This window comes from Chitinophaga tropicalis (assembly GCF_009758205.1).
GTDB lineage: Bacteria > Bacteroidota > Bacteroidia > Chitinophagales > Chitinophagaceae > Chitinophaga > Chitinophaga tropicalis.
Genome location: NZ_WRXN01000012.1, coordinates 115,343 through 230,685, shown reverse-complemented (window position 1 = coordinate 230,685; position 115,343 = coordinate 115,343). Strand labels below are relative to the sequence as shown.

Genomic DNA, 115,343 nt, shown 5'->3' with positions numbered 1-115,343 from the left:
TAAAAGTGATGCAGGTAACGGATATTAAGGAACGGGTGATAGAGGTGCGTTTCCTGGTAAGTGCCAATAGTTCGGGAAAAGCGTTCGATCTGCGTTGCTATATACGGGAAAGAATGATCAGCTTCATACAGCAGAATCATCCTTACTGCCTGCCTAAGACACAGGTGGAGATTAAATCTTCTTAAGCCGTAGTTTGCCCAGGTCCTGCCACCGGCAGGGCCTGTTGCTAATACCGGTCATCATTGATCTCTACCCAATATCCCTCCGGATCAGTGATATAAACCTGCTTAACCCCATCTACGCGGTTAGTTACCTTATTTAATTCTCCTGCCCAGCTGTAGAAGGAAATACGGTTCTTCTGTAACCCGTTAATAAACGCGTCCATGGACGGTACGCTGAAACACAGATGTGAGTTTCTGTCATGCGTTGTCACCTCTTTGGCTCCGCCGATCAGGTGCAACTGACTATGCTCACCTATTTTAAACCAGGTGTGGCGTCCGTCGTGAAATGGTTCCGGAATGGTATCGATCTGAAGAATATCTCGGTAAAATGCAGTGCATTTTTCAAGGTCTTTCACGTAGTGTGCGATATGGTTCAGAACAGGGCTTTTCTTTTGTGCCGAAGCCTGTACACAGGCGCTTATCATAACTGCTGTCAGCATGAAACAATGTGGAATCAGTTTTTTCATGCTGGCAATATACAAAACTTAGTAGTCCACTCTGAGTAATTTTCTTGTTATAGTTACACCGGTATTGAGGATCAGGCTTACAAGATAGAAGCTACGGGAAAGTTTGCCGGATGGTATTGTATACATGATAACGGGAGTTTCGGGTTCAACCGTTTTAGTATCAGTATAAACAACCTGGCCTATGTAGTTCATTATCTTAACATCAAACTGTGTTATCAGCCTTTGCTCAGTGGTATCCGCCGGCGTATACTCAATTGTCACATTGTCGGTATTGTTGGCCGGATTAGGATAAATGATCATAGGGTCTACTTCAGAGGTTTCACTGACAACACGGCCATTACGTGGTTGCTGGTACCCCTGGGTAAGCACCCACTTGCCGGCAGAAATGGTTTCAACTATTGGTTCACCTACGGACCAGTCAATCTGGAAGCCTTCGTCCGTTACTCTGCTATAGCCCGTAACGGATATTACGTACCTGTCTGTTATTATCTCTGTAACACCCTGTGCCTGCGCACCCGTAACAGATGCGCAAAGCAGACCTGCCGATATGAATGTTTTTAGTTTATTCATAACTCATACTATTCTTCAGTCAGTATTTCCATTTCCACTCTTCTGTTTTTCTCCTTAGCCGCCTTACTGTTATTAGTAGCAATGGGTTTGGTTTGTCCGTATCCGATAGTAGTGATCTTTTCAGCGGGAACGCCTTTTTCAACAAGGTATTGTTTTACCGCTTCACTTCTTTTCTCGGAAAGGGTCTGGTTAAATGCTTCAGAGCCTTCATTATCAGTATGGCCGCTCAGTTTCAGATGCCATCCGGGATGAGCTTTCAGCAGGGAAGCCATTTTGTCGAGAGAAGAGAGGGAAGAAGCAGCAATTTCAGCTTTGGCAGTGGCAAATTGGAGGTTGGCAAAAGCGGTATTTACTACAGCGCTTTCTTCTTTTTTCAGTTCCGCTTTTTTCAATGCTGCCGGCGCTGCTGTTATATTTTTCCTGGCATCAGGATCATTTTCATTGATGCTGGCAATAGGACCGGAAACTTTCGGGAAGCGTTTGTCAGTGTAAACGATCTGCGAACCATCTGCCAGCGTCTCATCTGCACGGGATGCAACGATCTGCCAGGTGAATGATACATTTGATTTACCACCCTGCAGCTCTTTTACATCAAAACCTTTCGCTGATTTGTTGGTCACATAAACACCGTTACACTCGCCTTCCAGCTGAATGAATACTTTCAGCGGGTGTTTGGCATCCACTAAAATGGTATGTGTCAGCAGTTGCTCCAGTGCAATATGTGCCGTGCCGTCTACCAGTTCGCCGGTACCAAAATCCTGGAACAGTACTTCGGGCGCTTCTGTACAATATAACAGGCGGTTATTGCCTTCTGCATCTTTGATCAGCGTGTTTTTCGGTCCGCTTGAAATGATGCCGCTCACCACACCGGCAGAGTCCATACCTGCCAGCTTTGTCCATACCACAGGTGTAGATGCTGAAGAGCCATAAGCGAAATATCCGCCCCAACGTCCCATATCAGTACCTGTTGTTGTGATAGCATAACCGGCAGTACCGATCTTAAAGCCCGCGCCACTTACACCGGCGCCTTCTGAAGGCACTACGGGCAGTAACCCTCTTGCACCGCCGGCAACACCTGTACCACCGGTGCTGAACGCCGCTCCTGACATGTTTGCCAGTACGCCTACGCCTACCACGCCGTAGAAATTACCGTTACCCACTACACCTGCGCCGGTCGACAACGGAGCATACAGGAATGTCTGATAGTTGATATTGTTACCCATCCCAATCACGCCTATACCCTGTGTGTTCTGCGCCCAGCCGTATACGCCGCTGGAGAAACCGCCGGTAGAGGAGGGAGGGGAATAGGAAGTTCCAAATACGCCGATACCGCCATTGGAAGCGGTATGTTCACCTTTTACGGCCAGCATGGCTATCCTGGTATTGGAGTAGCCCCATATGCCAGGACCGGCAGAAGAAACACCTTTTACACCTGCCCCATTACTGTAGTTACGCCCAAAAATAGCATTACCGCCACCGTTGGAATAACCGTTGATAGCATTCTTATAGGAAGCGTCTTTGTTAAGGCTCAGCATAGCATCGCCGGAGAATACGGTGAATACTCCCAGACCCTGCGCTGTTGTTGTATCTGCAGTACCATTCACAAGAACAGGAACACCTTTGGTAAACCTGATCCTTTCATTCTGTGCTCCATTACCATTTGTTTTTATTACCAGTGCTGCAGTATCCAGTGTGCCTATAAAGTCTGTCTGTGCATCTATTCCGCTATTGCCATTGGTTAACCATGACCTGTTTGCTGATTTGAGTGTATCTCCATTGGCAGTAGTGGTCATAGCCAGTTTACCGTCTTTCAGGTAGTCCAGCGTAGAAAGGTTCCATCCGGTACCATCCTGTGCAAACGGCTGCCATGCGGTACCATCCCATATATAAGATTTACGGTCTGTGCTGTTGTAATATGCCTGGTTGAGAGTAGGTGATGCAGGCGCTGTGGCAAAGGTGCCCAGCCAGCTGATCGAGACGCCGTCCAGGTTCAGCACCTGCCAGGCAGTGCCGTCCCATATGTAGGATTTGCGGTCAGGAATATTGTGATAAGCCTGGTTAACCAGCGGATCTGTTGGAGCGGTGGCAAACTCACCCAGCCACGTGATGGAGCTGCCGTCTTTACCATCTTCACTTAAAACCTGCCATGTGGAACCATCATATATATAGGCTTTCTTATCGGTTATATTGTAATATGCCTGGTTTACTGCCGCCCCGGAGGGATCAGTAGCAAATTCACCCAGCCATGTAATGGAAGTACCATCCTGCGCAAGTATCTGCCAGCTACTCGTGCTGTCCATGATATATGAACGCTTATCTGTACTGTTGTAATATGCCTGGCTTGGTTTCGCATCTGTAGGAGGAGTAGCCATTGTACCCAGCCATGACAGCGCTACTGTACCGCCGCTGCCGTTACCGGAACCACCGTTGGCGGCATAAAGGGCATAGGGAACGGCCATAAACGGCATAACGCCGGCCTGCATGAAATTACCATCAGCGTTAGCTTCGATCTCTACTTTCAGATATTGGTTCCCATTACTCCAGGGAATGGTATTGAAAGAACCTACTTCAGGGGTACCTTGTCCTATTGTAGCGCTGAAAAGACCCAGCAATGTAGTCTGTTTGGATTGTCTTTCAACATACACCGCTGTACCGGTAGGACTGCCGGCCAGGATACTGAACCGTATCTGGATAGGTTTCAGGGCATACACAGAACCTTTAGCATCTCTCGCAACTGCCTGATAGGTAATGCCTGTTAAACCAGTTTGCTGAGCCCTGGCAAGTCCACTCCAACACACAAATATGGGGATAAGTAAAATGAGTAAAATTGCTTTCATCTCATAGGTAGTTTGTCAATGATATGTCTAAAATATAACATTAATTATATTCTTATATTAAGAAATTAAGTAAAGATAAAACTATTATTTTATTAAAGCTATTTTTAATGTATGATTTGGCAGTAATAACACATACGTAGCATGATAAAATGTCGGATTGCCTCTTGAGGAGTAATTTTTTACATATATATATTAAGTGAAAGAAAATGACAGATAACCTTATTGATAAAGGTGATTTTCAATATCTAATATAGCTTCCGGTACTCCGGGACCAGGCCAGTTTCCCGGACCTGCTGTAAAGCAGGCTCAGTGAAGTAACACGAATTTCATTTTGTACCGGAAGTGGGATACCCTGATAGTGCATTGTTACCTGTGTTTGATATAATTTTCACCTTTTTCGCTTTCTCCATTCCGCGCCGTATATTGCCTGTCTAACGAATTTTGAGATATGCAAATGGGACTTAAGCAATACCCCTTGCTGGCAGCAACTTTGTTACTTGCCGGCATGCAGGTAAACGGACAACAAAAAAAGGCGACAACTGCAAAAGGTGAGAACCTGGTAGCATATGTTGACCCTTATATTGGCTCCGGAGGACATGGACACGTTTTTGTAGGCGCCAGCGTACCCTTTGGGGCAGTACAGGTAGGGCCAACTAACATTGTAAAGGGCTGGGACTGGTGCTCGGGCTATCACTATTCAGATAGCGTGGTGATCGGTTTCCCCCAGACTCACCTGAGCGGTACCGGCATAGGCGACCTCGGCGATGTGCTTATCATGCCTTATACCGGCAAGATCCGCACCAGCCGCGGTACACAGGAAAACCCAACTTCTGGCTACGGTTCCCATTATACACACGCTCACGAAACAGCTACACCGGGCTACTATGCTGTGCAGCTGGAAGATTATAATATTAAGGTAGAACTGACCGCTTCGGAGCGTGTTGGCTATCACAAGTATACTTTCCCTGAAGGACAGGAAGGACATATCATCGTAGACCTGAAAGAAGGAATAGGATGGGACGCACCTGTAGAAACCTTCATCCGCAAAAAAGATGAGTATACCCTTGAAGGATACCGCTATTCCAAAGGCTGGGCGGTTGATCAGCGCCTGTGGTTTGCCATCCGCAGTAATGTGCCCCTGAAACAGTTCAGCGTATTTGATGGAGATGCCGCTCAACCAGGAACGGAGGCCAAAGGTAAATATGTGAAAGGTGTGATCTCTTTTGATAAAGCACCAGCACAGGTACAGCTGAAAATAGGTATTTCTCCTGTAAGCAGTGAGAACGCACTGGCTAACATCAACGCAGAAATTCCCACCTGGGATTTTGCCGCTACGGTAAAAAGCGCCAATGCCAAATGGAATACAGAGCTTTCAAAGATTAAGCTGGAAACAAAAGATACAGTTAACAGATCTATCTTCTATACAGCATTATATCATACTATGATTGGCCCGGCGCTGTTCAATGATCATAACCGCGCATACCGCGGCACAGACAAAAAGGAATATGCTAACCCGGGGTTTGACAACTACTCTGTTTTCTCTCTCTGGGATATTTACCGTTCCTGTGCTCCGCTGTATACACTGACACAGCCGGAGAGAGTGAACAGCTTCGTAAATTCCATGGTAACTATTTACAAACAGCAGGGTAAGCTGCCCATCTGGCCACTGATGGGCAATGAGACCAACTGTATGGTAGGATATCATGCCGTACCCGTTATTGCAGACGCATACCTGAAAGGGTTCAAAGGCTTTAATGCAAATGAAGCTTTTGAAGCGATGAAAGCATCTGCAATGAGAGATGACCTGGGCATGAAGGATATCAAAGCCAAAGGATATATCCCGGCCGATAAAGAATATGAATCAGTGTCCAAAGCACTGGAATATGCGATAGACGACTGGTGTATTGCCGCTATGGCAAAGAAACTGGGCCGAACAGAAGATTTTGAGTATTTCTCAAAACGCGCTGGTTACTATAAGAACTACTTTGATAGCAACATCAAATTTGTACGTCCCAGAATGGACGATGGCAGCTGGAAAACACCTTATGATCCTTTCCATTCCATTCACGAGAAAGGCGATTTCACAGAAGGTAACGGCTGGCAATACACCTGGCTGGTGCCGCAGGACGTAGAAGGCCTGATCAGCCTCATGGGTGGCGATGATGCCTTTACTCAGAAACTGGATAGCCTGTTCCAGGCGAAAGGAGATATGGGCGCAGAAGCTTCCAACGATATTTCCGGCCTCATAGGTATGTACGCGCATGGTAATGAGCCCAGCCACCACGTTGCCTATATGTACGCATATGCCGGCAATCAGTGGAAAACTGCTGAAAAAGTACGCCAGGTAATGAAGGAATTCTATACCCACACTCCCGAAGGACTGGCAGGTAACGAAGACGTAGGCGCTATGTCTTCCTGGTATGTAGTCTCTTCCCTGGGCTTTTACCCGGTAAACCCGGCTAAAGGCATCTACGTATTTGGTAGCCCGTTGTTTGAAAAAGCTACCCTGAAACTGCAGGGTGGTAAAACATTTACCGTACAGACAGTGAATAACAGTCCTGAAAATATCTACATTCAGCAGGTAACACTGAACGGTAAACCATATAACAACAGCTATATCAGGCATGCTGATATCCAGAAAGGAGGTACCCTGAAGATCACCATGGGCAGCAAACCAGCCTATGAATTTGGTAAAGCAGCGGCCAGTCGCCCGGATTCCAGATATTAAATAAGGAACTCATAAATAATTACTTAGAAGGCAGTCCCTCAGGGGCTGCCTTTTTCGTTAACTTACTCATTAACTGTCAATTAACAGTTTAAATGAACGGAACACCGTAGCTTCATGCAATAGATTGCAGGGGTTGCCCTGATAATCATATGATACCAATATACCAACCAACGTGCGGAAACCGGCAAAACGATCTTATTAAACTGTAAAGCCATAATGAGTGTGAATCACGAACATATATATCAGCTGCTGTTACAGAAACGTAATGGCACCATCAATGAATCTGACGACCAGTACGTGTCCGGCCTTATCAGCGTCCATGAGGAGATAGATCTGATGTGGAGAGCGCTGAAGCATAGTTTTTCACTGCCTGGTGAAGAAAAGTTCTGGTCGCAGATAGACGCTTCCAGGGCCTGGAACACCGTGAAAGAAGACCTTGCGGTAAGACGCAGTGGCGGAAGCTCTCAGCGCGGATGGCTGCTGGCGGCTGCTATTCTCCTGGTAGCATTTACAGGAATAGGATTGTTATGGAAAAGCAACCGGCAACCCGGTAAGCTTGCAGTAAATACATCTGTTCCTGTGACAGTTGCTCCGGCAAACGGGCTGCAGCTGCTCATGGCAGACGGAAAAACGGTAGACCTGCCTTATAACAAGCCGCAGCAACAGATCAGCGCCGGCAATGTACAGCTGAACGCTGGCGCTAAAAAACTGAACTATACTGCCGGTACAACTAAAGGAGCAGAAGGATATAATACCCTGGTAGTACCGCCTAAAATGGATTATAAACTGCAGCTTTCTGACGGCACAGAGGTTTGGCTGAACGCAACCTCCAAGCTGAAATTTCCCTTTGAATTCAGCGGAAAGGCACGTGAAGTATACCTGGAAGGAGAAGCCTACTTCCAGGTAGCCTCAAATGCTGCCAGGCCGTTCATTGTACATACAGAGCAAACAGACATAGAAGTGCTTGGCACCTCCTTCAATGTAACGACATACAAAGACGTAACTACCAGGACTTCCCTGGTGAGCGGCGCCGTAGTGACCCGCTCCGGACAGGAGAAAGCAGCGCTGAAACCAGGACAGGAAGCTGTCTTCATTGCCGGCAAAGGCTATAGTGTCCGGCCATTTGATGAAGAGGAAGTGCTGGCATGGATGAAAGGTGTTTACATCTTCCGCAACACTCCGCTACATGAAATAGCCGAAGTAATAGACCGCTGGTATGGTGTGAAAGTGGTATTTGACAATCCTTCACTGGCAGCAAAGAGATTTACCGGTGGCCTGGAAAAACAGCAAAAGCTGGATTATTTTCTCGAAACACTCCAAGTAGTAGGAGATATAGAGCATTACTCCGATAACCAGGGAACTGTGCATCTGAAGTAGGCAGCGGGTTGGCAATACTTCATAAAAAAGGCATTGAACATTCTATGAGAGTATACGGTATTGCTGGGTAAGATTCTTTATTGCATACTTGATGAGGGAATTGTGACCTGTAAGGTTCAGTTTTTTTGAAATATTGTGTCTGTGGTTCTCCACCGTTTTGATGCTGATGTTCAGCTGCTCTGCTATTTCACGGGTACTAAGGCCTTCTGCGATCATCTGCATGATCCTGAATTCTGTCTTGCTGAGTTTGTTATGGATCTCAGGCGGGATAACAGGCATGGAAACAATAGTAGTATGTTTCTTTTCCCGCTGTTGGATATTAAAAACAGTAAACCTTGTAAGCCTCGACTTAATGCTCAGCAACAGTTCCTTGCTTTTAAAAGGTTTAGTGAGAAAATCATCAGCACCCAGGTTCATCCCCATACGCATGTCTTCTTTCGTTTCTTTTCCGCTGATAAAAATAAAAGGCATATGCTGTAATGAAGGATCATTACGCAATTCCATCAGAAAATGGAAACCACTGCCTCCCCTTAATCTTACCCCGCAAACAAGCAGGTCCGGTTTATACTGACGGCAGATATAAATACCTTCTTCAGCAGTTGTGCAGGTCAGTACATCATAGTTGTGAAGGGTCAGCAACTGTTGTATCTTTTTGATCAAAGCAGCATCTTCTTCCAGAATCAGTATTCTGTACATTGGTTCTTTCATTGGCGATTATGTTTGAGGTAGTTTATTCGTTCCTGTTAGTCTGTTGCTGGAGCATAGGATAACCGGATACGTTAGTGTTTTTATAAGACGCATAATAGTCGTTTAAACTGGCCTCAGGATACAATAGTATTGGCATAGTAGCAAGAGCCATGTTAAGCTGAATATTCAAATGTGTTCATTTTAATGATAGGTTATGACCATTCCTGTAATAGTAATTTTCATTACCGGTGTTCAGGATTATTCACCAGGAATTTCAAGGAAAGATATGGGGTAGTGAGCCTGCAACCTCGATCTGCACGTAAATATGCGTTAAATAACGTGGGCTTTAAATGCCGGGGCTGCTGCCATTGCTTAAAATAAGTGTTAGCACCTAGAAATATGTGTATCCTTACTCATTTTCGAAAACAGCCCGGTAAAATTATCTAATCGACCGCAACAATTGACCATCTTTACATCAGAAATACATAAATCATTTAAAGCTAATCATATTCAGAATATGAAATTATACAAATGAGGGTTTAAACTTATATCATTTAACGACATATTTTATTCTTTTAGTATCGCATACTGCAAGATATATCATAAAGTATGCCGTTTGTAAAGAACGAGAGCCATATCCTAATAAAGCCAATAAACTCTCGTTAAGCCTGGTTATACGTAGTCGTTGTATACCAGGCAACTGCGAAAGATTTTTTAACACAGGTTTTCATAGGATAGATAACTAAATTGCCGCCTAATCCTGGGCGGCATATTTATTTTTATTATAGCCACCGTTTGTCTGCCTGCAGCAGACAAACCCAAATTGAGACACTCTCTTATTTTTATTACTATAATTTATTAGCTTTATTTTAATTCAAACAATTCCATGGAACAAAAACCTATTTCCAACCGGAGGAACTTTATCCGGAATGTTTCCCTGGGCAGCCTGGCAGCTCTAAGCCTGCCGGAAGTTGTTGCTGCTGCCACAGTAAATGAAACCCGCGTTAAGAAAATAACTTTAAAGAAAGACGCAGTAGTGCTCTTCCAGGGTGATTCTATCACTGATGCAGGAAGAAAGAAAGATAAGTCAGACGCTAACGACTCCGGCGCACTGGGCAACGGTTATGCCTATCTCACCGCCGCAGCGCTGCTGAAACAATTCCCGGACAGGAACCTGAAGATCTATAATAAAGGGATCAGTGGTAACAAAGTATATCAGCTGGCAGAACGCTGGGACGCAGAATGCCTGGATATCAAACCAGACGTACTCAGCATTCTGATAGGGGTAAACGACTTCTGGCATACACTGACAGGTAATTATAAGGGTACCATCAAAACATACCGTGATGACTTTACAGCATTGCTGGACCGTACAAAGCAGAAGCTGCCTGAGCTGCAGCTCATCATTGGTGAGCCGTTTGCGGTAAAAGGTATCAAAGCAGTGGACGATAAATGGTATCCTGCATTTAACGATTACCGTGCGGCTGCACATGAAATAGCAACAAAGTATGACGCAGCTTTCATCCCTTATCAAACTGTCTTCGACAAAGCACAGCAATCTGCACCAGGCGTTTACTGGACGGGAGATGGGGTGCATCCTTCGCTGGCAGGGGCTTCTCTGATGTCTTCTGCATGGTTGGAAACAATTAAAAAATAAAAAAAGCGGGCCATAGACCCGCTTTTTTTGCAATCATCCCACTCCTGGTGGTATTAACTTATAAATGATAGGCGTCACTATCCTCGACAACAACGTAGAGCTGATAAGCCCGCCAATCAGCACAATAGCCAACGGCGCTATCAGCGGATTAGTAGAAATTGCAATGGGTATCAACCCGCCAATAGCTGTCAGCGACGTCAGCACAATAGGCAGAAAACGTATCTCACCAGCCTCTCTTACCGCTTCATCCAGCGTTTTCCCTTCCGCTCTCAGCTGATTGGTAAAGTCCACTAACAGTATTGTATTCTTCACTTCAATACCCGCCAGTGCTATCATTCCTATAATAGCTACAAATGAGAGAGAATTCCCGGTCACCCATAAGGCAACAGCAGCGCCTACAACCCCCAGCGGAATAACAGAAAGTACAATAAGGGTACTCTTAAATGTCTTGAATTCCAGCACCAGCACCGCAATGAAAAGGAAAATAGTAACGATAATGATACTCATGAACCCGCCAAAGGAATCCTTTCTTGTTTCTACTTCACCTCCCATTTCATAGCTATACCCAACAGGCATAGGCATCACATCCATTTTGGCAATGGTGGTATTTATAACCTGGTCAGCCAGGAACCCTTTCTTTACAGAAGCTGAGACAGTTACCACCCTTCTCTTTTCCTGGTGATTGATGCTGAGCGGAGACGCCTCCATTTTCAGATCAGCCACCTGCGAAAGCGGAATGGCCTTTCCATCCTGGTTGTTTACATACAGGTTACGGAATACATCCAATGTAGGCCTGCCATCTTTATTACGTGTCATCAGCACATCATAGTCATTATCGTTGTTGTCAGCATAATGCCCCAGCTTAAGTCCTGCTACAGCCAGTCGCACAGTACGGTCAATATTGATTCCCGGTATTCCCAGCAGCTGGGCTTTATCCTTATCTATATTTACACGTATATCACTTTTCAGTAGTTTAACCGGGTTGTTTACATACATGGCGCCCGGCACCTGTTCCAGCATCCTCTCTACTTTCCCTGCCAGGTTCCGTAGTGTATCCAGGTTGTCTCCGAACAATCGCACTTCCACAGGCGCGGTAACAGGAGGGCCCTGTTCAAAGTTCACCACCTCTACTTTTGCTCCCGGATAAGGCGTCCATTGCCGGCGCAGCTTTTCTATCAGCTCCAGTTTCTGTTCCGGTGTTGTGTTTACATGCAGTTGCACGAAGAGCTGCGCAAAATCTGTCTTTTCATTTTCCTGTATAACGTTGTAGTAAATACGCGGATTACCCTTACCTACGTTGGTAGAAAAATACTGTACCTCTTTTTCATGCAGCAGCGTCTGCTCAATATTCCTGGCAACGGATTTGGTGTATGCCAGACTGGACTGTGGCGGCGTAGTGATATTGATAAGGAACTGGGGCTTTTCTGAGGCCGGGAAAAGACTGAAGCCTACTACCTGGAACAGCACCATAGACCCGCCGAAAATGATCAGTGTAATGACGATAGTAATAACCGGTCTTTTAAGCGCTTTATCCAGCAGCCGTGAATAGCTACCATGGATAAGACGTTTCAGGGCGCGCATGAAGATATTTCCTTCCGGGTTACCTGCATGTTCTTTCAGCAGCTTGCTGGACAGGAACGGGATGATAGTGAGAGATACCAGCATCGATGCAAATACGCTGAAGATCACTGCCAGTGGGAGACTACGAATAAAATCGCCCGCACCTTCCGGCAGGAATACCAGCGGCATAAAGGCTATCATCAGCGCAGCAGTACAACCTAAAACGGCCATGCCTATCTGTTTGGTAGCTTTAAGCGTAGCTTCCATCCGGCTATGCCCCTCCAGTATCCAGCGTTCAATATTCTCTACTACTACGATGCTGTCATCTACCAGCAAGCCGAGTGCAACTACCAGTCCTACAATACTCAGCTGGTTAAGACTATATCCGAATATCTGCAGGAGAATAATACCTATAGCCAGCGAAAGAGGGATAGAGATCATTACTATCACTGCCGGGCGGAAGCCCAGGGGCAGCAGGGTAATAGCCACCAGCAGGATAGCAATGATGAAGTCTTCTCCCAGTTTACCAAGCCGCCTGTTCACGTTCTCTGCCTGGTCAAAATGCTGTATCATATCGATATTTGCCGGCAGCGTCTTTTTGAACCGGGCCAGCACCGGGGCATATTCTTCCTTTGTTTTACTGATATTCTGTCCTTCTTTCTGCGCTGCAACAACAAGAGCACAGCGGCGCCCGTTCAGCCTTGTTTCATATTGTTCATCTTCAAAGCCATAATACAGGTTGGCAATATCCCGGAGAAAAATATTCTTGCCATTGCTGTTGTATACTATCGTATTCTTTATTTCATCCAGCTGCTGATAGCTGCCGCTGCTCTTGATGTTGTATGTACGGTTGCCGGCGTCTACACTGCCGCCGGGTATATTGGTGATCTCGTTCTGCACGCTGCCTATTACATTGTTCAGCGGCAGTCCCATAGTAGCTATTTTCTCCATGTTCAGCTCTATCCTCACCTGCCTTTTAGGGATACCGTGTATCTCTACATTTTTTAATGCTTTAACTCTTTCCAGTTCATCCTGGAGTTTTTCTGCATAGTATTGCAGCTTATCGCGGGAAGCTGTTTCTGAGATCAGCGCTATCTGCATAATGTTCACATCACTGGGCTGTATGCGCTGTACCGTAAGATTGATATTCTCCGGAAGATCGCCACGTTTCCCGTTCACTACACGCAGTATTTCCTGGTATTTGTCGTCCACATTACTGTTATAGGTATAATCCACCCTTATTACAGCCAGGCCATCACCTATGTTAGAACGTACACGTTTGATGTTCTCCTGCGAATAGAGCTCCTTTTCCAGCGGATCTACCACCAGGTTCTCCATATCTTTCGGACTGGTGCCGGGATAAACTGTTACCACGAGGAAAGAAGGAGAGTGGGTGTCCGGGTCTTCAGACCGGGGCATGGTCATAATAGTAGTAATGCCCAATACAATGATCATGATAAAGAGCACCAGGGTGAACTGGTAGTTCTTTACCGCATATGTTGAGATCTTCATTTTTCAGATAATTTGACGGATGATAAAAGGGCCTTACTGTACTTTAATTGTGCTGCCTTCCGTAAGATAAGCGCTACCGGAAATGATAAGGGCAGCAGCCTGTTGAAGCCCGTTACTGACAATAACCTTGTCCTTTTCCATACCGGAAATGGTAACAGGTATTTTGTGCGCGGTCTTGTTATCGTTCGTGATGAATACATAACCGTTGCTGCCGTCTCCTTCCAGGAGTGCATCATAAGGTATTGCCCATGGGCCATTTGCCGTAGTGGTGGCAGTATCTGAAGGGGATAACACCGCTTTGCCGAACATGCCGAATGCTATGGCAGCCGGCATGGGGCCGGTTAGACGGATATCGGCAGTGAAGGTGCTGTTCTGTGGCTGAATACCTTCTGATTTACGGGAGATAGCGCCGTGAAAGATCTGTCCCGGAGCGGCTTCTACTTCTACTGCTGCTTTATCGTTCAGGCGGATTGCCGCCCATTCCTTATTGCTCAGGTTTACACGCAGCAACCAGTTCCCGGATTGTGCGCCATTGGTTTCCAGTACCGGCGTGCCGGGTTGTACAAGTTGTCCTTCACTGGCCAGTTTACGCAGCACATAGCCATTAGCGGTAGCAAGGATCTGCGAGTGGCTGCGATTGAACTGTGCTGTCTTTAATTGCTCTGCTGCTATGTCCAGCGCGGTTTTGGCGTTCTGCAACTGCTCCAGGGTGGCCACGCTGTCCTTATAGAGGTTTTCCACTCTTTTATAATCACGCTGTGCTTTCTCATGTCCGAGTTGTGCCTGTTGCACCTGTGCGTTGATCTCAACAGGATTGAGCGCTGCCAGCAATTGTCCCTGTTTGATAGCATCTCCTTCCTTTACCATTATCCTTTGAATGATACCGCCTGTTTTGAAAGAAAGCAGCACCTCATCATCGGTAGTGAACTGTCCTGATACGGCAATAGAAGAAGTGCTGCTCAGCTGTGCATTAAGCGGAAGCAGTTTTACCGGGATAACGGAGACCTGGTTGGTCTGACTGGCGGAGCTGGCTTCTCTGCAGGAGATCATAAAAACCGGGAGAGATGCCAGTAGTGCGATAGAGAGGATCGTTTTCATATCTGTAATGATTTTAGATAGTGTTTCAGTTTATCCGTCAGAGGCAGACGCACTACTCTGGTACACTACCTGGTTTTAAGTTTAAAGTTTGTAAGAGGCTTGTGTACGTTCTATATCGGCCAGCGCTGTCTGTACGGCCGCCAGCGCCACAGACAGTTGCAAACGTGCACTGGTAAGCTGGTTCTGTGCATCCAGCAGTTCTATGTACAACAGCTGCCCGGCTTTATACACCTTTGATTGGTCCGTATAATATTTTTCTGAAAGCTGTAGTTGCTGTTCAGCACTTTTGTAATTGGCAACGGCTGTATGGAAGTTGTTCTCTGCCACCTGTTGCTCCAGTTGCAGACTATTGTTGGTCTCATTATAGGCGGCCTGTATCACCTTTATATCTGCAGCTGCCTGTGCAGCTTTATGTTTCCGCTGACCGGCAGAAAAGAGGTCCCACTGAAGGTTCACTCCCCACATGTAATAGCGCGACTGGCTATTCACCTTCCAGTTGAAAGCCTGGGACCCGAGGTCCAGGTAGGTACTGAGTTTAGGCACCAGGTAAGATTTTGATTGTTTATAGACTAATGAGGCTACTTTTTCCTGTTGGGTAAGTTGCAGCAATTCCTCCCGGACGACAGGAGCATTGCCTGGTACTACTTCAGTGGCCACGAATGCTGTACTGTCCATGATCACAGGAGTGGAGAGCGGGCGGTTCAGCAGAAAATTGAAATATGCCTGCGCATTCTTTTGTTTATTCCCTGCATCCGTAATCGCAGCTGTAACCTTCTGCTGTTCTGCCCTGGCACGGGTAAGCGCTGTGGTATTGGTAACGCCGTTAGTTACAAAGCTGGTATTGACGCGGATGTTTTCCTGTACCTGCAGCAGGTTGGTATTATAGATATCTACGGCTTTACATGCCTGGTAATACTGGTAATACGCGGTTTTGATCTCTTTAACAAGAGAGCGTTTATATACATTGACTGTTGCCTGTTGTAAGGAAATGCTTTCCTTCCTGATCTTTTGCGCATACCAGATCTCTGTATTGACCAAAGGCATTGATGTGCGGATATGTGCATCATAGAAATTGTCAGGGTTCAATAATACTGTCTGGTTCTTCAACTGTGGGAACCGCTCGCTGTTGGTCAGCTGGTTCAATGTGCTGTAAGCGCCATTCAGCAGATCTCCCAGGGGCAGGTCTATAGTACGGCCGCCATCAGCTTTGGTATAACTGCCCTGTAATCCTATCTGCGGATAGAACATACTTTTTGCTTCTTTCAGCGCATAGAGTGACTTTTCCAGTTGAAAACCCTGCTGCTGCAGGCCCTGATTATGTGAAAATGCCTCCTGGATATAATTATCCAACACTTTGTCCTGACCTGAGCCGGTATAGGAAATAGTTAGTCCCAGCATTATGAACAGTAAATGTTTAATAATGTTTGTTGACATAATGAACAATGTTTAGTAATAAGATTTAAAAAAAACACGGATCCCCGTGTTCTAAAAATTGAATTCTATGTTGTGCATACAAACATGACAAAGTCAAGCAACAAAAGCCAACCGCCTCCTAAAAAATATTGACCACATCATATAATTGGTATTATCATCCTGCCTGTTAACGTTTTATAAGCTCAATATGCGCTTTCGCCGTCTGCCACATCATTTCCTTTATCTGCTCGTCAGGTAGTTTCGAGACTTTATAACGCCCACGGATATACAGAGAAATAATTCCATGTCCGAGAGACCAGATAGTGGTAGCGGCTATCATCGGATCAGTAAAGCGAAGCTTATCTATACATCCTTTCACTATATCTATCAGGAAATTATATTCCTTATCACAATTAGGCCATGCTTCTTCTTCTTCTACAGCTTTCATCGGGGAACGGAGAATGAACATAAGATCGTAAAGATCCGGATGCTTAAGCCCGAAGGTCATATAAGCAGCCAGTAGCTGCTCAAGCCTTTCAAGTGGGTCTGCAGCTGTAACTTCTTTCAGAAAGTGTTTATGCAGCCTGTCAAACGCTTCTCCCTGTACCTCGTATAACAGCTCATCCTTATCCTTGTAATAAAGATAAATTGTGGCCGGACTATATTCTATCTTGTCAGCTATACTACGAATGGAAGTCTTATCATATCCCACTTCAATGAACATCTCCATAGCGGCATCGATGATCAGCTTCCGCATTTCCTGCTTTTCCCTTTCCTTACGATCCGTTATTCCCATATAATTAAGTTTACGATGCAAATTTACTAAACGGTGTTTAGAAAATAAAATATTTTATCTACTTTTACGTCAACTATTAAAACAGATCCTATATGGCCAATACAGGCACAGAATTGTACACAATTTTAGGAGCGGGCGGGATTATTGCGAAAGAGTTGACCAATGAGTTATTAAAAAATGGTAAAAATGTGCGGCTGGTGAGCCGGCAGGGAAAGCCGGTGACGGGAGTACAGGAGGTAATGGCGGCAGATATTACAGATGCCCTGCAAACCAGGAGAGCAGTAAGCGGTTCCACTATGGTATTTCTGTGTGCAGGCCTGGCTTACAACCATAAGATATGGCAGGCAGCCTGGCCTCAGATAATACAGAACGTGATTCACGCCTGTAGCGAAGGGGGAGTGCCCCTGGTCTTTTTTGATAATGTGTACATGTACGGCCTGGTAGATGGGCCAATGACCGAGGACACACCTTATAACCCCAGGAGTAAAAAAGGAGAGGTGAGAGCTTTGATAGCAAATAAGATCATGGATAGGGTAAAAGAGGGGCGGTTGACGGCTACCATTGCCCGGGCTGCTGACTTCTACGGCCCCGGAGCAGATACCACCGGCGTAATGAACCTGCTGGTAATAGATAAACTGGCTAAAGGACAGAAAGCCAACTGGCTGGGTAATGACCAGGTAACACATAGTTACACCTTTACCCCGGACGCCGGTAAGGCCCTTTACCTGCTGGCAAACGATCCTTCTTCCTTCAACCAGATCTGGCATCTGCCTACCACCAATCCTGCACCTAACGGGAAGGAATATGTACAGATGGTGGCAGAGGCACTGAAAGTGACACCCCGGCATTCAAAACTGAATGGTTTTATGGTGAAGCTGGCAGGGCTTTTTAATACTACAATAGGGGAGCTGCATGAAATGATGTACCAGAATAATTATCCCTATATATTCAACAGCGCAAAGTTTGAAAAGCATTTTAATTTTAAACCTACTTCCTATGAAGAAGGAATAAAATTGACAGTTGCTGCCAAAACAGTTTAATAGAAATGCTGCCGGCTAAGAATTTAAACTTGTGCACTACCCTCAAAAATAAAATTTGGAAATATAAACATCTCACCTATATCTTTGCACCAGTTCTTTAAGTTTCTTATCAAGAAAGGCAGAGGGAAATGGCCCTGCGAAGCCTTAGCAACCATCCTGTTTCACCAGACAGGAAAGGTGCTACATCCATCCGCAATAGCGGAAAGATAAGTCGGTAGGTTTGATCTGTATTACTTCATATAATGAAACTCACCTGGCTACCAGGTGAGTTTTTTTGTTTTAATACAATCCTACTCTCACTGCTCTCTCTTCGATAAGCTGCTTGTACGGACCTGTATAATCAACATTTATCATCAAACTCAAAAACAAAAAGAGATGAGCACAATTACTCAACTGATCCATTCCATTCCGGTAGATGAACAGACAGGCGCTATTGCAGTACCCATTTACCAGACTTCAACATTCGTACAGGAAGCTCCCGGCGTAAACAAAGGATACGATTATGCCCGCACCAACAACCCTACCCGCGAAGTACTGGAAAAGCTCGTGGCCCAGCTGGAACATGGCGCAAGAGGAATAGCCTTCTCAAGCGGCCTTGCCGCTATAGACGCTATACTCAAGCTCCTGCAATACGGCGATGAAATAGTAGCTGTAGATGATATTTACGGTGGAGCATTCCGCCTGTTCAACAAGGTGTACGAAAAATTCGGTATCAAAGTAACGTATGTGGATACCTCAGACGTACAGGCAGTATTCAACGCTATCACCCCGGCAACCAAACTGATATGGCTGGAAACACCGACCAATCCTACACTGAAAATATCTGATATAGCAGCCATTGCAAAAGTGGCTAAAGCCAACCACTGTATCTTCTGTGTTGACAATACCTTCGCGTCACCGGTACTACAGCAGCCGCTGGAGTCAGGGGCAGATATAGTCATACACAGTGCAACAAAATACCTGGGCGGACATAGCGACCTGATAGCCGGGGTAGTAGTAACCAAAACCGCAGAGCTGGGAGCAGAAATTAAATTCTACCAGAACGCCTGTGGCGCTATCCTATCTCCGTTTGACAGCTTCCTGCTTATCCGCGGCATTGAAACACTGCATCTGCGTGTACGTCAGCATTGTGCTAACGCACAAGCCATTGCAGAATACCTGGAAAAACATCCATTGGTAGACAAGGTATTTTATCCCGGGCTTACATCACATCCTGGTCATGAGATCGCAAAAAAACAATCCAAAGGATTTGGCGGCATTATTTCCTTTACATTGAAAGATGATACTGAAACAGCTGCACAGGCATTTGTGACCGGTACCCGTTATTTCAAGCTGGCAGAGAGCCTTGGCGGTATTAAAAGTTTATTATGCCATCCCGCCGGCATGACCCACAAATCTATCCCTGACGAAAAACGCAGGGCCGCAGGAGTGGCGGATAGTCTGATCCGTTTATCTGTAGGGTTGGAAGAAGCAGAAGATCTTATTTCAGACCTTGATCTTGCTTTTCACAAAATAGAAGAGAAGCTCCGGGCTTCTGTTTCCCAAAAGGTTTTTTATTAGTTTGTCAGCGGGCCGCAGGCCCGCTTCTCCTCCTCAGAAATATTTCGCTACTTTGCACTTACATGCTCCTAACGGAAGAATTACTTTTTTGTTAAAGAAAATATTAGAGAATTCTTAACAAACTAAGTCAGTATCTTCCCGGATTCATTAACTGCAAACTGGAAACGATGCTGAGATCTTTGCTTTTTAGTGTCAGCCTATCCTTTTTTTATTTGCATACTTACGCACAGGCCAACACACCAGTTATACTGAAAAATATTACGCTGATAGACGGAAGCGGGGCCGATGCCCGCTCAAACGTCAGCCTGCTTGTACAGGCAGATACCATTGCCGCCATACTGCCTGCCGGAAGCAACCTGCCATCAGGAAAAGTGCTGGACATGTCAGGCCGGACAGTGATGCCTTTGCTTATAAACGGTCATGGTCACCCGGGATTACTAAAAGGAAAGACCGCTTCGGCAGATAATTACACAGCTGAAAATATGAAAAGACTGCTGCAGCAGTACCTGGACTATGGAGTAGGAGATGTGCTGTCATTAGGTACAGACCAACCCGTTGTATTCAGCCTGCGGGACCAGTCGCAAAAAGGCGAAATACCCGGCGCCACATTATTCACTGCCGGCTACGGCTTTGGAGCAAAAGGCGGCGTTCCGCCCGGCGCTTTCGGCACTTATATACAAAGGCCTTCCTCTCCCGAAGAAGCCACGGAAGACATGCGTAAACTGGCCGCATTACATCCCGATTTCGTGAAGATCTGGGTAGACGGTGCGCCTGGCGCACCACGTGTTACTCCCGAAATATTTAAAGCCATCATCGCAGAAGCCCATCGTCATCATATCAAAGTAGCCGCCCACGTATATTATCTCGAAGATGCCAGGCAACTGGTAGATGCTGGTATAGACCTGCTGGCGCACAGCATCCGCGACAAAGAAGCTGATGATGCACTGATCACCGCCATGAAAGAAAAGGGCGTATATTACATTCCTACTTTAACGATCGACGAATATGGTTTCATCTATGGAACAGAGCCTGCATGGATGAATGATCCCTTCTTTATACGTTCCCTTGAACCCGGCGTATGGGACATGCTGAAAAGCGCAGACTACCAGGAGGAACAGGCTAAAGACAGACAACGGAAAATGAAAGTTCTGACGATGTCATTACGCAATGTCTATAAATTAGACAGCGCTGGCGTGAAAGTTGCTATGGGTACAGACTCTGGTGCACAACCTGTAAGGGCTATCGGTTTTTCCGAACACCTGGAGCTGGAGCTGATGAAAGGTGCAGGAATTCCTCCCCTGCATATTATCAGCATCGCTACCCATAACGGTGCAGAACTGCTAAATGCAACAGACAGGGGAGTAGTAGCTCCCGGTAAAAAGGCCGACTTTATGGTACTGGATAGAGATCCGTTAAAAGATATCAGAGCTACGCACAGTATCTATGCCATATGGAAAAATGGAAAAAGAGTAAAATAATGGTAGTGTCTTAACCCGCCTGAAGCGGACAAACTAACTCAACAGAAACACTGCTAAAATAACTTAAAGTAAAAGATGAGAAGAGTAGTAAAGGGGATACTGATACCTGCCCTGCTGCTGGTATCGGTAGTAACAACACATGCACAACGGAAAAAGAGGCCGGTAAAACCGAAACCACGTACAACGGCTACTGCTGTAATTTCTTACACGCCAACGCAACAGGTACAACTCAGGAAATCTTTCTACCTGCTTTACATACTGGAAAGGAAAGGCGCCGCACATGATCTGGTGGTAAAGAACAGCGTATTCGGACAACTGGCAAAGGACCGCCAGGCACGCCTGAGCCAGGCATTGGCAACATGTACGGATGGTAGCTGTATAGCTGAGGCACTGGAATGGAGTGATGCAGATATCCGTACTGCCGGTAATGAGCTGCAAAGACTTGCAATCGCTGATAACACTATTGCCCAGCTGGTAGAACGGCTGAAGATAGAAGCCCGTTACCCTGTTTACAGCAAAGAGAATGATACCGCTTTTATTATGCGTGTATGGGAAGATGTGACCAAAGGAATGAACCATATATTCAACGTGTATATAGCAGGTCTTCCTCCACGTTATCCGAAGATAGATTCCATTTCTTTCAGTTCCCGGAACCCTGCATTTGTACAGCAGGTAAAGACTGCCCTGCAGCAAACTGCCAGGACTGGCACAGCATTCTACAGCGAACCGCTGATGGCTGCATTGAAAGCACTGGCTATCAATGCCCGTGACGAAGCTACCCGTTACGAGCCTTTATACGCAGGAATGAATGCCGGGGCTTTTGCATTATCGAGAAATATCAACTGGAATGCCTATCGCTTTACAGCTATCGTGGTGCCTGGCAGTGGCCCGTCAAAAAGCGGGCAGTCCCTGGATAGTATGGCCATATTCCGCTGTAAACTGGCGGCAGAGCGGTTTAAAAAGGATGTAGCGCCTTTTATTATCGTGTCTGGCGGACATGTACATCCTTACAAGACACCTTACTGTGAGGCAATAGAAATGAAGAAATACCTGACAGGTAAGCTGGGCATACCGGACGGAGCGGTCATCATTGAGCCGCATGCTAGGCATACTACTACTAATATCCGGAATGCAGCGCGCCTGACATACCTCTATAATATGCCCTCTGCCAAGCCAATGCTGATAGTGTCAGATTCCTTCCAATCCCTGGCTATAGAAAAGATGGGCCTTCGTTTTATGAACGAACTGGGTTACCTGCCATATAAAGAACTGGAGCGGGTCAGCAATACGGAAAATGCTATTATCCCCGATCAACGGGCATGGCAGCAGGATCCTGAAGACCCGTTAGATCCTTAAGCCATTGCCTTCCTTTCATGATCCTGGTTACCATCATTGCAGCTACGGTATCGCCGGTAGCGTTGAGGATGGTAGCCAGGGGATCTACCAGTGTACCGACAATCATTACCGCGGGTAGGGCGTCTACAGGAAAGCCGTAAACAGACATGACCAGCAGCTCCCCGATATACCCGCCATTGGGAATGCCTCCTTCCACTATACTCACTATAACCGTTACCCCTAATGCCAGCAGTACTGTATCAACTCCGCTGAGCGGGCGGCCATACATGGCAAAGACAACACCTATTTTAACGATAGAAGATATACTGGAACCATCTTTATGCAGGGTGGCACCAAGTGGGATCACCACATTCCCGATATGCGACGGGATACCCATTTTAGGGGCTGCATCGAGATTGGCAGGAATTGTGGCGATGCTACTGCAGGAACCCAGCGCCGTAAAGGTAGGCACCAGGTTATTTTTCCAGTAGAGTTTCACCCCGGGAATGCCACCGGCCAGGAAAGCATAGATACTGAAAAGTACGATGAAATAGAAGATGCCAAAGCCATAGTACACAGCCATAGAACTGGCATAGGTACCAAATAGCTGTGGCCCCAGCGTGCCCACCTGGTAGGCAAAGTAAGCGCCTAAACCAATAGGGGCCAGGTACATGATAAGGATAAGCAGCTTTTTCATCACCTCATTACCCGAAACAAGAAAACCCCTGAAGGCTTTTGCCCCCGGACCGGCCTTGAGTGCGGCAAATCCTACAAGAGCAGAGAAGATGATGAAAGGCAGCATATTTCTGCGCGATAGTAACTCAGAGAACTCGCCCGTTGTGAGCAGGCGGGTGATCTGTTCTCCCACACTGACCTTTTCTGCTGCCGTCATAGCAGCCGGCCCGGTAGTAACCGCCTGCAGCGGAAATATCCAGATAGTCACAATAGTAAGGAAAGCAGCTACCAGTACAGTACCCAGGAATACCAGACCCATTACAGAAATAACACGTCCCAGCTGCTGACCGGGATCAACATTGGCAATGGCAGAGGAAATGGAAAAGAATACAAGAGGGATCACCGCTGTAAACAGCAGGTTCAGGAAAATATCCCCTACAGGCTTGATCACTTCCACTTTCTGACCGTATATCAGACCGAGGATACTGCCTATGATAATGCCTGCCAGCAGTAACAGCAGTTCGCTGTAATTTTTGAGTAATGTGCGCATACAGGTCAAATATATATATTTTTCAGAGGGGGACAGCCTTCCTGAAAACTGCTCAGGAAACGGCGGATCTTCTTACATTAGTGATCAGATCAAGCGTTCATTCAGATGATTGAGATTTTCGACAATATCCGGAAACTGTACAACTTCAGTCCTCCCTGCCCTGAACTGGCAGACTATATCGAATTTTTCTCAGAATCATCACCTGAAGCAACTGCCCTGCATGCAGTTAATACCTCCTTCAGCGTAACAATGTTCCCAAGCTGGACACCTACCATCTGGATCAATTTAGGCTCTCCCTACCAGGTAATAAATGGAAAGGATTGCCATACGATCACTCCTTCTGATGATATACTCATTCTAAGGGATTCTATGGTGACCCGCTACAATCAGCCTTCAGATTATATATTCACTGTTAAGTTCTTTCCCGGAGGACTGGAACGTATCCTGGGGATCACACAGGTAAAATTTATTGGCCAGGTAATACCATTAAAGCACATTATGCCTCCGGCGCTTATCCAAAGTGTTAAAGCAGCAGGTTCATTTGAAGAGCGGATGGAATTATTACAGCAATTCTTCCTGTTCAGTTATGTCCGGCAGAAAAAGAAGGACCATTATATCCGGCTGGTCAGAGACAGCATTGATCTGTACAGTGGTAACCTGCAATATAACACCAGTGAAACGGCAGAGAAGATGTTTGTTACCTCTAAAACCATCAACCGTTATTTCAACAATATTGTTGGTATCAGTCCCCGGAAATACTTTTCCATTCTGCGGGCAAGAACGGCATTATCTGCTTATCTGGCAGATAAGAAAAACTTTGTTTCCGGTGATTATGGTTACTATGATATGAGCCACTTTTACAGGGAAATGGTGAAGTTTACCGGTCAACGGATGGATGGCCTCCGTTAAAATGTCCGTTTTTTACCTACCGCATTCTCTTCCTCCTTTCTACTTTTGGTTAAAAGAATCTCTGATGAAAATTGTCCTTCTGACCTTTATTGCTTTTGCCAGTTGTATACCTGTTGTCCGTTCACAGCAGAAGATCATTCCCTGTGCCTGTCCGGTTGAGATAGACAGTAGTTTTAAAACCCGCTGTGGTTACCTGGTTGTACCTGAAAACAGGAAAAAGAATAACGGGAAAACTATTCAGCTGCCGTTTATTGTTGTTGAGAGTAAAAATCCCAATAAAAAGAAGGCCCCGCTGTTGTTCATGTCTGGTGGTCCGGGAGGTAGTTCGTTGGGATGGGCCAGGGGGGCTGCAAAAAGCAATATTATCAATGACAGGGATTGCATTGCTTTTGGACAAAGAGGTACTGATTATGCCCTGCCTAACCTCAATAGCCCGGAACTGGACAGTGCCATTAAAATGTCTTACAGGAAGAACCTCAATAAGGACAGTATGGTGATTGAAGGTGTAAAACGTTACAGGAAAAGCCTGGAGGCCAGGGGTATTGATCTTTCAGGCTATAATACCGACGAAACTGTAACAGATGTTCATGACCTGCTCGTCAGTCTGCAGATCGACTCTGTTAATCTCTATGGCATTTCTTACAGCGGTGGTCTTATGCTGGCTGTTTTACAGCGGGACCCTTCCCGCATCCGGTCTTTAATACTGGATTCCCCGTTACCCAACTTTGTGCCTATTGATGAAGATGAGCCTGCCAATTTCAATGAAGCGCTGTCATTGCTGTTCAGTCGTTGTGAAAGAGATTCTGTGGATAAGGTCCTATATGGTAATCTTAAAGAGAGATTCCGGGGATACTTTACCTCCATTGAAGGAAAAAAGTTTTCTATTCCTTACGTGGAAAGCGGTACAACAGATACCCTGAATATTCAGTACACGAGGAATGATCTACTGGATATTGTCCAGAACTATCTTTCAGGTCAGCCGGAGAAAGCACCATTTGTTATTACAGAGCTTATCAGCGGGCGCCATTATGATTACGTAAAACAATTGCTGGATGACCTGTTCCGTTATGGCCGGGGCCCGTCCGGAATGCGGATATCTGTTTATTGCGCAGACCAGGCGGTATATAACAATGAGACCGTTATGCAGCAGCTTTATAATGCTTATCCCTACATGAAGGGGTATCATATCAATGACGTTTATAAGGCCATGTGTGATTGCTGGGCATCGCCTCCCATCAAAGCTGCTACAAAGCAACCTTTTTATTCAAACAGGCCGGCGCTGCTGGCTGATGGGGAAATGGACAATGCCTGCAGGCCTCTTTATATTGATAGGGTACATCATTATATGCCCAACAGCCAGCGGCTTTTATTCACAAACCGGGGCCATGGAGTAGGGGGCCGGGATTTCCAGTATTTTATGAGGATGTTCCTGGATGATCCATATAAGAAGATCGTATCAGACCATAAGGACATTATTACATATTAAGTCTCAAAGTACTCGTATTTGTCTTTTATAGCTGGCCGTAGGTCAGCTTTTTTTCTTAAAAAAAACCTAAATAATCCTCTCTTCAAAAAATTTAATTGTAAAATTGACAATTATCACTAACTTGTGCCCAGCGTTAGAAAAACATAACTGTACCTAAATCACATTCCACTGATTATGAATAGACTAGGCGGCATTGACTATGTTATTTTCATTATTTATTTCCTGGTAGTAGCATCTTACGGCTACTGGATCTATCTGAGGAAGAAGAAGGAGACCATGAGCACGAAGGATTTTTTCCTGGCAGAAGGTTCCCTTACGTGGTGGGCTATTGGTGCCTCTTTAATAGCCTCCAACATTTCAGCAGAACAATTTATCGGGATGAGTGGAAACGGCTTTACTGTGGGGATCGCGGTATCTGCCTATGAGTGGATAGCAGCGGTAGCGCTGATCATTGTTGCTGTCTGGTTTATGCCCGTATACCTGAAGAATAAGATCTACACGATGCCGCAGTTCCTGGAAACGCGGTATAACAAGACGGTAGCGCTGATCATGGCTATTTTCTGGCTGTTCCTGTATGTTTTTGTGAATCTTACTTCCATCCTGTTCCTGGGTGCGCTGGCCATCAATAACCTGATAGGTAATGGTAACTTCCACCTTGTGATGATAGGGTTGGCAGCATTTGCGCTGATCATCACGCTGGGAGGTATGAAGGTGATAGGTTATACGGATGTGATACAGGTACTGGTGCTGATCATTGGTGGATTGGCCACTACCTGGCTGGCGCTGACTATGGTGAGCGAGCATTTCGGACTGGGAAAAGATGCGCTGGCAGGCTTTAAGGCCCTGATGACAAATTCTCCTGATCACTTCAAAATGATACTGGATAAACCGGGACCTGGGGCTTCGCAGGAGTACATTAACCGCTACCTGATGCTGCCTGGTATCACTATTTATTTTGCCGGGCAATGGATCATTAACCTGAACTACTGGGGTTGTAACCAATATATCACGCAAAGAGCACTGGGTGCTAATCTGCAGACTGCCCGTAACGGGATCCTGTTTGCCGGCTTCCTGAAACTGATGATGCCTGTTATCGTGATGTTGCCGGGTATAGCAGCTTATGTACTGTATAAGAATGGTGCTTTACAGCAGGAAATGGCGCCTGGGAATGTGTTCAATCCTGACAACGCCTATTCCGCCGTGCTGACGTTCCTGCCCGAGGGCCTGAAAGGTCTTTCTCTTGCTGCTTTAACAGCTGCGATAGTAGCTTCTCTGGCAGGAAAGGCCAACAGTATCTCTACGATCTTTACACTGGACATTTATAAACGTTATATAGACAAAGAAGCGGACGAGAAGAAGCTGGTATGGACAGGCCGCATAGCTATATTCGGCGCTATGCTGGTAGCTATAGCCTTTACCTGGAATGACCTGCTGGGTATAGGTGGAGAGGGTGGTTTCACCTTCATCCAGAAATATACCGGGTTTATCAGTCCGGGGGTATTTGCCATGTTCCTGCTGGGTATGTTCTGGAAACGTACCACCGGAACAGCAGCTGTAGCTGGTATTGTTACCGGTTTCCTGCTGTCTGTTGTATTCAATAACTATGCTCCCCGCTGGTTTGGAACTGAAACATGGCTGTATACTGCCTTTATTAATAATAAGGGCGTTTACGAGATACCTTTCCAGATCTGCATGGGATGGGCATTCTTCTTCACTTTACTGGTGATGGTGGGATTGAGCCTTGCGGGACCTAAAGTGAATCCAAAAGCATTTGTACTGGATAAAGCTATGTTCAGGCTGCAGCCTGCCACCATTATCATGATAGTGGCTACCCTGCTTATCCTGAGCGCATTGTATGTGAGGTTCTGGTAAGAAAAAGAGTTTCTGCGAGCTGCATGCATACTACACAGTAATTTTTGCCGCATGCGGCCGATTCAATAACGTGAACTATGATCGCCGAAGGTCGAAGTCATTCGACCTTCTTGCTTTTTGCCACATATTGAGATAGCTTTGTGCCGCACATTTCAACAGGGGCATCGCAGGTGGCCCTGCTATCAAAAATAATAGTATGAAAAAGGCATTTATTTTCGACATGAACGGCACTATGATTGACGATATGGAATATCATGTGCATGGCTGGTACAACATCCTGAATGAGGACCTGGGCGCCGGAATGACCCGCGATGCTGTAAAAAAGGAGATGTACGGTAAGAACAGTGAGGTATTGGTCCGTATTTTCGGAGAGGGCAGGTTTACAGAGGAAGAGATGAACACTTTATCACTCGAAAAGGAGCGCCGTTACCAGGCGGCCTATCGTCCTCACCTAAAGCTCATACCTGGGTTGCAGGAGTTCCTGGAGAAAGCCAGGCAGATGAATATTCCTATGGCTATAGGTACGGCGGCTATCCCGTTTAACGTAGATTTTGCTCTCGATAACCTGGATGTACGTAAATATTTCAGCTCTATTGTTACTGCAGATGATGTGGTGGCCAGCAAACCTGATCCTGAGGTGTTCCTGAAAGCTGCAGAAGAGCTGGGCGCTGCTCCTGCTGATTGTATCGTTTTTGAAGACGCTCCCAAAGGAGTGGAAGCGGCTGCCAATGCAGGGATGAAAGCGGTAGTGATCACTACTATGCATACCAGGGAAGAGTTCAGCCAGTATGATAATATCATAACTTTTATACAGGATTATACAGATTTCTCTCCCGAAAGCCTATAAGCCAGCCGGAGACTGGCTCTCTTATCTCAAAAAAGATCGCTTTTGCCGAAGGCAAAAGCGATCTTTTTTGAGTAATTTCCGGCTCTGTATAGCAGCAACTCCAACACTCTTTGATCAATTCTTATCCCTGTACAGCAGCAAATTGACCAGTATCCACACTCTCGAAAAATAATTGTTATTTTGACATTTAATTACCTATCTTGTGTATGAAAACAATTAGTCTGTTAAGTAAAAACTGGCAATATCAACGGGGAGTTTTATATTAGCGGAATTAAATACCAGGAAAGTATGACACGTTATTCCCGGCAAACCCGCATGCTGGTAGCTGTAGACTGTATTATTTTCGGATTTGACGGACAGGATCTCAAGCTTTTATTGATTAAACGTGGTTTTGAACCGGAGAAGGGAAAATGGAGCCTGATGGGTGGTTTCGTACAGCCGGATGAAAGTCTGGAAGACGCGGCAGCCCGTACACTGACTAAGCTGACAGGATTAGACGGAGTGTACATGGAGCAACTGACTGCTTTTGGCAGCCCCCGGAGGGACCCAATGGAGAGGACCTTGTCTGTAGCTTATTTTGCACTGATAGATATCAATCAGTACAAACAGCAGATCACGGACGAGTTCAAAGCTGAGTGGTTTCCTTTAAAAGATGCGCCAAAGCTGATCTTTGACCATGCTGACATGGTGACAGAAGCCCAGGCAAGATTGCGTTATAAGGCCGCCATCCATCCTCTGTTGTTCGAGTTGCTACCGGCTAAGTTCACGATCCCTCAGTTACAGATCCTGTTCGAGGCAGTTTATGATGCAGGCTTTGACAAAAGAAATTTTAGCAGGAAAGTATTATCCACGGGTTTACTGATTAAACAAAAAGAAAAGGAGAGGGCTACTTCCAAAAGGGGGGCATTCTATTACAAGCTGGATAAAAGAAAGTACAGCGCCAAATTCCACGCCTTCCTCAATTTTGTTTCCGATCCGGGAAATCTGAAATGATCACTCTGATATGATAATCACTGTACCCAGTGATGCTCATATCAGCATTTTTTTGTCCGGTCAAATAATTGTCCATCTGACAATAAAGAACAGGAATTATTATTAATCACTAAATACGAGTTCAGGGGCCGGTCAGACAGGGGCTTATGGTAAAGGTGGCAACACCCTGTAAGCAGCCCGGTTGTAGTCAGGCCCGCAAATGTTGTGTACGTTATGGAAAATTCATTTGTAATTGGTGTTGACTTTGGCACCGACTCAGTGCGTTCACTTGTGGTAAACACCCGCACCGGGGAAGAAGCAGGCAGCGCAGTCCATCTTTATTCCCGCTGGCAGAAAGGCCTGTATTGCGATCCCTCCGTGCAGCAATACCGCCAACATCCCCTGGATTACCTGGAAGGGCTTGAAAAAAGCATTAAGGGAGCACTGGCGCAATGCCCTCCGGGCACAGCAGCGCTGGTAAAAGGTATTTCTGTGGATACTACCGGTTCCACACCTGGTCCGGTAGATGAAACAGGTACCCCGCTGGCATTATTACCGGGATTTGAGAACAATCCCAATGCCATGTTCGTATTATGGAAAGATCATACCGCCAATACAGAAGCAGCACTGATCAACGAGGTGGCCCACGCAAACAGTACCGACTATACAAAGTATTGCGGAGGTATTTACAGCAGCGAATGGTTCTGGGCAAAGATCCTGCATGTAATACAGGAAGACGCGGCCATCAGGGAAAAGGCGGTTTCCTGGGTAGAGCATTGCGACTGGGTGCCAGCGGTATTGACCGGCAACAAAAGCCTTGGCACCCTGTTGCGCAGCAGGTGCGCGGCTGGTCACAAAGCTATGTGGCATGAGTCATGGAACGGCCTGCCGCCCAAAGACTTCCTGGAGAAACTGAATCCGCTGTTAGGTAAATACGACCAGACATATAAAGACACCGTAGAAGCCACTATACCCGCAGGCACCATCAGCAGCGAATGGGCTGAGCGCCTGGGATTACCTGCAGACGTGGTAATAGGCACCGGCGCATTTGACGCTCACATGGGCGCCGTGGGCGGCGGCATCAGGTCCTATTCCCTCTGTAAAGTGATAGGCACCAGCACCTGCGATATCCTGGTTGCTCCCATGGAAGAAGCAGGACACCTGTTTGTGAAAGGTATCTGCGGACAGGTAGACGGTTCTGTAATACCAGGTATGCTGGGACTGGAAGCAGGGCAGTCTGCCTATGGCGACGTATTCGCCTGGCTTCGCCGCCTTATCATGGGCCCTTTATATACTTTACTGCCGGAAGAAACAGATAAACTGGCACAGGTGGAAGGCAAACTGTTAGGACATCTCTCCCAGCAGGCGCAACAGCTGCCTCTGAGGGACAATGATCCGCTGGCGCTGGACTGGTTTAACGGTCGCCGTACACCGGACGCTAACCACACGCTTAAAAGCACCATCACCGGCCTTCACCTGGGTATTGACGCAGCAGAGATGTTCAAGGCACTGGTAGAAGCTACAGCCTTCGGTGCTCAGCATATTGCAGAGCGCTTCGTACAGGAAGGAGTGCCTATTAACGAGGTGATTGCCCTGGGCGGTGTAGCCAAGAAATCAGCTTACGCCATGCAGGTACTTGCAGATGTGATGAACAGGCCTATCAAAATAGTCAACAGCGAGAACGCCTGTGCACTGGGAGCAGCAATGTTCGCAGCTGTAGCAGCAGGTGTTTACAAAGATATAGCGGCTGCACAGGAAGCCATGTCCTCCGGCTTCGAAACAGTATGGCACCCGCGTGCTGAGAATGTGCCTTACTACGCTAAACGCTATGCGAGGTTCAAGGAATTAGGAGCATTCACTGAAAAATTATATGTATGAGCTATCAGGCAATAAAAGAGCAGGCTTATGAAGCCAATATGCAGCTGCCGGCGCTCGGACTTGTACTGTTCACGTTCGGGAACGTGAGCGTGGCAGACCACAGCAAAGGAGTATTTGCCATCAAACCCAGCGGCGTACCGTATGCTGAGCTGTCGCCGGAGAAAATGGTGATCGTTGACTTTGACGCAAAGACCGTTGAAGGCACCGGCCGCCCATCTTCAGATACCAAGACTCACGCCGTATTATACAAACACTGGCCTGAAATAGGTGGCATTGTACATACACATTCCACCTACGCCACTGCCTGGGCACAGGCGCAGAGGGATATTCCCATCTTTGGCACCACCCATGCAGATCACCTGACAGTAGACGTACCCTGCGCTCCTCCTATGAGCGACGAAATGATAAAGGGAAATTATGAGCATGAGACAGGTTTCCAGATCATGAACTACATGAAGGAAAAAGGTCTCTCATACAAAGACGTGGAAATGATCCTGGTAGGTAATCACGCTCCCTTTACCTGGGGTAAGACAGCTCATAAGGCTGTTTATAATGCGGCAGTTCTGGAAGAAGTGGCAAAGATGGCTTTCCTGACAGAAAACATCAATGCCCAGGCGCCACGTTTAAAAGATTCTCTCATACGTAAACACTTTGAGCGTAAACACGGACCGGATGCTTATTATGGTCAATAGCTCATCACATAAAAAATCCAACAGCAAATGATACAGTTGAAGCAATTAGAAGCCTGGTTCATTACCGGTAGCCAGCATCTTTATGGAGAAGAAACATTACAGCAGGTAGCTGTACATGCACAGCAGATTGCCCAATCGCTGGATAATGAAGGAAGCATCCCCGTGCGGATCGTGTTTAAACCTGTGGTAAAAACTCCGGACGAGATCTACCAGATCTGCCAGGAAGCGAATAACGCCAAAAATTGTATAGGTATAATAGCATGGATGCACACATTCTCTCCTGCCAAAATGTGGATCAGGGGCCTGAAAGTGCTGCAGCGCCCATTACTGCACCTGCATACACAGTTTAACAGGGATATTCCCTGGGGTGCAATAGATATGGACTTTATGAACCTGAACCAGTCAGCACATGGCGACAGGGAATTTGGTTTCATGATGTCCCGTATGCGTATGGACCGTAAAGTAGTGGCCGGCCACTGGCAGGACCCCGAGGTAGTAGGAGAGATAGGCGTATGGCTGCGTGCTGCTGCTGGCTGGTTTGACTGGCAGGGTGCACGTTTTGCAAGGATCGGAGATAACATGCGCCAGGTAGCGGTAACTGAAGGTGATAAAGTAGAAGCTGAATTACAGTTCGGTTATTCCGTGAACGGATATGGTATCGGTGACCTGGTGAAATTCATCAAACAGGTAAGCGACAGCTCCATAGATAAACTGGTGACTGAGTATGCAGACGCTTATAAAGTGACTTCCGGCCTGCTGAAGGGCGGTGCCCAGCATAATTCCCTGAGAGAGGCTGCTCGTATAGAAATAGGTCTGCGCGCATTCCTGGAAGACGGTAACTTCAAAGGCTTTACAGATACATTCGAAGACCTGCATGGCATGGAACAGCTGCCAGGTATAGCTGTACAGCGACTGATGGCTGACGGTTACGGCTTTGGCGGTGAGGGCGACTGGAAAACAGCTGCACTGGTAAGGGCTATGAAAGTTATGGGTAGCGGTTTACCGGGAGGTAACTCTTTCATGGAAGATTATACCTATCACTTTGATCCGTCCAACAGGCTGGTACTGGGAGCTCACATGCTGGAGATCTGTTCTTCCATTGCAGATGGTAAAGCTTCCTGCGAGATCCACCCACTGGGCATAGGCGGTAAGGCTGACCCTGTGAGACTGGTATTTAACGTAGCTGCAGGACCGGCTATCAATGCTTCTGTTATTGATATGGGCAACCGTTTTCGTCTGCTGGTAAATGATGTGGAAGCTGTAAAACCAGAACATGACCTGCCTAAACTGCCGGTAGCAAGGGTATTGTGGAAACCGCTGCCAGACATGCGTACAGGTTGTGCTGCATGGATACAGGCAGGTGGTGCGCACCATACATGTTATAGCCAGAACCTGTCAGCAGCGCATATGCAGGACTTTGCGGATATGGCGGGTATCGAATATGTGCGTATAGCAAAAGACACCAACCTTTACCAGTTCAGGAATGAGTTAAGGTGGAACGATGCTTTTTACCTGATGAAAGGGTTTAAATAATATTCAAGATAAGGCTGTCTCAGCCGATGATGACGTGGAGTAAAACGCCGTCCCGTTTTAGACGGGATGGCCTTTTTTTTATAACGTCTGCCAGTTCATCACCAATTCTGTTACCAGTTTTTGCCCTATAGGCCATTCTCCCAGTTTAGAGGCTGCATTGATATGTCCTATTTCACCCGCGTTTACGAAGCGGCTGCCCCAGGCATCGGCAAAAGATTGCGCCCGCTGCAAAGAGGCAAATTCGTCGTTAGTGCTGGATACAACAATACTTTTAAAAGGTAACGGCTCCAGTGGGATAGGCGTAAAGCCTGTAGCAGCTTCCGGGAACCCTGGCCGTTCTGCATCAGCAGGTGCAACCAGTAATGCGCCTCTTATCTGCTGTTGCGTTTGCCTGGCCCAGTGTACCAGGGCTATACAACCCAGGCTGTGCGCGGCAATTACTACATCAGGGCCGGCTTCGGTAACGGCTTCCTCAATTGTTTGTACCCAGTCCTTTAAAGCAGGTGCATCCCAGTTTTGCTGTTCAATTCGTTTGAAGCCCGGCAGTTTTTCCCATATAGTTTGCCAGTGCTCCGGCCCGGACCCATATAATCCGGGTACAGTTAATACATTCGCTTCCATAAAGTAATAATAGTCTTTACCCTTCCTTTAGCAGATAGATGAAGTAAGTTGGCAATTGATGCTAACAATATACAGAAAAATCGCTTTTCACGCTGTTAAATAACTATCCGTTAATAAAACGCAGATTTCTCCTGATGCCTGCATATTTCGATCGTTTCATGGGGGACTGCCGGAATATCTTCTTAAACTCCTCTTCAGTAAGCTCTTCCCACTGTTTAGTGGTGAAATTCAGTATCTCCGGAACAGGGGTGAATTCCGGTGTCTTATTTGGTTTTGAGAACCTGTTCCACGGACAAACATCCTGGCACACATCACAGCCAAACATCCAGTTATCAAACTTTCCCTGCATATTCTCAGGGATAAGCATTTCCTTCAGCTCTATAGTGAAATAGGAAATACATTTGCTGCCATCCACTACCCCGGGCTGCACCAGCGCACCTGTAGGGCAGGCATCCAGGCAACGCGTACACGATCCGCAATGATCAGTTACCGGCCCGTCGTATTCCAGTACCAGGTCTGTAATAAGAGTAGCTATAAAAAAGAAGGAACCCGCCTGCTTATGAATGATCATCCCATTCTTCCCTAACCATCCCAGTCCGCTGCGCTGCGCCCAGCTTCTTTCCAGTACCGGGGCGGAATCCACAAACCCTCTTCCGCTTATTTCACCCATGGTTTCCTGCATACGCGCCAGCAGGGTATTAAGTTTGGCCCTGATCACCTCATGGTAATCCTGTCCGTAGGCATATTTGGATATTTTGGGAGCGTCCGGCTGCTGTTGCTGTTCAGGGTAATAGTTCAATAGCAGGGTAATGACAGACTGTGCGTTATCTACCAACTTACGCGGGTCAATACGCTTGTCAAAGTGATTCTCCATATAATGCATGGAACCGTGCATGCCTTTGTTAAGCCATTTCTCCAGCCGGCGGGCATCATCGTCCAGTTGCACGGCATGTGCTATGCCGCAATGGTCAAAGCCCAGATCTGCCGCCTGCTTCCTGATAAAGGCTGTATATGTTGCACTCATGTTCATATGGTAATGCGAAATTACATAAATAGATTTTTTTCACGCTTTCGGCAGCCTCTTTTTAAAAAGCAGGGCTACTTCCCCCTACTTAAAATCAACTTTCACCTTTAACTCAAACTGATTTTTAAGCAACTTTCTCCCTAAAGAACTGATTGATATGTATTTTCATTACCTTCATATATAAATATCAATCCTATCACCTTTATGCGCAAATCTATTGTATCCCCCCTGATTGTCATGGCTTGTGGCCTGCTTTCCCTCACGGCATATTCCCAGAATAAAAAGATAAAGTTTGGGAAAGTTGATCCGGAAGAATTCAGCAAAGTAACTGACACCAGCGCTCATGCTGTGATATTGTCAGACATAGGGACATCCGAATTTGAAGTACAGCGTGACCATTTCGAAGTGACCTTCAAACGTCACAAAAGAATTAAGATCGTTGACAAGAACGGCTATGACGCCGCTACTGTGGAAATACCATTGTATATATCCGGGCAGGAAGAAGAACGTCTTCAGAACCTGAAAGCCGTAGCTTATAATATGGAAAACGGCCAGGTCGTTGAAACGAAGATGGAAAGCAAAAGCATTTTCACTGACAAACTGGATAAGAATCACATATCCAAAAAATTCACCTTACCGGCAGTGAAGGAAGGTACAATTATCGAATATAGCTATTCGGTAACATCTCCCTTCTATTTCAACCTGCAACCCTGGCATTTCCAGGGAGAATATCCCTGCCTGTTCAGTGAGTATACGGTAACCATTCCTGAGATCTACGAATTTGTATTTCTGCAGCAGGATATTAATAAACTAACCACGGTTAAAAAATCGGCAGACCGCAGGAGCTTCAATCTCACCTACGAACCAAATGGTAATGCCGGACGGTCCGAAAATCTGAATGTGACGCTTGGACTATCAACCTATCAGTGGACGGCTCAAAATCTTCCAGCATTAAAACTGGAAAACTATACCACAACATTACGGAATCACGTTTCCAAGATAGAATTCCAGCTTTCAGCTATCAAATATCCCAACTCGCCCGTAAGACCTGTCATGGGTACCTGGCCCAAGCTGTATGAAGATCTGAATAAAGACGAAGAATTCGGCGCCGACCTGGATAAGAACAACGGCTACCTGGGAGATGTGGTGAAAGAACTTACTGCAGGCCTGACCTCAGATACAGCCAAAGCCCGCCGTATCTATAACTATGTAAGGAACAACTTTACCTGTACCAGCCATTCCGGTTTGTATCTGACCAAATCCCTGAAATCTGTCTTTACATCACATAACGGTAATGAAGCTGATCTGAACCTCCTGCTGATAGCTATGCTGCGCAGAGCTAACCTGCAGGCAGCCCCGATCATTCTCAGCACCCGCGATCACGGACGTGCCAATCCATTGTATCCTATTCTTAACCGTTTCAATTATACCATTGCCTGTATTACTTCAGACACCCTGACCTATTTCCTGGATGCTTCAAGGCCATACCTGGGTTTCGGGCGACTGGACATTTCCTGTTATAACGGGCATGCACGTGTCCTGATGCCGGAAGTGCCAGCCATCAGCTTTGAGGCAGATGAGCATGTAGAACAAAAAAGCACATTCGTAATGCTGTCACTGGATAATGGTGTGCTGAAAGGATCTTTCCAGCAAAGCCCTTCCTATATTGAATCCTGCGTAACAAGAAGTAAAATAAAGGATAAAGGCAAAGAAGAATATTTCAAAGCAATAGCAAAAGAATTTGGTGCGGAAACTGTATTGAAGAATACAGAAATTGAAAAGCTGGAAGACTATGAAGAAGGGGTGACGCTCAAATATGATTTTGAAATTGCGTCTGACGATGCCAATGTATTGTATATCAGTCCCATGTTCTACGAAGCTACCCGTACCAATCCCTTCAAATCCATGAAGCGGACTTACCCGGTAGAAATGCCCTGCCTGATGGATGAGACCTATACAATGAACATGGTGCTCCCCGAAGGTTACCAGGTAGAGGAGCTGCCAAAATCATCTATGGTGAAGTTCAATGAAACGGAAGGAGTATTCCAGTACCTTATCCAGCACAGCGAAAATACCATTCAGTTCCGCTGTCGCCTGAAACTGAACAAAGCCACATTTGCGCCGGACGAATATGACTCCCTGCGGGAGTTTTTTGACATGGTGGTAAAGAAACAGGCAGAACAGATCGTATTGAAGAAAAAAGCTTAACAGTATCCCCTATATGAAATCAAAACTGATTCATTATTTGCTTGGCAGCATCTGTATGCTCCTTTCCCTTCCGCCGGCATTTGCCGGCGATCCGGATTATTCTGCCGCAAAAATACCGGAGAAGCTGAAGAAGAACGCCCACGTGGTAAAGCGCATGGAAGAAGTGGAAGTGAAGATCTACAACCCGGGAGAGGTTAAACTGACAAAACATTACGTTATCACCATACTGGATGCAAAAGGAGAAAGCGATGCACGACTGGTGGAATACTATGACAAGCTGATGGAGATCCGTTCCATCAAAGGTGCGTTGTACGATGCTGCAGGCAACCAGGTCAAAAAACTGAAGCAAAGTGATATACAGGACCTCAGCGCAGTAGATGATGCTTCCCTGATGACAGATGCCCGGATAAAACGGCATCAGTTCTATGAAACGCTTTATCCTCATACGGTCGAGTATGAAGTGGAAATGAAGATAAATCATACCTTCTATCTGCCAAACTGGATACCCCAGGAAGGAGAGGAATTTGCAGTAGAACAAAGCCGTCTTGTAGTAAACACCCCGGATGATTATACGCTGCGGCATCGCAGCTACAACTATAAAGGCGAGCCCCTTGTCGTAACAGAAAAGGGCACACGTACCTACACCTGGGAAATAAAAGACCTGGAAGCCTTGCCTGATGAAGAGTATGCGCCGGAATGGGATAAACGTTCCGTAATGGTCAGACTGGCGCCGGCCAGCTTCGAAATGCAGCGTTATAAAGGAACGATGAATACCTGGGAAGAATATGGGAACTTTATATACGCCCTCAACAAGGGAAAGGATGAATTGCCGGATAATATTAAGCAGACTGTTCACCAGCTGACAGATGGGTTAAGCCGGGAACAAAAGATCGATAAGCTGTACCGCTATCTGCAGGAACATACCCGTTATATCAGCATACAGCTGGGAATAGGTGGCTGGCAGACCTTCGATGCAGCTTATGTGGCCAGCAAAGGATATGGCGATTGTAAAGCGCTTTCCAACTATATGTGTGCCATGCTGAAAGAGGCCGGCGTTAAGGCCTCCTGTGTACTGGTACGTGCAGGAGATGGATTGAGTATGCGGGATGAAGCATTTCCCAGCACACAGTTTAACCACGTTATTGTCTGTGCGCCGGGTGAGAAAGATACTACCTGGCTGGAATGTACCAGCAGTTACCTGCCTGCCGGTTACCTGAGCGGATTTACTGCCAACAGGGCGGTATTGATGCTTAATGAGAAAGGCAGTAAACTGCTGCATACGCCAACATTAACTATAGAGCAAAACCTTCAGGTCCGGCAGATAGATGCAAAGGTGACAGAAGGAGGCGATGTGATCATGAAAGCAAGTACGTATTATACCGGTCTGCAACAGGATGATCTGCGGCAAATGCTGCATAGCCTGACCAAAGAGAAGATGCTGGATGTAATGAAACAGGGATTGCAGTTATCCAGTTATGATGTGAATGGTTTTGGCTGTAAAGAAACGTCTGGTGGAATACCTGGCATCAATGAACAACTGGAGATCAATGCGCATAACTATGCTTCCATGACGGGTAAACGTATGTTCCTGGCTCCCAACCTGCTGAATAAAACAGCAAGCCGTATAGATCCGGTTGAACAGCGCCGGGCCGATATCAGCCTCGTGTTTCCCTACAGGGATATAGATACAGTAAGGATCAACGTTCCCGAAGGGTATGTACCGGAATCATTACCGGCGCCGGTAACATTGAATAGTCCTTTCGGTGCTTATACTGCTAAAGTAAGTATGGAAGGAAATATCCTGACATATATACGTGCTGTTGAGAGAAAAGGAGGAACATATCCCGCCGCTCAGTTCCCCGAACTGGAAACTTTCATGAATGCCATTTATAAAGCCGACAGGGCGAAAGTTGTACTCGTCAAAAAGTGAAAAAATTACAGTCCGGTACCGGTTTACCTGTTAAAAGAGCAGTCCGGTACCGGAATTACTGCCAAATTGCCCCGATTTATAACCTTGGAGTAAGTTTTGTTGTTCTCCATATAACGTTCTTAGACACGTAAAAAGGAGAAAACAAACTGTATATGAATCTGAATAATTTCACCATTAAATCGCAGGAAATACTGCAACAGGCACAGCAGCTGGCATTTAACAACCAGCAGCAGGCCATAGAGACCGGGCACCTTCTCAAAGCCCTTCTTGCGGATGAGGACAGTGCAATAGACTATTTACTTAAAAAGAATAATGTTAATACCTCTTTTCTGTCGTCCCGTCTGGACGATCAGATACGCAAATACCCGCGCATAACCTCCGGCGAAGCCGGCCAGGTATTAAGCCGCGATGCCAATAATGCCATGTTAAGGGCAGGCTCCAGCATAAAGGAATTTAAAGACGAATTTGTAAGTGTTGAACACCTGCTCCTGGGTATACTGGGTGGAAGTGACGACACTGCCAAATTGCTGAAAGATGCCGGCCTGACTGAAAAAGGATTAAAGGCAGCCATCACAGAACTGAGGAAAGGCAGCACTGTCAATTCTCAGACTGCCGATACCCAGTACAATTCACTGCAGAAATACGCCAAAAACCTGAATGACCTGGCCCGCGAAGGTAAGCTAGACCCGGTAATAGGCCGTGACGAGGAGATCCGCAGAACCCTGCATATCCTGTCCCGCCGTTCCAAGAACAACCCTATCCTGGTAGGTGAGCCCGGTGTCGGTAAAACCGCCATCGTGGAAGGCCTGGCACACAGGATCATTAACGGGGACGTTCCTGAAAACCTCCGCTCCAAAACCATCTACGCCCTGGACATGGGGGCGCTCATGGCAGGCGCAAAATACAGGGGGGAATTTGAAGAACGCCTGAAGGCTGTGATCAAGGAAGTGACCGAAAGCGACGGTCAGCTCATCCTCTTTATAGACGAAATTCATACCCTGGTAGGCGCAGGTGCTATGGAAGGCGCTATGGATGCTGCCAATATCCTGAAGCCAGCCCTGGCACGTGGTGAGCTGAGAGCTATCGGCGCCACCACTCTGAATGAATACCAGAAATATTTTGAGAAAGATAAAGCCCTGGAACGCCGCTTCCAGAAAGTAATGGTGGACGAACCAAGCGTGGAAGACGCTATTTCCATCCTCCGCGGACTGAAAGAACGCTACGAAAGTCATCACCATGTACTGATCAAAGATGAGGCTATCATCGCCGCGGTAGAACTCTCTAACCGCTACATTACAGACCGTTTCCTGCCGGATAAGGCGATTGACCTGATAGATGAAAGCGCCGCTAAATTAAGGCTGGAAATGAACTCCATGCCGGAAGAACTGGATGAACTGGAACGGAGGATACGTCAGCTGGAAATTGAAAGGGAAGCCATTAAACGTGAGAATGACGAAGATAAACTGCGTGAGCTGAATGAAGAGATTGCAAAACTGGGAGAACAGCGCAGCACCTTCAAAGCAAAATGGCAGGCAGAAAAAGAGATAGTAGACAAGGTGCAGAACGCCAAAGCCTCTATCGAAAATCTGAAACTGGAAGCAGAACAGGCAGAACGTAACGGTGACTATGGCCGCGTGGCTGAGATCCGTTATGGTAACGTGAAAGAGCAGGAAGAACTGGTAGCACGGTATACGGCTGAACTGAACGAAATGTCTGCCGATCATAAACGCCTGCTGAAAGAAGAAGTAGATGCAGAAGATATTGCGGAAAATGTGGCTAAAGCAACAGGTATCCCGGTATCACGTATGCTGCAGAGCGAAAGGGAAAAGCTGCTTCACCTGGAAGAAGAGCTGCATAGACGTGTAGTAGGACAGGAAGAAGCCATCATAGCTGTTTCTGACGCTATCCGCAGAAGCCGTGCAGGCCTCCAGGACCCTAAACGTCCTATCGGTTCATTCATCTTCCTGGGTACTACCGGCGTTGGTAAAACAGAGCTGGCCAAGGCATTGGCAGAATACCTGTTTGACGATGATTCTATGATGACCAGGATAGATATGAGCGAATACCAGGAAAAACATTCCGTAAGCAGGTTGATAGGCGCCCCTCCGGGATATGTAGGATACGATGAAGGCGGACAGCTTACCGAAGCGGTAAGGCGTAAGCCCTACTCTGTAGTATTGCTGGACGAAATAGAAAAAGCGCATCCTGATACATTTAACATTTTGTTACAGGTACTGGATGATGGACGGTTAACCGATAATAAGGGCCGTGTGGTGAACTTTAAGAACACCATTATCATTATGACCAGCAATATGGGTAGCCAGATCATACAGGAGAATTTTGAGAAGATAGATGAAAATAACAGGGAAACGATAGTAGATGCTACCAAGGAAGAAGTGATGCAGTTGTTGAAACAGACAATCAGGCCGGAATTCCTGAACCGTGTGGATGAAGTGATCATGTTCCAGCCATTATTGAGAGACGAGATAAAAGGTATTATCAATATCCAGTTACAACAGCTGAAAGACCTGGTTGCACAAAATGGCATGATATTGGAATTCTCTGATTATGCATTGGATTACCTGGCTACACAGGGGTATGATCCGCAGTTTGGTGCAAGACCTTTGAAGAGATTGATCCAGAAGGAAATAGTGAATCTGTTGAGTAAGAAGATCCTGGCTGGGGATGTTGATAAGACAAAACCGGTATTGATCGATGTGTTTGATGGAGTAGTAGTGATAAGGAATCAGAATCATACCGTAAGCGTATAAAAGCATATTCAAATACGACGATATACAGTTACGAATACCCGGGTAATTCTTTATCCGGGTTTTTTATTTTGCGTAAGTTGTTTTCGGTGCCCCGCAGCGTAAAAAAGAACTCCCTCAGTTTAAATTCCTTAAATTTGGTACAAACCCGACATTATGATAGGCGACAGAGAAAAAAGATTTATGCAGATAGCAGTAGAGCTTTCCCGTAAGGGAATGGAAAACGGAGAAGGCGGCCCCTTTGGAGCAATAGTAGTAAGAGGAGAGGAGATAGTAGGAGAAGGCTGGAACCAGGTATTGTCTCTCAACGACCCCACTGCTCACGCAGAGGTAATGGCTATCCGCGACGCCTGTTCCCGTCTCGGTACCTTCCAGTTACATGACTGTGAGATCTTCACCTCCTGCGAGCCCTGCCCCATGTGCCTGGGGGCTATTTACTGGGCAAGACCCCAACGCGTATACTTCGCCAACACCAAAGACGATGCTGCAGCTATTGATTTTGACGATTCATTCATCTATCGTGAAATAGCAGTGCCCCATGAAGAGAAAAAGATACCTTTTATTTCTTTCCCTTTCGCTCCTGCAATAGATGTATTCAAAGCCTGGCAGATAAAAGGAGACAGGACCCTCTATTAGTTTTTAACCGGCCGCAGGTCAAAATGCCTTTATGCAAGATGGCTTTTGCCTGAGAAGGCAATAGCCATCTTTTTACAAAATTCCTCCACATCAGACAACACATTTACACTACCTCCTCCTTCACCGTCTGCAAAGCGATCAGACTTCTGTATATCCCTCCTTCAATACCAAGCAACTGATGATGGGTCCCTTCCTCCGCTACTTTCCCTTTATCTATCACAATGATCTTATCAGCCTCTCTGACAGTAGAAAGCCTGTGAGCAATGATAATACTCGTCCGCCCCTGCATAAGATGGTCTAACGCAGACTGTACCAGCAGTTCAGATTCTGAATCCAGCGCAGAGGTAGCCTCGTCAAGAATAAGTATCCTGGGGTTTTTCAGCAATGCCCTTGCAATAGCAATGCGCTGCCGCTGACCGCCGGAAAGCTGAACTCCTCTGTCACCCACCATGGTATCAATACCCTGGTGAAAATACTGTATAAAATCCCACGCATTGGCCCGTCTGGCTGCAGCAATGATCTCATCATCCGTAGCCGCCGGATTACCATATGCAATATTGTCCCTGATAGACGCGGCAAACAGGAATACATCCTGTGGTACCAATGCTATCTGGCTTCTCAGCTCAGAATAGGACATATTCCTGATGTTTCTTCCGCCAAAATAGATATTGCCATTCAGAGGGTCATAAAGCCTCAGCAGCAATGCAGCAATAGTGCTTTTACCAGCACCGCTATGTCCCACCAAAGCTATCTTCTGATTGGCATCCACAGAAAAACTGGCCCCACTCAATACCTGCTGATCAGGACGTGTAGGATAACAGAAAGAAACATTGTTGAAAAGGATCATACCGTCAAGTACTTGTTGCGGCACTACACCGGCAGTATCGGTCAACGGCTCCGGCTCTTCCTCCAGTATCTCAAACAGGTGCCTGGTAGCCCCTAAGCTCTTCTGCATATGTGTGTACGTTTCTGCCAGTTCAGTGATGGAACCGCCTATAAATGCGGCATAAACCACAAAAGATATCAGTGCACCGGCCGATTTCATTTCTCCTGTAGCCACCAGCAATGCGCCCTTCCAGATCACGATCACAATAGCTCCAAAGCTCAGGAACAATAACATGGAAGTAAGCACACCTTTGTATTTCCCGTTCTTTATCCCTATATCAGCGCCTTCCATTACTTTTTTCCGGTAACGTTTCATTTCAAAGAACTCATTGGCAAATGCCTTCACACTCAATATCCCTTGCAGCGTTTCCTCCAGTATATTGTTTGCTTCCGCTATCTTTCCCTGCGCATCCCCGGAAAATTTGCGGATATATTTTCCAAACAGCAGACCTGTACCCAGTATCAGCGGAAATACCAGCAGTATGAACAGGGCAAGTTTCAGAGACGTTGTCAGCAGAAGTGCAAAGGCGCCGGCAAATGTGATCGCGTTGCGGATGAACTCTGCCAGCGTGGTAGCCAGCGTTTCCTGCAGCAGGGAAATATCTGCTGAAATATGGCTGTTCAGTTCTCCTATCTTCCTTCTCATAAAGAAAGACATAGGCAGCCTGATCAGGTGGTTATAGACGTCCTGCCTTAATGCCGACAATGTCCTTTCTGTTACATTAACGAAGAGTGTTACCCGGAAGAAAGATAGTACGGCCTGTCCGCTCAGTACCGCCAGTAACAGCAATCCCACACGATTGATGGCTTCCGGCAGATGATCTTTCGCCCCGTGATCTACCAGCTGCCCCAGCAGGTAGGGTATTGTAAGCCCCGCCAGACTGGACAGGACCAGGAATAACATCCCTGCGGTAAATGATAACCAGTAAGGTTTTATATAGCTGTATAGCCTGAACATTTTCCCGGGCCTGCGTTTCACCATCTGTGTCGATGAAGTGTCTGTCTGCATCTGTTATGCTTGTAAATAAATACTGATTGTTTCGTTTATGCCAATGCTGCTTTCCTGGATGCCCTGGACCTGATGTTAGCGTTGATATTACGTTGCAGGATATCGAGCGCCTGGTTCAATGTAGTCTCTTCAATTGTCAGGGCTGGTAATAGTTTGATCACTTTATCATGCCGGCCAACACACTCCACGATCAGCTTATCCTCAAAGCTTTGCTGTGCTACTTTCTTTGCCAGTAACGGATCTTCGAAGGAAGAAAGATCAATGCCCCACATCAGTCCCCGGCCCCTGATAACAATACGCTCATCTGCTGCCGCCAGTTCTTCTTTCAGAAAACGTTCTATGTAGATTGCCTTTTGTTTCACGGCAGCTTCAAGACCTGTATCACGCCTGAATTCCAGGGCGGCCTTGCCACCAATGAAAGCCAGCTGGTAACCCCTGAAAGTTCCATTATGTTCCCCCGGTTGCCAGATATCCAGTTCCGGTTTTATCAGCAACATAGCCATCGGCAATCCGTATCCGCTGAGCGATTTGGAAAGCACAACAATGTCAGGAACAATACCGGCCTGCTCGAAAGAGAAGAAGTCGCCTGACCTGCCACAACCTATCTGTATATCATCGCTGATAAAGAGTATACCGTGTTTCTCACAGATCTGTTTCAGACTGCGCAGCCATTCTGCTGAAGCAACATTCACACCTCCCTCTGCCTGCACGCTTTCAAGGATAACGGCGGCCGGCTTTTCAATGCCGGAGTGAGTATCTTCCAGCATCATTTCAAAATAGGAGAGACTGTCAAGTCCTGCAGGACCGCCATTCTCAAAAGGCAGGAAGGTCACATTGTGCAGGCCAACCCCGGCCACCTGGCGGTGATACTGGTTGCTGGTCAACGCCAGGCTGCCCTGCGATAATCCGTGATACGCCCCCATGAAGGCAATCACGTTAGAACGTTTGGTATAATTCCTTGCCAGTTTCAGTGCCGCTTCAATAGCATTGGTGCCTGTAGGGCCGCAAAACTGGAATTTATATTGCAAACCTTTTGGCTTCAGCAAGAGATCGTTGAAAGAACTGATAAAATCACCCTTTGCTATGGTGAACATATCCAGTCCCTGCATGATGCTGTCATCAGCCATATAAGCCAGCAGCTGTTGTTTGATATACTCATTGTTATGACCGTAGTTAAGAGCACCGGCCCCCATGAGGAAGTCAATGTATGCGTTGCCATTGTCCGCATACAGGTAAGATCCTTTTGCTTTGTTAAAAACAACGGGAAAGCTCCTGGAATAGCTCCGTACATTAGATTCCATTGTTTCAAATACTTGTGTAGACATATCCGCAGATTGTTTTAAGGGTTAAAAATTTGTAGGTCAGATTGATATTGATTTAGCACGTTGGCCAATGTTATTGCATTTTCATTCTTAATCATCGAAGCGTGATCTCCCGGTACCACTGCCGTTTTAACTTTAGCCGCAAAAGGGCCCCAGCCCAGGGCTTCATCAAATCCCAGCTGCTCCCAATTCTGTTCAGTGGCGCGTACTATCAGCAACGACGCCTTCACTTTACCGGCAACAGTATAACCAATGGAAGTATTGCTTATTAACAGGCGGATAGTACGTTGCGTCAGCTCCGGCAAGCCGCTCTGCAGAATATATTGATGAACGGCATTGAGTACGTAACTGCGCCTTTCAGCCACAGGCAATGTTGCCAGCCTGGCTTTGATGTTCTGTACCCATTGCGGATAAGGTTGCTGCAGCAGGCCATATTCCTCCATGTACTGCACTATGTCATCTACCAGCATTTCCTCGTCTTCATAAGATACACGCCGGGTTGACGGGGCATCCAGTATAATAGCCTGTTCTACCTGTTCATTTACCGCCTCCAGTTGCCTGATCATCTCGTAAAGTACATATGCTCCGAAGGAATGTCCCATTAACCTGTAAGGTCCTTCCGGCTGTATACCTCTGATATGGGCAATATTCCATGCCGCTATTTCTTCCACACTGTTCAGCGGCTGTTCTCCATCAAGCATACCAGGCATGCTGATGCCATATACAGGCCCAATAGCTTCCAACCTGGAGGCTACGTTATCATACCAGTCAACAACCCCATCGCCGCCGGGAATAATGAACAATGGTCTGTCTGCAGCATTACCGCCCAGTGTTATTACATGCTTTTCGTCTGAAAGGACCGGCTTTGAGATGCTGTCCAGCAAAGCGGCCTGAGTGGCGATAGTCTTATGTGTCATGATATCATTCAGCCGTATATCATGCCCGGCTTTTCTGATACGTGAAAGCAGGCGTACTGCTGCGAGAGAATGACCTCCTGCTTCAAAGAAGTTATGATGAATGCCTGGCTCTTTTGTACCAAGTAGTTCCTGCCATATTCCACTGAGCCACTGTTCGGTAGCTGTTACCGGCGCTACATAGGACGTACCGGAGAGTGATACTGACTCAGGTTCCGGCAATGCTTTACGGTTTACCTTCCCGTTAGCAGTAAGTGGAAGCTCTTTCATTTCCATAATGGCAGTGGGTATCATATATTCAGGTAAACGGCTTCTCAACATGCTCAATATCTGCTCTCTGCTGATATTTTCTTTCATTACCAGGTAAGCAGCCAGGTATTTGTTGTTAGTACTATCCTGGCGCGGCAATACAATTCCCTGCAGCACCATACCGCTTTCCTGCAATACACGCTCTATTTCTCCCGGCTCTGTCCTGTAACCCCGGATCTTCACCTGGTCATCAGTACGGCCCATAAAGAGTATATTGCCTTCCGGCAGCCATCGGGCCTGGTCTCCGGTTTTATATACCCTTGCGGCCGGATTAACGCTGAAAGGGTCCTGTATAAATTTAGCTGCACTAAGTTCCGGCTGGTTCCAGTAGCCTCTTGCTACTCCACCGCCGCCAATCCATAATTCTCCTGCTACACCGGGCGGAACAAGGTTCCCTGCCTGATCTGTAATATAGGCTGCTGCTCCGGTCATGGGTGTGCCAATAGGTATGCCCACGCTTGCCACATGATCAACCGCCCTGTACATACACTTACCGATCGTAGTTTCCGTAGGCCCGTAGTGGTTGTATACCACACAACTACTGCCCGATGCGGCTATCGTATCAATTACATCCTGCTGAAGGGCCTCGCCACCAAAGATGAGCAGCTTTTCCGGCAACAACAGCATGTCTCCGGCGCTTAACGCTTTCCAGTGAGAAGGCACTATTTTCAGGCAATCTATCCTGTTACTTTGGAAATAATCACGTAAAAGCTCTGCATCTGTGATCCTCTCTGCTGAAATAATATGCAGAACGGCGCCAGCGGCCAGCGCGCCGAAAAGTACCGTATTGCCAAGGTCAGTTGCAATAGTAGGTACCAGTGCAAACGAACGGCAATCTTCAGAATTGCACCGTTGATGAAGACCATGAAGATAATCAGCCAGATGCCTATGCTCTATCATTACTCCTTTAGGCCTGCCGGTAGAACCGGAAGTGTAGATTACGTAGGTCAGGTGTTCCGGCCGACTATAATCCAGCTCAATCATTTCCGGATCCGCGTTTATAATATGCCAGTCCTCACGGAGATCGAGGTATGTGGCAATGCCGGCCGACTGTAACTTATATTGCAGATGACGGTCTGCAAGCACTATACTGCTGCCGGTATCTTCAAGTATGTAGGAGATCCTCTCTTCAGGAAAAGCCGGATCAATTGGAACATATGCTCCGCCAGCTTTCAGTATGCCGAGTATGCCCACTATCATCTCAATACCTCTTTCCATACACAACGGCACAGGTACGTCATGCTTTACTCCTTTCTTTATAAGGAACTGTGCCAGTATACCTGCACGTTCATCCAGTTCTTTATAAGTCAGTTGCTGCCCTTCATATACCACCGCCGGGGCATCAGGCTGCGTTGTAGCATGTGAAAGGAATTGTTCTATAATTGTTTTTGATGGCTTCCCGGCAAGATGGACAGACTGCCAGCTGAATTGATGCAATAACTCCTGTTTCTCTTCCTGACCCAGCATATAAAGTGCTCCTACCTCCTGTGAAGGCAACGTAACAACAGACCATAATAATTGCTCAAAATGCTTCGCCATACGTTGGATGGTAGCTGGCGAAAAGAGATCGCTGCAATAAACTATATTCAGATCAATACCATCTTCAGATGCAGACCACATAAAATTGATATCGAATTTGGAAGTGGTATATTCCAGTTCTCCCGGAGATACCTGCAGGTCTCCCAGCCGGAATGCAGTATCATCTACATCCTCAGATACAAACATTGCCTGGAATAAAGGGCTCCTGCTCATATCACGGTCTTTCACCACCAGTTCTACCACTTTCTCAAAGGGAAGGTACTGATGTTCATAACTTTCCAGCAGGGTAGATCTTACCTGTTGCAGAAGTTCTGTGAAAGGAATATTCCCTTTTACCTCGCTTCTCAGTGCAAGTGTATTCACAAAGAAGCCAATAAGATGTTCTGTTTCCTGTTGCTGTCTTCCGGCAACCACTGTGCCTACGCAGATATCTTCCTGGCCGCTGTAACGGAACAGTAAGACTTTATAGGCCGCCAGCAGGGTCATGTACAGCGTTACGCCTTCCTTCGCACTTAGCTGCTGTAACCTGTCCATTAACAGCGCATCTATACGATGATGTACTATAGCCCCCGCATTGCTCTGTATAACGGGACGTTCATAATCTGTCTGTATTTGCAGAGGTGCTGTGCCGGACAGTTTTTCAGCCCAGTAAGATTGTTGGGATTGCAGGAATTTGCCACTCACATTGGCCCGTTGCCAGATGGCATAATCTGCATATTGCAATGGTAAGGGGGGCAAAGATGCTGCCTGCTCATATAGTGTGCTTAGCTCGCGCACCAGTATACCGGCTGACCAGCCGTCGGACGCAATATGATGCATCACCATTACCAGCACTGTTTCATCCTCATTTACAATGGCAACGCCTGCGCGTAGCAGATAATCAGCAGAAAGATCAAAAGGACGGCTAATAAATGCCTGTATATTAGCCGGCATAATATCCTGAAGCGCCCATTGTTCATACCCCCTGATCACCTGGTACGGCACTCCGTCTTCGGCAATGATGGACGTTCTCAGTATTTCATGCCGCGCTATAATATTCCGCAATGCCTGTTCCAGCGCCTCCCGGTCCAGCCAGCCTTTCAGCCGTAATACGGATGGCATGTGGTAATGGAGGCTTCCCTCCAGCTGATCAATAAACCACAGCCGTTCCTGGCTGTATGATAAAGGTATCTGCCGAGGGCGTGGCATAGCGCTGATTGCGGGGAGTTTTGCACTGAGGTCCTTCTCATTGATAATGGCCGCCAGTTCGGCAATGGTAGGATAGAGGAACAATGATCCTATAGATAACTCCGCACTTATTTCTTCGCGCATAGCTGCCACCAGCCGGATGGCAAGCAGGGAGTGGCCTCCCAGATCAAAGAAGTTATCGTGAATGCCTATATGCTCCAGCTTCAGCAGGCGTGCCCAGACGGAAGCAAGGATCTCTTCAGTTTTGTTACGGGGAGGAGTATGGGTGGAAACAACTTCATTACTTACCCCGGAAAACAGCAGTTGCTTCTTATCTACTTTACCATTAGCCGTCAGTGGCAGCTGTGCTATCTCAACCAGTGTACCAGGTACCATATATGCCGGCACCTGCTCCCGCAGGAAAGCCAGTATACCTTCACGATTGAATGTCTCATCCGGTACAATCCATGCTACCAGTTTCTTCTGACCATTATCGTCAGGAATTGCCAGTACCACAGCCTGTTTTACCTGCGCATATTTCTGCAAGGCGGCTTCTACTTCTCCCAGCTCTATACGATACCCGCGTACCTTAACCTGGTCATCCCTGCGGGTAATATATTCGATATTGCCATCCGGCAGCCAGCGGGCAATATCGCCCGTACGGTATAATTTTTCCAGGGGATCGCTGCTGAAAGGATGGCTGATAAATTTCTCTGCCGTCAGCTCCGGTTCGCCACAATACCCTCTGGCAACACCGCTTCCGCCCAGGTACAATTCTCCGGCAACACCCACCGGCACCGGCTGTAACCGGCTGTTCAACACGTAAGCAGTACAATTGCTCATCGGCACACCTATCGGAACATTGGAGGAGAACGGGTTATCATTGATGAGATAACTAAGCGAAAAAGTAGTGTTCTCTGTAGGACCATAAATATTGCTGAAAGCTATCTGCGGATAATAGCGGTGAAACTTCTCCGCATGTTGTGCAGACATTTTTTCTCCTCCCACCAATATAGTGGTTAACCCCTCAAATACTGTAATATCAACATCTACCAGCTGGTTAAACCAGCCTGTTGTCATAAACATCTTGTTCACGCCTCCTGCAACCAGTGTTCTTTTCAGCACGCTTATATCCATCAGGTCATTTTCTTCACTCAATACCAACCGGCCGCCATTGAGCAACATCCCCCAGTATTCAAAGGTTGTTGCATCGAAGGAAAGTGATCCGGCTGACAATACCGCATCTTCATGGGTAAACTCCGTATAACCGGGACGGTATATCAGGCTAACTACATTACGATGTGTTACCAGCACGCCCTTAGGTTTGCCTGTAGAACCTGACGTATACATGATATATGCCAGCTGCTCCGGTTCCAGCTCGGGTAAGCCAGTCTCTTCAGCAATCAATACTGCTAGCTCTTCTTTACAGATAATCTCCGGGATAACAGCCAGTTCCTCTTTCATGCTATCCCTGAATGCAGCATCCGTGATGATCATACGGTTACCTGCATCTTCCAGCATGAAACGGATACGTTCCCATGGATGTGAAGGATCAATGGGTACATAAGCGCCTCCTGCTTTAAGAATAGCAATGATCACCACCATCATCTCCAGACTCCGTTCCATGCATACCGGCACCAGCGTTTCACTGCTTACGCCTTTTTTATGCAGGTAATGAGCCAGCTTGCCGGACTGTTCATCCAGCGACCTGTAGGTTATTTCCTTTCGGCCACAGGTCACAGCTATTGCATCCGGCCGCTGCTGCACCTGTTCTCTGAACAGGCTGATAATATTTGCATGCTCCGGATATGGACGGGATGTTTGGTTGAATTCATGCAGGAGACGCTTTGATTCCTCTTCCGTAACAGGGAGCAGGTCCCCGGTTTTGTTGTAACCTGAAGAAATGATCTGTAGCAGCACCTGTCTGAAATGGCCTGCTATCTGTTTGATATAAGTTGCCTCCAGGATGGCTTCATTATAAATGAAAAGTACCTGTATCTGTTCTGCTGCGCCAACAATTACGCATAACGGATAATTGGAGTGTTCTTTGATCTCAACATGGTCTACCCGGAAGGCTCCTGCCACTGCCGCTTCCTCTTCCGCCTGCGGATAGTTCTCGAAGACAAGGATACTGTCAAACAGATCTCCTCCAATGCCGGCCCATTGCTGAATGGTATTGAGCGACAGGTAGCCATATTCCCGGCATTGTATCTGGCCCTGTTGCAGCTGTTGTAACCAATCTGTAATATTCATTTCATCTGTTACAGTCGTAAACAATGGCAATGTATTAATGTACATTCCCACCCGCCTTTCCACCAAAGGAAGCTGCTCCGGCCTGCCGGATACTGTAACGCCATATGTAATGTCATCCTGACCTGTATAGTAATGCAACAGGTACGCCCATACACCCTGTACCAGCGTATTGATGGTGATTCCATGTACACTTGCAAATGCTGCTGCCTTACTGCTATTCTCCCGGTCCAGGGTAAGCAGCTCTTCATTAAAATGTCCTGATCCTTTTGTCCGGTCTGTTGTAGCATATATGAACGGTAACAGCGTTCCTGCCGTGATTCCGTTCATGTATTGCCGCCAATGTTGCTCGGCAGCGTTTTCATCCTGTAATGAAATGAAGCGTATATAATCTTCATAGGTATCTGTTTCTATGTTGTGCACCGTTCCGCCCGCCGCCAGCTGTTTATAGCACGCTGTAAACTCCTCCATCAGTACCGATACTGACCATCCGTCCAGCAGTATGTGGTGATAGGTCCATACCATAACATAATTGTACGCATCTGTCTGTAACAGTGCCACACGCATCAATGGCGGCGTTTTGAAATCAATTCCCTTTGCTTTGTCTGTCTCCAGGAAATCATTTATTGCTTCTGTAGTATCACAATTACGGAAGTCCTGCACAGTAAAAGGCAACGTTACTTCATTATATACACATTGCACCGGTATCTCCATCGCTTCATATTCAAATGCAGTACGAAGTATGGTATGCTTCTGTAGTAACAGGAGCCAGGTTTGTCTCAGTATTTCCGGGTCTGCATTGAATACATGACAGGTGAACTGCTCAATGTACGCAGAAGCCTGGTCATCATACAAACCATGGAACAACATGCCTTCCTGTAAAGGGCTCAGGCGATACATAGAAGAGATCCTGGCCTTTTTCTTTGATGTCGGCCGGGCATCGGTGTTCAAAAAACTGATCAGCTCCTGTTTGTTCTGTTTTATAAAACCAGTTACTTCTTCATTTTTCCTGATAGCTGTTATCTGTTCTTCTGTAAGTCTTTTTTTATCGCCCTTCAGGACAAGTTTTTCCCCTTCTACAGTCAGCGAGAAATGCGATTCCTGGAGCCTGTCAACAAATTCTTTAATGCTCATTACTATAAGGTTTATGTTGTATATAGGCTTGCCTGCCACCGGCAGACAAGCTACCTGGTTTTAAAAGCTGAGTATATCTTCAGATTGGTCTTCCGCACTATTCAGGAACTGCTCCATTTTCTCATACGTCACCTGGCCGGACAGGCCATAGTCAGCAGGAGTGAAGACCTGCCCTTGCTTTGCCTGCTTCACACAATGCCTGATCAGTTCCTGGAGATGGTTGATGTAGATAGCAGCGAGAGATTGTACCGTGCTGTCCTCATAGTGGCGGCAGCTGTACGTCCAGTGGAATGTCAGCTCTCCATCCTGTATCATACTGTTGATGGAGATCAGCTCCCTTATCGGAAAATTTCCGCTCACTTCATTACCGGCATATTCATCTGCGGCTGCCAGCAGACTTTCTTCATCACTGATGTTATCAAACTGGCCCAGGTAATTGAACAGGATGTTCCATGGCAGAATGCCCTGTAGTGAAGGTTCTTTGCGTATGTATCTCAATACGCCAAAGCCCGCGCCTTTATCCGGTACCTGACGGAGTTGTTCCTTTACACTGACGATCACCGCGTCTTTTCTCTTCATGTCAAGTAGTACAGGATAAAGAGTAGTGAACCACCCTGTTGTACGGCTTGTATCAACGCCTGGCCACAGGCTTTCCCTTCCATGCCCTTCCAGTCCTATAGTTATCTGCTGATAGCCTGTCCATTCGTGGAGTGTTAGTGCCAATGCAGATAATAAAATATCATTGATCTCTGTATTATATGCCTGTGGTACTTCATGTAGCAAACTACGTGTAACTGTTGTATCCAGGTGTATGCTGAAAGAGGAGGTCTCTTTTGTAAGAAGCATCTGCCCTTCATTACGGTCAACAGGCAATGATCGTGCTGCCTTCATTATGTGCTGCCAGTAAGACAGCTGTGCAAGCAGAGCGGGGGACTGGCCGTATTGTTCCAATGCCGCGTACCATTGGCGGTATGAGCTGGTTTTCTCTGCAAGCACTGCCTCCGTATCTTGCAGAAGCATTTCCAGGTCTTCCAGCAGGATACGCCATGATACACCATCAATGGCAAGATGATGAACAGCTATGAAGAGCCGGTTATGAGATGCCGGTGTGATGATATGTAATATGTTGACCAGCTTCCCTGCTGTAATATCCAGCTGTTGTTGGCCCTGTTCACAGTATTCATTGATGCGGGCTGCTAGTGCTTCCTCCACCACGGTGCTCAGATCAATAGTTACAGGCAGGCATAGTTCTTCGCTATACATCTGTTGCCAGCCTGTTTCCTTTTTTGTATAGGTAAACCGTAGTGCATCATGGTGTAGTATTAGCTGTTGTACGGCAAGGGATACCTGTGCAGGACTGAGCTCTTTGTTTATGCGCAGCAGCATGCTCTGGTTAAAATGACTGAGGTCAGATACTGCTTCCGGTCCTTCTTCAAAGAACCATTGCTGTATTGGAAGCAGGCCTGCAGCCCCGTTCAGTATACCTTGTTCTCCTGCCGCCAGGAATGTTTTCCCCCGGTGTGCAACCAATGCTGCCAGCTGCGCAATGGTTTGGTGTAAGAATACCTCTTTGGGCTGGAAATCATATCCTGCTCGTCTGGCACGGCTTACCAACTGTATGCTGATAATAGAATCGCCTCCCAGCCGGAAGAAATTATCATGAATGCTGATGTTCTCTTTGCCCAGCAGTTCCTGCCAGATACTGGCCAACGCTACTTCAGTCGCATTACGCGGAGCAGTATATTCCGGTGATGGGTCCTGCACTTCCTCCTGTGGCTCAGGCAAAGCCCGGCGGTCTACTTTACCGTTAGCTGTAAGAGGGATAGCTGCAATTTCTACATACACTGCCGGCAACATGTAAGCTGGCAAACGGGACTCCAGGTATTCAACAAGTGTTGTTTTATTAAAAGTGCCGGCAGGCACGATGTAGGCTACCAGTCGTTTAATGCCACGGGCATCCGGCGTGGCCGTCACTACAGCCTGAACAGCCACACCGCTCTGTAATAACACATTTTCTATTTCACCCAGCTCAATACGATACCCGCGGATCTTTACCTGGTCATCTTTTCGTCCAATAAATTCTATATTACCATCCGGCAGCCAGCGTGCCAGATCACCGGTACGGTACAACCGTTCTGCTGCCCTGAAAGGATGAGCAACGAATTTTGCTGCTGTCAATTCCGGCTGACCGAGATACCCCCGTGCCAGCTGACTACCACTTACGCACAGTTCACCCGCAACACCTACCGGCACGGGACGTAAGGCTTTATCCAATATATAGATACGGCTATTGCTGACAGCCTTACCAATCGGAGGTTGTTTGCTACCTGTAGCAGGCAGCATATAGCTGCTCGTTACCACTGTATTCTCAGTAGGGCCGTAGTTGTTAACCAGCCTGAAATTGATACCAGTCAGAGAAACAGGCGGCAGCCGGTCGCCTCCTGTCAGCATGTATTGCAACGGTACATTCCGTCCCTGTAATTCCAGCATGATCTCCTGCACCAGGCCTGTAGCCACAAAGCTGTGTGTAATACCGGCCGAAAGGTACAGGGCTGCTATTGTTTGAGGTGATAGTCTTGCCTCATCATCCAGCAGCCATACAGCAGCTCCGGCGCAGAGATATGGCCATAGCTCCCATCCAAATGCATCGAACCCAATGCTAGCCATGGCGGTAGCTTTGCTGTCAGCATTTACTTCGTAGTAAGCCTTGTGCCATCGTACCAGGTTCACCAGGTTACGATGTTCTAACATCACACCTTTTGGTTTGCCGGTAGAACCGGATGTATATATCACATAAGCCATCTGTTCTTCAGAAACATTCTCCTTTAACGGAGTGTCAGGATAGTTGTCAAATATTTTTTCATCTGCAGGTACAGCCTTATCACCACACAGAGAAGCATATTCAGGCGTAGCTAATACCATCTCACAGCCACTATCAGCTATCATATAGTTAATACGTTCCTTCGGATAGGAGGCGTCTACCGGTACATATGCGGCGCCTGCTTTTAGTATGCCCAGCATACAGGTAACCAGCAGTGGGCTACGTTCCATACACACAGCAATAAGGCTTTCCGCTTTTGCGCCACGGGATAGCAGGAAATGTGCTACCTGGTTAGACTGCTCATCCAGCTGCCGGTAGGAGAGTTGAATATCCCCGCTTACCAATGCAGTCTGCTCATCCTGCAGCAAAGCCTGTTCCCTGAACAGAGCTACCAGTGTAGCAGGAGGCAGGACGGGCTGTTGCAAAGGAGAAACAGGAAACTCTTCCAGCAGCTGATATTGCTCAGCATCTGTCAGCATATTCAATTCTCCCGTCAGCTGTTCCGGATCTTCAGTAACCGATTGTAACAACTGTTCGTAATGTCCTGCCATGCGGGTAATAGTATCTTCCCGGAACAGATCTGTACAATATTCGACATCAAGCGTAAGCCCGTCAGGACTTTCATCCAGTACGAAGGATAGGTCAAACTTTGAGCTGTTATGTACAGCATTGCCTGTAGACAGTTCCATTCCACCCAGGTTAACTTCCGCCGCCTCCGGTGTATTTTGGAGGGAGAACATCACCTGGAACAGCGGAGTTCTGCCCAGATCCCTTTCTACAACAACAGTGTCCACTACTTTTTCAAACGGTGTATCCTGGTGCTGGTAGGCCTGTAATAATGTCTCTTTCAGCTGTTGAAGAAAACCGCTGAAAGAAAGCGTGCTTTCTACATTACTGCGTATGGCCAGGGTGTTTATAAAGTAACCGACTATAGATTCTGTTTCACGTAATTTCCTTCCGGCAACAGGAATGCCTGTGCAGATATCTTCCTGCCTGCTGTACCGGTGTAATAAAACCTTAAACGTAGCCAGCAGGGTCATAAACAGGGTTACTCCATTGTTCTGGCTAACCTGCTTTAACGCCGTAGTAAGTGCCGCATTCAGCCTGAAAACAGCCAATGCGCCTTTAGTGCTTTGCACCGCAGGTCTTCCATAATCAAGCGGCAATTCGAGGGCCGTAACGCCGGAGAGTTGCTTTCTCCAGTATTCCAGCTGGTCTGCCAGTACTTTCCCGCTAATATTGCTGCGTTGCCATGCGGCATAGTCTGCATAACGGAAAGGAGGCTCTTCCAATCTTGGAGCGCGTTTTTCAACATGGGCTGCATACAGCTCTGCAAGCTCTGAAACAATGATAGATTCAGACCACCCATCAGAAGATATATGATGTGTAACAATGATCAGTGTATATTCTTCCGGGGCGCAGGTGACTAGCGCCGCACGCAGCATATAATCGGCAGAGAGATCAAACGGCTTTTGTATAAAGGCGTCTGTTGCATCAGCAGCTATATCTTCCAGTTGCCAGTTTGCAGCATCCTGTATATGCTGCCATGCTGTATTGTCATCGGCACACCAGTATATTACTGTTCTCAACGCCTCATGCCGTTGTACAATATCACGCAAGGCTGCTTCCATGCAGTTAGGGTCAAGCCTGCCTTTCATGTTGATCAGGGAGGGAATGTGATAATGCACACTGCCTTCCAGCCTGTCTATCAGCCAAAGTCTTTCCTGGCTGAAGGAGAGAGGTATTTTTTCTCCCCCAGGTATACGTTGCAGGCCCGATGCCCTGTTCTTTTTCAGGTACTGTAGCAATGCGTCTTTATTATCTCTCAAAGCATCAAGAAGGTCATCACCCACATCGCTATCCTCATCCATTTCTATTATCAGCTGACCATCTTCCAGTAATATCTCCACCCCAAGCGCAGCCGCTTGTTTCAGCAAGGTTTCCATATCTGTTATTCCGGAGGTTTTCATATTTATTATCTCTTTACAGTGCAATGCGTTTACGTTTCCTGGCCTTCTTTTCATCTGTAAATGCAGCCAGCGCTTCAATAGTAGGCAGTTCAAAGAAAGTCCTTACCGGTATTTCCACCTGCAGGGTATCCAGCACCGCAGCTGCAAAACGCATTACCATCAGGGAGTGCATACCCAGTTCAAAAAGGTTCTGGTTTACGCCGATGGTGCTTGTATTCAGTAACTGCTCACAAATGCCGGCAAGTGTTTCCTCCGTTTTATTACGGGGAACGATATATTCACCGGACTGCAGGCCTGCATCCGGTTCAGGCAGCGCTTTCCGGTCTATCTTGCCGTTCGGTGTCAGCGGCATTTCGTCCAGCTCCACCAGCAGGGGGATCATATACTCGGGCAATCTCTCCTTAAGAAAAGCCAGTATCTCTTCTTTCTTCTGTGCCTGTTTCGGTACTATGTAACCCACCAGTGTATCCTTGCGGGCAATCACCACACATTGATGTACCTGTTCATGCGCTTGTAATACGCTTTCTATTTCACCCAGCTCTATACGGTTACCCCTGATCTTCACCTGGTGGTCCATTCTGCCGAGGTATTCAATATTGCCGTCAGGTAACCAGCAGCCAAGATCGCCGGTGCGGTAGGTCCTTATCCCATCCCGGTAAACAAACTTCTCTGCCGTAAGCTCCTCTCTGTTCAGGTAACCACGGCCTACTCCAATACCGGATACAAAGATTTCTCCCGGCACACCCAGCGGACAGGGGTGCTGTACCTGGTCCAGTATCTGTATCTGCAGGTTCTGTATAGGCTTTCCTACAGGAACGTTGCTCACATCAGGCGCTTCCCGCATGAAGTAAAGGGAGATATCGTCCGATGCTTCCGTCGGTCCATAAGCATTCACCACAGGAATGTTTTTATACAGCGGATGGTCGAACCATTGTTTCAATAGCGATGGCATTACAGCTTCTCCTGTAACCAGCAGGTAACGGAGCTGCTGTAATTCAACATCTGTATTTTGTTGCAGCAGTATAGCCAGGTAGGAGGGTACCAGTTCCAGGACATTCACCCTGTCTGCTGCTACCTTGGTGATCAGCGCCACGGGATTCAATATTGTATCTGCAGAATAAATAATGGTGCGTCCACCGCAAATAAGAGCGGCAAACATCTGCCATACTGAGATGTCGAATGTATAGGACGCCGTGAAAGCTATAGTGGTAGAGGTATCCAGCTGCAGGTCATTTATTTTGGAGAACAGATGGTTCACCATTCCCGCATGTTCTATCATGGCCCCTTTAGGTAATCCTGTGGATCCTGAGGTGAAGATGATATAACAGAGATCGTCTGTTGAAATGATATTGCCGGGAGATGTGACCGGCTGACGGGACAGCTGCCCGTCTTCATCCAGGCTCACAATAGTAAGATTGTCCATGGCAGGCAATTGTTCCCTGCATAGCTGATTTGTCAGTACTACACTGGCTTTTATATCCTCCAGTATGAATCCTGTACGGTCTTTCGGATAATTGGGATCAATAGGTACGTAAGCGCCACCGGCCTTCACAATGCCCAGTATCCCCACAATCATTTCAAGGCTCCTGTCTATAAAGACAGGCACCGGCATATTTGCTCTTACGCCTTTGCTTCCCAGGTAGTGTGCCACCTGGTTGGCGCGTTCATTTAACTCTCTGTAGGTGAATGCAGAGTCTTCAAACTCAATGGCCACTGATTCGGGGTAGGCTGCTGCCTGTTGCTCAAAGAGACCGGCCAGTGTCTGGTTTTCAGGCAATGGTACTACTGGGCCGGCAGAGAGTGTTTTTAATGCCTGCTCTTCTGCACTGGTCAGTAACGTAACACTTCCCAGCTGTTGCTGCCCATTGTCCAGGAACTGTAACAGTACTCTTTCAAAATGTCCAGCCAGCTGACGCATGTATATTTCATCCAGCAGTTCTGTATTATAATTGAAGGTGATCTCCGTCCTTTCTTTTGACAGTGCTACCAGAATATCCAACGGATAGTTTGTCTGTTCCTGCAATTTCACCCCCGTTGCTTTCAGGCTCCACCTGTTTTCTCCTGCTTTCAGCGCCTCACTTACGGGATAGTTGTCAAACACCAGCAGGCTGTCAAACAGATCGCCGGTAATGCCTGTAAGAGCCTGTATCTTGTTCAATGAAGTATGCTCATATTCCCGGGACTGCACCTGTCCTTTCTGGATCTCCCGCAGCCAGTTGCCGATCTCCATATCTTTTTCAAAACGGGTATGCAGCGGTAACGTATTGATGTAAAGACCCGCACGTTGTTCTACATGCTGCAGGCCCGGAGGGCGGCCGGATACAGATACGCCAAATACTATGTCCTGCAAACCGGTATATTTATGCAACAGCAATGCCCACACGCCCTGCATCAGGGTGTTGATCGTTATACCGTAACGCCTGGCTGTTTCAGTTATCTGTTGCGTAATGCGTGTTTCAAGAAGAAGCTGCTGCTCCCGGTATTGGCCAACACCTTTGTTACGGTTGCTGCTGTTTTTAATGAAAGGCAGCAACGTAGCTGTTTCCACTCCTTCCATATAATGGCTCCAATATTCCTGTTCTTTCCACTTGTCACAGCTTTCTATGTAATGTATATAATCGCCGAACCTGTCCTCCGGAGCGGTTATGGGCATGCCACCCTTTACTTCGTATTCATATTGCTGCAACAGTTCTCCAACAATAAGAGAAACAGACCATCCGTCCAGCAACAGGTGATGGAACGACCATAGCATATGATATTTCCTGTCATCCGTCTGTATCAATGTAACACGCATGAGCGGCGGCTGCTCATAGTTGAAGCCTCTTTCACGGTCCTCCTGTATATACGCCTCTATGGCCGCTTCCTGTCTGTCGGGAGTAAGATGACGGTAGTCTACAGTTTCAAAAGGTATTGTTGTCGTTTTGAATACATATTGCACCGGTACCGGCAGGTCTTCGTAATTGAAGCCCGTACGCAGAATGGTATGCCTGGTAAGCAGCTGCTCCCAGCTTCGCTTCAGTGCAGGTACATCAACATCGTAAAGCTCACAGTTGAATTGTTCAATATAGGCGGCAGATTGTTTATCATATAACCCATGGAAAAGCATGCCCTCCTGCAATGGCGTCAGTGGGTATACCGCACTGATGGCCTGAAGCCGGCTCATATTATTCTCTGAGCTGACGGGCCACTCCAGGAATCTATCGAACGCTTTGTAACCGACAGATACAGGCAACCCATAACCCCATGGCGTTGGTACAGAACCCAGACGGCCTAATTGCACACAATGATCTATCAGCAGTTTCAGCTGTTCAATATAAGATGAGCATAACATGGCAGCTGTGTCATCATTAAAATGCTCACTGCTATAGGTCCAGTTAATGTGAAGCTCACCATTCTTTACGGAACTGTTGACAGAGACCAGATGATCTATATGGGATGGATTGTCCTTCCCTTCATAATGAAAACTTATTTCGTACGGGGCTTCCTTCTGAAATACAGGCTCCTGTGCAATAGACTTCAATAAGCTGAAGCCAATTCCATTATCAGGCACATGAAGTAGCTGTTCCTTTATACTTCTGATCAGGCGGCTTTCATCAGTACCTTCCCGGATGCTTAACAACATCGGGTAATGACTGTCCCCATCGCTGTCCAGACCTATTACCACCTCCTGCAATTTACTCCAGCTGCATAGGGTACGGGCCAGCGCCGCCAGCAGTATATCACTCACTTCTGTATGATAAGTGTCCTGTACATCGTTCAGTAATAAGGTAGTAAGGGTTGCATCCAGGTTGACACCGGTATTTTTCAGCTGGCTTACTGTCGTTGCTGTTCTGGTGTCTGCTGGCAATTGCTGCTGGTATTGCAAGACCTGTTGCCAGTAACGCTTCTGTGATAATAATCGCTCGCTTTTTGCATATTCCTCCACGCTTGCAGCCTTTTCTTCATTCGGACGGCGCTCCGCAAGCATGGCCGATAATTTTGCTATTGTCTGATAATAGAATATATCTTTTACCCGCAGGGCAATGCCTGCCTGTTTTGCCCGGCTTACCAGCTGTATGCTCATAATAGAGTCTCCTCCCAGCCTGAAGAAATTATCATGGATACCTATATTCCCTATTCCCAGAAGCTCTTCCCAGATCATTGCCAGCGCAGCTTCAGCTGCATTACGTGGCGCTGCATACAGGTGTCCGGACAGCGGCTCTTCTTCTTTCGGCTCCGGCAATGCCCGCCGGTCAATTTTTCCATTCGCAGTGAGCGGCAATGCAGCTAATACTACGTAACGCGACGGTACCATATATCCCGGTAACCGGCCCTGCAGGAACTGTGTCAATGCTGCTTCGTCAAAGGCGCCTGACGGTACTATATAAGCTACCAGTCGTTTAACGCCGCGGGCATCCGGCGTGGCCGTCACTACAGCCTGAACAGCCACACCGCTCTGTAATAACACATTTTCTATTTCGCCCAGCTCAATACGATACCCGCGGATCTTTACCTGGTCATCTTTTCGTTCAATAAATTCTATATTACCATCCGGCAGCCAGCGTGCCAGATCACCGGTACGGTACAACCGTTCTGCTGCCCTGAAAGGATGAGAAACGAATTTCGCTGCTGTCAATTCCGGCTGACCGAGATACCCCCGTGCCAGCTGACTACCACTTACACACAGTTCACCCGCAACACCTACCGGCACGGGACGTAAGGCTTTATCCAATATATAGATACGGCTATTGCTGACAGCCTTACCAATCGGAGGTTGTTTGCTACCTGTAGCAGGCAGCATATAGCTGCTCGTTACCACTGTATTCTCAGTAGGGCCATAGTTGTTAACCAGCCTGAAATTGATACCAGTCAGAGAAACAGGCGGCAGCCGGTCGCCTCCTGTCAGCATGTATTGCAACGGTACATTCCGTCCCTGTAATTCCAGCATGATCTCCTGCACCAGGCCTGTAGCCACAAAGCTGTGTGTAATACCGGCCGAAAGGTACAGGGCTGCTATTGTTTGAGGTGATAGTCTTGCCTCATCATCCAGCAGCCATACAGCAGCTCCGGCGCAGAGATATGGCCATAGCTCCCATCCAAATGCATCGAACCCAATACTTGCCATGGCGGTAGCTTTGCTGTCAGCATTTACTTCGTAGTAAGCCTTGTGCCATCGTACCAGGTTCACCAGGTTACGATGTTCTGACATCACACCTTTTGGTTTGCCGGTAGAACCGGATGTATATATCACATAAGCCATCTGTTCTTCAGAAACATTCTCCTTTAACGGAGTGTCAGGATAGTTGTCAAATATTTTTTCATCTGCAGGTACAGCCTTATCACCACACAGAGAAGCATATTCAGGCGTAGCTAATACCATCTCACAACCACTATCAGCTATCATATAGTTAATACGTTCCTTCGGATAGGAGGCGTCTACCGGTACATATGCGGCGCCTGCTTTTAGTATGCCCAGCATACAGGTAACCAGCAGTGGGCTACGTTCCATACACACAGCAATAAGGCTTTCCGCTTTTACGCCACGGGATAGCAGGAAATGTGCTACCTGGTTAGACTGCTCATCCAGCTGCCGGTAGGAGAGTTGAATATCCCCGCTTACCAGTGCAGTCTGCTCTTCCTGCAGCAAAGCCTGTTCCCTGAACAGAGACACCAGGGTAGCAGGAGGCAGGACCGGCTGTTGCAAAGGGGAGACAGAAAATGTTTCCCGCACAAGCCTGCTTTCCTCCACCGGCAGTATATCCGTCACTGTTACCTGCTCATCATAATGCAGCAGATAAGCGTTTATTATTTGCCTGAAATAATACAACAGGTCTTCGAGGGTCTTTCCTGAACTCAGCTCCCTGCGTAAGGAATACTGTACAGTGAAAGTATCGCCTGTTGTACTTACTGTACAATCAAGGAAAGTATTGGTCAGCTCATAATCGCTGATAGCAGATTCTTCCGGCGTCAGTGTACCAATACCATCTTTCAGCCTGTCATAAACATGGAAGTTGATAAAGTTGAATATGGTATCGAAATAGGGGTTATTATCAGATGAATGTTCACCCGTGATCTTTGTTATATCGAAAAGACTGGTACGGTCGCGCTCCTTGAGCATTAACAATTTTGCCTCTATACCTTCAAAATAGGACCTCCATGTTTTACTGTTGTCAATATTATATCTTAATGGGATAGTATTAAGGAAACAGCCCAGCAGCTGGTCTGCTTCTTCAATAAGAGGTCTGTTATTGGTCACGAGCCCTACAGTCAGGTCTTCTTCATAAGTAAGCCGGGACAGCGTATACAGATAGGCACCAAGTGCTAATCCCTTGATAGAGATATTATTCCTCCTGGTCTTTTCTCTCAGCAGCGCAACATACTCTTCATCAAACTGGTAGCTGACTACCTGGAACGCAGGCTTGTCACTGAATATTTCCAGCCGTTTGTAATCCGCCAGTTCTTCACTCCAGAAATTCCTGTTGTCATCTATTTTTTTAGCAACCAGGCTTTCTATGATATAGTCTTTATAAGATGATTTCAGCGGAGCAGGGGGCTTTACTGCCTGCTTGTCCACCAGGGCCGTACATAGTGTATACAGTTCTGTATTGAGCGATGCCACGCTCCATCCATCCAGTATCGCATGATGGAACTGGAACACCAGCAGGTTATGATCTTTTACCTGGAATAAGGACGCCCGCCACAACGGAGCATCTTCAATCACAAACGGACGTGTTCTCTCTTCAGACAGATATTGTTCTACTGCAACTTTTACTTCAGGCCCGCTTAGCTGCTGTATATCAAAAACAGGTATATCAATCTGCACAGACTTGTATACTATCTGTATGTCCTGGTCGTTCAGTCCCATTCTAAAGCCCGTTCTCAGCATGCTATGCCTTGCGGCAAGCAGTTTATATGCCTGTCTGACTACAGCAGCATCGAACGTTTTCGGCAGCCTCCCGACAAACTGATCATGATACAATGCCTCTCCAGGGTTCATCAGGGAGATGAACAACATACCACGCTCAATATCACTGACAGGATACAGGTCTTCAATGTTGGCTGTTTCCTTCAGTAATGGCAGCAGGCTTTCTTTCTGTCTTTCCAGGCTTTCATTCACTTCCCTGTAAACCGCTTCCCTCCACGCTGCAGTAGCGGCCTTGTTATCTACTACTCTGGCCAGTTCTTCAAGCGTGGCTGCCTGGTATATTTCAAATACTTTCACTTCCTTATGGAAAAGCTGGTATATCCTGCTGGACACTTTGATCACCCTGATGGAATCTCCTCCCAGTTCAAAGAAATTATCCTGAGTACCTGCTCTTTCCACTCCCAGCAATTCTTGCCAGATGCCTGCCAGGGTAATTTCAGTACCGGTACGGGGGGCTATATATATGACATTTGCAAGTCTTGCAGCATCAGGTTCCGGTAATGCCTTCCTGTTCACCTTCCCGTTAGAAGTTAATGGGATAGCGTCCATCACCACCCAGAGGGAGGGTATCATATGTTCCGGCAGCAGGTTCTTCAGATGACCGATCATTGCTTCCCTGCTATAATTGTTTTCAGGTACGACATAGGCCACCAGCTGCTTATCTCCCGTACCCACTGTTTTTGCAAGCACCACACTGTTGCTCACAAAGCCGCTGCCCTGTATTACATTTTCTATTTCTCCCAGTTCTATCCTGAAGCCACGGATCTTTACCTGGTCGTCAATGCGGCCCTGGTATTCAATGTTACCATCCGGATACCAGCGTGCCAGGTCACCCGTGCGGTACAGCCGTTGGCCTTCCCTGAAAGGACTGGCCAGGAACCTGGCAGCCGTAAGTTCCGGGCGATTGAGATATCCTCTGGCTACCCCGGCTCCGCCAATATAAAGCTCGCCGGTCACCCCTACAGGAGACGGCTTCTGCTCGCTGTCAAGTATATATGCATTCAGTGTAGGAATGGTCCTGCCTATAGGACTGGCGCTGCTGCTCAGATGAGTATCATCCAGTTCAAGGAAAGTCACATGCACGGTTGTTTCCGTTATACCGTACATGTTGATCAGACGGGAAGCCGGGAAACGTTCCTTCCACGGACGAAGCTTGGCTGGGTTCAACGCTTCTCCGCCAAAAATGACATAACGCACAGAAACGCTCTCCGGCTGTGTGGTCAGGTAGTCCTGTAATACGTAGAAAGCTGATGGCGTCTGGTTCAGTACTGTCACTCCTTCGCTGATCAGCAGCTGACCAAAACGGGTAACATCCCTGGCCACATCTTTAGGTACTATTACAACACGGCCGCCATAGAACAACGCGCCATATATCTCCCATACAGAGAAATCAAAACTGAATGAATGGAACATTGTCCATACATCGTTTGAATCAAAATCATAAAGCGGGGTCTCCGTTTCAAAGAGGCGCACTACATTGATATGCTCTATCAGCACACCTTTAGGCCGACCGGTAGAACCGGAGGTATAAATAACATATGCTACATTACCGGGTTTCACGGCTGCATTCACAGGAGTGACCGGTTGTGTGGCAATGCCGGTATCAGTATCTGTTTCTATTACAATATCAAGGCCTGCTGCATGAAGCGCAGCACTGTCTGCACTACTGCTGATAGCCAGCCTGGCGCTGGTGTCTTCCAGCATAAAATGTATACGGTCTTCGGGGTAATCAGGGTCTACAGGCACATATGCGCCTCCGGCTTTAAGTATGCCCAGCATGCAGACTATCATATCCAACCCTTTCCCTATGCAAACAGGCACCAGCGTTTCCTCTCTCACGCCCTTACTTCTCAGGTAATGGGCCAGTTGATTGGAACGTTCTTCCAGCTCACGGTAACTCAGCTTTTGATTGTTATACACCACGGCCGTCAGCTCTGGTGTTCTGGCGGATTGCTCTTCAAAGAGCGTGACAATGGTCTTATCCTGCGGATAGCCAACTGAAGGTCCCTGGAATGCTTCCAGCAACAAATGCTCGTCGTCAGCCGTCAGCATATCGAGCAGGCTCAGTTTAGCTTCCGGCATTGTTGTTACTGCCTTCAGCAGCTGCCCGTAATGCCTTGCCAGCTGCATTGCTGTGGCCGGACTGAAGAGGTCCGTGCAATATTCTACGTTCAGCAGCAGCCCTTCATTCTTTTCTTCGAGTACAAATATGAGGTCGTATTTGGATGTCTCAGGTTCAGTCTCTTCTTCAGTAAGTATGGCGTCTCCCAGCTTTAATGCTTTTTCTTCAGGAGTGTTCTGCAACACCAGCATGACCTGGAACAGCGGACTTCTGCTAAGGTCCCTGGTCTTTACCACAGCGTCCACTATTTTTTCAAATGGCATGTCCTGGTGCTCATATGCTTCCAGCAGTATGGCTTTCACCTGCCGGAGGTATGTGGTAAAGGACAATGTACCTTCTGGCTGGCTGCGTAATGCCAGCGTATTAATGAAAAGCCCGGCAAGCGGTTCGATCTCCTGTTGATTTCTTCCTGCTACGGGTGTACCTACACAGATATCCTGCTGACCGGTATAACGGTGCAGCAATACTTTAAAAGTAGCCAGCAATGTCATGAAAAGCGTAACACCCTGTTGCCTGCTGAATTCATTCAATGTGCCGGCAAGACCATCCTCCAGGTGAATAGTCAGCATAGCTCCCTTTTTGCTTTGTACCAGCGGCCGGGAATAATCTGTCGGCATATTCAGCGGTTCTATACCTGACAATTGCTGTTTCCAGTATTGCATAGCTGTTGCCTGCGCAGTGCTATCCAGGTATGCCCGCTGCCAGACGGCGTAATCAGCATATTGTAATGCAAGCGGCTCAAGTACAGCAGCACGCTTTTCAACGTATGCAGCATAGTATTCAGAAAGTTCATTGATAACAATACCGGATGACCATCCATCAAATGCAATATGATGTACAACAATCACCAGCACGTGATGGGTGGATGAATGGCTGATAAGCGCAGCACGCAACATATGCTCCCTTCCAAGGTCAAAAGGTTTTCCTATAAATGCAGCAATACCGGCCGTATCAATGTTGTCCATTTTCCAGCTGTCTGCTTCAAGTATATACTGGTAGCCTGTGCCATCTGTTTCCCTGATCACTGTTCTCAACACCTCATGCCGGTTAATGACCTGCTGCAATGCCCATGTTATGCCTTCACGGCTCACAGCCCCTTCCAGTTTAAGAATAGTTGGATTGTGATAGTGAGTGCTACCTTCCAGCTTGTCAATGAACCAGAGCCTTTCCTGCCCGAAAGACAGCGGTATCAGTTCCGGTCTGGGTGCTATCCTGGTTACCGGCGGCAGCAGCGATGTTCTTTTCCCGCTAATATCTGCCGCCAGGGATGCGATGTCTGAATGAAGGAAGACGTCCTTCACCTGTAATTCCGCGCCTATCTCCTTACGTATAGCGGCAATGAGACGGATAACCAGTAATGAGTGACCACCTGATTCGAAGAAATTATCATAAATGCCTGCTTGTTTTATACCCAGCAGCCGCTGCCAGATGCCTGCCAGCCGGCTTTCAAGCGCATTACGCGGCGCCACATAGCTGGTAGCGGTGCTGGCCACAGGGTCAGGCAATGCTTTCTTATCTACTTTACCATTGGCAGTAAGCGGTAGTTTATCCAGTATAACAAATACCGGTATCATATATTCCGGCAACCGCTCTTTCAGGTAGGTAACCATGGCGTCTTTATCCACTTCTCCCTGCACTGCCAGGTAACCCACCAGTCGTTTAATGCCCTTATCATCAGATCTTGCTACCACTACAGCCTGTGCAATCTGCGGATATTGCTGCAACGCATGCTCTATCTCGCCCAGCTCTATGCGAAAGCCGCGTATCTTCACCTGGTCGTCCGCGCGACCAATATATTCCATATTACCGTCAGACAGCCACCTTCCAAGGTCGCCCGTACGGTACATTCTTTCACCGGGATAGAAAGGATCTTCAACGAATTTCTCTGCTGTCAGCTCCGGCCTGTTCTGGTATCCACGGGCTACAGCAAGGCCGGCTACACATATTTCACCCGGCACTCCCGGCGCACATAGCTGCATGTTATTATCCAGCACATACATCCTCAGGTTCCGTATAGGCTTGCCTACCGGCACCTGTACCACCTCCGGCGCCTGCTTCATGAAATAGAAGCTCACATCGTCAGATGCTTCCGTAGGCCCGTAGGCATTGACTACCGGTATAAGCCCAAAATGCTCATGTGCAAACCATTGCTCCAGCAGAGAAACCGTTACCGCCTCACCTGTTACCAGCAGGTATTCGAGCATCTTCAGCCTTACATCCGTCTTTTCCTGCAACACCGAAGCAAGATAGGAGGGGACAAGCTGTAAAAGTGTTACGCCATGTTTCTCTACTGTTCTGATAAAAAGATCAGGGCGGTGTATAAGACTTTCCGTATAGATGATGGTCCTGCCACCACATACCAGCGCGTTCACCATCTGCCATACGGAGATATCGAACGTATAGGGCGCGGTAAATGCCAGGACAGTGGATGCGCTCATGCCAAATTCCTCCGTCATGGCCAGCAAATGGTTCAGTAGCCCTGCATGTTCCACCAGTACCCCTTTGGGTTTGCCGGTAGAGCCTGAAGTATATAATACATATGCAAGATGTTCCTGACCTGCAACAGGCTGCAATGAACTGTGCGGTTGCTCCATCAGCACCTGTTCCTCATCGGCCATTATTACAGCTGCTGTTATACCTGCGGGAAGTAATATGCTGCTACGCTGATTGGTGATCACCACCCGGGCTTCTGTTTCCTCCAGTATATAGCGCACCCTTTCTTCCGGGAACTTAGGATCAACCGGCACATATGCCCCTCCGGCTTTCCAGGTGGCCAGCACTGCAATGATCATTTCCGGGCAGCGGTCTATGAACAGGGGTACTTTACTGTTGGCCGTTATCCCCTGGCTACGTAGCAAATGCGCCAGTTGATTGGCTCTTTCATGCAACGTGAGGTAGGAAATGTTCTCATCCTCAAACTGTATAGCCACTGCTTCAGGGTATTGCCGTACCTGTTCCTCAAACAGTGTCACTACTGTTTGATGCGGGGGCAGATCAATCACGGTCCCGGTAGAAAACGCCTGTAGCGTTTGCTTCTCTGCAGCTGTCAGCATGTTCAGGGAGCCTATCTGCTGTGCCGGATCGGCCGTCAGGGATAGTAATAGCTGTTTATAGTGCTCCGCCATATTGGCTACCGTCTCTTCCAGGAAAAGGTCAGTACAGTATTCCACTCCCAGCAACAGTTCTTCTCCTTTGGCCTGTATGGTAAATACCAGGTCAAACTTTGCTGTGTTCTCTTCCACTTCTTCCATATCAACAGAAAGGTTGCCCAGTCTGAATACAGGAATATCGGTTGTATTATGTAATACGAACATCACCTGGAACAGCGGATGACGGCTCAGGTCCCTGGTCCTTACCACAGCGTCCACCACTTTCTCAAACGGCATGTCCTGGTGCTCGTATCCTTCCAGCAATGTATTTTTCACCTGCTGCAGGAAAGTATTGAACGTAGAATTATTTTCCAGGTTACTTCTGACAGCCAGGGTATTGATAAAGAACCCTATGAGGGATTCCACTTCCTGTTGTTTTCTGCCTGCCAGCGGAGTGCCCACACAGATATCATTCTGTCCGCTGTAACGATAAAGTAGCACCTTGAGGGCTGCCAGCAACGTCATGAACGGAGTTACCCCCTCCCTGCGTGAAAGCTCATTTACCCTATCCGTCAGCTCCCTGTCTATAGAAGAGATGAACAGGGCGCCATTATTGCGTTGCACAGCAGGTCTTGCATGGTCTGTCTGAAGATTCAGCGGCTCTATGCCCGACATTTTTTTCATCCAGTAATCCTGCTGGCGTTGCAGCACATCGCCGGTTACATATTTTTTCTGCCAGATGGAATAATCCGCATATTGTATGGTTAGCAGTTGTAACACAGGATGTCTCTCTTCTGCAAATGCAGCATACAGCTCAGACAGTTCTGCGGCCAGTATAGAAACGGACCAGCCGTCTGATGCAATATGGTGCATGGTAATTAGCAATTCGTAAGCATCGCTGTTCAATTGTACCAGTGCCGCACGCATCATGTAGTCAGATGCAAGATTGAAAGGCTGGCTTCCGTAAGCAGAAAGCTCTCCGGCAGAAGCCAGCTCCTGCAAGTGCCATCCGTTAGCCGCTAATACCTGCTGGTAAGCAATACCATCGTCTTCCCTGATAACAGTCCTCAATGCTTCATGACGTTCAATAATATGAAGCAATGCACGCTGCAGGGCATGCCTGTTCAACTGTCCTTTCAGCTTCAGCAGGGTAGAGGTATGATAGTGCAGGCTGCCCTCCAGCTTGTCTATGAACCACAACCTTTCCTGGCTGAATGACAATGGGATGTATAATGGTCTGGATTGTACGCTTATTTCCGGCAACACGGACTTTCCCTGCTGCTGCTCAATAAATACAGCCAGCGTTTCAATAGTATTGTGAGTGAATACGTCCCTTACTGATATTTCTGTGTGCAACTGCTTACGTACAGACGCAATAAGCCGGATAGCCATCAGGGAATGCCCTCCAAGATGGAAGAAGTTCTCCAGGATGCTTATCTGCTCTTTATCAAGCAGCTCCTGCCAGATCTTTGCCAGCTGTAACTCCATATGGGTGCATGGAGCCACATAGACCTCATTGTTTATTCCCGGCTCAGGCAGTGCCTTACGGTCTATCTTTCCACTCGGGGTTAAAGGAAGCTGTGCTATTGCAATGAACAGGGAAGGTATCATATACCCGGGCAAACGTTGTTGCAGGTATTCCAATACCTGCACCCTGTCAAAAGCGCCCTGTGGCACTATATAGGCCGCCAGTTGCTTCTGTCCGTCACTGCCTGCTTTGGCCAGCACCGCTGCCTGGTTTACCAGTGCGCAATCCTGTAATACACTTTCAATCTCTCCCAGCTCTATACGGTAACCACGGATCTTCACCTGGTCATCCATACGGCCTATGTACTCAATGTTGCCGTCTGCCAGCCAGCGGCCAACATCTCCTGTACGGTACAGACGTTCACTATAGGGACTGGTAATAAATTTCTCTGCTGTAAGGTCTGCACGGTTCCAGTAACCACGGGCCAGGTTGGCGCCGCCAATACAGATCTCTCCGGTCACACCTATGGGGCAAAGCCCGCCTCCGGCATCCAGTATATACACCTGTACATTGGCAATAGGTCTGCCTATTACCACCGTATTATCTTTGCGTACAGGGTCGTCTGTAAGCGTTGTACAGACCGTATTCTCCGTAGGTCCGTAAGCGTTGATAAGACGAACGCCTTTTGATTGCAGGTACCTGCCATCCTCCCGGTTAAGAGGCTCTCCGGCAGAAACAATGGTCTTAATAGCACCGGTATGTTCTTTAATGATATGCTGATAGGAAGGAGGCAACGTCACCAGCTCCACTGCATGTGTGTTGATAAGTGCACTGAATCTTTCCTGCGATAATAGGTCCTCCTTCTCCGGCAACACCAGCACTCCTCCGCTTAACAGTGTATTGAATATCTCATAACAGGAGGCGTCAAAACCAAAAGAGGCAAACTGTAACGAGCGCGTACCTCTTTGCAAACGAAGGGCTGTTGCCTGGCTCAATGCCAGGTTCACCACACCTTTATGCTCCAGCATTACGCCTTTGGGCTTACCGGTAGATCCTGAAGTGTAAATAATATAGGCCAGCTGCGAGGGGCTGAGAGCAATACCCGGAGAAGTGACTGCAAACCGGTTGATACGTGAGGCTTCTTCATCCAGAGAGATAACATTCACGCCAGGCGCTCCCGCCAGCTTATGCGCACAGGCGCTGCTGCTTATAACAAGGGTAGCCCCGGTATCCTCCAGTATATAGCTGATACGTTCTTCCGGATAGTCCGGATCAACAGGCACATACACTCCACCTGCTTTCAGTATACCCAGTATACCTGCAATCATTTCAAACGAACGCTCTATGCAGATAGGTATCCTGCTTTCCTTGTTTACTCCCTGTTTACGAAGGTAACGGGCCAGCTGGTTAGAGCGTTCATCCAGTTCCCGGTACGACAGCGTCCTGTCTCTAAATATCAACGCAGTAGCTTCAGGTATCATTTTTACCTGTTCGTCAAACAGGTCCATAATATGTTTATCCCGGGGATAGGCTACAGCTGAATCATTAAATGTTTGCAGCAATTGCTGTTCCTCTGCGGGCGAGAGCATTTGCAGGCCGTTGAGAGATTGAGACGCATCCTCTCCGATAGATTGCAGCAGCTGCTCAAAATGCCCGCCCATACGTTGAATAGTATCGCTGTTGAACAGGTCTGTACAGTATTCCAGTTCGAAACTCAGCTGATCCTGTTTCTCTGTAACGATAACTGTTATATCGAACTTGGAAATATTATGTTCAATTTCTCCCGGAGTTAACATGAGGCCATTCAGCTGCACATCAGTCATATCAGCTGCATCCTGCAACACGAACATTACCTGGAAAAGAGGTGTCCTGCTCAGGTCCCTGTTATCAGTAACCGCTTCCACAATTTTCTCAAACGGCAGGTCCTGGTGCTCATATCCTTCCAGCAGCACTTCTTTCACCTGTTGCAGCAAGGCGCTGAAAGTGCTCCCCGCATCCAGGCGACTGTACAATGGCAAGGTATCAACAAAGAAACCGGCCATGTTCTCCAGTTCCTGTTGCCTTCTGCCTGCAACAGGCGTTCCTATGCAGATATCCTGCTGTCCTGTGTACCGGAACAGCAGCACCTTGAATGCAGCCAGGAGAGTGACAAACAACGTCGTACCTTCTTGCCTGCTCAGCTGGCGTAGCTTTTCAGATACTTCTTTATTTATATTGAAAGCAGTGATAGCTCCCCTTTTACTTTGTATGGCTGGTCTTGGATAATCTGTTGCCAGGTTCAGCGGTTCTATACCAGCCAGTTTTTTCCTCCAGTATTGCTGACCGGCAAGTAACACTTCGGCTGACAGGTAGCTCCTCTGCCATATTGCATAGTCAGCATATTGAAATGGCAGTTCCGCCAGCTTTACAGACGCATTGTTATAGTATGCGGCAAATTCTTTCATGATCAGCGCCATAGACCAGGCATCTGCAGCAATATGATGAACAGTAATAACAAGGGTATATTCATCGTCAGACCGCTTCAGCAGCGCTGCACGCAGCATATGATCTTTCCCGAGATCAAAAGGACGGTAAATAAAACTGTTGATGGCTTCTCCATCAATCACCTCCTCCAGCTGCCAGTTATCCTTAGCCAGCACATGCTGATAACCGGTACCATCCTGTTCGTATACAACAGTTCTTAATATTTCATAACGGTTAACCACCGCCTGTAATGCATATTGTAGTGCATTCCTGTCCGGATGCCCTTTTAATTGCAATACAACAGGAATATGATAATGCTCACTTCCCTCCATTGAATCTATAAACCAGAGACGTTCCTGGCTGAATGACAGCGGTTTTGGCGTGATATGTGGCTGAGCCGTGATCTGCAGACTGCTGCTCTTGTCCTGCTGCTGAATATAGGCCGCCAGTGAAGCAATAGTAGCATAACGGAATAACAGGCGTACTGTAAGACGTGCCTCAAATGTCCTGGATATAACGGCAATCATCCGGATACCCAGAAGTGAATTACCACCCAGTTCAAAGAAATTGTCATGAATGCCCGCTCTTTCCACGTGTAGCAGTTCCTGCCAGATCTCTGCCAGTAATTGTTCTGTTCTATTACGCGGTTCTGCAAATGTATCCGGCATATGCCCGTCTGCAAGCGGGTCCGGCAACGCGCGCTTATCTACTTTCCCGTTAGGTGTGAGTGGCATTTTCTCCAGCTCTACTATCACGGGTATCATATATTCAGGCAGTTTATCTTTCAGATGTATGAGTGCAGTTGCCCTGTCAAAACCTTCCTGGGCCACAACATAGGCCACCAGTTGTTTATGGCCCTTGCCTTCTCTTGCTACTACCACCGCTTCATTTACCAGAGGTAGCTGATGCAGCGCAGCTTCTATCTCGCCCAGCTCAATACGGTATCCGCGTATCTTTACCTGGTCGTCCATACGGCCCAGGTACGCAATGGTGCCGTCCGGTAACCAGTAACCAAGATCTCCCGTTCTGTACATGCGCCATGTTGCATCTGCACTGAACGGATCAGGAATAAACTTCTCTGCTGTCAGCTCCGGCCTGCCAAGATACCCTCGGGATACGCCCACGCCAGCCACACAGATCTCTCCGGCCATACCTGCCGGACATAATTCCATATCCCTGCTCACAATATAAATGCTCATGTTCCGTACAGGCCGGCCCAGTGGCACATTGGTACTCACAGGCGTACTATGCATGATATGATGCGTAATATCGTCAGACGCTTCTGTGGGGCCATAGGCATTCACCACCGGAATACGGCCGTACAGCGGATGAGAGAACCACTGTTGTAACAGGTGCTGGCTCACAGCCTCGCCTGTTACCATAAGGTATTGTAACCTGTTCAGCGATATTGCTGCTTTCTCCTGCAATACCGCTGCCAGGTAAGAAGGTACCAGCTCCAGTATAGTCACATTATCTTCCTCCACAGCGCTTAGCAGCGCCAGGGGCTGGTAAATATGATCATCGTCGTATACAACAGCATGCCCGCCATATATAAGCGCAGCAAACATCTGCCAGACGGAAATATCAAAAGTATAGGATGCCGTAAATGCCAGTACCGTCTCTGCATCTATCTGCAGATCGCCGGTCTTGGCATAAAGATGATTAAGCATACCCCGGTGCTCCACCATTACTCCCTTGGGCTTGCCGGTAGAACCGGAAGTATAGATCACATAAGAAAGGTCCGGTGGAGCAGGATTGCCGGCAGGTACATCTCCCCGGGCCACCATCACTGCATCAGGAAGCTTGTCTGTCAGCAACGTTTCCACATGTTCTCCAAAAAGATGAGAAGTAGCGCTGCTGCAGATAACCACTGTAGCAGTGGTATCTTCCAGCAGGTAGCTGATCCTTTCAGCAGGGTAGGTGGTGTCTATCGGTACATAAGCGCCGCCGGCCTTCCAGATAGCCAGGATAGCCACAAACATATCGATGGAACGCTCCAGGCAGACAGGTACCAGCTTATCTTTGTTAACACCCCTGCTACGCAGGTAATGTGAAAGCCTGTTGGCCTGCATCTCCAGCTGACCATAAGAAAGAGAATCGTTGCGGTGAACTACGGCCATTCGCCGGGGAGCCATGTTTGCCCGGGCAGAGAACAATGCCGGTAATGTATCCTCTGCACCATATGGATCATATGGCGCGGGACTGCTGAAATGGTCAAGCATTTCCTGCTCTTCAGCAGGAATTAGCCTGACCTGTTCTACCGGCATGCCCGGCGTTTCACGAAACTGATGCAAAATGAATAACAGGCGCTTTACCAGCCCTGTAATATCTTCTTTGTCGAAATAGGCTACCTGGTAGTCTATACGTAGTTGTAACGGTTGATGTTTGCCGTAGTCATACCAGAACATTTCCATCGGGAACGGTAAGTACCCGCTGGGAACATTGACCAGTACGGAAGACAGCTCTTCCCCCAGGTCCAGGTGGAAATCAACCGGAGCGAAGTTGACCGCTATCTCTATCAATCCCTCTTCGTCATGTCTCACGTTCAGATGCCTGCTTAAATCTCCTATCAGGTAATTCTGATAGCGGTAATCCTCACGTTGCGATGACAGGACAGATCTGATCAGGTCTGACACCCGGCTGCCGGCTTTGTAACTTCCTGCAAACGGGATAACGCCGGTGAACATACCGGCAATAGTGCGTAATTGCTTATTTCTTCTGCGATGCAGCGGAATGCCGAATACAAAATCTTCCTGGCCGGAAGTTCTTGCATAATAGATCATCATTGCTGCTATGGTCAGCTGTTGGAGATTGGCATTGGTCTCCGCCTGCAGTGCTTCAAGTAAAGCCCTCTCCTCACCGGCAAATTCAAGAATAAAGGTGTCACATTTGCTCTTCATGCCTTCTTCCTCCTTGAATTTCTTTTGGAGCAGCTTTGACGGCAGCTTTTCTATCTTCTTCTTCCAGTACTCGCCTTCCGCAGCATATTCTTCAGAAGCATAGAATGCCGCCGCACGTTTTGCTTCCTCTATGTAAGACGGATAGTTGAAGGTAACCGGCTGGCCGGTTACGAGAGATTTATATTTCTTTGCAATGTATTGCAACACCCCTGAAATACCATACCCGTCCACTATCAGGTGATGGTATCTGAAGTAATACCAGTATTCTTCTTCAGAAATACGGATAAGATAATGATCTGCCAGCATGGTATCCTTCTCTACGAGGAAGGGAGTGGCCATCTTTTCCCGTATCCATTGTGCCACCTGCTCTTTCTTATCCTCCCCATCCGGGAATTCCAGCTCAGTAAGCTCAAACGCAGTATATGCTTCATCAACATAAGCAACAGGTTCTTCATCATGAAGATCGAACCGCATTCTGAGGACGTCGAACATTTCCGGCGCCGAACGTACGGCTTCAATGAACTTTTCTTTGTTAAGATGACCTGTTAATCTTATATATCCTCCCATATTGTAATAGGGGACCTCAGTATTGATAGCCTGGTCTAAATACACATCCTGTTGGGCCGGATGGAGGGGCAAAGTCTGAAGGGGCATAAAAAGCGTGTCTTATAGTTATTTCAGTGGAAAGCGTAAGTATCAGTTGTAGGGTTATCAGTCGGGCATTTCAGAACCGGTCTTTCTTGCAATGGCTTCCCTGTAGTAATAATAGCCTGTTGCAATATCGAAGATGGCCATCCCCATAGGGTTGAACATCACAACAGATGGTGCCGCATATTGCCTCAATGCATCTTTGCAAACAACATCGGCAATAGAAAGCGTATCCTGTTTCTGCAATCCTTTCACTTTGTGCATATTCTCAATATCCGTGTTCTGACGGCATACTTCGTCCCAGTCGTCCACTACAATAGCGCTCATATGGTCTTTCATGTCCACTTTATAGTCGCGCAGGGAAACATTCAGTTGTAATGAACCGTTACGCGGCGCTTTGTCTATATAAGGAGCAGCAGAAACAGTACAGGTCATAAAGATGTCTGCATCAGAATATACCTCTTCCCATGAAGAGGCAATTTCCACAAGGCTCCTGAGCTCAGGATCTACCTGCTCTTTGTCAATACCGGCAATGTCATGAAGGAAGATCTTTTCTATCCTGTTGCCCAGTATAGCGGCAGCCATTTTAAGGTGCATCCTCCCGATTGGCCCAAAGCCGTTTATGCCAATGGTAAGTTTTCTGCCGGAAATGTTGGCTTCAAGATATTTGACTATCATCAGGCCGGATACAGCAGCTGTTCTTACTGCACTGATAAGTGAAGTATTGATGACACAAAGGGGAACACCGCTGTCAGGCTCATTCAATATGGTTACGGAGTTTGCCCGGAGTTTGTTTTTGTAGATATTGTCCGGGAAACTGGCTATCCATTTGATCCCTGCCATCGGCAGGGTACCGCCCAGGTAGGCAGGCATGGCAATGATCCTGTTCTTCGGATCTCCATACCGCAGGTAAGGTTTTATAGGTTGTGAATAATCATTCCTGTCAAGGGCTATGATGGCTTCACTGATCACTCCGGTCAGTTCTTTCCAGTCAAATCCGATTGAGCTGATATCATCAGCATTCAGATAGAGCATATATTATTCTTTAGATGATGAGAATCATTATTGCGCAGAAGCGGCAGGTTGCAGTTTTTCCGCCAGTTGCTCCACCCAGTCTCCGTCGTAAATAGTGTCCAGGTAAGTATGGCCTTTATCGGGAAATATCAGCAGGGATGTAGGTTCATCAGTATGCTGACTGTATTTCACATAGTTTTTGGCAGCCAGGTAAACAGCGCCTGAAGAAGCGCCTGCAAAGATGGCCTGCTCATCCAGGAGTTCGTGGCAGCCTCTGATCAGGTCCAGTTGTGAAACGATCACTACATCATCTATAATGGCATTTTCGATGATAGGAGGCACTTTACTGGCGCCGATACCGGAAATATACCGTTTGCCTCCTTCTTTACTGAAAATGACGGAGCCTTCAACGTCCACTCCAACTACCCTGATCCCGGGTCTTTGTTGTTTCACGCTTTTGGAGATGCCTGTAATCGCGCCGCTGGAGCTTACAGCAATGAAGATATAGTCCAGCTTATCGAAAGAAGAGACGATCTCCTGTCCAAGACCATAGTACCCTTTGTAGTTATTCGGGTCTGCATACTGGTCAGCAATAAAGGCGTTGGTTGTACTGGCATACAGCTCATTTACAGTGTCTATCCTGGTAAGCAGGTAACCGCCGGTATGGTCTCTTTTAGTCACTTTTACAACTCTGTATGAAATCAGGTTGAGCAGCGACTCATAGGCCTTATTGATATTAGGGTCTATAACCGGAATGAATTTCAGGTGTAACCTCTTACAGATTGAAGCTGCAGCTATGGCAAGGTTGCCGGAGCTGGAAGCAATGATAGTAGTTCCCGCATTGATAGCGCCTGATCTGATGCCGTTGTAGATAATGCTGAAGGCCGCCCGGTCTTTTGAGCTGCCTGAGAAATTGTTGTACTCTAATTTGGCAAAGAGATTGGCTTTGTCATTTTCCAGCCGGATCAGGGGTGTTTGTCCAATAAAGGCAGCAAGTTTATTAAGTTCCGTTAACATTTATTCCAGGGTTTAATGGCCTTGAGAAAATAGGGGTGTCTGAATGCTGGTGGTGGCAGCATTTATAAGGGTTTTATTGATCGTTTACGTAATAACTAAAATAAGCTGTTTACCGTGTGGAAATTCGTCCTGTAAAGATGTCTTTGATACGCTAAGCTACTCACCATGCAAAAATCTGCTCTCAAAAAGATCTTCTGAAACTTTAAGCTTCATACATCCCCTCTGATTTCTCAACCGCGCGTAGCGCAAGAAAATATCCCCTCAGAAATTTGCTTTTGCCGGAGGCGAAAGCAAATTCTGAGCAGTTCTTTTTAAATAATTCTGATATGAAACTGGTAACAAAAATAGATAAGCAATGTATACAGAACAATCCCTGTAATAGGTGTTTTTCACATCCCTGAAATTAGGGGGCCTACATGAGACTATGTTCAGTCGCGATCTTTATAATAGCCATCATACTATTTACTTTAAACTTCTTCATCATTTTCTTCCTGTGGCCATCAACCGTATATGCACTGATAAATAACTGCGAAGCAATTTCCTGGGAAGTATTCCCTTGGCCTATCAACGCTAATATCTCCCTCTCCCGGCTGGTAAGCTGAGGCAATTGCAAAACAGACTCAGGGCTTGTACTATTAAGTATCTTCTGCGTACCGGAACAGAAATATATACCACCGCCATATACTTTCCTGACAGCATCCGGTATCTCTTCATTAGGAGTGTTCTTAAGTATATAACCACTGGCGCCATTTGCCAGCGCAGATAATATTACATTCCTGTCATTGCTGTTGCTGAACACTATGATACTTACATGGCTATACTCTTTTTTGATATCAGCACAAAGTGTGACCCCATTTATATCCTGCAGGTTAATATCAAGCAGGATAATATCTGGCTGCGTTTCCTGTAAAGCCTCTAAGGCATCTGTTCCCGATGTCAGTTGCTTCTCCAGTATAATATCCGGGTCATTGGAGAACAGGTTCTTAAGGCCTTCCAGTACAATGGGGTGATCATCAATAGTAATAACGCGAATCATAATTTATGATATTGAACATTAATGGTTATGCCCGTCCTTCCTGTCCGGAGGACGGATCGATATTGTGTCTTGTTACATCGGGTTGTGGTGAGCTCAAACAATAGTTTACATTGCTACAGATTGTCCGGGTTCTCATAATAGAAACAAAAAAGTCCACTTTAATATTTCAAACGTTAAAATGCTTAAACTGGGTCCTCAAAGACATAGCATAGCCATGGCTGGGAACAGCATACTTCTTTTTAACAGGATTTGTGTGACAGGTATCAGATGTCTTAAACCGCGTTAACTCAATGGCTTCTGTACTGCTATCTTTCTTTCGCGGCAGAAGAGGGTGGAACGGGGTAAAGTATTATGCGGCGTAAAATTAATAATTCTATTCTTTTCCAGCTCATCCGGACCAAAAAAAATCACTTTTTTGTCAGATTTAAAGAAAGCAGGATTAAAATATTGCCACAAAAAAGGCCGGCCAACCGGCCAGCCCTGAAATGATTTCCTCTTGTTAGCTGATCAGGCGCCTTTCTTTGCAGCAGGCTTATGACCTTTATGAGCAGCTTTAGCAGTATCAGAAACAGCTTTCTCTGTTTTAGCTTTTTCTTTCTTTGCAGGTTTCTGTGCAGGAGTCTGTGCGAAAGTGATTGCGCTCATGCTCATAAATACAGCCGCTACAATAAGACTTTTCTTGAAGTTCATGATCTTTAGTTTTAGAATGATTGAGAAATCTTGTTATTGTTTCTGATGTAAATTTACGGGCATCAGAGGCCGTTTTCCGGGCGGTTTCGGTGAAAAGGGACGAAGTGTCGTTGAAAAAGGAGAAAGTGAAGTCAGGGTATTTACAGAAGTATCTGTAATGTTTCCTGCATGGCCTGCATGCATAGCTGTTTAAGCGTATCAAAGGTAGTAGCTACGGCAGTTGCCTGGTACTTACCGGTATCCGTTCTTTCCAGGGAGGAAAGCAGCGGTTCCAGCCTTGTCTGCAGGCCTATAAAAGATACGGTGGTCTTCAGGTTATGGGCAGTACTGCGTATACCGGGTATATCATCCGTTTCTATAGCCTGCTTAAGCCGGGAAAGGTCTTCCGGCAGCTGGGTAACAAACTGCTGCAGCATATTCTTTTCAAACTCCTTGTCTCCGCGGGACAGCTGCTGCAGGTATTCAAGCTGCACCAGCTTTTCTTCCTGCACATGTGTATGCCCGTTCAGGTGAGCAAACAGTTCGGGGCTGGCAGCCTTCCCGGTAAATACATGGATAAGCCGGAACAGCTCTTCCTCCCGGATAGGCTTGGCAAGGTATTCATTCATACCCGCCTGCAGGCATCTTTCCCTTTCCCCGGCCATAGCATGGGCTGTCATAGCAATGATAGGTATATTGGACTGCAGCTCCATACGTATCTTCCTGGCCGTGGTATAACCATCCATTTCAGGCATCTGTATATCCATTAATATCAGGTCAAAATGATGATTGCTGAGAGCGGCCAATGCCTCCTGCCCGTTGTTCACCAGCTGGAAGTGAAACTTCCTGTTGGTAAGCAGGTGACGTAACAGATGCTGGTTCATGCGGTTATCTTCCGCTACCAGCAGCCGTATGTCCGTTTCATGTGGAAGTATATAGTTTTCAGGCAGATAATTCTCCCCGTTCTCTGCCTGCAGCTCACCCGGCGCATAAGGCAGTTCAACAATGAACGTGCTTCCCCTGCCAGGCTCGCTCTCCACAGATATCTTCCCATGCTGCAGTTCCACCAGTTGTTTAACGATGGTAAGCCCAAGCCCTGTGCCACCGAATTTACGGGTGGTATCCGCCTCCGCCTGGCTGAAACGGTCAAAAATAGCAGGCAGCTTATCCCGCGCTATTCCTATCCCTGTATCGGTAACGCTGAAACGCAGGTATACCGTTTGGGGAATAGCACTGATACGCTCTACCCTGATAGCTACACTGCCCCTGGCGGTGAACTTGATGGCATTGTTGGTCAGGTTGACCAGCACCTGTGTAAGACGCACCACATCACCATACAGGAGGTCCGGTACTTCCTGGTCTATCGTCACTGTCAGCTCCAGCTGCTTTTCCCTTGCTTTAGGCCCGAACATCAGCTGTAACGAATGCAGCATTCCCCGAAGGCTGAAAGACACCGGCTCCAGCCGCATCATCCCCGATTCTATTTTAGAGATATCCAGTATATCGTTGATGATCTCCAGCAGGTTTTCTCCTGCATGCTGGATAGCCGTTACATATTCTTCAGACCTTTCATTAAGGGGCTGTTGCCGCAATAAGTTGGTAAAACCCAGCACAGCGTTCATGGGAGTACGTATCTCATGGCTCATATTAGCCAGGAACTGATCTTTTACAGCGGCCAGTTTCTTTTCTTTCTCGCGGGACTGGTCAAGCGCATCTATCAGCTGCTCCTGTTTATAGATCCTGCTGGTAATGTAAAGGAAGGAAAGGAGGCTGGCAATGCCCGCAAAAAAGAGCATTACAGTGCCCCAGTTCAGCGCCTTGCGGCCACTGGTATCTATGACCTGGGTAGTATGGTTAACAGCCGTTTGCCGGGTGCTGTCCAGCTGGTGAAGGATATTGTTTATAGCTTCTCCGAGACGCTTCCCCTTCTGGGCATTGATCATCCGCTCTGCAGACCATTTGCCTTTGCCATAGAAGGAATCCAGCACCGCTACATTGAAATTATTCTTTTCATCAACAAGATAGTTGAGCTGGGTAAGCAGTTTCTCCGTACTGTCGCTCCTCACCAGCTTGTTGATCTCGGTAAGCTCTGCCCTGATAAGGGCTACTTCCGCTTCAATACCCGTAATATTAAGCGTATCCTGCGATATAACAGTGCCTCTTACCTTACTGTCAGTTTTGGCAATACTTGTCTGCAGCTTCTGTAATTCATTCTTCACATTCAGTTCTGCCAGCAGCTGCTCATTACCGGAAATGAGCTTGCGGATATTCTGTGCGGAGTTGAACTGCAGCACTATGAACAGGAATAGCCCTGCAATGAACAGGGCCATTAAATAATATTTGACCAGTTTCGGCTGCATTGTGATCAGATAATCCGTAAGTGAGATACAAAGATAAATACGAATTAGCTAGTGTCGCAGTTTGATTTTTAGCTGCGCGCAGCGCGAAGAAAAAATATCACAAAAATCGCCTTTGCCGTAGACAGAAGCGACTTTCATGATTAAGTCCTTAACCCGCAATCAGCACAAAAACTAAACCAGGATGTTAGTACGGAATTACGGATGAACAAAGGCTCACCCGTAACCCGTATTTTTCAGAAGCGGTAATTCCTTATTTTGCCTTTGGAGCCGTAGTTGCTGCTGCTGCTTTCTTTGCGTGATGATGTTTCTTATGAGACTTTTTTGTAGTCTTTGCTGTTGATGCTGTTGGCTTTTCCTGCTGTGCTGTAACAGTTGTAGCTGCTTTTGCAGAATGTGCAGGTTTAATGTTTGCATAAGTTGCGGTACCTGCAAGTATCATGGCTGCTGCCATCATTATTCCTAACTTTTTCATGACTCTTTCTTTTTTAAGTGATCAATTAGTTTGTTGACCTAAAGGTACAACAGCAACATGCCCCGGGCCGGCAGATTTGGGTTAACAGGCAACAGCCATCGGTGGAAAAGGAAAAACTGTCGTCGGGGATAATGAAAAATAAAGAATAACCGGTATATTTACCTACTAATTAAGTAGACTAATAAACCCTCTTCTGCAATGAACATGATGAAAACTACCTGTGCCCTCGCTATTGCACTCTTCGTGCTGCATAGTGCACATGCACAGAACAAACCTGCCGGGTTTACCGGCGGGCACGCTGCACAACAACAGGAACTGGAAGCCAGGTTCGATAAGCTTCTCAGCGCTGAAGCCATCGGAAAGAACATTAAGACACTTACCGAAAAACAACATTACCTCGGAATACCGAGAGATAAATGGGTGGCCGAAAACATTCTCCAGCAGTTCAAAAGCTACGGATGGGATGCCAGGATAGAAACCTTCCAGGTATTGTTCCCTACGCCCAAAACAAGGATACTGGAAGCAGTATACCCTGACAACTATAAAGCCGTTCTGAAAGAACCTGCCTTAAAGGAAGATCCTACTACCGGCCAGCCGGACGAGCTTCCTACTTATAACGCCTGGAGCGCAGACGGAGATGTAACCGGCGAACTGGTATTCGTCAACTACGGACTGCCGGAAGACTATGAATACCTGGAACGCCTGGGAATAGATGTAAAAGGAAAGATAGTAATAGCCAGATACGGCCGCTCCTGGAGAGGTACCAAGCCAAAAGTAGCGCAGGAACACGGCGCCATCGGCACCATCATCTATTCTGATCCTGAAGATGATGGTTATTACCAGGGAGAAGTATACCCCCAGGGGGCATATAAAAGCGAATACGGCGTACAGCGTGGGTCCGTACTGGATATAGTAGTATACCCCGGAGATCCGCTGACGCCAGGGGTAGGGGCAACGGAAAAGGCCCAACGCCTGGAACGCTCCGCCGCTCCCAACCTCCTGAAGATACCCGTACTACCCATCAGCTATCATGACGCAGCTCCATTACTGGAAGCCCTGGGTGGGCCCGTAGCTCCTGAATCCTGGAGAGGCGCCCTGCCTTTCACCTATCATGTAGGGCCAGGTAAGACCAAAGTACACCTGAAACTGGAGTTTGACTGGAAAATAGTGCCTGCATATAATGTAGTGGCTACACTGAAAGGCAGCGAATACCCTGATCAATGGGTCATCCGTGGCAATCACCATGACGCATGGGTATATGGGGCTGCAGACCCGGTAAGCGGCCTGGCGGCATTACTGGAAGAAGCCCGCGCCATCGGCGACCTGGCTAAGAAAGGATACAGACCTAAAAGGACCCTGGTCTATACCGCATGGGACGGTGAAGAACCCGGCCTGCTGGGCTCAACAGAATGGGCGGAAGAACATGCCGCAGAACTACAGCAAAAGGTTGTGGCATATATCAATTCAGACGGCAACAGCAGAGGATACCTCGGTGCCGGTGGTTCTCACGCACTGGAACCCTTTGTGGCGGAGATAGCAAAAGATATCAGCGATCCGCAGACAAACATCAGCATCGCAGAAAGGAAACTGGCTTCAGATGTAGCAGCGGCATCTAACACCAAAGCAAAGAAAGACCTGCTCAACAAGAAAGACCTGACCCTGAGCGCCCTGGGCTCCGGCTCCGACTATTCCACTTTCCTGCAGCACCTGGGCATCCCTTCCCTGAACATAGGTTTCGGCGGAGAAGGGGCAGGAGGAGAATACCACTCCATCTACGATACTTACGATAACTACTCCCGCTTTAAAGATCCCGGGTTCGCATACGGAACAGCACTGGCAAAAGTTGGCGGACATGCGGCATTAAGACTGGCAGATGCTGACCTGCTGCCTTTCGATTTCCGTAGCCTGTATAAAACCGTGAACGGCTATACTACAGAGCTGGTAACACTGGCAGACCAGATGAGGGAAACCACCCTGACAGACAACCAGCTCATAAACAGCAATGTCTACCAGGTCACCAGCGATGCCACCAAGCCGCTAAAAGCACCCGCACCCAAATCTGAAGTGCCTTATATAGACTTCTCAAGATTGCAGAATGCCCTTGTTGGACTGGACAGCGTATCCCGCCGTGTATACGATGTATGGAATAAGAAACAGGTGCCTGCCGCAAAACTGGAGGCTTTCAACAAAGCCCTGTTCCAGGCGGAACAGCAGTTGCTGTCAGATAAAGGCTTACCTAACCGCTCCTGGTACAAACACGTCATCTATGCACCTGGTTTTTATACCGGCTACGGCGTGAAGACATTACCCGGTATCAGGGAAGCTATTGAACAAAGAGAATGGAAAGAGGCTGACGAACAGATAGGCATTGCTGCTGCCGCAATAAACCGCCTTACCGGTTACCTGCAACAGGCCCTTAACAGCTTATAATAAATTGAGCCGGCTGTTGAGTGCAGCCCGGTAAGCATCGGCTACAGGCACTGCCTCCTTTCTGATAATGATGGCGCCGTCTTCTATAGCATCAATCTTATCCAATGCTACAATATAAGAACGGTGTACACGCATGAAACGGGAAGGAGGCAGTTTCTCTTCTACCGCTTTTAAAGTGGAATGAATAGCATGGAACTTCTGCGTAATATGCAGCTTTACATAATCACCCATGGCTTCCAGGTAAAGTATGTCGTCCAGGCTGATCCTTTTCAGTACTCCATTGTCCCTGATAAAGACAAATTCACTATCCGAACTGTGCAGTTCCTTTGAACTGCCGGATACGATCTCCCTGGCCTTATCTATAGCCTGGATAAACCTGGCAGGGCTGACAGGCTTAATAAGATAATCCGCTACATTCAGCTCAAACGCCTCTACCGCGTAATCCTTTTTAGCCGTAGTGAAGATGATGACAGGCCCCTGTTTCCCCAGGTTGCGGGTCAACTCTATACCGCTCATTCCCGGCATTTCAATATCCAGCAGCAACAGATCTATCTTTTCCTTCTGCAACAGGTTATATGCCTCTATGGCACTGGCACATTCACCCAGCACCTGCAACCCGTCCACATGGCTTACCAGCTGTTTCATGGCAGTACGGGCCAGCTTATTATCGTCTATAATGAGACAGTTCATAAAGCAAATATACTGAACTGGTATATGCGCTCCGGTACAACGGTATTATAATTCGCTTAAAAGAGGGAAGGGGGCTGTCATTTATAAAGATGTTTGGGTATCTTGCATCATCAATTAAAATGGGTCTCAATTGAAACGGCTGTTACTGTTTTTATTAGGTATATTTATCCTGCCTGTACTACAGGGAGGCCCGCATGTTGCCAATACTGTTTCCCGCATTGACACAGTTCTCCATTCATTCTCTGCTGCAAAACCGCGCGCCGTACAGCTGGAGCCCTGCAATATGTTCCAGCAGCACAGGCTCCGCACCAAGGCGCTGAATGACTATCATGAGCTGTTCCTGTTTGTTGCCAGTATCCGCATCAAACCTCTGAACTTTATTTATTCCGTTCCTGTCTATAAAGGATATAAGGAATCATATATCAGCGTAGCAGTCACGCTCAGTGACTGGCGGGGCCCTCCCACAGCCTGATCCTACAGATCGTATTTCCATCATTTTCTAATTTAATTCACACTGTCATTTATGATATTTCATAAAGGGGCAGGGGTGTGTATAGTGGTGTTATGCCTGTTTACAGGCATGACAGGGCATTCCTTTGCACAAACGCTTACATTGCAACAGGCTGTTACACTCACCCTGCAACATTATCCTTCATTAAAAGCAAAACAAACTTTATCCCAGGCGGCAGAAGCACAGAGTATTGATGTACGGCATAACAGATGGCCCTCCGTCAAACTGATGGAGGAAGCCACTGTCGGTACAGACAACGGCATCTATGGCTCCTATTTTCCGCTCAGCACCGTACCATCCACATCTGGCGGTATCAGGGATGGAAACCGTTCAGATCTGATGAGCGGCAACATAGCGCTGGCGCAGGTGCAATGGGAGATATACAACTTCGGCGCATACCGCACACAACGTGAAGAGGCTGCGCAGAAACAGAAAGTAGCCGGTTATGATGCAGATATTACCGCCAATGATCTGACACTGTCAGTTGTCCGGGACTATATAGGCCTGCTGCAATACCACCGGCTGATGAAGATCCAGGAAGATAACATTGCCCGCACCCGCTCCGTGCAGAAGGCCGTTACATCAATAGTATTACACGGATTGAAACCTGGAGTGGACAGCTCCATAGCTGCGGCAGAACTTTCCAAAGCCCGGCTCAATTACCTGGACATCCGCAATGCCTATAATCGCGTACGCGCGCATCTCGGTATCCTTACAGGCCTGGACAGCGCTGCCATACAGCCAGATACGCTGTATGACGAACATCTGCCGCAATTACTGACCTCCGGGGCAGATACAGTCTCCATCACACCTGCACATCCCTTGCTGCGCTACTATAATGGCCTGTTGTTACAGCAACAGCAACATGAACAGGTAACAAAAAGAGCCGCGCTGCCTAAGGTCAACCTGCTGGCAGCAGGCTGGCTGCGCGGCTCCAGCGGACAATACAATGATATCTATAACAAAGACCTGATGACAGGCCTGGGAGTCAGCCGCTATAACTACATGGCAGGGCTGGCCATCACCTACAACCTCATGGACATCGGCCATACAAAAGACAAAGTGCGTGAGCAGCACCTGCGTACCCAGGCTGCCGCTCAGCAACTGGATGCCTCACACGCCATGCTGGACAACCAATTGCAACAGGCGCGCCTGGACATACAAACTGCCGCAGAGAAGCTGCAGGAAATGCCGGCACAGCTGAATGCCGCAAGGGCAGCCGCTTTGCAGAAGATGGCATTGTATAAGGGCGGGTTAACCAACATCATTGAGGTGACCAACGCCCTGTATGTGCTGAACCGTGCAGAAACAGATCTTATACAAACCAGGAATACAGCCTGGCAGGCCTTGCTGACAGAAGCATATGCGGCCAACACTATCCGGGAGCTGTTACAACAGCTGGAAGTGGCACGCAGCAGTAAACCTTAAAATCATTATTATGTCTTTAGTTACTTCCGCACTGAAAAAGCCATTGTCCGTGGTAGTGCTTACCCTGGGCATGTTCCTTTTTTCAATACTGGCAGTCCTCAATATCCCTATAGATATCTTTCCTAAGCTCAACCTGCCCACTATCTACGTGATAGAGCCTTATGGTGGTATGTCCCCGCAACAGATGGAAGGCTTCTTTGCCACCCGTTTGCAGGACCAGTTCCTCTATGTGAACGGCATTAAAAATATCAGCAGTAAGAATATACAGGGGCTGACCATGATCAAACTTACTTTCTATGAAACCACCAATATGGCCGAAGCCTCGGCCCAGGTGGCGCTGCAGGTGAACAGGGCCATGAAGTTCTTCCCTCCGGGCGCATTACCGCCACAGGTAGTACGTTTTGACGCCTCGTCACTACCGGTAGGACAACTGGTGTTCAGCTGTCCCAACAGGTCACTGAAAGACATTTATGACCTTGCCAACACACGTGTGAGGCCCATGTTCGGCTCCGTACCGGGACTGTCCGCCCCGCCACCGTTCGGGGCCAACTCCCGTTCCGTGATTGTGAATGTAGATCCTGCCCGCTTACGCAGCTTCAATATGAATGCAGATGAAGTGGTGGAAGCTATTGCAAAGAACAATGTGATGACACCCTCCGGCAACATCAGGATCAATAACACCATGTATGTAACCACCATCAACTCCCTCGAAAAAGAAGTGCAGGACTTCGGAGACATTCCCATCACCACCAATGGCAACTCTACCGTATTTATCAGGGATGTGGCCAACGTTGCTGATGCTGCAGATGTAACGGTCGACTATGCACTCGTGAACGGAAAACGCTCCGTATACATACCCGTAGTAAAAACAGCAGATGCCTCTACCTGGGATGTGGTAAAACAACTGAAAGCCCGGCTGCCGGAAATGCAAAGCCTCCTGCCGGAAGATGTGAAGGTGACGTACGAGTTTGATCAGTCCGTATTCGTGATCAACGCAGTGAAAAGCCTGCTTACAGAAGGTATCCTGGGCGCCCTGCTTACCGGTATCATGGTGCTGGTATTCTTAAGAGATCTGCGGAGCTGCCTCGTAGTGGTGATCACCATCCCGGTAGCCATACTGGCAGCAGTGCTTGGCTTATACCTGGCCGGACAGACCATCAACCTCATGACGCTGAGCGGCCTTGCACTGGCTATAGGAGTACTGGTAGACCAGGCCACAGTAACAATAGAGAATATCCATCAGCACCTGGAAATAGGTAAGTCAAAAAAACAGGCTATCTATGAAGCATGCCAGGAAATTGCTTTCCCCCTGTTGCTGATATTGCTATGTATACTGGCAGTATTTGCCCCTTCACTTATCATGACCGGTGTGCCAAAGGCCATGTTCCTGCCTTTGTCACTAAGTATAGGCTTTGCAATGATCGCTTCCTATTTTGCGGCACAATCACTGGTACCCGTACTGGCCAACTGGTGGCTGAAAGAAGGGAAATTCAATCACGGCCTTGCACTTGACAATGAAGAAGTGAAAGAGATCGAGGCTGATCTGCAACATCATACCAGCACCCGGTTTGACCGCTTTAAAGACCGCTTCCTGCAGCTGCTGGAATGGCTGGGAAAACGCTCCCGCCTGGTAACCACCATCTACCTGGTATTGGCTTTTGGTATAGCAGCAGGTGCATTCATGCTGATAGGAAAAGACCTTATGCCGCATGTCAATACCGGTCAGTTCCAGCTACGTCTGCGGGAACCTGATGGCACCCGCCTTGAACGCACAGAAGCAAAAGTACACCAGGTGCTGCAGCTCATAGACAGTACCGTGAACGGGCACGTAGCCATCAGCTCTGCTTACGTAGGGCTTATTCCCAGCAGCTACGGCACCAGTAACCTCTACATCTTTAACAGCGGCACACATGAAGCAGTACTGCAGGTAAACCTGGATGAAGATTACAAAGTAGATATAGAAACGTTGAAGGATACACTGAGAAGCGTGATCAAGGCCAGGCTGCCGGAAATGCGAGTGTCTTTCGAACCGGTAGATATGACAGAGAAGATCATGAGCCAGGGAGCGGCAACACCCATAGAAGTCCGTGTAGCGGGGAAAGATATGCAGCAGATAGAAAAGTATGCAGGCAAGCTGGTAAAAGAACTGAAAGAAGTGCCATTCCTGCGGGATGTGCAGATAGCGCAGCCTTTGCATTACCCTGTCATTAAGATCGATATAGACCGTTTTAAAGTTGCGCAGATGGGGCTCAATATGTACCAGGTAGCCCGCTCTGTAACAGCCTCCACGTCCAGCAGCCGCTTTACGGAAAAGAACCAGTGGCTGGACGAAAAAGTAGCCTACACTTACCAGGTGCAGGTACAGGTGCCGGAATATATCATGCAAACCATCAATGACCTGAAGGAAATACCACTGGTGAAAGGTCAGGCCCGGCCTGTGCTCGGAGATGTAGCCATTTTCTCCAACAGTGAAATGCCGGGAGAGTTTGACAGGGCCGGCACCAGGAGATTTGTGACCGTCAGCGCGAATATAACAGGTAAAGACCTCGGAGCGGCTACCAAAGTAGTGCAGCATGCTATCGATGAATTGGGTACACCGCCAAGAGGACTGAAAACAGAATTGAAAGGCAGTTCCAGCCTGCTCACAGAAACGCTGAACAGCCTGCAGAACGGCCTGCTGCTGGCCATAGTAGTAATATTCCTCCTGCTGGCGGCTAATTACCAGTCATTTAAACTGAGCCTGGTAGTGCTGGTAACAGTACCGGCAGTAATTGCAGGCGCCCTCGTCATGCTGCTGCTAACGGGAGCTACGCTCAACCTGCAGTCCTATATGGGCATGATCATGTCTACCGGCGTATCTGTAGCCAACGCCATCCTGGTAGTCACCAATGCAGAGAAACTACGACTGGAGTTTAAAGATGCTTACCGGGCGGGGATCACAAGTGCAGGCATCCGTTTACGCCCTATCCTGATGACCAGCCTGGCCATGATTGCAGGCATGGTTCCCATGGCCACCGGCCTGGGAGAATCCGGAGATCAGACTGCCCCCCTGGGGCGGGCAGTGATAGGAGGGCTGATAGCCTCCACCCTGGCAGCATTGCTCATCCTACCCCTGGTATATGCCAGCATACAACGGAAGAGCAGCCTGGCTTCTCCATCTCTCATGCCTGATAATCTTATTGACGAATTAAAAACAACATCCACTCATGTATAAATATCTGTTCATCATAAGCGCTGTAGGTCTTGCCGCCTGTCAGCAGGCGGTTTCCAAAAAGAAAGAGATCAAAACAGAAGATAACAACCGCTATGAACTGGCTTCCGTGGTCCACGGATCCTTATCGTCCAGCATTCAGCTGCCGGCAGTGCTGGAGCCCTACCAGAAAGTGAGCATTTATCCGCGGGCGGCCGGCTTTATAAAAAATGTGCTGGTAGACAGGGGCAGTGTAGTCCGCAAAGGACAGCTGCTGCTGGAGCTGGAAGCACCCGAGGTGATCCAGCAGTATTACGCCGCCCAGTCAAAATACCTGCAGGCAAAAGCAGTATTTGCGGCCTCCAAAGACAACTACCAACGTACACTGGCAGTAAATGAAACACCGGGCACTATCTCCGAGCATGATGTAGAAGTAGCAGGGGCAAAAATGACGGCAGACAGTGCCATTATGAACAGTGAACTGGCCAACTTACGTGCCCTGGAAGTGACCAGGGGCTATCTGAAAGTAACAGCGCCTTTTGACGGGGTGATCACAGAACGTAACATCCACCCGGGAGCGCTGGTTGGACCGGTTGCCAATGCCGGCAACGATGGCCGGCCCATGCTGATGCTGGAAGAAGAGAACAGGTTGCGCCTGGTGGTACAGGTACCGGAAGTGTACAGCGCACAGCTGTCTTCTGCAAGACAGATCTCTTTCCAGGTCAATGCCCTGCCGGGCCGGACATTTACAGGGACTATCAGCCGGCAGGCAGGTTCCCTCAACAACCGCTATCGTTCTGAAGCTGTGGAAGCAGACGTACAGAATGTACAGCATCTGCTGAAACCTGGCATGTACGCTGAGATCACTATTCCCGTTACAGGCTCTTATCAGGCCATGGTCGTGCCTGCCAGCGCTGTAGTAACATCAACGGAAAAGAAGTATGTAGTGACTGTAAGACAGGGGCGTACCAAATGGATAGATATACAGGAAGGCAACCGGCATAACGATTCTACCGAGATCTTCGGTGCATTACAGCCGGATGAAAAGGTGATCGTTCATGCAAATGATGAGATCGGAGAGGGGATAGTTGTTGACTAGAACATAAGATCAAACGGCAGCATTTTTGTGTTTCCAACTGTAAAAGCCTTTTTATTATGACGATGAAAAAATCAACCGGCACACAAAGGGCCATCAAACAGGTGAAACGCAAAAATGCTGCTGCTTCAGATCATCAGCCTGTCAAAAAAACGCCGAAACCGGAGTACAATGATGACAGGAATAATACCCTTGAAGGATATGATGAAAATGAATGGGATGCCAAAGATAAAGCTGACGAACAACGACGTAAAGCTTAGACGGTCCAGCCGTAGTTAACGTATTCATTATCGAAGCTGCCATCATCATACAGGTTCACCATCGCATACCCGTTATCTGTACGGTAACGCATGCCTTTCCACCAGTTACCGCTGACAGCGCCGTTACTGATGTAGGTTACGCCATTGTATTTTACTTCTTCATACAGGTGAATATGACCGCTCAGGCATAATTTTACCTGCGGATGTTTATCAAATAAAGCTACTATCCTGGCAGAATCTGTATGCATGGATGCCAGCCCCAGCTGGTAGCCGGTATCTTCTTTGAATTTATTGTCAACCACTACAGTGGCTGCAGAAACGATAGGTGCATGTGAGAATACTACCACCGGCTTTTCCGTATTGGCTGCCAGGTCTTTCTCCAGCCATGCAAATTGCTCCTCATCCAGCTGACAGGTATACCATACCCCGTCTTTCTTAGGCTGTATGCTGTCCAGCACAATGAAATGCCAGCCCGCTTTATCAAAGCTGCGGTAAGGCTTTTCCAGTTTCATCATCTCCAGCGCATACTTCTTGCCATAAAGCAGGTCTGTGGTCTGACCGGCGCCCCAGCAATCATGATTACCGATACAGTATTCAACAGGAAGACTGTTATCGCTTTTCATAAGACCATGCCAGAGCTTCCATTGTACTTCTACGCGGTCTTTGGGTTGTTTGAGAGCATCCATGATACAATCTCCCGTGTTCACGATCAGCGCAGGCGCATCTTTCTGGCCCTGTATATGATGCAGGCATTTGGCCAGCCCTTCAGGGGCTTTCAGTTCAGGCTCCAGGTGAACATCGGTAAGATGGGTAAAACGTAATACACGCTTTCTCTGTAACAGGGTTGTAGTGTCAGTAACAGATGCAACGGCGCGAATACCTGGCAGGGCGCCGAGAAATGCGCCGAGCCCCAGGTTTTTCAGTAAAGAACGACGGTTCATAGTTTCCTTTTTTTACAAACATATCTGTTGAAGATTACAGATACCAGATCTGGTTGAGTTATTAATATAAAAATAATCTTCTCTCAGATAACTGTTTACTCCCCTCACAAAAAAAACAGCTCATTCTCCTCACAAAAACAACTCAACCTCCTCACAAAAACCTGCTCATTCTCTCCTTAAAAGAAGCCGCGCAGCGCCTCCACACAAAAAAACGCTTTTGCCGAAGGCAAAAGCGTTTTTTTGTGTGGAGGCGCATAATTATTTCGTCACCACTAACGACAATCCCACACTCTTCCACTGACTATCATAAGTAGGCATCAGTATCGTAGACGAAGAAGACCTGCCATTAAAAACTTTCTGTACTTTAGGATACAACCAGTACGCAGCCTTGGTACTAAGTATCCCCAATCCCGCACCAGCTACAACATCACTGAACCAGTGACGGTTATTATAGATACGCATTACACCGGTAGCAGTAGCCGCCGCATATCCTGCAACGCCATACCACGGACTAACCTCATGATATTCCTCCCACATAAACTGCGCACCCATAAAAGCCGTAGCAGTATGACCGGAAGGAAAAGAATTATATTGAGTCCCATCAGGACGCTGCCTGTTGGTAAGCGCTTTCAACCCATCCACACTTCCTTTCATCATCAGCACAGACATACCCAGCAGGATAGAACGCTCCTTCAGATTATGTTTACCCTTGATACCTACCGCGTTCAGTGCATACACTGCCAGGCCCGGGGCATACATGAGATAATTATCAATAGTAGTATGGAAGTTGGCATGATCTTCGTGCACTTCATTCTTCGTAGTTTGATCCAGCGATCTGACGGCGGGATTGAAAAGGGAGAAGGCTCCATAGGTCAGCAGTACCGTAGGGATAGCCAGGCTCACCATAGAGGTCCTGTAAACAGGAATTGGCTTTGCCTGCGCATCCTGTCTGAAGGTTTGCCTTATTGCTGGTAAAATAGTATCTGCTGCCGGTATGTTAACCGCAGGAGCTATTGCTGTATCTACAGCCCTGAATTCACGATGATTGCCTTTGTCATCAGCCTTTGCACAGAGTGTAACCAGTTGTAGGCAAGCGAGTAATGTATACTTCATGTGTTTGTTTAGTACAGGTAAACAGTCACCAAATAAGCGTAATAGTTACTTAAGTTAATACAAAATTGACAATTTTCCATAAAGAATTGATCAAGCCCCCTCTGCTTTAACTATAATTTCACTTTTTTAACATACAGATAGTATATTTGCCGCATACCAGGAAATGGTGTCTTCCTGCACAAGAACCGTCTCATCCGTCAGGATGAAGTCTGATGGCGCCTGCAAATAGTTCTTAACGTACCATGAGGGTACGTGGCGTTTTCTTTATTTGTAGGCTATGAAATACATAAAACAATCCTTTGAACAATTGACGATTGCTTACCAGCTAATCCGGTGGACAGTCATCATCATTCCCGTTGCACTGATAACAGGTACCCTGGTTGCCCTTTTCCTCTGGCTGCTGGACCTGGTAACTGTCTGGCGATGGGAACAGGGATGGCTGCTGTACCTGCTGCCACTGGCGGGCATCATCATTTACCTGCTGTACAGGGAATTAGGTAAAAATACAGAAGGCGGGAATAACCTCATCATGGACGAGATCCATCAGCCCGGTGGGGGAGTACCCGCCCGTATGGCGCCCCTGGTGCTGGGTACTACCATCATCACCCACCTGTTTGGCGGTTCTGCCGGAAGAGAAGGCACAGCGGTACAGATAGGAGGCAGCATGGCCAATATGCTGGGCCGCTGGATGAAGCTGTCGCCCGCAGATACCCGGATCTTACTCATGACGGGCATCGCCGCCGGCTTCGGTGCCGTATTTGGTACCCCCGTGGCCGGGACGGTATTTGCACTGGAGGTGCTGGCCATCGGCACTATCCGCTATGACGCACTGGTACCCTGCCTTATCGCTGCTGTATTTGCCGATATCGTATGCTCTGCATGGGGCATTCACCATACACATTACCAGATCCTCTTCAAAGATAAAGACCTGCTCAACTTCACCCTGCTTACCAAAGTAATCCTGGCAGGCGTAGGTTTCGGACTGGCGGGCTTCCTCTTCTCCATATGCATGCATACCATTAAAAAGCAGGCAAAACAATGGATCAAACCCGCCTGGCTCATACCCGTAACTGGCGGAGTAATGATCATCATCGGCTGCTGGCTGCTGGGCACAAGAGACTATATCGGGTTGGGCGTAACTTCACTAAGCCCCGGCTCAGTCAGCATCGTGAACGCTTTTAAGCAAGGCGCCATATCTGACTGGAGCTGGTTATGGAAATTATTATTTACAGCAGTTACCCTGGGCATGGGCTTTAAAGGAGGGGAAGTAACTCCCCTGTTCTTTATAGGCGCCACACTGGGGCATACACTGGCCGTATTACTGGGCGCACCTGTCGATCTATTTGCAGGACTCGGATTTATTGCCGTATTTGCAGGTGCAACCAATACGCCATTGGCCTGCACGTTAATGGGCGCAGAACTTTTTGGCACGACACATGTGCTATACTTCGCCGTTGCGTGCTTTACGGCTTATTATTTCAGTGGACATGCGGGTATTTACAGTGCACAGCGTATTGCCGTTTCGAAAAAATATTGAGCAATCTGATTATATTATTGAATAACCTCGACAAAAAAGACATCTTGTATGAAGGCTGTAGCCGTAACCCGATTTAAAGCAGCTCCGGAAGTGATGGAGTTGCCTGAGCCAACATTGAAACCAGGAACAGTACTGGTGCGTGTAGCCGCAGCAGGTATGAATCCTTTTGACTGGAAACTGATTGATGGTATACTTGATGGTAAAATGCCGCACAACTTCCCCCTGATCATGGGAGTAGATGGTGCCGGTACAATAGAAGCCGTAGGAGAGGGCGTAACCCGCTTTCATACCGGAGATAAGATTTACGGACAGTTCATACATGCTCCTATCGGGGAAGGCTCTTATGCTGAATATGCCATAGTACCTGAAAAAGCAGCCATTTCACATGCCCCCGAAAGCATCCCGCTCCTGGAAGCAGCAGCCATACCCACTGCCGGCATGACCGCCCAGCAGATACTGGAAAAACTGGGGCTGAAACATGAACAGATACTCCTGCTCGTAGGCGCTACCGGCGGTGTCGGGTCTTTCGTGATCCAGCTGGCTGCCATGCAGGGCATTTACGTAATTGCCACCGTAAGCGATGAGGAAGGCGCAGAGCGTGTAAAAAAGCTTGGGGCAAGGGAAAGTGTCAACTATAAGAAATTGTCCGTAGAAAAGGAGATAAAAGCGAAATACCCCGATGGTATAGACGGCCTGATAGATCTGGTGAGCAATGCGGAGACCTTTAACACAATGGCTTCCCTCGTAAGAAAAGGCGGCGCGGCGCTGACCACCGCATTTGTAGCTGAGAAAGAAACATTGTCGCAAATGGGTATCAGTGGCGGGAACTTCGAAACACACGGCAACCCAGCCTCTCTCGATGCCTTGACAGATGCTATCAATAGCGGACAACTACGCGTACCTGTAGAGACTGTGATCAGCATGGAAGATGTGCCTGCAGCAATAGAATTAAGCAGAAAAGCAAAAGGAAAAGGTAAAACAGTTATAAAGATAAATATTGGTTAACCGGCCACAGACCGGTTAACCTTCTCCAAAAAAAATTACAGATAATCACTCGCAATATTCAACTTCTCAATAGCAGCAGCATCTAAATTCAACTCCGTCGCCTTCATAATCTCTTCCAGCTGTGAAACACTCGTAGCACTCACAATCGGTGCAGTAATATCCGGCCGCTGCACCAGCCACGCAATCGCCACAGCAGCCTGGCTTGTACCATAATCCCCCGCCACTTCATCCAACGTCTCCAATATACTCTGCCCCCGCTCATCAAGATAACTCAACGCCTTGCTACCCCTCTGGCTTTTCGCCACATCTTCCTTTGAACGGTATTTCCCGCTCAGAAACCCACTGGCCAGTGAATAATAACTGATCACACCCAGGTTATACTGCTGCGTAATAGGAGAATATTCCCTCTCAAACTTCTGACGGTCATACAGGTTATATTCCGGCTGAAGGGATTCATAACGGGGATAGCCATGTGCTTCACTGGCCTGCAGGGATTGCAGCAGTCTTTCAGGGCTCATGTTACTGGTCCCGATAACTCTTACCTTACCCGCTTTGATCAGCTTCTGATAAGCTTCCAGCGTAGCTTCCACCGGCGTGCTGAGGTCATCGTAATGCGTCTGGTACAGATCAATGTAATCTGTCTGCAACCGGCTGAGAGACTCTTCCACCTTCTTTTCAATATAGGAAGGAGAAAGGTTCGGTTCCTTGCCGGCTCCTACTTTTGTGGCAATAACCACCTGGTCGCGCCTGCCACTTTGCTTCAACCATTTGCCAATAATAGTTTCAGATTCACCCCCTTTATTGCCAGGTACCCATGCAGAATACACATCTGCTGTGTCAATAAGATTGAAACCTGCAGCCACAAAGGCATCCAGGAGTTTAAATGAAGCCGCTTCATTCGCTGTCCAGCCAAAAACATTCCCGCCAAATGCAAGTGGCGCTACCTTTAATGCTGATTTTCCCAATTGTCTTTTTTCCATCTTTATAGCTTATTTAATTTTTTTTATTTTCTTCGCTGCACACAGCGCAAATTAAAACCACGCAGATACCCTGCCTAAATTTCGTATATTACGCTCACTTTTCATGATCCCTGGCTGATCATTTTTTCTGCACATCGCAACAGGGTCTCTTTCCGTATCCATTTTCAGGTGCGTTTTTTGTTAGGGGCATTCCGTAAGAAAGGACTGGCATTGTTCTTATGCTTAGATTATTTGATATAAACGAGATAACTGTATTATGAGTAAAACCATTATTGTATCTAACAGACTACCGGTAAAAATTACAGAGAAAGATGGAGAGTACGTGTTAAATCCGAGTGAAGGAGGTTTAGCTACAGGCTTGGGTTCCATTTACAGGCAAGGGTATAATATCTGGATAGGATGGCCCGGTCTTGAAGTGAACGAGGCATATCAGCCTCAGATCAGGGAACAGCTGACTGAGATGAATCTGATGCCCGTGTACCTCACACAGGAGGAGATCAATAACTATTATGAGGGATTTTCGAACGAAATACTGTGGCCTGTATTCCACTATATGTCCGTTTATGCCCGCTATGAACAGGTGTACTGGGATTATTATTACCAGGTGAACAGTAAATTCCGGGATGTGGTGCTCCAGGTGGCCGAACCGGGAGACGTAATATGGATCCACGACTACCAGCTCTTATTATTGCCCGGAATGATCCGCGCCGAAGCACCGGATGTAGCTATCGGTTATTTTCAGCATATCCCGTTCCCCTCTTTTGAGCTGTTCCGCCTGATACCCTGGCGTGCAGAATTGCTGGAAGGTATGCTGGGTGCAGATCTGCTGGGATTTCATACTTTCGATGACAGCCATCATTTCCTGAATGCAGTAACCAGGCTGCTGCCGGTAAATGCTTCCGCCAACGTGGTAATGGCCAATGACCGTGCAGTAATAGCAGAAACCTTCCCTATGGGAATAGATAACGCAAAGTTTGAAGAGCTCTCTGACGATCCGGAAGTACTGCGCCAGCTGGAAAGCCTGAAGGAAGCTTTCGGAGATACACATATGGTGTTATCGATAGACAGGCTGGATTACAGTAAAGGCATCCTCCAGCGTTTACAGGCATTTGAACTGTTCCTCCAGCTCTACCCGGAATATGTGGAGAAGGTGATCCTGTACATGATAGTAGTACCATCAAGAGATACCGTAACACAATACAAAGAATTAAGAGATGCCATTGACAGGCTGGCAGGCAGTATCAACGCACGCTTCCGTACAATAAACTGGCATCCCATCAATTACTTTTACCGCTCTTTCCCCGTAGAAACGCTGGCAGCCCTGTATAATTTCGCTGACATAGGTCTCGTCACCCCCATGCGCGATGGTATGAACCTGGTGAGCAAGGAATATGTTGCCAGCCGCAAACATAACAACGGAGTACTGATCCTGAGCGAAATGGCAGGGGCCTCAAAAGAACTGCAGGATGCCCTGATCGTAAATCCCAACAATATAGGAGCTATTGCCAGGGCATTGCATGAAGCGCTCAATATGCCGCTGCAGGAACAGACCCGCCGAATGAAACAGATGCGCCAGGTAGTAGCAAAGTTCAATATAGCGCACTGGGTAAAATTATTCATGGCAAGGCTGCAGGAAGTAAAACAACTGCAGCAATCCATGCTGGCAAGAAGAATGAGCATAGATATGCAGGGACATGTACGCAAACTGTACCGGAAAGCACATTCCCGCGCCATATTCCTGGATTATGACGGTACACTCGTTGGGTTCCAGGCTAATATAGACATGGCAACACCAGACCAGGAACTGTATAGCCTGTTGAAAGAGCTTTCCGCAGATCCTCTCAACCACCTGGTCATGATCAGCGGCCGCAAACATGAAACAATGGAAGAATGGCTGGGACATCTGAAGCTGGACCTGGTAGCCGAACATGGCGCATGGCACAGGAAATACGCCGAAGACTGGCAAAAACTGCCTGGACTTGATGCTCAGTGGAAACAGGATATTCAACCCATACTTGAAACATTCACTGACCGTACACCAGGGTCTTTTATAGAAGAAAAAAGCTATTCACTGGTATGGCATTACCGCAAAGTAGAAGCAGGCCTGGGAGAACTGCGTGCCAATGAATTACTCAATACGCTCCGCTACTTTGCCAGCGATATCGGTTTGCAATTATTACCGGGCGATAAAGTGATAGAAATAAAGAATGTAGAGATCAATAAAGGAAAAGCAACAAGAACATGGCTGGCAGACAGGGAATTTGATTTCATACTGGCTATCGGTGACGACCATACGGATGAAGATATCTTTAAAGCTTTATCTCCGGAAGACGTTACCATTAAAGTAGGCAGCCAGGTATCTGCTGCAAGATATTATCTGAGGAATTACCAGGAAGTACGGGCCTTTTTAAGATCATTAATCCTATAATTTTGAACGCCGGTGCTCAATTTATAAGCCGCGCGCAGCGCAAAAATCCTCCCACTCATAAAAAACGCTTTTGCCGAAGACAAAAGCGTTTTTTATGAGCAATCCCCTCCGCTTCAAAAAAAAACTACAAAAATATCGGCGTATCCAGCTTCATCGAAATCCTGTAAGCCGCATTCATCAACCCCACATGACTATACGCCTGCGGAAAATTCCCCCACTGACTGCCATTCTCCTCATCCACATCCTCACTGAACAACATCAGGTGATTAGAATACTGCAACAGGTTCCGGAACTCCTTCACCGCATCATCCAACCTTCCCACACAAGCCAGCGCTTCCACATACCAGAACGCACATACCAGGAAAGTGGTCTTGGGCTTACCAAAATCATCAGAATGCAGATAACGGTAAAACAATCCCTGCGGAGTTTTCAGCTCTTTCTCCAGCGCCGCCAGATGATCTCTGGCCCTCTCTGAAGCCGGGTCAAGATAGTTCATCATAATAAGCTGCAGGGTACTGGCATCCAGGTGCAAACTACCTGCTGCATTGGTATATACTTTCCTTACCGGATCATAACAGCTTTCAATATGCGCAGCTGCGCGGTTCTTCAGGTTTATAGCCCTTTCCTCCAGCTCTTTACTGCCAATGGTCTTCGCCATTTTTTCAGCAGCAGAACATCCCGCCCACTGGAACAGGTTACTGTAACAATGAATATTGGCAAAGTTGCGGAACTCCCATATACCCGCATCTTTTTCATCAATAGTATGCTCTATCTTATTAAGCAGGTATTCTATCCACCAGGTAGAATCCTTTCGCTCTGAAAAAACAAAACGATGATCTGTATACAGGGGCAGCATGGAGATAAGCACCTGCCCGTAAATGTCGTTCTGAATATGTTCATATGCCTGGTTACCGATACGTACAGGCTGATTCCCCAGGTATCCTTCCACATGCGGCAATATCTGTTCTACAAGATTTTTCTTACCCGTTATGCCATATAACGGCTGATAACGGTAATCTCCCGAAAAAGAAATATCAGCCACATAACCAAAATACTTCTCCATTTCCTCGAAATGACCAATATGGTTGAGTGCGGTTATTACATAGTAAGTATCCCTCAGCCAGCAATAACGATAATCCCAGGTACGGCCGCTACCGGGATATTCCGGTAAGCTGGTCGTACTGGCGGCAATGATGGCGCCGGTATCTTCAAACTGGTGTATCTTGAGTGTGAGAGCGGAACGGATCACCGCAGGCTGGTAGAAATTGGCAATATTGGAATGTTTGATCCAGGTACGCCAGTAAAGTATCGTTTCCCGCAGGAACCGCTCTGCAGTACTGTTTAAAGGAGCCTCCAGCGGATGCCCGTAGGTGAGCAGCAGGTACTTGTCTTCATTCAGTACAAAGTATTCCTCTTCAAAAAGGTAACTGGTGGGAATATTGGTAGTAAGACGGATGTCTTCCTCGCAGCCAAGAAACTCAATATGATTGCTGCCACGCTGCGCCTTGAGCTTGCGCCCGCCATATTCACATACCGGCTGGCACTTCACCCGTACACGCGGGTTGCCTTCCAGCGGCTCTATCCTGCGGATCAGCATGAGCGGTTTGAAATAACGCTCATACTGGTAAAAACGCGGTGCAAAGTCTGTAATACGGTATTTACCATTGCCGGTAGTGATCTCCGTACAAAGTACATTCGTATTTTCCATATAATACTGCCTGGAAGTGTAAGCTTCCTGGGGCAGAATGGAAAATTCACCGCCTTTCTCCCCGGCCAGCATACTGCCAAAGATAAAAGTACTATCCATTTGCGGCCAGCAGAGCCAATCTATGTTCGTATTTACATTTACATGTGCAATGTATGCACAGTTGCCAATGATGCCTGTCTGATAGGTATGTTTTTCCATAAGTGATTGATCCAGCACAAAAGCCATTCCAACTACGGCACATTTTATGTTAATATAATCCAAATGCTTTTTTCACCCCATAAATCCGTAGAGATAGCATTTGATTTTTCTTCAGATGATATCACTGCTCCTTAGATCTCTATATGCGTAAATGGCTTCGTATAACCTTCATTGTTTCCGGTAGCCTCCTTGGTTTACTCATTCTTCTGTGGCTGGGATTAGCCCTGTATATAAAGCAAAACAAGGCCCGGATCCTGCAACAGATCAGTAGTGTATTAAGTGATCGTCTTCATGGCGGCCAGCTGCAGATAAGGAATATGGAACCCTCGCTGATACAAAGTTTCCCCAATGTCTCTGTCACCCTTGAAGACGTTACGGTAAGGGACAGCCTGTGGAATGTGCACGGTCATGATCTTATTAACGTATCGCGCATCTTTATAAAAGTAAATACTTTCTCCTTATTGAAAAAACAGCTGGACATTAAAAGAATAAGCCTCGTAAATGGAAGTATTACCCTTTATACCGATAGCACGGGATATCATAATACAGAAGCTATGGGCCGGCGCACGAAAACCAGCACTGATAAAGGCCGCGCAGCAGATATTACCGGCCTGGAAATGGAAGATATGAAAGTGGTGATAGATAACCGCCTGCGCAATAAACTCTTCCGCTTTGATATTACTTCACTGAAAGGCAGCCTGCGCAACAACGATACCGGCTGGGTGCTTAATATGCGTACAGACCTGGTGGTGAAAAGCCTGGCATTCAACCTGGAAAAAGGTAGTTACCTGGCAGGCAAAAGAGTGGAAGCCAACCTGGAGCTGCAGTTCAACCGGGAAAAAAAGGTCCTCAACATCCCACAGCAGGCCATCAGGATAGCAGGACAAAGCATGTCTGTAGGAGCGGCATTTGCTTTCGGCGAAAAGGCAGGCCCCTATAGTATCCATATTATAGCAGATAAACTGCCCTACAGCACCGCTACCTCACTGCTCACCCCGAAAATTGAACAGAAACTGAATAACATTGCTGCGATAGAAAAACCGCTGGACGTAGACGCCCAGCTGAAAGGACACCTCCGGCAACGGGGAACGCCCTTTATATACGTGACCTGGAAAACAACAGGAAATACCGTGACCACCAAAGGACTGGAATTACAGGAATGCACCTTCGGAGGGCGTTACAGTAACGAGCGGGTAAAAGACAGCGGCTATACCGACGAAAACTCCATCGTAAGCATTTACGGCTTAACCGCACGTACCTACGGCATGCCCGCAAAAGCTGATACCATCCATATCTCCAACCTGAAACATCCCACACTAACAGGATATTTCACCGCTGAATTCCCGTTAACTGACCTGAACAACGCTTCCGGGGAAGAAGGTGTTTTCACATTTACAGGAGGCAGGGCCAAAGCCGCGCTCTTTTACAAAGGGGGACTGACCCCTGGCGATACCGTAAAGCCCTTCCTGAAAGGCACCGTACAACTGCAGCAGGGGGAAATGGAATATACCCCCCGCAACCTGCCGTTTAAGAACTGCAATGCCACGCTTGACTTCAACGGTTATGACCTCTTTCTGCGGGATATCAGCATACAGACACAGAAAAGCAGCCTGCAGATGGAAGGAAGCATCCGGAATATAGCTGTGCTTTACTTTGCCGCGCCGGAAAAACTGGTTTTGAACTGGTCAGTGAAAAGTCCGCTGATAGACCTGGACGAATTCCGCACTTTCCTCTCCCAGCGTAAAGGCCGTACAGGCAGCCGGAAGTCGGCAGCCGCAAACAGGAGAAAAGTAAGCCGCATTGCAGCACAGCTGGATGTAGTACTGAGCAGCTGTATCGTGAACCTGCAGATGCAGCTGGATAAGCTCAATTACGGCAATTTCACGGCCCGGCAGGTGAACGCAGACCTTTCCCTGTCCGGTACCGGTGTACAGCTGAATAAAATAGGGTTCCGGCATGCCGGCGGTATAATAGACCTGGCGGGAACACTGACCCAGGAGGGGGGCAATAACCGGTTTAAGATCAATGCAGGGATCAGCAGTGTACATATTGATCAGCTGTTCCATGCCTTTAACAATTTCGGGATGCAATCACTCACCTCAAAGAACCTGAAAGGCATCCTGAATGCCAACGCTGCACTGACAGGAAATATCAAAGACAACGGTAAAATGTCTCCACAGTCCCTGTATGGTACGCTGGCTTTTGACCTCCGCCAGGGCGCACTTCTCCACTTTGCCCCGCTGGAAGACCTGGGCGACCTCGTATTCCGGAAACGGGACATGGGCAACATTACCTTCGAAAACCTGAAGAACACCCTCACATTGCAGGGCAGCAGGATACTGATACCACCCATGCAGATCAATTCCAGCGCCCTGTACATGGATGTATCCGGTGTATATGGTATCAATGCCGGTACATCTATGTACATAGATGTGCCGCTGCGCAACCCTAAAAAAGATGAAGATGTAACAGATAAAGAAGAAAAACGGAAAAACCGCCGCAAAGGAATCGTTCTGCACCTGCATGCCACTGATGGAGAAAATGGGAAGATCAAATTCAAACTGGGCGGCAGGAAATAACTCATAGCAGGCCGCAAAACCCCGCTTTAACCTTCTCTTATAAAAAAATTCAAACCATTACTTAAAAAAGAATACCAGGTAGATGTAACATTTTCGTAACAGGCCCGTTGTATAAACCAACGGGGACCATGCTTATCTTTCAGCAAAAGATAGTGAGCCAGCCGGGTTTACACTTGTCTATGCAGAATTTGCTTATTTTAGAGGCCTTATAACCAATCGGATATCCATGAAGAAATTACTGGTGCTTGCATCGCTGGCCTTTATGGCTTGTGAAAAGGATGATAATACTTCTACCCAACCTGGTTACTACGGGAAATGGTATATTCTCCGGACAGTAAATAAACAGTATACCATTGAAAATGGGGATACCGCATATACCCGGAACGATATAACAGATCACTCAGGGTCAGATTATATTGATTTTCAGACAAATAGTGGCAGTGCATTATTATTTATGAACAATGTCTCAGATTCAATGAGCTATGAATCAGTAACACATGCTTACTTTAAGCTGGATTCTACATTATGTGAGATTAACTACCTGACAGACAGTACCTTTGGTTTCAACACACTGTCTTTTGACCCTAATGTCATACCTGACAGGATCCAGGTTACGCAAAACTTCTTCATATTACACAAATAAGGGTTGAAGAGGCCGTTTATTCTTCGCCTCTCAATACCATTTCTATTCTGTCTTTTACCGTAGTGCTGAATCCTTCCAGTTCTATTTTGGGGTGCTGGTCCAGGTTGATGCGTATCTTTCCATTCTCATTTACCAGTGTATCTGATAACGGCTCCAGCAATGCGTGCATCTGTCTTACGCCCATCTGTGCCAGCTGATTCATAAAGGAGTCTTCCAACTGCAGGAATTCACGGTTTTTATAGGTGTACGTTACCTGTATCATAACATTCGCGTTTCAAAGGATATTAAATAAAATAAGTATTGGTTAAATCAGGTCATATATAGTCCCCGGTAATCCACACGGTAATCTGCAATTATCGTGCAACAATTTGACGCTATAAATATATTAAATTTAATAATAACTAGTTGTGTTTCACTTGTATAAAACTTTTCCACAATGAGTTTTCCACAATTTCAGGAAAGTTTGTTTTATCTTTTTTCTACGGTCCGTAGTCCCAATCCTCATCATTTAAAAATTCAGCCGCGCGCAGCGCAAACCCTTTCTGTCGCGAAAATCAGTTTGCCGTAGTCCCAATTCTCATCATTTTTTAAAAAAAGCCGCGCGCAGCGCAAAAGAACCTTTCTCAAAAACCGGGTTTTGCCGAAGGCGAAACCCGGTTTTTGAGAAATTCTTTCGCGTTATACATCAAAAGGAAATTTAAACTACTCACCCCCGCTTATTCAATATTACACCCAAATATGCTTTATATTGCCGTCTCAATTTTTGCAGATGGGATTATTACATCATTTAACAAGCCCCTCCCGCAGGGCACTCACCTTGTTAATCTGCCTGCTTGGAAGTACCCTATACGCACAACCGGGGAAATCAGTAAAATGGAGCGCCGACGCGCAATCCTTTTACCAGGCAGACAACTCTATCATAGTAGCTATCCGTGCAAAAGACGGAGAGCTATCTACAAAGATCAGCAAGGAACAGCTTACACCAAAGAATCAGGATCCGCTGAAAGTAGAAGACTTCGATTTCTCTTCAGACGAAAAAAAATTACTGGTATATACCAACTCAAAGAAAGTATGGAGATATAACACCCGTGGCGACTACTGGCTGCTGGACATCCCCTCCGGCAACCTGAAGCAGCTGGGTAAAGGATTACCAGGATCTTCCCTGATGTTCGCCAAACTCTCTCCGGACGGCAAACAGGTAGCCTACGTAAGCGGACATAACCTCTACGTGGAAAACCTCGCTACCGGAGCAAGAAAAGCCCTGACCAAAGACGGTACCCGCCGCCTCATCAACGGTACATTTGACTGGGCCTACGAAGAAGAGTTTGACTGCCGAGACGGTTTCAGATGGAGCCCCGACAGCCGCTCTATCGCTTTCTGGCAGATAAACGCCAATAAGATCAGGGACTTCCTGATGATAGATAATACAGATTCCCTGTACTCCTTTACAGTGCCGGTAGAATATCCCAAAACAGGAGAAAGCCCCTCCGCCTGTAAAGTAGGAGTGGTAAATATCACTTCCGGCCAGACCACCTGGCTGCAGGTCCCAGGCGATGCGCAACAGCATTATATTCCCCGCATGGAATGGGTGCCCGGTCAGCAGGCCGTGATCCTGCAACAACTGAACCGCAAACAGAACGAAAGCATACTCTATATCTGCAACGCAGTAACCGGCAAAGCCAGACAGCTGTACACTGAAAAAGATGCTGCCTGGATAGATATCAAATCCCGCTGGGATAACCGCGAACTGAGCGGATGGGACTGGGTTGACAATGGTAAGTCATTCATCTGGGTCAGTGAAGAAGATGGCTGGCGTCACCTGTATAACGTAGATCTGTACGGTAAAGCAACACTGATCACTCCCGGCAATTACGATATCATCAACCTGCTGCAGATAGATGAAGCCAATAACCAGGCTTATGTACTGGCATCGCCGGACAATCCGACAGAACAGTATCTCTATAAGGTCCCGCTCAACGGTAAAGGCACTCCTGAAAGAATATCCCCGCTGGTAGAAGAAGGAACACATGATTACGAAATTGCACCGGACGCAAAATATGCACTGCATACCTTCTCCAATCATTACTTCCATCCACAGAAAGAGGTAGTATACCTGCCTGAGCATAAGAGCGGAGAAGGCAGCCGGATAGCGATGGACCTCCAATCTGCCAGGTATATGTTACGCCAGGAGTTCTTTAAGGTAACTACCGCCGACGGACAAACACTGGACGGCTGGATGGTACGCCCCACCAATTTTGACTCCACAAAGAAGTATCCCGTTGTATTCTATGTTTACGGAGAACCTGCAGCAGCAACCGTAAGGAATAAATATGGCTCCGGTTATAACTTCCTCTATAATGGCGATATGAGCGAAGACGGCTATATCTACGTATCTCTCGATAATCGCGGCACTCCCCAGCCTAAAGGCAGGGAATGGCGCAAGAGCATTTACCGCAATGTAGGCCGGATCAATGCGCGAGACCAGGCACAGGGCGCTTTGGCGCTTTTCAAACAGCATGCCTACATGGATACCTCCCGCGTAGCTGTATGGGGCTGGAGTGGCGGTGGTTCTATGACACTGAACCTCCTCTTCCAGTATCCTGATATCTTTAAAACAGGCATTGCCATTGCAGCTGTAGGCAGCCTGCTCACATACGACAACATCTACCAGGAACGCTATATGGGACTTCCACAGGAGAACAAAGCAGATTATATTGCCGGTTCTCCCATCACATATGCAAAGAACCTCCGTGGCAACCTGCTGTATATTCATGGTACCGGCGATGATAACGTACATTACCAGAATGCAGAACTGCTGATAAATGAACTGGTGCGTTACAATAAATACTTCCAGTTCATGGCTTATCCTAACCGTACGCACAGCATCAGCGAAGGAGAAGGTACCTTCAAACACCTCGGTTCTTTATATACCAGATACCTGAAACAATATTGTCCTCCGGGAGCAAGATAAATATGAAAATAAGTAAAGTAAACCTGGGCGGCATTGCAGCCGTTATCGTAGTAATAGCCTGTGCGTTCCTGCCCTGGCTCACAATTGAAAGCAAACACCTGGTATTTACAGGTATGAACACTGCCGGCTCCAGTTTCGGTGAGCCCGGTAAACTCAATATTTTTGTTGCAGTAATAGCAGGATTGCTCTTCCTCTCTGCCAATAAATGGGCGGCAAGGATCAACCTTTTTATAACTGCCTTCCTGGTGGCATGGACATTCAGAAATTTTATCCTCTTCGGACGCTGTGAAATGGGAGAGTGCCCTGACCGCGGATTAGGACTTTATCTTTCCCTCCTGGCGGCTATCATTACATTCATATGCGTATTGATGAGCGATGGGGTAAATAAGCGGTCGCAGGCTAGTTAATTGCCCTCTTAAAAAAAACGCTTTTGCCGAAGGCAAAAGCGTTTTTTTTAAGCAATTTTCACCCAATTTCTATCTGAAAATAAGCTGAAGAACATACGCCCCAACCCAAACTGCACCTATATAAAAAAGATTCCGCAATATAACCGGTATAACAGACTGACTTGTCATCCTCGCTTTCAGAAAACTGAATACCGTCATCACCAGGAAAGCAACAACAACACTACTCTTTGCAGCAACAGAAAAATTCTCATCTCTCAGATAGGGCAGAAGAGGAAGTATCCCTCCCAGAAGAAAGAACAGACCCGTAAAAAATGCACTGCGTACAGCACGGGACCGGCTGAAAGCCGTCTCAACTACATTCTCCGTTTGCAGCGTCTTCTCCCATTGCTCAGCATCCTTCGCCATTTCCGCCGCAATATCCGCAATAACCCCTTCGCCTATATCAAGATTTTCCAGTTTACTCTTCTCTGCCGCAGAAAGATGACTTTCATTATGCTGCGTATCACCGCGGTTAGCCAGGTATGCACCCATGCTTACCAATACTGCACCACCAGCCCAGATAACAGTATTCAGGGTATAGAACTGCTGTACGGTAACCGGCAGCCCCTGTATAAGCATAGTGGTAAAGAACACCAGCAGCAACCCCTCGGGGAAGCCGATAATGAAATCCGTTTTCCATCCGCTGCTGCGAATAGCTTTCTGTTGACCGGACATTATAATGTTTCCAGGCTTTTAGCAATGATCTGAACACATTCTTTGATCTGTGCCGCTGTGATCAGCAGGGGAGGTGCGAAGCGTATCTTATCCCCATGAGTGGGTTTAGCCAGCAATCCGTTCTCTTTCAGCGAGAGGCAGAGGTCCCACGCCGCTTCCGGATTCTTGTGTTTAACCACAATAGCGTTCAGCAACCCCTTGCCCCTGATGGTGGAAACGAAAGGAGATTCCAGAGCCGCCAGTTCCTGCCTGAGCAGGGCGCCCATTGCTTCCGCATTTTCAGCCATTTTCTCTTCCTTCAGCACTGTCAGCGCTGTAATAGCTACTTTACAGGCCAGCGGATTCCCGCCATAAGTACTGCCATGTTCCCCTGGCTTAATGGTGAGCATGATATTATCGTTAGCCAGCACTGCAGATACAGGGAGGGCGCCTCCGGAAAGAGCCTTGCCAAGGATCAGGATATCAGGACGCACCTGCTCATGGTCACAGGCCAGCATTTTCCCTGTACGGGCAAGGCCGGTCTGGATCTCATCTACAATGAACAGTACATTCGCGTCACTGCAATACTGACTGGCTTTAGCCAGGTAACCTTCATCAGGTACCACTACACCTGCTTCCCCCTGTATAGGCTCTACCAGGAAACCTGCTACGTTCTTGTCCTGCAGGGCTTTTTCCAGTGCAGGCAGATCGTTGTACGGGATCACTTCATAGCCCGGGGTGAATGGTCCGAAGTTGGTACGGGAAGACGGATCTGTACTGAATGATATGACATTGATTGTACGGCCATGGAAATTGTTGGCACATACAATGATCTTAGCTTTGTTCTCAGGAATGCCCTTTACCACATATCCCCAGCGGCGGCAAAGCTTCATCGCTGTTTCTACGGCTTCCACACCGGTATTCATAGGCAATACCTTGTCATAACCGAAAAAAGAGGTGATAAAAGCGGCATATTCCCCCAGCAGGTCGCTGTGAAACGCCCTTGAGGTCAGGGTCAGCTTCTGCGCCTGGGCCATCAGCGCGTTGATAATGGCAGGATGGCAATGCCCCTGGTTAACGGCAGAGTAACCGGAAAGAAAGTCGTAATACCTCTTCCCGTCCACGTCCCAGAGAAAAACGCCTTCACCGCGTTCCAGCACTACGGGCAGGGGGTGGTAATTATGTGCTCCGTATTGTTCCTCCAGGTGAAGGAAATGCTGTGTTTTATCGCTGATCTTAAATGCTTGTAACATACAGGCTCAAAGGTAAGCAATTTACCTGCTACTTCCCCTTCAGCCTGTTTACCAGGTCAATGTATTCCTGCGCCGCAGCATCTTTGCTCTTGCCTTTCTGGTTTCCCCAGGCGTCGTATTTGGCTTTGGCTATAAAATCAAACGGATTGGAAGGAGCCTCGGTATTAACATCTCCTTCAGTAGCTTGTTTGTAGAGGGAGTAAAGTTGCAGTAGGGTCTCATTATCAGGCTTTTGGGAGAGGGTTTTGCTGGCCGCCACGGCAGCTTCGAATAGTTGCTGGTCCATGTTCTGTTTTTATCTTAAATGTAGCTAAAATAGTATAGCAAAATTTAAATACCTTTGCGGCTTGACGCGGGGCGTTAAACGCCTGGTTTTAAAAGCATATATGAAGAATATCCGGAATTTTTGCATCATTGCACACATTGACCACGGTAAAAGTACATTGGCTGACAGGCTGTTAGAGCATACCAAAACTATTTCCGAAAGAGACATGCAGGCCCAGGTACTGGATGACATGGACCTGGAAAGGGAAAAAGGCATCACTATCAAGAGCCACGCTATCCAGATGAACTATTCCCAGAATGGCCAGCAGTATGTATTTAATCTCATCGATACCCCCGGTCACGTGGATTTCTCCTACGAGGTGTCCCGTGCCCTCGCTGCCTGTGAAGGCGCCCTGCTGCTGGTAGACGCCGCCCAGGGTATCCAGGCACAGACCATTTCAAACCTGTACCTGGCACTGGAGAACGACCTGGAGATCATCCCCGTGATCAACAAGATCGATATGGACGGAGCCATGATCCCTGAAGTACAGGACCAGATCATAGAACTGATAGGCTGCAAAGTTGAAGATATACTCCTGGCCTCCGGTAAAACCGGTATCGGCATCGAGGAGATCCTGAAAGCTATCGTAGAACGTATCCCCGCTCCCAAAGGCGACCCGGAAGCTCCCCTGCAGGCGCTGATCTTTGACAGCGTATTCAACTCCTTCCGCGGTATCATCGCCTACTACCGTATCTACAACGGTACCATCAAAAAAGGAGAAAAGATCAAATTCATCAATACAGACCAGGAATACTTTGCTGATGAAGTAGGTATCCTGAAACTGGGTCTTCAGCCTGAAAAAGAAGTGAAGACCGGAGACGTGGGGTACATCATTACCGGTATCAAGAACGCCAAAGAAGTAAAAGTGGGCGATACCATCACTTCCATGGCCAACCCAAGCAAAGAAGCCATCAAAGGCTTTGAAGAAGTGAAACCAATGGTATTTGCCGGTATCTTCCCCGTAAATACAGAAGATTTCGAAGAGCTGCGAGACTGTATGGAGAAACTCCAGCTGAACGACGCTTCCCTCACCTTCGAGCTCGAAACCTCACAGGCGCTGGGCTTCGGTTTCCGATGCGGATTCCTCGGCATGCTGCACATGGAGATCATCCAGGAACGCCTGGAAAGGGAATTCAACCAGACAGTGATCACCACCGTGCCAAACGTGAGCTTCATCGCTCACACCACCCGTCAGGAAACCATCACGGTGAACAACCCTTCAGAGATGCCGGACCCCAGCAGGCTGGAACGCATCGAAGAACCCTTCATCAAAGCACAGATCATTACCAAACCTGACTATATCGGCAATATCATGACGCTCTGCCTGGGTAAAAGAGGTCTCCTCATTAACCAGAGCTACCTGACGCCAACCCGCGTAGAGCTGATCTTTGAAATGCCGCTGACAGAGATAGTATTTGACTTCTACGATAAGCTGAAAAGCCAGACCCGTGGCTACGCTTCATTCGATTATTCACCTATCGGCCGTCGTGACAGCGACATCGTTAAAATGGACATCCTCCTGAACGGCGATAAAGTGGATGCGCTGAGCGCCCTGATCCACCGCAGCCGTGCACAGGACTTTGGCCGTAAGCTCTGCGAAAAGCTGAAAGAACTGTTGCCCCGTCAGCAGTTCATGATCGCTATCCAGGCCGCTATCGGCGCCAAGATCCTGGCCCGTGAAACCATCAGCGCCATGCGTAAGGACGTAACCGCCAAATGTTATGGTGGTGACATCTCCCGTAAACGTAAACTGCTGGAAAAACAGAAGGAAGGTAAGAAACGTATGCGCCAGATCGGTAACGTAGAAGTACCGCAGGAAGCATTCCTGGCAGTATTAAAACTGGATGAGTAAGGATAACATCAAATTTGGATAAAAGTAAAAAGCGGCCGGGTGCATTCCTGGCCGCTTTTTCGTTTGGAACAAGTTTTTATGTTAATCGCCGTAGCAAAAAAAATATCCCCCTTCAAAAATTAGCGCCGCAGGCAAAAAAGAACATGCCCGAAAAAAAACTCACAGATCAGCCACTTCCAACGCCCATGAATTAAGTATCCCCTTTCTATTCCTCCTGTCAAGAAAAGGCATCACATAACTCAAATGCCTGTTCTCAGGATCCCCGCCAACCAACACCCCCACCAGCTGATTCGTATCCGAAAATATCACCGAACCGGAATGACCATGCTCACTGAACGGAAGATCATTCGCACTGGTTATCTGTATAAGATTACCTATCCGGTAATCAGTACCGGCAATAGTTACACTGAACTCACCTGAATTAACATTGGAAATAAACCCCGTCCTGATCTCCCGCCGGTTCATCAACCTCACTTCCTGGTCAATAGCCGGTACCGCATACCCGGCAGTATCCAACCCCCACAGCGGCCGCACCAGCGTCTTATCCAGGTTCACCAGCGCCAGGTCAAAAGAATTGACAATGTCACTTTCCAGCCTGAACCAGCTGAACAGCGTACCAATTCCTTCATTACTGTTAATACCAAACGCCTTCTGCCCGGCAGTACATATACCATCAATCTGCGCCA

66 protein-coding genes and 2 riboswitches (2 of these 68 running past the window's edge) are annotated in these 115,343 nt (G+C 47.4%); of the genes, 34 read left to right on the top strand and 32 right to left on the bottom strand.

Going from position 1 to position 115,343, the window contains the following annotated elements; genetic code table 11:
• Positions 1 to 185: the end of a mechanosensitive ion channel family protein gene (locus tag GO493_RS23710; protein ID WP_157308718.1), read on the top strand. Its footprint begins 880 nt before the window's first position; the window shows 185 of its 1,065 coding nt (coding positions 881-1,065); the start codon falls outside the window, past its left edge; its stop codon occupies positions 183 to 185.
• Positions 186 to 226: 41 nt separating this feature from the next.
• Here GO493_RS23710 and GO493_RS23705 read toward each other — a convergent pair whose 3' ends face one another.
• From GO493_RS23705 to GO493_RS23695, 3 genes are read right to left on the bottom strand one after another with little or no spacing between them, the layout of a single operon-like run.
• Positions 227 to 688: a VOC family protein gene (locus tag GO493_RS23705; protein WP_232539006.1), complete on the bottom strand. Its 462-nt coding sequence runs from the start codon at positions 686 to 688 to the stop codon at positions 227 to 229.
• Positions 689 to 706: 18 nt separating this feature from the next.
• Positions 707 to 1,258, bottom strand: a complete 552-nt coding sequence (locus GO493_RS23700) for a T9SS type A sorting domain-containing protein (RefSeq protein ID WP_157308717.1) — start codon at positions 1,256 to 1,258, stop codon at positions 707 to 709.
• An 8-nt stretch (positions 1,259 to 1,266) separates the two neighbouring features.
• On the bottom strand, positions 1,267 to 4,095 hold the full coding sequence (locus GO493_RS23695) for an OmpA family protein (RefSeq protein WP_157308716.1): 2,829 nt from the start codon (positions 4,093 to 4,095) through the stop codon (positions 1,267 to 1,269).
• 448 nt (positions 4,096 to 4,543) lie between these two features.
• On the opposite strand from GO493_RS23695, the gene GO493_RS23690 reads away from it, so the two are divergent.
• Together GO493_RS23690 and GO493_RS23685 are read left to right on the top strand one after the other, a co-directional pair.
• Positions 4,544 to 6,823 carry a GH92 family glycosyl hydrolase gene (locus GO493_RS23690; protein WP_157308715.1) on the top strand — a complete coding sequence of 760 codons (2,280 nt, stop codon included), beginning with the start codon at positions 4,544 to 4,546 and terminating at the stop codon, positions 6,821 to 6,823.
• A 216-nt stretch (positions 6,824 to 7,039) separates the two neighbouring features.
• A complete protein-coding gene (locus tag GO493_RS23685) occupies positions 7,040 to 8,200 on the top strand; it encodes a FecR family protein (protein WP_157308714.1) in 1,161 nt (386 codons plus the stop codon).
• A 42-nt stretch (positions 8,201 to 8,242) separates the two neighbouring features.
• Here the strand turns inward: GO493_RS23685 and GO493_RS23680 are convergent, their stop codons facing one another.
• Positions 8,243 to 8,908: a response regulator transcription factor gene (locus tag GO493_RS23680; RefSeq protein ID WP_157308713.1), complete on the bottom strand. Its 666-nt coding sequence runs from the start codon at positions 8,906 to 8,908 to the stop codon at positions 8,243 to 8,245.
• 865 nt (positions 8,909 to 9,773) lie between these two features.
• Here GO493_RS23680 and GO493_RS23670 point away from each other — a divergent pair.
• Positions 9,774 to 10,544 carry an SGNH/GDSL hydrolase family protein gene (locus GO493_RS23670; RefSeq protein WP_157308711.1) on the top strand — a complete coding sequence of 257 codons (771 nt, stop codon included), beginning with the start codon at positions 9,774 to 9,776 and terminating at the stop codon, positions 10,542 to 10,544.
• A gap of 33 nt (positions 10,545 to 10,577) precedes the next feature.
• On the opposite strand, the gene GO493_RS23665 is transcribed toward GO493_RS23670, so the two are convergent.
• The 4 genes from GO493_RS23665 to GO493_RS23650 form a co-directional block, all read right to left on the bottom strand.
• Complete coding sequence (locus tag GO493_RS23665; RefSeq protein ID WP_157308710.1) at positions 10,578 to 13,616, bottom strand: efflux RND transporter permease subunit; 3,039 nt, start codon at positions 13,614 to 13,616, stop codon at positions 10,578 to 10,580.
• 33 nt (positions 13,617 to 13,649) lie between these two features.
• Positions 13,650 to 14,714, bottom strand: coding sequence for an efflux RND transporter periplasmic adaptor subunit (locus tag GO493_RS23660; RefSeq protein ID WP_157308709.1), 1,065 nt, complete (start codon positions 14,712 to 14,714; stop codon positions 13,650 to 13,652).
• 81 nt (positions 14,715 to 14,795) lie between these two features.
• Positions 14,796 to 16,148 carry a TolC family protein gene (locus GO493_RS23655; RefSeq protein WP_157308708.1) on the bottom strand — a complete coding sequence of 451 codons (1,353 nt, stop codon included), beginning with the start codon at positions 16,146 to 16,148 and terminating at the stop codon, positions 14,796 to 14,798.
• A 166-nt stretch (positions 16,149 to 16,314) separates the two neighbouring features.
• Positions 16,315 to 16,923 (bottom strand): TetR/AcrR family transcriptional regulator, encoded by a 609-nt coding sequence (locus GO493_RS23650; RefSeq protein WP_157308707.1) that lies wholly within the window; start codon positions 16,921 to 16,923, stop codon positions 16,315 to 16,317.
• 92 nt (positions 16,924 to 17,015) lie between these two features.
• On the opposite strand from GO493_RS23650, the gene GO493_RS23645 reads away from it, so the two are divergent.
• The 4 genes from GO493_RS23645 to GO493_RS23630 all read left to right on the top strand — a co-directional run bounded on the left by GO493_RS23645 (position 17,016) and on the right by GO493_RS23630 (position 22,357).
• Positions 17,016 to 17,963 (top strand): NAD-dependent epimerase/dehydratase family protein, encoded by a 948-nt coding sequence (locus GO493_RS23645; protein WP_157308706.1) that lies wholly within the window; start codon positions 17,016 to 17,018, stop codon positions 17,961 to 17,963.
• Between the two features lie 103 nt (positions 17,964 to 18,066).
• Positions 18,067 to 18,176: riboswitch (SAM riboswitch) on the top strand.
• Positions 18,177 to 18,338: 162 nt separating this feature from the next.
• On the top strand, positions 18,339 to 19,523 hold the full coding sequence (locus tag GO493_RS23640) for a trans-sulfuration enzyme family protein (RefSeq protein ID WP_157308705.1): 1,185 nt from the start codon (positions 18,339 to 18,341) through the stop codon (positions 19,521 to 19,523).
• A gap of 212 nt (positions 19,524 to 19,735) precedes the next feature.
• Positions 19,736 to 21,001 carry an amidohydrolase family protein gene (locus tag GO493_RS23635; RefSeq protein ID WP_198315811.1) on the top strand — a complete coding sequence of 422 codons (1,266 nt, stop codon included), beginning with the start codon at positions 19,736 to 19,738 and terminating at the stop codon, positions 20,999 to 21,001.
• Positions 21,002 to 21,076: 75 nt separating this feature from the next.
• On the top strand, positions 21,077 to 22,357 hold the full coding sequence (locus GO493_RS23630; RefSeq protein WP_157308703.1) for a YdcF family protein: 1,281 nt from the start codon (positions 21,077 to 21,079) through the stop codon (positions 22,355 to 22,357).
• Here the strand turns inward: GO493_RS23630 and GO493_RS23625 are convergent.
• On the bottom strand, positions 22,302 to 23,561 hold the full coding sequence (locus GO493_RS23625; protein ID WP_157308702.1) for a dicarboxylate/amino acid:cation symporter: 1,260 nt from the start codon (positions 23,559 to 23,561) through the stop codon (positions 22,302 to 22,304). The two genes, GO493_RS23630 and GO493_RS23625, sit on opposite strands and share 56 nt — an antisense overlap.
• A 105-nt stretch (positions 23,562 to 23,666) precedes the next feature.
• On the opposite strand from GO493_RS23625, the gene GO493_RS23620 reads away from it, so the two are divergent.
• From GO493_RS23620 to araA, 8 genes are all read left to right on the top strand, one after another.
• Positions 23,667 to 24,470, top strand: a complete 804-nt coding sequence (locus tag GO493_RS23620) for an AraC family transcriptional regulator (RefSeq protein ID WP_157308701.1) — start codon at positions 23,667 to 23,669, stop codon at positions 24,468 to 24,470.
• A 64-nt stretch (positions 24,471 to 24,534) separates the two neighbouring features.
• Positions 24,535 to 25,956, top strand: a complete 1,422-nt coding sequence (locus GO493_RS23615; protein WP_157308700.1) for an alpha/beta fold hydrolase — start codon at positions 24,535 to 24,537, stop codon at positions 25,954 to 25,956.
• 174 nt (positions 25,957 to 26,130) lie between these two features.
• Positions 26,131 to 27,828 (top strand): sodium:solute symporter family transporter, encoded by a 1,698-nt coding sequence (locus tag GO493_RS23610; protein ID WP_157308699.1) that lies wholly within the window; start codon positions 26,131 to 26,133, stop codon positions 27,826 to 27,828.
• A 196-nt stretch (positions 27,829 to 28,024) separates the two neighbouring features.
• The gene (locus GO493_RS23605; protein WP_157308698.1) at positions 28,025 to 28,675 is read left to right on the top strand and encodes an HAD family hydrolase; all 651 of its coding nucleotides are present in this window, start codon (positions 28,025 to 28,027) and stop codon (positions 28,673 to 28,675) included.
• A gap of 288 nt (positions 28,676 to 28,963) precedes the next feature.
• Positions 28,964 to 29,668, top strand: a complete 705-nt coding sequence (locus GO493_RS23600) for an NUDIX hydrolase (protein WP_157308697.1) — start codon at positions 28,964 to 28,966, stop codon at positions 29,666 to 29,668.
• Between the two features lie 213 nt (positions 29,669 to 29,881).
• Positions 29,882 to 31,525 (top strand): ribulokinase, encoded by a 1,644-nt coding sequence (locus tag GO493_RS23595; RefSeq protein ID WP_157308696.1) that lies wholly within the window; start codon positions 29,882 to 29,884, stop codon positions 31,523 to 31,525.
• Positions 31,522 to 32,217 carry an L-ribulose-5-phosphate 4-epimerase gene (locus tag GO493_RS23590; protein WP_157308695.1) on the top strand — a complete coding sequence of 232 codons (696 nt, stop codon included), beginning with the start codon at positions 31,522 to 31,524 and terminating at the stop codon, positions 32,215 to 32,217. The genes GO493_RS23595 and GO493_RS23590 overlap by 4 nt, the downstream gene beginning before the upstream one ends.
• Positions 32,218 to 32,244: 27 nt before the next feature.
• Positions 32,245 to 33,750 (top strand): L-arabinose isomerase, encoded by a 1,506-nt coding sequence (araA, locus tag GO493_RS23585; RefSeq protein WP_157308694.1) that lies wholly within the window; start codon positions 32,245 to 32,247, stop codon positions 33,748 to 33,750.
• A 78-nt stretch (positions 33,751 to 33,828) separates the two neighbouring features.
• Here araA and GO493_RS23580 read toward each other — a convergent pair whose 3' ends face one another.
• Both GO493_RS23580 and queG read right to left on the bottom strand, forming a co-directional pair.
• Complete coding sequence (locus GO493_RS23580; protein WP_157308693.1) at positions 33,829 to 34,371, bottom strand: RBBP9/YdeN family alpha/beta hydrolase; 543 nt, start codon at positions 34,369 to 34,371, stop codon at positions 33,829 to 33,831.
• A 103-nt stretch (positions 34,372 to 34,474) separates the two neighbouring features.
• Positions 34,475 to 35,395, bottom strand: a complete 921-nt coding sequence (gene queG / locus GO493_RS23575; RefSeq protein ID WP_232538997.1) for a tRNA epoxyqueuosine(34) reductase QueG — start codon at positions 35,393 to 35,395, stop codon at positions 34,475 to 34,477.
• A gap of 204 nt (positions 35,396 to 35,599) precedes the next feature.
• Between queG and GO493_RS23570 the strand changes: the two genes are divergently transcribed.
• The 4 genes from GO493_RS23570 (at position 35,600) to GO493_RS23555 (ending at position 42,937) form a co-directional block, all read left to right on the top strand.
• Entirely contained in the window at positions 35,600 to 37,603 is a 2,004-nt protein-coding gene (locus GO493_RS23570; protein WP_157308691.1) for a DUF3858 domain-containing protein, read from the top strand.
• Positions 37,604 to 37,616: 13 nt separating this feature from the next.
• Positions 37,617 to 39,533 (top strand): DUF3857 domain-containing transglutaminase family protein, encoded by a 1,917-nt coding sequence (locus GO493_RS23565; protein WP_157308690.1) that lies wholly within the window; start codon positions 37,617 to 37,619, stop codon positions 39,531 to 39,533.
• A 152-nt stretch (positions 39,534 to 39,685) separates the two neighbouring features.
• The gene (gene clpB, locus GO493_RS23560; protein WP_157308689.1) at positions 39,686 to 42,304 is read left to right on the top strand and encodes an ATP-dependent chaperone ClpB; all 2,619 of its coding nucleotides are present in this window, start codon (positions 39,686 to 39,688) and stop codon (positions 42,302 to 42,304) included.
• A 153-nt stretch (positions 42,305 to 42,457) separates the two neighbouring features.
• Entirely contained in the window at positions 42,458 to 42,937 is a 480-nt protein-coding gene (locus tag GO493_RS23555) for a nucleoside deaminase (protein ID WP_157308688.1), read from the top strand.
• 103 nt (positions 42,938 to 43,040) lie between these two features.
• On the opposite strand, the gene GO493_RS23550 is transcribed toward GO493_RS23555, so the two are convergent.
• From GO493_RS23550 to GO493_RS23500, 11 genes are all read right to left on the bottom strand, one after another.
• Positions 43,041 to 44,831 carry an ABC transporter ATP-binding protein gene (locus GO493_RS23550; RefSeq protein WP_157308687.1) on the bottom strand — a complete coding sequence of 597 codons (1,791 nt, stop codon included), beginning with the start codon at positions 44,829 to 44,831 and terminating at the stop codon, positions 43,041 to 43,043.
• A 35-nt stretch (positions 44,832 to 44,866) separates the two neighbouring features.
• Positions 44,867 to 46,156: a diaminobutyrate--2-oxoglutarate transaminase gene (gene ectB / locus GO493_RS23545; RefSeq protein ID WP_157308686.1), complete on the bottom strand. Its 1,290-nt coding sequence runs from the start codon at positions 46,154 to 46,156 to the stop codon at positions 44,867 to 44,869.
• 14 nt (positions 46,157 to 46,170) lie between these two features.
• The gene (locus GO493_RS23540; RefSeq protein ID WP_157308685.1) at positions 46,171 to 53,466 is read right to left on the bottom strand and encodes a non-ribosomal peptide synthetase; all 7,296 of its coding nucleotides are present in this window, start codon (positions 53,464 to 53,466) and stop codon (positions 46,171 to 46,173) included.
• Positions 53,467 to 53,526: 60 nt separating this feature from the next.
• Positions 53,527 to 58,257 carry a non-ribosomal peptide synthetase gene (locus GO493_RS23535; RefSeq protein WP_198315810.1) on the bottom strand — a complete coding sequence of 1,577 codons (4,731 nt, stop codon included), beginning with the start codon at positions 58,255 to 58,257 and terminating at the stop codon, positions 53,527 to 53,529.
• Positions 58,258 to 58,270: 13 nt separating this feature from the next.
• Positions 58,271 to 77,857, bottom strand: a complete 19,587-nt coding sequence (locus tag GO493_RS23530; RefSeq protein ID WP_157308683.1) for a non-ribosomal peptide synthetase — start codon at positions 77,855 to 77,857, stop codon at positions 58,271 to 58,273.
• 57 nt (positions 77,858 to 77,914) lie between these two features.
• Positions 77,915 to 78,886 carry a 2,3-diaminopropionate biosynthesis protein SbnB gene (locus tag GO493_RS23525; protein ID WP_157308682.1) on the bottom strand — a complete coding sequence of 324 codons (972 nt, stop codon included), beginning with the start codon at positions 78,884 to 78,886 and terminating at the stop codon, positions 77,915 to 77,917.
• A 27-nt stretch (positions 78,887 to 78,913) separates the two neighbouring features.
• Positions 78,914 to 79,882, bottom strand: a complete 969-nt coding sequence (locus GO493_RS23520) for a pyridoxal-phosphate dependent enzyme (protein ID WP_157308681.1) — start codon at positions 79,880 to 79,882, stop codon at positions 78,914 to 78,916.
• A gap of 412 nt (positions 79,883 to 80,294) precedes the next feature.
• Positions 80,295 to 80,918, bottom strand: coding sequence for a response regulator (locus tag GO493_RS23515; RefSeq protein WP_157308680.1), 624 nt, complete (start codon positions 80,916 to 80,918; stop codon positions 80,295 to 80,297).
• A gap of 507 nt (positions 80,919 to 81,425) precedes the next feature.
• The gene (locus tag GO493_RS23510; RefSeq protein WP_157308679.1) at positions 81,426 to 81,608 is read right to left on the bottom strand and encodes a hypothetical protein; all 183 of its coding nucleotides are present in this window, start codon (positions 81,606 to 81,608) and stop codon (positions 81,426 to 81,428) included.
• 140 nt (positions 81,609 to 81,748) lie between these two features.
• Positions 81,749 to 83,947 carry an ATP-binding protein gene (locus GO493_RS23505; protein ID WP_157308678.1) on the bottom strand — a complete coding sequence of 733 codons (2,199 nt, stop codon included), beginning with the start codon at positions 83,945 to 83,947 and terminating at the stop codon, positions 81,749 to 81,751.
• Positions 83,948 to 84,197: 250 nt separating this feature from the next.
• Positions 84,198 to 84,419, bottom strand: a complete 222-nt coding sequence (locus tag GO493_RS23500) for a hypothetical protein (protein ID WP_157308677.1) — start codon at positions 84,417 to 84,419, stop codon at positions 84,198 to 84,200.
• Positions 84,420 to 84,617: 198 nt separating this feature from the next.
• On the opposite strand from GO493_RS23500, the gene GO493_RS23495 reads away from it, so the two are divergent.
• Positions 84,618 to 86,849, top strand: coding sequence for a transferrin receptor-like dimerization domain-containing protein (locus GO493_RS23495; RefSeq protein WP_157308676.1), 2,232 nt, complete (start codon positions 84,618 to 84,620; stop codon positions 86,847 to 86,849).
• Here the strand turns inward: GO493_RS23495 and GO493_RS23490 are convergent.
• On the bottom strand, positions 86,844 to 87,539 hold the full coding sequence (locus GO493_RS23490) for a LytR/AlgR family response regulator transcription factor (RefSeq protein ID WP_157308675.1): 696 nt from the start codon (positions 87,537 to 87,539) through the stop codon (positions 86,844 to 86,846). The genes GO493_RS23495 and GO493_RS23490 overlap by 6 nt on opposite strands.
• A gap of 130 nt (positions 87,540 to 87,669) precedes the next feature.
• Between GO493_RS23490 and GO493_RS23485 the strand changes: the two genes are divergently transcribed.
• Genes GO493_RS23485 through GO493_RS23465 form a run of 5 tightly spaced genes read left to right on the top strand, consistent with a single transcriptional unit; the run spans position 87,670 to position 94,024 of the window.
• Positions 87,670 to 88,011 carry a hypothetical protein gene (locus GO493_RS23485; RefSeq protein ID WP_157308674.1) on the top strand — a complete coding sequence of 114 codons (342 nt, stop codon included), beginning with the start codon at positions 87,670 to 87,672 and terminating at the stop codon, positions 88,009 to 88,011.
• 51 nt (positions 88,012 to 88,062) lie between these two features.
• Positions 88,063 to 89,478, top strand: a complete 1,416-nt coding sequence (locus tag GO493_RS23480; RefSeq protein ID WP_157308673.1) for a TolC family protein — start codon at positions 88,063 to 88,065, stop codon at positions 89,476 to 89,478.
• A 10-nt stretch (positions 89,479 to 89,488) separates the two neighbouring features.
• Positions 89,489 to 92,692, top strand: coding sequence for an efflux RND transporter permease subunit (locus GO493_RS23475; protein ID WP_157308672.1), 3,204 nt, complete (start codon positions 89,489 to 89,491; stop codon positions 92,690 to 92,692).
• Positions 92,685 to 93,767 (top strand): efflux RND transporter periplasmic adaptor subunit, encoded by a 1,083-nt coding sequence (locus GO493_RS23470; protein ID WP_157308671.1) that lies wholly within the window; start codon positions 92,685 to 92,687, stop codon positions 93,765 to 93,767. Before GO493_RS23475 ends, GO493_RS23470 begins: the two co-directional genes overlap by 8 nt.
• Before the next feature lie 56 nt (positions 93,768 to 93,823).
• Complete coding sequence (locus GO493_RS23465) at positions 93,824 to 94,024, top strand: hypothetical protein (protein ID WP_157308670.1); 201 nt, start codon at positions 93,824 to 93,826, stop codon at positions 94,022 to 94,024.
• On the opposite strand, the gene GO493_RS23460 is transcribed toward GO493_RS23465, so the two are convergent.
• Together GO493_RS23460 and GO493_RS23455 are read right to left on the bottom strand one after the other, a co-directional pair.
• Complete coding sequence (locus tag GO493_RS23460; RefSeq protein WP_157308669.1) at positions 94,021 to 94,965, bottom strand: metallophosphoesterase family protein; 945 nt, start codon at positions 94,963 to 94,965, stop codon at positions 94,021 to 94,023. The genes GO493_RS23465 and GO493_RS23460 overlap by 4 nt on opposite strands.
• Positions 94,966 to 95,223: 258 nt before the next feature.
• Positions 95,224 to 96,078 (bottom strand): phosphatase PAP2 family protein, encoded by an 855-nt coding sequence (locus tag GO493_RS23455; protein ID WP_157308668.1) that lies wholly within the window; start codon positions 96,076 to 96,078, stop codon positions 95,224 to 95,226.
• A gap of 150 nt (positions 96,079 to 96,228) precedes the next feature.
• A riboswitch (Fluoride riboswitch) is annotated at positions 96,229 to 96,307 on the top strand.
• A gap of 48 nt (positions 96,308 to 96,355) precedes the next feature.
• Between GO493_RS23455 and GO493_RS23450 the strand changes: the two genes are divergently transcribed.
• Positions 96,356 to 97,615, top strand: coding sequence for a voltage-gated chloride channel family protein (locus GO493_RS23450; RefSeq protein ID WP_157308667.1), 1,260 nt, complete (start codon positions 96,356 to 96,358; stop codon positions 97,613 to 97,615).
• Between the two features lie 48 nt (positions 97,616 to 97,663).
• Entirely contained in the window at positions 97,664 to 98,620 is a 957-nt protein-coding gene (locus GO493_RS23445) for an NADP-dependent oxidoreductase (protein ID WP_157308666.1), read from the top strand.
• 35 nt (positions 98,621 to 98,655) lie between these two features.
• Here the strand turns inward: GO493_RS23445 and GO493_RS23440 are convergent, their stop codons facing one another.
• Positions 98,656 to 99,600 carry an aldo/keto reductase gene (locus GO493_RS23440; protein WP_157308665.1) on the bottom strand — a complete coding sequence of 315 codons (945 nt, stop codon included), beginning with the start codon at positions 99,598 to 99,600 and terminating at the stop codon, positions 98,656 to 98,658.
• Positions 99,601 to 99,856: 256 nt separating this feature from the next.
• Between GO493_RS23440 and GO493_RS23435 the strand changes: the two genes are divergently transcribed.
• On the top strand, positions 99,857 to 102,028 hold the full coding sequence (locus GO493_RS23435) for a bifunctional alpha,alpha-trehalose-phosphate synthase (UDP-forming)/trehalose-phosphatase (RefSeq protein ID WP_157308664.1): 2,172 nt from the start codon (positions 99,857 to 99,859) through the stop codon (positions 102,026 to 102,028).
• A gap of 124 nt (positions 102,029 to 102,152) precedes the next feature.
• Here the strand turns inward: GO493_RS23435 and GO493_RS23430 are convergent, their stop codons facing one another.
• A complete protein-coding gene (locus GO493_RS23430) occupies positions 102,153 to 103,961 on the bottom strand; it encodes a glycoside hydrolase family 15 protein (protein WP_232538989.1) in 1,809 nt (602 codons plus the stop codon).
• A 116-nt stretch (positions 103,962 to 104,077) separates the two neighbouring features.
• Between GO493_RS23430 and GO493_RS23425 the strand changes: the two genes are divergently transcribed.
• Both GO493_RS23425 and GO493_RS23420 read left to right on the top strand, forming a co-directional pair.
• Entirely contained in the window at positions 104,078 to 106,513 is a 2,436-nt protein-coding gene (locus GO493_RS23425) for an AsmA family protein (protein ID WP_157308663.1), read from the top strand.
• A 226-nt stretch (positions 106,514 to 106,739) separates the two neighbouring features.
• A complete protein-coding gene (locus GO493_RS23420) occupies positions 106,740 to 107,156 on the top strand; it encodes a hypothetical protein (protein WP_157308662.1) in 417 nt (138 codons plus the stop codon).
• A 16-nt stretch (positions 107,157 to 107,172) separates the two neighbouring features.
• Here GO493_RS23420 and GO493_RS23415 read toward each other — a convergent pair whose 3' ends face one another.
• Positions 107,173 to 107,418, bottom strand: a complete 246-nt coding sequence (locus GO493_RS23415; RefSeq protein WP_157308661.1) for a hypothetical protein — start codon at positions 107,416 to 107,418, stop codon at positions 107,173 to 107,175.
• 507 nt (positions 107,419 to 107,925) lie between these two features.
• Between GO493_RS23415 and GO493_RS23410 the strand changes: the two genes are divergently transcribed.
• Positions 107,926 to 110,127 carry a S9 family peptidase gene (locus GO493_RS23410; RefSeq protein ID WP_157308660.1) on the top strand — a complete coding sequence of 734 codons (2,202 nt, stop codon included), beginning with the start codon at positions 107,926 to 107,928 and terminating at the stop codon, positions 110,125 to 110,127.
• 2 nt (positions 110,128 to 110,129) lie between these two features.
• The gene (locus tag GO493_RS23405; RefSeq protein WP_157308659.1) at positions 110,130 to 110,534 is read left to right on the top strand and encodes a hypothetical protein; all 405 of its coding nucleotides are present in this window, start codon (positions 110,130 to 110,132) and stop codon (positions 110,532 to 110,534) included.
• A gap of 69 nt (positions 110,535 to 110,603) precedes the next feature.
• Here GO493_RS23405 and GO493_RS23400 read toward each other — a convergent pair whose 3' ends face one another.
• From GO493_RS23400 to GO493_RS23390, 3 genes are read right to left on the bottom strand one after another with little or no spacing between them, the layout of a single operon-like run.
• Entirely contained in the window at positions 110,604 to 111,248 is a 645-nt protein-coding gene (locus GO493_RS23400) for a VIT1/CCC1 transporter family protein (RefSeq protein ID WP_157308658.1), read from the bottom strand.
• Positions 111,248 to 112,480, bottom strand: coding sequence for an ornithine--oxo-acid transaminase (gene rocD, locus GO493_RS23395; protein WP_157308657.1), 1,233 nt, complete (start codon positions 112,478 to 112,480; stop codon positions 111,248 to 111,250). The genes GO493_RS23400 and rocD overlap by 1 nt, the downstream gene beginning before the upstream one ends.
• Before the next feature lie 28 nt (positions 112,481 to 112,508).
• Positions 112,509 to 112,766 carry an acyl-CoA-binding protein gene (locus GO493_RS23390; RefSeq protein ID WP_157308656.1) on the bottom strand — a complete coding sequence of 86 codons (258 nt, stop codon included), beginning with the start codon at positions 112,764 to 112,766 and terminating at the stop codon, positions 112,509 to 112,511.
• A gap of 100 nt (positions 112,767 to 112,866) precedes the next feature.
• Between GO493_RS23390 and lepA the strand changes: the two genes are divergently transcribed.
• Entirely contained in the window at positions 112,867 to 114,657 is a 1,791-nt protein-coding gene (lepA, locus tag GO493_RS23385) for a translation elongation factor 4 (RefSeq protein WP_157308655.1), read from the top strand.
• A 159-nt stretch (positions 114,658 to 114,816) separates the two neighbouring features.
• On the opposite strand, the gene GO493_RS23380 is transcribed toward lepA, so the two are convergent.
• On the bottom strand, positions 114,817 to 115,343 hold the 3' portion of the coding sequence (locus GO493_RS23380; RefSeq protein WP_157308654.1) for a serine protease family protein. It continues 124 nt past the right edge of the window; 527 of the gene's 651 nt are visible here — the last part of the coding sequence; the start codon falls outside the window, past its right edge; the stop codon is at positions 114,817 to 114,819.

Bases quoted from the DNA above. Each gene is read 5' to 3' on its own strand.
- GO493_RS23630 (WP_157308703.1), top strand. From the start codon at position 21,077: ATGAGAAGAGTAGTAAAGGGGATACTGATACCTGCCCTGCTGCTGGTA.
- GO493_RS23670 (WP_157308711.1), top strand. From the start codon at position 9,774: ATGGAACAAAAACCTATTTCCAACCGGAGGAACTTTATCCGGAATGTT.
- GO493_RS23660 (WP_157308709.1), bottom strand. From the start codon at position 14,714: ATGAAAACGATCCTCTCTATCGCACTACTGGCATCTCTCCCGGTTTTT.
- GO493_RS23480 (WP_157308673.1), top strand. From the start codon at position 88,063: ATGATATTTCATAAAGGGGCAGGGGTGTGTATAGTGGTGTTATGCCTG.
- GO493_RS23515 (WP_157308680.1), bottom strand. From the start codon at position 80,918: ATGATTCGCGTTATTACTATTGATGATCACCCCATTGTACTGGAAGGC.
- GO493_RS23425 (WP_157308663.1), top strand. From the start codon at position 104,078: ATGCGTAAATGGCTTCGTATAACCTTCATTGTTTCCGGTAGCCTCCTT.
- GO493_RS23430 (WP_232538989.1), bottom strand. From the start codon at position 103,961: ATGGCTTTTGTGCTGGATCAATCACTTATGGAAAAACATACCTATCAG.
- lepA (WP_157308655.1), top strand. From the start codon at position 112,867: ATGAAGAATATCCGGAATTTTTGCATCATTGCACACATTGACCACGGT.
- GO493_RS23505 (WP_157308678.1), bottom strand. From the start codon at position 83,947: ATGCAGCCGAAACTGGTCAAATATTATTTAATGGCCCTGTTCATTGCA.
- GO493_RS23565 (WP_157308690.1), top strand. From the start codon at position 37,617: ATGAAATCAAAACTGATTCATTATTTGCTTGGCAGCATCTGTATGCTC.
- GO493_RS23420 (WP_157308662.1), top strand. From the start codon at position 106,740: ATGAAGAAATTACTGGTGCTTGCATCGCTGGCCTTTATGGCTTGTGAA.
- GO493_RS23690 (WP_157308715.1), top strand. From the start codon at position 4,544: ATGCAAATGGGACTTAAGCAATACCCCTTGCTGGCAGCAACTTTGTTA.
- GO493_RS23460 (WP_157308669.1), bottom strand. From the start codon at position 94,965: ATGAACCGTCGTTCTTTACTGAAAAACCTGGGGCTCGGCGCATTTCTC.
- GO493_RS23625 (WP_157308702.1), bottom strand. From the start codon at position 23,561: ATGCGCACATTACTCAAAAATTACAGCGAACTGCTGTTACTGCTGGCA.
- GO493_RS23550 (WP_157308687.1), bottom strand. From the start codon at position 44,831: ATGCAGACAGACACTTCATCGACACAGATGGTGAAACGCAGGCCCGGG.
- GO493_RS23440 (WP_157308665.1), bottom strand. From the start codon at position 99,600: ATGGAAAAAAGACAATTGGGAAAATCAGCATTAAAGGTAGCGCCACTT.
- GO493_RS23510 (WP_157308679.1), bottom strand. From the start codon at position 81,608: ATGAACTTCAAGAAAAGTCTTATTGTAGCGGCTGTATTTATGAGCATG.
- GO493_RS23525 (WP_157308682.1), bottom strand. From the start codon at position 78,886: ATGCTCTATCTGAATGCTGATGATATCAGCTCAATCGGATTTGACTGG.
- GO493_RS23520 (WP_157308681.1), bottom strand. From the start codon at position 79,882: ATGTTAACGGAACTTAATAAACTTGCTGCCTTTATTGGACAAACACCC.
- GO493_RS23455 (WP_157308668.1), bottom strand. From the start codon at position 96,078: ATGAAGTATACATTACTCGCTTGCCTACAACTGGTTACACTCTGTGCA.
- ectB (WP_157308686.1), bottom strand. From the start codon at position 46,156: ATGTCTACACAAGTATTTGAAACAATGGAATCTAATGTACGGAGCTAT.
- GO493_RS23580 (WP_157308693.1), bottom strand. From the start codon at position 34,371: ATGGAAGCGAATGTATTAACTGTACCCGGATTATATGGGTCCGGGCCG.
- GO493_RS23570 (WP_157308691.1), top strand. From the start codon at position 35,600: ATGCGCAAATCTATTGTATCCCCCCTGATTGTCATGGCTTGTGGCCTG.
- GO493_RS23535 (WP_198315810.1), bottom strand. From the start codon at position 58,257: ATGAAAACCTCCGGAATAACAGATATGGAAACCTTGCTGAAACAAGCG.
- GO493_RS23405 (WP_157308659.1), top strand. From the start codon at position 110,130: ATGAAAATAAGTAAAGTAAACCTGGGCGGCATTGCAGCCGTTATCGTA.
- GO493_RS23695 (WP_157308716.1), bottom strand. From the start codon at position 4,095: ATGAAAGCAATTTTACTCATTTTACTTATCCCCATATTTGTGTGTTGG.
- GO493_RS23665 (WP_157308710.1), bottom strand. From the start codon at position 13,616: ATGAAGATCTCAACATATGCGGTAAAGAACTACCAGTTCACCCTGGTG.
- rocD (WP_157308657.1), bottom strand. From the start codon at position 112,480: ATGTTACAAGCATTTAAGATCAGCGATAAAACACAGCATTTCCTTCAC.
- GO493_RS23470 (WP_157308671.1), top strand. From the start codon at position 92,685: ATGTATAAATATCTGTTCATCATAAGCGCTGTAGGTCTTGCCGCCTGT.
- GO493_RS23615 (WP_157308700.1), top strand. From the start codon at position 24,535: ATGAAAATTGTCCTTCTGACCTTTATTGCTTTTGCCAGTTGTATACCT.
- GO493_RS23400 (WP_157308658.1), bottom strand. From the start codon at position 111,248: ATGTCCGGTCAACAGAAAGCTATTCGCAGCAGCGGATGGAAAACGGAT.
- GO493_RS23705 (WP_232539006.1), bottom strand. From the start codon at position 688: ATGAAAAAACTGATTCCACATTGTTTCATGCTGACAGCAGTTATGATA.
- queG (WP_232538997.1), bottom strand. From the start codon at position 35,395: ATGAGTGCAACATATACAGCCTTTATCAGGAAGCAGGCGGCAGATCTG.
- GO493_RS23450 (WP_157308667.1), top strand. From the start codon at position 96,356: ATGAAATACATAAAACAATCCTTTGAACAATTGACGATTGCTTACCAG.
- GO493_RS23620 (WP_157308701.1), top strand. From the start codon at position 23,667: ATGATTGAGATTTTCGACAATATCCGGAAACTGTACAACTTCAGTCCT.
- GO493_RS23610 (WP_157308699.1), top strand. From the start codon at position 26,131: ATGAATAGACTAGGCGGCATTGACTATGTTATTTTCATTATTTATTTC.
- GO493_RS23685 (WP_157308714.1), top strand. From the start codon at position 7,040: ATGAGTGTGAATCACGAACATATATATCAGCTGCTGTTACAGAAACGT.
- GO493_RS23605 (WP_157308698.1), top strand. From the start codon at position 28,025: ATGAAAAAGGCATTTATTTTCGACATGAACGGCACTATGATTGACGAT.
- GO493_RS23650 (WP_157308707.1), bottom strand. From the start codon at position 16,923: ATGGGAATAACGGATCGTAAGGAAAGGGAAAAGCAGGAAATGCGGAAG.
- GO493_RS23655 (WP_157308708.1), bottom strand. From the start codon at position 16,148: ATGTCAACAAACATTATTAAACATTTACTGTTCATAATGCTGGGACTA.
- GO493_RS23490 (WP_157308675.1), bottom strand. From the start codon at position 87,539: ATGAACTGTCTCATTATAGACGATAATAAGCTGGCCCGTACTGCCATG.
- GO493_RS23475 (WP_157308672.1), top strand. From the start codon at position 89,489: ATGTCTTTAGTTACTTCCGCACTGAAAAAGCCATTGTCCGTGGTAGTG.
- GO493_RS23495 (WP_157308676.1), top strand. From the start codon at position 84,618: ATGAACATGATGAAAACTACCTGTGCCCTCGCTATTGCACTCTTCGTG.
- GO493_RS23600 (WP_157308697.1), top strand. From the start codon at position 28,964: ATGACACGTTATTCCCGGCAAACCCGCATGCTGGTAGCTGTAGACTGT.
- GO493_RS23530 (WP_157308683.1), bottom strand. From the start codon at position 77,857: ATGCCCCTTCAGACTTTGCCCCTCCATCCGGCCCAACAGGATGTGTAT.
- GO493_RS23645 (WP_157308706.1), top strand. From the start codon at position 17,016: ATGGCCAATACAGGCACAGAATTGTACACAATTTTAGGAGCGGGCGGG.
- GO493_RS23595 (WP_157308696.1), top strand. From the start codon at position 29,882: ATGGAAAATTCATTTGTAATTGGTGTTGACTTTGGCACCGACTCAGTG.
- GO493_RS23465 (WP_157308670.1), top strand. From the start codon at position 93,824: ATGACGATGAAAAAATCAACCGGCACACAAAGGGCCATCAAACAGGTG.
- GO493_RS23640 (WP_157308705.1), top strand. From the start codon at position 18,339: ATGAGCACAATTACTCAACTGATCCATTCCATTCCGGTAGATGAACAG.
- GO493_RS23555 (WP_157308688.1), top strand. From the start codon at position 42,458: ATGATAGGCGACAGAGAAAAAAGATTTATGCAGATAGCAGTAGAGCTT.
- GO493_RS23410 (WP_157308660.1), top strand. From the start codon at position 107,926: ATGGGATTATTACATCATTTAACAAGCCCCTCCCGCAGGGCACTCACC.
- GO493_RS23445 (WP_157308666.1), top strand. From the start codon at position 97,664: ATGAAGGCTGTAGCCGTAACCCGATTTAAAGCAGCTCCGGAAGTGATG.
- GO493_RS23415 (WP_157308661.1), bottom strand. From the start codon at position 107,418: ATGATACAGGTAACGTACACCTATAAAAACCGTGAATTCCTGCAGTTG.
- GO493_RS23700 (WP_157308717.1), bottom strand. From the start codon at position 1,258: ATGAATAAACTAAAAACATTCATATCGGCAGGTCTGCTTTGCGCATCT.
- GO493_RS23500 (WP_157308677.1), bottom strand. From the start codon at position 84,419: ATGAAAAAGTTAGGAATAATGATGGCAGCAGCCATGATACTTGCAGGT.
- GO493_RS23390 (WP_157308656.1), bottom strand. From the start codon at position 112,766: ATGGACCAGCAACTATTCGAAGCTGCCGTGGCGGCCAGCAAAACCCTC.
- araA (WP_157308694.1), top strand. From the start codon at position 32,245: ATGATACAGTTGAAGCAATTAGAAGCCTGGTTCATTACCGGTAGCCAG.
- GO493_RS23590 (WP_157308695.1), top strand. From the start codon at position 31,522: ATGAGCTATCAGGCAATAAAAGAGCAGGCTTATGAAGCCAATATGCAG.
- clpB (WP_157308689.1), top strand. From the start codon at position 39,686: ATGAATCTGAATAATTTCACCATTAAATCGCAGGAAATACTGCAACAG.
- GO493_RS23680 (WP_157308713.1), bottom strand. From the start codon at position 8,908: ATGAAAGAACCAATGTACAGAATACTGATTCTGGAAGAAGATGCTGCT.
- GO493_RS23540 (WP_157308685.1), bottom strand. From the start codon at position 53,466: ATGAGCATTAAAGAATTTGTTGACAGGCTCCAGGAATCGCATTTCTCG.
- GO493_RS23435 (WP_157308664.1), top strand. From the start codon at position 99,857: ATGAGTAAAACCATTATTGTATCTAACAGACTACCGGTAAAAATTACA.